General features: G+C 67.6%; 118 protein-coding genes (2 of these 118 only partly in view). 53 read left to right on the forward strand and 65 right to left on the reverse strand.

The features are described 5' to 3' along the window. Positions 1-282, reverse strand: partial view of a phage holin family protein gene (locus AB0I35_RS14355; RefSeq protein WP_357396325.1) — the 5' portion only. It extends 135 nt beyond the left edge of the window; the window shows 282 of its 417 coding nt (coding positions 1-282); it begins with the start codon at positions 280-282; the stop codon falls past the left edge of the window. A gap of 99 nt (positions 283-381) precedes the next feature. On the opposite strand from AB0I35_RS14355, the gene AB0I35_RS14360 reads away from it, so the two are divergent. After that, positions 382-2,028, forward strand: coding sequence for a bifunctional 3'-5' exonuclease/DNA polymerase (locus AB0I35_RS14360; RefSeq protein ID WP_357396326.1), 1,647 nt, complete (start codon positions 382-384; stop codon positions 2,026-2,028). A 5-nt stretch (positions 2,029-2,033) separates the two neighbouring features. On the opposite strand, the gene AB0I35_RS14365 is transcribed toward AB0I35_RS14360, so the two are convergent. Both AB0I35_RS14365 and AB0I35_RS14370 read right to left on the reverse strand, forming a co-directional pair. Beyond that, positions 2,034-2,228 carry a hypothetical protein gene (locus AB0I35_RS14365; protein WP_357396531.1) on the reverse strand — a complete coding sequence of 65 codons (195 nt, stop codon included), beginning with the start codon at positions 2,226-2,228 and terminating at the stop codon, positions 2,034-2,036. 137 nt (positions 2,229-2,365) lie between these two features. Next, a complete protein-coding gene (locus AB0I35_RS14370) occupies positions 2,366-3,286 on the reverse strand; it encodes an alpha/beta fold hydrolase (RefSeq protein ID WP_357396327.1) in 921 nt (306 codons plus the stop codon). 63 nt (positions 3,287-3,349) lie between these two features. Here AB0I35_RS14370 and AB0I35_RS14375 point away from each other — a divergent pair, with 63 nt between their 5' ends. Then, on the forward strand, positions 3,350-4,051 hold the full coding sequence (locus AB0I35_RS14375) for a TetR family transcriptional regulator (RefSeq protein ID WP_357396329.1): 702 nt from the start codon (positions 3,350-3,352) through the stop codon (positions 4,049-4,051). A gap of 401 nt (positions 4,052-4,452) precedes the next feature. After that, positions 4,453-4,920: a hypothetical protein gene (locus tag AB0I35_RS14380; protein ID WP_357396330.1), complete on the forward strand. Its 468-nt coding sequence runs from the start codon at positions 4,453-4,455 to the stop codon at positions 4,918-4,920. Positions 4,921-4,989: 69 nt separating this feature from the next. On the opposite strand, the gene AB0I35_RS14385 is transcribed toward AB0I35_RS14380, so the two are convergent. Together AB0I35_RS14385 and AB0I35_RS14390 are read right to left on the reverse strand one after the other, a co-directional pair. Next, the gene (locus tag AB0I35_RS14385) at positions 4,990-5,565 is read right to left on the reverse strand and encodes a TerD family protein (protein WP_067489596.1); all 576 of its coding nucleotides are present in this window, start codon (positions 5,563-5,565) and stop codon (positions 4,990-4,992) included. A gap of 132 nt (positions 5,566-5,697) precedes the next feature. Beyond that, positions 5,698-6,381, reverse strand: coding sequence for a PAS and ANTAR domain-containing protein (locus AB0I35_RS14390; protein WP_357396331.1), 684 nt, complete (start codon positions 6,379-6,381; stop codon positions 5,698-5,700). 116 nt (positions 6,382-6,497) lie between these two features. On the opposite strand from AB0I35_RS14390, the gene AB0I35_RS14395 reads away from it, so the two are divergent. Together AB0I35_RS14395 and AB0I35_RS14400 are read left to right on the forward strand one after the other, a co-directional pair. Beyond that, the gene (locus tag AB0I35_RS14395) at positions 6,498-7,862 is read left to right on the forward strand and encodes an MFS transporter (protein ID WP_357396333.1); all 1,365 of its coding nucleotides are present in this window, start codon (positions 6,498-6,500) and stop codon (positions 7,860-7,862) included. A gap of 122 nt (positions 7,863-7,984) precedes the next feature. After that, positions 7,985-8,869 (forward strand): bile acid:sodium symporter family protein, encoded by an 885-nt coding sequence (locus AB0I35_RS14400; RefSeq protein ID WP_357396334.1) that lies wholly within the window; start codon positions 7,985-7,987, stop codon positions 8,867-8,869. On the opposite strand, the gene AB0I35_RS14405 is transcribed toward AB0I35_RS14400, so the two are convergent. From AB0I35_RS14405 to AB0I35_RS14420, 4 genes are all read right to left on the reverse strand, one after another. Further along, positions 8,870-10,348 carry a HAMP domain-containing sensor histidine kinase gene (locus tag AB0I35_RS14405; RefSeq protein WP_357396335.1) on the reverse strand — a complete coding sequence of 493 codons (1,479 nt, stop codon included), beginning with the start codon at positions 10,346-10,348 and terminating at the stop codon, positions 8,870-8,872. Next, positions 10,345-11,046 (reverse strand): response regulator transcription factor, encoded by a 702-nt coding sequence (locus AB0I35_RS14410; RefSeq protein WP_357396336.1) that lies wholly within the window; start codon positions 11,044-11,046, stop codon positions 10,345-10,347. The genes AB0I35_RS14405 and AB0I35_RS14410 overlap by 4 nt, the downstream gene beginning before the upstream one ends. 68 nt (positions 11,047-11,114) lie before the next feature. After that, a complete protein-coding gene (locus AB0I35_RS14415) occupies positions 11,115-13,133 on the reverse strand; it encodes a glycosyltransferase family 39 protein (protein ID WP_357396338.1) in 2,019 nt (672 codons plus the stop codon). Beyond that, positions 13,130-14,356, reverse strand: coding sequence for a glycosyltransferase (locus AB0I35_RS14420; RefSeq protein WP_357396340.1), 1,227 nt, complete (start codon positions 14,354-14,356; stop codon positions 13,130-13,132). Before AB0I35_RS14420 ends, AB0I35_RS14415 begins: the two co-directional genes overlap by 4 nt. Positions 14,357-14,564: 208 nt before the next feature. On the opposite strand from AB0I35_RS14420, the gene AB0I35_RS14425 reads away from it, so the two are divergent. Beyond that, positions 14,565-14,825, forward strand: a complete 261-nt coding sequence (locus AB0I35_RS14425; protein ID WP_357396341.1) for a hypothetical protein — start codon at positions 14,565-14,567, stop codon at positions 14,823-14,825. Positions 14,826-14,829: 4 nt separating this feature from the next. On the opposite strand, the gene AB0I35_RS14430 is transcribed toward AB0I35_RS14425, so the two are convergent. Both AB0I35_RS14430 and AB0I35_RS14435 read right to left on the reverse strand, forming a co-directional pair. Beyond that, complete coding sequence (locus AB0I35_RS14430; RefSeq protein ID WP_357396343.1) at positions 14,830-15,450, reverse strand: hypothetical protein; 621 nt, start codon at positions 15,448-15,450, stop codon at positions 14,830-14,832. Positions 15,451-15,590: 140 nt separating this feature from the next. Next, complete coding sequence (locus tag AB0I35_RS14435) at positions 15,591-15,929, reverse strand: hypothetical protein (RefSeq protein WP_067489573.1); 339 nt, start codon at positions 15,927-15,929, stop codon at positions 15,591-15,593. Positions 15,930-16,456: 527 nt separating this feature from the next. Between AB0I35_RS14435 and AB0I35_RS14440 the strand changes: the two genes are divergently transcribed. Next, positions 16,457-17,641, forward strand: a complete 1,185-nt coding sequence (locus tag AB0I35_RS14440; protein WP_357396344.1) for a glycoside hydrolase family 76 protein — start codon at positions 16,457-16,459, stop codon at positions 17,639-17,641. Between the two features lie 77 nt (positions 17,642-17,718). After that, positions 17,719-18,990: a hypothetical protein gene (locus tag AB0I35_RS14445; RefSeq protein WP_357396345.1), complete on the forward strand. Its 1,272-nt coding sequence runs from the start codon at positions 17,719-17,721 to the stop codon at positions 18,988-18,990. 4 nt (positions 18,991-18,994) lie between these two features. Here AB0I35_RS14445 and AB0I35_RS14450 read toward each other — a convergent pair whose 3' ends face one another. Further along, positions 18,995-19,597, reverse strand: coding sequence for a hypothetical protein (locus AB0I35_RS14450; RefSeq protein ID WP_357396346.1), 603 nt, complete (start codon positions 19,595-19,597; stop codon positions 18,995-18,997). A gap of 92 nt (positions 19,598-19,689) precedes the next feature. On the opposite strand from AB0I35_RS14450, the gene AB0I35_RS14455 reads away from it, so the two are divergent. Continuing rightward, entirely contained in the window at positions 19,690-20,058 is a 369-nt protein-coding gene (locus tag AB0I35_RS14455) for a cupin domain-containing protein (RefSeq protein ID WP_357396347.1), read from the forward strand. A 7-nt stretch (positions 20,059-20,065) separates the two neighbouring features. On the opposite strand, the gene AB0I35_RS14460 is transcribed toward AB0I35_RS14455, so the two are convergent. From AB0I35_RS14460 to AB0I35_RS14475, 4 genes are all read right to left on the reverse strand, one after another. Next, entirely contained in the window at positions 20,066-21,607 is a 1,542-nt protein-coding gene (locus AB0I35_RS14460) for an MFS transporter (RefSeq protein WP_357396348.1), read from the reverse strand. 50 nt (positions 21,608-21,657) lie between these two features. Continuing rightward, positions 21,658-22,554: a D-alanyl-D-alanine carboxypeptidase gene (locus AB0I35_RS14465; RefSeq protein ID WP_357396349.1), complete on the reverse strand. Its 897-nt coding sequence runs from the start codon at positions 22,552-22,554 to the stop codon at positions 21,658-21,660. A 75-nt stretch (positions 22,555-22,629) separates the two neighbouring features. Then, positions 22,630-22,857: a DUF6480 family protein gene (locus AB0I35_RS14470; protein WP_357396350.1), complete on the reverse strand. Its 228-nt coding sequence runs from the start codon at positions 22,855-22,857 to the stop codon at positions 22,630-22,632. A 58-nt stretch (positions 22,858-22,915) separates the two neighbouring features. Then, positions 22,916-24,001 (reverse strand): saccharopine dehydrogenase NADP-binding domain-containing protein, encoded by a 1,086-nt coding sequence (locus tag AB0I35_RS14475; protein WP_357396351.1) that lies wholly within the window; start codon positions 23,999-24,001, stop codon positions 22,916-22,918. Between the two features lie 111 nt (positions 24,002-24,112). Here AB0I35_RS14475 and AB0I35_RS14480 point away from each other — a divergent pair, with 111 nt between their 5' ends. The 5 genes from AB0I35_RS14480 (at position 24,113) to AB0I35_RS14500 (ending at position 29,005) form a co-directional block, all read left to right on the forward strand. Further along, positions 24,113-25,291: an FAD-dependent oxidoreductase gene (locus AB0I35_RS14480; protein ID WP_357396352.1), complete on the forward strand. Its 1,179-nt coding sequence runs from the start codon at positions 24,113-24,115 to the stop codon at positions 25,289-25,291. A gap of 10 nt (positions 25,292-25,301) precedes the next feature. After that, positions 25,302-26,240 carry a sigma-70 family RNA polymerase sigma factor gene (locus tag AB0I35_RS14485; RefSeq protein WP_357396353.1) on the forward strand — a complete coding sequence of 313 codons (939 nt, stop codon included), beginning with the start codon at positions 25,302-25,304 and terminating at the stop codon, positions 26,238-26,240. A gap of 87 nt (positions 26,241-26,327) precedes the next feature. Next, a complete protein-coding gene (locus AB0I35_RS14490) occupies positions 26,328-27,509 on the forward strand; it encodes an FAD-dependent oxidoreductase (RefSeq protein ID WP_357396354.1) in 1,182 nt (393 codons plus the stop codon). Between the two features lie 22 nt (positions 27,510-27,531). Continuing rightward, positions 27,532-28,422 (forward strand): RNA polymerase sigma-70 factor, encoded by an 891-nt coding sequence (locus AB0I35_RS14495; protein ID WP_357396355.1) that lies wholly within the window; start codon positions 27,532-27,534, stop codon positions 28,420-28,422. Positions 28,423-28,612: 190 nt separating this feature from the next. Next, on the forward strand, positions 28,613-29,005 hold the full coding sequence (locus tag AB0I35_RS14500) for a hypothetical protein (RefSeq protein ID WP_357396356.1): 393 nt from the start codon (positions 28,613-28,615) through the stop codon (positions 29,003-29,005). Here AB0I35_RS14500 and AB0I35_RS14505 read toward each other — a convergent pair. Then, positions 28,981-29,769, reverse strand: a complete 789-nt coding sequence (locus AB0I35_RS14505) for an SDR family oxidoreductase (protein ID WP_357396357.1) — start codon at positions 29,767-29,769, stop codon at positions 28,981-28,983. The genes AB0I35_RS14500 and AB0I35_RS14505 overlap by 25 nt on opposite strands. A gap of 217 nt (positions 29,770-29,986) precedes the next feature. On the opposite strand from AB0I35_RS14505, the gene AB0I35_RS14510 reads away from it, so the two are divergent. After that, positions 29,987-30,724, forward strand: coding sequence for an HD domain-containing protein (locus AB0I35_RS14510; protein ID WP_357396358.1), 738 nt, complete (start codon positions 29,987-29,989; stop codon positions 30,722-30,724). A gap of 9 nt (positions 30,725-30,733) precedes the next feature. Here AB0I35_RS14510 and AB0I35_RS14515 read toward each other — a convergent pair whose 3' ends face one another. From AB0I35_RS14515 to AB0I35_RS14530, 4 genes are all read right to left on the reverse strand, one after another. Continuing rightward, complete coding sequence (locus tag AB0I35_RS14515; RefSeq protein ID WP_357396359.1) at positions 30,734-32,047, reverse strand: Dyp-type peroxidase; 1,314 nt, start codon at positions 32,045-32,047, stop codon at positions 30,734-30,736. Between the two features lie 74 nt (positions 32,048-32,121). Beyond that, the gene (locus tag AB0I35_RS14520) at positions 32,122-32,502 is read right to left on the reverse strand and encodes a DUF4440 domain-containing protein (protein ID WP_357396532.1); all 381 of its coding nucleotides are present in this window, start codon (positions 32,500-32,502) and stop codon (positions 32,122-32,124) included. A gap of 67 nt (positions 32,503-32,569) precedes the next feature. Then, positions 32,570-32,902, reverse strand: a complete 333-nt coding sequence (locus AB0I35_RS14525; protein WP_357396360.1) for a hypothetical protein — start codon at positions 32,900-32,902, stop codon at positions 32,570-32,572. A gap of 50 nt (positions 32,903-32,952) precedes the next feature. After that, positions 32,953-33,108, reverse strand: coding sequence for a hypothetical protein (locus AB0I35_RS14530; RefSeq protein ID WP_357396361.1), 156 nt, complete (start codon positions 33,106-33,108; stop codon positions 32,953-32,955). Positions 33,109-33,287: 179 nt separating this feature from the next. On the opposite strand from AB0I35_RS14530, the gene AB0I35_RS14535 reads away from it, so the two are divergent. Then, positions 33,288-33,881 (forward strand): TetR/AcrR family transcriptional regulator, encoded by a 594-nt coding sequence (locus AB0I35_RS14535; protein ID WP_357396362.1) that lies wholly within the window; start codon positions 33,288-33,290, stop codon positions 33,879-33,881. Positions 33,882-34,061: 180 nt separating this feature from the next. On the opposite strand, the gene ilvD is transcribed toward AB0I35_RS14535, so the two are convergent. Together ilvD and AB0I35_RS14545 are read right to left on the reverse strand one after the other, a co-directional pair. Further along, entirely contained in the window at positions 34,062-35,753 is a 1,692-nt protein-coding gene (gene ilvD / locus AB0I35_RS14540) for a dihydroxy-acid dehydratase (RefSeq protein WP_357396363.1), read from the reverse strand. A gap of 78 nt (positions 35,754-35,831) precedes the next feature. Beyond that, complete coding sequence (locus AB0I35_RS14545) at positions 35,832-37,142, reverse strand: TerD family protein (RefSeq protein ID WP_357396364.1); 1,311 nt, start codon at positions 37,140-37,142, stop codon at positions 35,832-35,834. A gap of 176 nt (positions 37,143-37,318) precedes the next feature. Here AB0I35_RS14545 and AB0I35_RS14550 point away from each other — a divergent pair, with 176 nt between their 5' ends. Beyond that, complete coding sequence (locus AB0I35_RS14550) at positions 37,319-38,200, forward strand: glucosyl-3-phosphoglycerate synthase (protein ID WP_357396365.1); 882 nt, start codon at positions 37,319-37,321, stop codon at positions 38,198-38,200. A gap of 50 nt (positions 38,201-38,250) precedes the next feature. Here AB0I35_RS14550 and AB0I35_RS14555 read toward each other — a convergent pair whose 3' ends face one another. From AB0I35_RS14555 to AB0I35_RS14580, 6 genes are all read right to left on the reverse strand, one after another. Continuing rightward, positions 38,251-40,095, reverse strand: coding sequence for an ATP-binding cassette domain-containing protein (locus AB0I35_RS14555; protein WP_357396366.1), 1,845 nt, complete (start codon positions 40,093-40,095; stop codon positions 38,251-38,253). A 9-nt stretch (positions 40,096-40,104) separates the two neighbouring features. After that, positions 40,105-41,253: a 3-oxoacyl-[acyl-carrier-protein] synthase III C-terminal domain-containing protein gene (locus tag AB0I35_RS14560; protein ID WP_357396534.1), complete on the reverse strand. Its 1,149-nt coding sequence runs from the start codon at positions 41,251-41,253 to the stop codon at positions 40,105-40,107. Positions 41,254-41,342: 89 nt separating this feature from the next. Then, positions 41,343-42,809 (reverse strand): fatty acid desaturase, encoded by a 1,467-nt coding sequence (locus AB0I35_RS14565; protein ID WP_357396367.1) that lies wholly within the window; start codon positions 42,807-42,809, stop codon positions 41,343-41,345. Positions 42,810-43,023: 214 nt separating this feature from the next. Next, complete coding sequence (locus AB0I35_RS14570) at positions 43,024-43,815, reverse strand: LppX_LprAFG lipoprotein (protein ID WP_357396535.1); 792 nt, start codon at positions 43,813-43,815, stop codon at positions 43,024-43,026. 226 nt (positions 43,816-44,041) lie between these two features. After that, positions 44,042-44,443: a hypothetical protein gene (locus AB0I35_RS14575; protein ID WP_357396368.1), complete on the reverse strand. Its 402-nt coding sequence runs from the start codon at positions 44,441-44,443 to the stop codon at positions 44,042-44,044. Positions 44,444-44,948: 505 nt separating this feature from the next. Next, positions 44,949-45,314, reverse strand: coding sequence for a hypothetical protein (locus tag AB0I35_RS14580; RefSeq protein ID WP_357396369.1), 366 nt, complete (start codon positions 45,312-45,314; stop codon positions 44,949-44,951). Between the two features lie 204 nt (positions 45,315-45,518). Between AB0I35_RS14580 and AB0I35_RS14585 the strand changes: the two genes are divergently transcribed. Further along, positions 45,519-46,109: an SAM-dependent methyltransferase gene (locus AB0I35_RS14585; protein WP_357396370.1), complete on the forward strand. Its 591-nt coding sequence runs from the start codon at positions 45,519-45,521 to the stop codon at positions 46,107-46,109. Positions 46,110-46,135: 26 nt separating this feature from the next. Here AB0I35_RS14585 and AB0I35_RS14590 read toward each other — a convergent pair whose 3' ends face one another. From AB0I35_RS14590 to AB0I35_RS14610, 5 genes are all read right to left on the reverse strand, one after another. Then, positions 46,136-47,974 carry a hypothetical protein gene (locus tag AB0I35_RS14590; RefSeq protein ID WP_357396371.1) on the reverse strand — a complete coding sequence of 613 codons (1,839 nt, stop codon included), beginning with the start codon at positions 47,972-47,974 and terminating at the stop codon, positions 46,136-46,138. A gap of 21 nt (positions 47,975-47,995) precedes the next feature. Beyond that, positions 47,996-48,490 carry a hypothetical protein gene (locus AB0I35_RS14595; RefSeq protein ID WP_357396372.1) on the reverse strand — a complete coding sequence of 165 codons (495 nt, stop codon included), beginning with the start codon at positions 48,488-48,490 and terminating at the stop codon, positions 47,996-47,998. Positions 48,491-48,667: 177 nt separating this feature from the next. Further along, positions 48,668-48,805, reverse strand: coding sequence for a hypothetical protein (locus AB0I35_RS14600; RefSeq protein ID WP_357396373.1), 138 nt, complete (start codon positions 48,803-48,805; stop codon positions 48,668-48,670). Continuing rightward, positions 48,802-49,176, reverse strand: a complete 375-nt coding sequence (locus AB0I35_RS14605) for a hypothetical protein (RefSeq protein WP_357396374.1) — start codon at positions 49,174-49,176, stop codon at positions 48,802-48,804. Before AB0I35_RS14605 ends, AB0I35_RS14600 begins: the two co-directional genes overlap by 4 nt. Then, positions 49,173-49,403, reverse strand: coding sequence for a hypothetical protein (locus tag AB0I35_RS14610; RefSeq protein ID WP_357396375.1), 231 nt, complete (start codon positions 49,401-49,403; stop codon positions 49,173-49,175). The genes AB0I35_RS14605 and AB0I35_RS14610 overlap by 4 nt, the downstream gene beginning before the upstream one ends. Before the next feature lie 423 nt (positions 49,404-49,826). On the opposite strand from AB0I35_RS14610, the gene AB0I35_RS14615 reads away from it, so the two are divergent. Together AB0I35_RS14615 and AB0I35_RS14620 are read left to right on the forward strand one after the other, a co-directional pair. Further along, entirely contained in the window at positions 49,827-51,239 is a 1,413-nt protein-coding gene (locus AB0I35_RS14615) for a hypothetical protein (protein WP_357396376.1), read from the forward strand. A gap of 7 nt (positions 51,240-51,246) precedes the next feature. After that, on the forward strand, positions 51,247-51,714 hold the full coding sequence (locus AB0I35_RS14620) for a hypothetical protein (protein WP_357396377.1): 468 nt from the start codon (positions 51,247-51,249) through the stop codon (positions 51,712-51,714). Here AB0I35_RS14620 and AB0I35_RS14625 read toward each other — a convergent pair. Next, positions 51,711-51,980 (reverse strand): hypothetical protein, encoded by a 270-nt coding sequence (locus AB0I35_RS14625; protein WP_357396378.1) that lies wholly within the window; start codon positions 51,978-51,980, stop codon positions 51,711-51,713. The two genes, AB0I35_RS14620 and AB0I35_RS14625, sit on opposite strands and share 4 nt — an antisense overlap. A 443-nt stretch (positions 51,981-52,423) precedes the next feature. Beyond that, positions 52,424-52,762 carry a hypothetical protein gene (locus tag AB0I35_RS14630; protein ID WP_357396379.1) on the reverse strand — a complete coding sequence of 113 codons (339 nt, stop codon included), beginning with the start codon at positions 52,760-52,762 and terminating at the stop codon, positions 52,424-52,426. A gap of 118 nt (positions 52,763-52,880) precedes the next feature. Here AB0I35_RS14630 and AB0I35_RS14635 point away from each other — a divergent pair, with 118 nt between their 5' ends. The 3 genes from AB0I35_RS14635 (at position 52,881) to AB0I35_RS14645 (ending at position 54,094) form a co-directional block, all read left to right on the forward strand. Beyond that, on the forward strand, positions 52,881-53,081 hold the full coding sequence (locus tag AB0I35_RS14635; protein WP_357396380.1) for a hypothetical protein: 201 nt from the start codon (positions 52,881-52,883) through the stop codon (positions 53,079-53,081). A gap of 63 nt (positions 53,082-53,144) precedes the next feature. Further along, a complete protein-coding gene (locus AB0I35_RS14640; RefSeq protein WP_357396536.1) occupies positions 53,145-53,342 on the forward strand; it encodes a hypothetical protein in 198 nt (65 codons plus the stop codon). 251 nt (positions 53,343-53,593) lie between these two features. After that, entirely contained in the window at positions 53,594-54,094 is a 501-nt protein-coding gene (locus AB0I35_RS14645; RefSeq protein ID WP_357396381.1) for a hypothetical protein, read from the forward strand. 83 nt (positions 54,095-54,177) lie between these two features. On the opposite strand, the gene AB0I35_RS14650 is transcribed toward AB0I35_RS14645, so the two are convergent. From AB0I35_RS14650 to AB0I35_RS14660, 3 genes are all read right to left on the reverse strand, one after another. Next, a complete protein-coding gene (locus AB0I35_RS14650) occupies positions 54,178-54,486 on the reverse strand; it encodes a hypothetical protein (protein WP_356982974.1) in 309 nt (102 codons plus the stop codon). Between the two features lie 381 nt (positions 54,487-54,867). Then, positions 54,868-55,182, reverse strand: a complete 315-nt coding sequence (locus AB0I35_RS14655) for a class I SAM-dependent methyltransferase (RefSeq protein WP_357396537.1) — start codon at positions 55,180-55,182, stop codon at positions 54,868-54,870. Between the two features lie 636 nt (positions 55,183-55,818). Beyond that, positions 55,819-56,754 carry an MBL fold metallo-hydrolase gene (locus tag AB0I35_RS14660; RefSeq protein WP_357396383.1) on the reverse strand — a complete coding sequence of 312 codons (936 nt, stop codon included), beginning with the start codon at positions 56,752-56,754 and terminating at the stop codon, positions 55,819-55,821. A gap of 56 nt (positions 56,755-56,810) precedes the next feature. On the opposite strand from AB0I35_RS14660, the gene AB0I35_RS14665 reads away from it, so the two are divergent. Continuing rightward, positions 56,811-57,434: a TetR/AcrR family transcriptional regulator gene (locus AB0I35_RS14665; RefSeq protein WP_357396384.1), complete on the forward strand. Its 624-nt coding sequence runs from the start codon at positions 56,811-56,813 to the stop codon at positions 57,432-57,434. A gap of 931 nt (positions 57,435-58,365) precedes the next feature. On the opposite strand, the gene AB0I35_RS14670 is transcribed toward AB0I35_RS14665, so the two are convergent. The 4 genes from AB0I35_RS14670 to AB0I35_RS14685 all read right to left on the reverse strand — a co-directional run bounded on the left by AB0I35_RS14670 (position 58,366) and on the right by AB0I35_RS14685 (position 61,466). Next, on the reverse strand, positions 58,366-59,307 hold the full coding sequence (locus AB0I35_RS14670; RefSeq protein ID WP_357396385.1) for a hypothetical protein: 942 nt from the start codon (positions 59,305-59,307) through the stop codon (positions 58,366-58,368). Between the two features lie 131 nt (positions 59,308-59,438). Further along, complete coding sequence (locus AB0I35_RS14675; protein ID WP_357396386.1) at positions 59,439-59,819, reverse strand: hypothetical protein; 381 nt, start codon at positions 59,817-59,819, stop codon at positions 59,439-59,441. A 262-nt stretch (positions 59,820-60,081) separates the two neighbouring features. After that, a complete protein-coding gene (locus tag AB0I35_RS14680) occupies positions 60,082-60,297 on the reverse strand; it encodes a hypothetical protein (protein WP_357396387.1) in 216 nt (71 codons plus the stop codon). A gap of 338 nt (positions 60,298-60,635) precedes the next feature. Then, positions 60,636-61,466, reverse strand: coding sequence for an SAM-dependent methyltransferase (locus AB0I35_RS14685; RefSeq protein ID WP_357396389.1), 831 nt, complete (start codon positions 61,464-61,466; stop codon positions 60,636-60,638). A gap of 147 nt (positions 61,467-61,613) precedes the next feature. Here AB0I35_RS14685 and AB0I35_RS14690 point away from each other — a divergent pair, with 147 nt between their 5' ends. Beyond that, complete coding sequence (locus tag AB0I35_RS14690) at positions 61,614-63,203, forward strand: serine/threonine-protein kinase (protein ID WP_357396390.1); 1,590 nt, start codon at positions 61,614-61,616, stop codon at positions 63,201-63,203. Next, positions 63,200-64,399 (forward strand): hypothetical protein, encoded by a 1,200-nt coding sequence (locus AB0I35_RS14695; protein ID WP_357396392.1) that lies wholly within the window; start codon positions 63,200-63,202, stop codon positions 64,397-64,399. Before AB0I35_RS14690 ends, AB0I35_RS14695 begins: the two co-directional genes overlap by 4 nt. Position 64,400: 1 nt before the next feature. Here AB0I35_RS14695 and AB0I35_RS14700 read toward each other — a convergent pair whose 3' ends face one another. Further along, positions 64,401-64,892: a glutathione peroxidase gene (locus AB0I35_RS14700; protein ID WP_357396393.1), complete on the reverse strand. Its 492-nt coding sequence runs from the start codon at positions 64,890-64,892 to the stop codon at positions 64,401-64,403. Between the two features lie 162 nt (positions 64,893-65,054). Here AB0I35_RS14700 and AB0I35_RS14705 point away from each other — a divergent pair, with 162 nt between their 5' ends. Further along, positions 65,055-66,542 (forward strand): FAD-dependent oxidoreductase, encoded by a 1,488-nt coding sequence (locus tag AB0I35_RS14705; RefSeq protein WP_357396395.1) that lies wholly within the window; start codon positions 65,055-65,057, stop codon positions 66,540-66,542. 144 nt (positions 66,543-66,686) lie between these two features. Next, positions 66,687-68,276 carry a GMC family oxidoreductase N-terminal domain-containing protein gene (locus AB0I35_RS14710; protein WP_357396396.1) on the forward strand — a complete coding sequence of 530 codons (1,590 nt, stop codon included), beginning with the start codon at positions 66,687-66,689 and terminating at the stop codon, positions 68,274-68,276. A gap of 43 nt (positions 68,277-68,319) precedes the next feature. Here the strand turns inward: AB0I35_RS14710 and AB0I35_RS14715 are convergent, their stop codons facing one another. Next, positions 68,320-68,664 carry a DoxX family protein gene (locus tag AB0I35_RS14715; protein ID WP_357396397.1) on the reverse strand — a complete coding sequence of 115 codons (345 nt, stop codon included), beginning with the start codon at positions 68,662-68,664 and terminating at the stop codon, positions 68,320-68,322. A 112-nt stretch (positions 68,665-68,776) separates the two neighbouring features. On the opposite strand from AB0I35_RS14715, the gene AB0I35_RS14720 reads away from it, so the two are divergent. Then, positions 68,777-69,631 (forward strand): sigma-70 family RNA polymerase sigma factor, encoded by an 855-nt coding sequence (locus AB0I35_RS14720; protein ID WP_357396399.1) that lies wholly within the window; start codon positions 68,777-68,779, stop codon positions 69,629-69,631. Positions 69,632-69,686: 55 nt separating this feature from the next. Here AB0I35_RS14720 and AB0I35_RS14725 read toward each other — a convergent pair whose 3' ends face one another. Further along, positions 69,687-70,163, reverse strand: a complete 477-nt coding sequence (locus tag AB0I35_RS14725; RefSeq protein ID WP_357396400.1) for an HAD-IIIC family phosphatase — start codon at positions 70,161-70,163, stop codon at positions 69,687-69,689. Positions 70,164-70,375: 212 nt separating this feature from the next. Between AB0I35_RS14725 and AB0I35_RS14730 the strand changes: the two genes are divergently transcribed. Continuing rightward, on the forward strand, positions 70,376-71,599 hold the full coding sequence (locus AB0I35_RS14730; protein WP_357396401.1) for a helix-turn-helix domain-containing protein: 1,224 nt from the start codon (positions 70,376-70,378) through the stop codon (positions 71,597-71,599). 58 nt (positions 71,600-71,657) lie between these two features. Here the strand turns inward: AB0I35_RS14730 and AB0I35_RS14735 are convergent, their stop codons facing one another. From AB0I35_RS14735 to AB0I35_RS14745, 3 genes are all read right to left on the reverse strand, one after another. Then, positions 71,658-72,836, reverse strand: coding sequence for an alpha/beta fold hydrolase (locus AB0I35_RS14735; RefSeq protein ID WP_357396403.1), 1,179 nt, complete (start codon positions 72,834-72,836; stop codon positions 71,658-71,660). A 308-nt stretch (positions 72,837-73,144) separates the two neighbouring features. Further along, positions 73,145-74,488 (reverse strand): lipase family protein, encoded by a 1,344-nt coding sequence (locus AB0I35_RS14740; protein ID WP_357396404.1) that lies wholly within the window; start codon positions 74,486-74,488, stop codon positions 73,145-73,147. Between the two features lie 228 nt (positions 74,489-74,716). Further along, positions 74,717-75,943, reverse strand: coding sequence for a lipase family protein (locus AB0I35_RS14745; protein WP_357396406.1), 1,227 nt, complete (start codon positions 75,941-75,943; stop codon positions 74,717-74,719). 274 nt (positions 75,944-76,217) lie between these two features. On the opposite strand from AB0I35_RS14745, the gene AB0I35_RS14750 reads away from it, so the two are divergent. The 4 genes from AB0I35_RS14750 to AB0I35_RS14765 all read left to right on the forward strand — a co-directional run bounded on the left by AB0I35_RS14750 (position 76,218) and on the right by AB0I35_RS14765 (position 78,297). Continuing rightward, complete coding sequence (locus tag AB0I35_RS14750; RefSeq protein ID WP_067638753.1) at positions 76,218-76,469, forward strand: hypothetical protein; 252 nt, start codon at positions 76,218-76,220, stop codon at positions 76,467-76,469. A 67-nt stretch (positions 76,470-76,536) separates the two neighbouring features. After that, positions 76,537-77,019 carry a DUF2599 domain-containing protein gene (locus AB0I35_RS14755; RefSeq protein WP_357396408.1) on the forward strand — a complete coding sequence of 161 codons (483 nt, stop codon included), beginning with the start codon at positions 76,537-76,539 and terminating at the stop codon, positions 77,017-77,019. Between the two features lie 33 nt (positions 77,020-77,052). Further along, positions 77,053-77,709 carry an SDR family oxidoreductase gene (locus AB0I35_RS14760; RefSeq protein WP_357396410.1) on the forward strand — a complete coding sequence of 219 codons (657 nt, stop codon included), beginning with the start codon at positions 77,053-77,055 and terminating at the stop codon, positions 77,707-77,709. 348 nt (positions 77,710-78,057) lie between these two features. Then, on the forward strand, positions 78,058-78,297 hold the full coding sequence (locus AB0I35_RS14765; protein WP_067638759.1) for a hypothetical protein: 240 nt from the start codon (positions 78,058-78,060) through the stop codon (positions 78,295-78,297). A gap of 57 nt (positions 78,298-78,354) precedes the next feature. On the opposite strand, the gene AB0I35_RS14770 is transcribed toward AB0I35_RS14765, so the two are convergent. Continuing rightward, positions 78,355-79,239, reverse strand: a complete 885-nt coding sequence (locus AB0I35_RS14770) for a helix-turn-helix transcriptional regulator (RefSeq protein ID WP_067489424.1) — start codon at positions 79,237-79,239, stop codon at positions 78,355-78,357. 18 nt (positions 79,240-79,257) lie between these two features. After that, complete coding sequence (locus AB0I35_RS14775) at positions 79,258-79,482, reverse strand: DUF397 domain-containing protein (RefSeq protein WP_067490288.1); 225 nt, start codon at positions 79,480-79,482, stop codon at positions 79,258-79,260. A gap of 360 nt (positions 79,483-79,842) precedes the next feature. Here AB0I35_RS14775 and AB0I35_RS14780 point away from each other — a divergent pair, with 360 nt between their 5' ends. The 5 genes from AB0I35_RS14780 (at position 79,843) to AB0I35_RS14800 (ending at position 84,571) form a co-directional block, all read left to right on the forward strand. Next, positions 79,843-80,076: a hypothetical protein gene (locus tag AB0I35_RS14780; protein ID WP_357396412.1), complete on the forward strand. Its 234-nt coding sequence runs from the start codon at positions 79,843-79,845 to the stop codon at positions 80,074-80,076. An 89-nt stretch (positions 80,077-80,165) separates the two neighbouring features. Next, a complete protein-coding gene (locus tag AB0I35_RS14785; protein WP_357396414.1) occupies positions 80,166-80,600 on the forward strand; it encodes a CBS domain-containing protein in 435 nt (144 codons plus the stop codon). 49 nt (positions 80,601-80,649) lie between these two features. Then, positions 80,650-81,879 (forward strand): heavy-metal-associated domain-containing protein, encoded by a 1,230-nt coding sequence (locus tag AB0I35_RS14790; protein WP_357396415.1) that lies wholly within the window; start codon positions 80,650-80,652, stop codon positions 81,877-81,879. Continuing rightward, positions 81,876-83,267: a decarboxylase gene (locus AB0I35_RS14795; protein ID WP_357396416.1), complete on the forward strand. Its 1,392-nt coding sequence runs from the start codon at positions 81,876-81,878 to the stop codon at positions 83,265-83,267. The genes AB0I35_RS14790 and AB0I35_RS14795 overlap by 4 nt, the downstream gene beginning before the upstream one ends. Then, entirely contained in the window at positions 83,264-84,571 is a 1,308-nt protein-coding gene (locus tag AB0I35_RS14800; protein WP_357396417.1) for a pyridoxal-phosphate dependent enzyme, read from the forward strand. Before AB0I35_RS14795 ends, AB0I35_RS14800 begins: the two co-directional genes overlap by 4 nt. On the opposite strand, the gene AB0I35_RS14805 is transcribed toward AB0I35_RS14800, so the two are convergent. After that, positions 84,572-86,062: a condensation domain-containing protein gene (locus tag AB0I35_RS14805; protein ID WP_357396419.1), complete on the reverse strand. Its 1,491-nt coding sequence runs from the start codon at positions 86,060-86,062 to the stop codon at positions 84,572-84,574. It lies immediately after the preceding gene. A gap of 207 nt (positions 86,063-86,269) precedes the next feature. On the opposite strand from AB0I35_RS14805, the gene AB0I35_RS14810 reads away from it, so the two are divergent. The 3 genes from AB0I35_RS14810 to ligD all read left to right on the forward strand — a co-directional run bounded on the left by AB0I35_RS14810 (position 86,270) and on the right by ligD (position 88,852). Next, positions 86,270-86,653: a cold shock domain-containing protein gene (locus AB0I35_RS14810; protein ID WP_357396420.1), complete on the forward strand. Its 384-nt coding sequence runs from the start codon at positions 86,270-86,272 to the stop codon at positions 86,651-86,653. Between the two features lie 124 nt (positions 86,654-86,777). Then, positions 86,778-87,857 carry an ATP-dependent DNA ligase gene (locus AB0I35_RS14815; RefSeq protein WP_357396421.1) on the forward strand — a complete coding sequence of 360 codons (1,080 nt, stop codon included), beginning with the start codon at positions 86,778-86,780 and terminating at the stop codon, positions 87,855-87,857. Continuing rightward, positions 87,854-88,852 (forward strand): non-homologous end-joining DNA ligase, encoded by a 999-nt coding sequence (gene ligD / locus AB0I35_RS14820; RefSeq protein ID WP_357396422.1) that lies wholly within the window; start codon positions 87,854-87,856, stop codon positions 88,850-88,852. Before AB0I35_RS14815 ends, ligD begins: the two co-directional genes overlap by 4 nt. Position 88,853: 1 nt before the next feature. Here the strand turns inward: ligD and AB0I35_RS14825 are convergent, their stop codons facing one another. Next, positions 88,854-89,552, reverse strand: coding sequence for a hypothetical protein (locus AB0I35_RS14825; protein WP_357396424.1), 699 nt, complete (start codon positions 89,550-89,552; stop codon positions 88,854-88,856). 126 nt (positions 89,553-89,678) lie between these two features. Beyond that, a complete protein-coding gene (locus AB0I35_RS14830) occupies positions 89,679-90,242 on the reverse strand; it encodes a helix-turn-helix domain-containing protein (RefSeq protein ID WP_357396425.1) in 564 nt (187 codons plus the stop codon). Positions 90,243-90,458: 216 nt separating this feature from the next. Here AB0I35_RS14830 and AB0I35_RS14835 point away from each other — a divergent pair, with 216 nt between their 5' ends. Both AB0I35_RS14835 and AB0I35_RS14840 read left to right on the forward strand, forming a co-directional pair. Continuing rightward, the gene (locus tag AB0I35_RS14835; RefSeq protein WP_357396426.1) at positions 90,459-91,889 is read left to right on the forward strand and encodes an SDR family NAD(P)-dependent oxidoreductase; all 1,431 of its coding nucleotides are present in this window, start codon (positions 90,459-90,461) and stop codon (positions 91,887-91,889) included. 71 nt (positions 91,890-91,960) lie between these two features. Further along, positions 91,961-92,335 carry a DUF2784 domain-containing protein gene (locus tag AB0I35_RS14840; RefSeq protein WP_181697047.1) on the forward strand — a complete coding sequence of 125 codons (375 nt, stop codon included), beginning with the start codon at positions 91,961-91,963 and terminating at the stop codon, positions 92,333-92,335. Here the strand turns inward: AB0I35_RS14840 and AB0I35_RS14845 are convergent. After that, the gene (locus AB0I35_RS14845) at positions 92,316-93,068 is read right to left on the reverse strand and encodes an alpha/beta fold hydrolase (RefSeq protein ID WP_357396427.1); all 753 of its coding nucleotides are present in this window, start codon (positions 93,066-93,068) and stop codon (positions 92,316-92,318) included. The genes AB0I35_RS14840 and AB0I35_RS14845 overlap by 20 nt on opposite strands. Positions 93,069-93,084: 16 nt before the next feature. Then, the gene (locus AB0I35_RS14850) at positions 93,085-93,654 is read right to left on the reverse strand and encodes a TetR family transcriptional regulator (protein ID WP_357396428.1); all 570 of its coding nucleotides are present in this window, start codon (positions 93,652-93,654) and stop codon (positions 93,085-93,087) included. 109 nt (positions 93,655-93,763) lie between these two features. Here AB0I35_RS14850 and AB0I35_RS14855 point away from each other — a divergent pair, with 109 nt between their 5' ends. From AB0I35_RS14855 to AB0I35_RS14865, 3 genes are read left to right on the forward strand one after another with little or no spacing between them, the layout of a single operon-like run. Further along, on the forward strand, positions 93,764-94,975 hold the full coding sequence (locus tag AB0I35_RS14855) for an FAD-dependent monooxygenase (protein WP_357396429.1): 1,212 nt from the start codon (positions 93,764-93,766) through the stop codon (positions 94,973-94,975). 27 nt (positions 94,976-95,002) lie between these two features. Next, positions 95,003-96,043 carry a nucleoside hydrolase gene (locus AB0I35_RS14860; RefSeq protein WP_357396430.1) on the forward strand — a complete coding sequence of 347 codons (1,041 nt, stop codon included), beginning with the start codon at positions 95,003-95,005 and terminating at the stop codon, positions 96,041-96,043. Beyond that, positions 96,040-96,927 (forward strand): amidohydrolase family protein, encoded by an 888-nt coding sequence (locus AB0I35_RS14865; protein WP_357396432.1) that lies wholly within the window; start codon positions 96,040-96,042, stop codon positions 96,925-96,927. Before AB0I35_RS14860 ends, AB0I35_RS14865 begins: the two co-directional genes overlap by 4 nt. A gap of 36 nt (positions 96,928-96,963) precedes the next feature. On the opposite strand, the gene AB0I35_RS14870 is transcribed toward AB0I35_RS14865, so the two are convergent. From AB0I35_RS14870 to AB0I35_RS14880, 3 genes are all read right to left on the reverse strand, one after another. Beyond that, positions 96,964-97,596, reverse strand: a complete 633-nt coding sequence (locus AB0I35_RS14870; RefSeq protein WP_357396433.1) for an NAD(P)H-binding protein — start codon at positions 97,594-97,596, stop codon at positions 96,964-96,966. A 95-nt stretch (positions 97,597-97,691) separates the two neighbouring features. After that, the gene (locus tag AB0I35_RS14875; RefSeq protein WP_357396435.1) at positions 97,692-98,321 is read right to left on the reverse strand and encodes a response regulator transcription factor; all 630 of its coding nucleotides are present in this window, start codon (positions 98,319-98,321) and stop codon (positions 97,692-97,694) included. Beyond that, positions 98,318-99,460 carry a histidine kinase gene (locus AB0I35_RS14880; protein WP_357396436.1) on the reverse strand — a complete coding sequence of 381 codons (1,143 nt, stop codon included), beginning with the start codon at positions 99,458-99,460 and terminating at the stop codon, positions 98,318-98,320. The genes AB0I35_RS14875 and AB0I35_RS14880 overlap by 4 nt, the downstream gene beginning before the upstream one ends. A 253-nt stretch (positions 99,461-99,713) precedes the next feature. On the opposite strand from AB0I35_RS14880, the gene AB0I35_RS14885 reads away from it, so the two are divergent. Next, complete coding sequence (locus AB0I35_RS14885; protein WP_357396437.1) at positions 99,714-101,210, forward strand: multicopper oxidase domain-containing protein; 1,497 nt, start codon at positions 99,714-99,716, stop codon at positions 101,208-101,210. A 4-nt stretch (positions 101,211-101,214) separates the two neighbouring features. Here the strand turns inward: AB0I35_RS14885 and AB0I35_RS14890 are convergent, their stop codons facing one another. The 6 genes from AB0I35_RS14890 to AB0I35_RS14915 form a co-directional block, all read right to left on the reverse strand. Continuing rightward, complete coding sequence (locus tag AB0I35_RS14890; RefSeq protein ID WP_357396439.1) at positions 101,215-101,682, reverse strand: SRPBCC domain-containing protein; 468 nt, start codon at positions 101,680-101,682, stop codon at positions 101,215-101,217. Continuing rightward, positions 101,679-102,044, reverse strand: a complete 366-nt coding sequence (locus tag AB0I35_RS14895; RefSeq protein WP_357396440.1) for a metalloregulator ArsR/SmtB family transcription factor — start codon at positions 102,042-102,044, stop codon at positions 101,679-101,681. The genes AB0I35_RS14890 and AB0I35_RS14895 overlap by 4 nt, the downstream gene beginning before the upstream one ends. Positions 102,045-102,144: 100 nt before the next feature. Further along, on the reverse strand, positions 102,145-102,459 hold the full coding sequence (locus tag AB0I35_RS14900) for a hypothetical protein (protein ID WP_357143724.1): 315 nt from the start codon (positions 102,457-102,459) through the stop codon (positions 102,145-102,147). A 188-nt stretch (positions 102,460-102,647) separates the two neighbouring features. Beyond that, entirely contained in the window at positions 102,648-103,730 is a 1,083-nt protein-coding gene (gene meaB, locus AB0I35_RS14905) for a methylmalonyl Co-A mutase-associated GTPase MeaB (RefSeq protein WP_357396442.1), read from the reverse strand. 142 nt (positions 103,731-103,872) lie between these two features. Further along, complete coding sequence (gene scpA, locus AB0I35_RS14910) at positions 103,873-106,137, reverse strand: methylmalonyl-CoA mutase (protein ID WP_357396443.1); 2,265 nt, start codon at positions 106,135-106,137, stop codon at positions 103,873-103,875. Continuing rightward, entirely contained in the window at positions 106,137-108,008 is a 1,872-nt protein-coding gene (locus AB0I35_RS14915) for a methylmalonyl-CoA mutase family protein (protein ID WP_357396444.1), read from the reverse strand. Before AB0I35_RS14915 ends, scpA begins: the two co-directional genes overlap by 1 nt. Positions 108,009-108,127: 119 nt before the next feature. Between AB0I35_RS14915 and AB0I35_RS14920 the strand changes: the two genes are divergently transcribed. The 5 genes from AB0I35_RS14920 to AB0I35_RS14940 all read left to right on the forward strand — a co-directional run. After that, positions 108,128-108,817 carry a TVP38/TMEM64 family protein gene (locus AB0I35_RS14920; RefSeq protein ID WP_357396445.1) on the forward strand — a complete coding sequence of 230 codons (690 nt, stop codon included), beginning with the start codon at positions 108,128-108,130 and terminating at the stop codon, positions 108,815-108,817. Between the two features lie 215 nt (positions 108,818-109,032). Continuing rightward, positions 109,033-110,457: a condensation domain-containing protein gene (locus AB0I35_RS14925; protein WP_357396446.1), complete on the forward strand. Its 1,425-nt coding sequence runs from the start codon at positions 109,033-109,035 to the stop codon at positions 110,455-110,457. A gap of 2 nt (positions 110,458-110,459) precedes the next feature. Further along, positions 110,460-111,716, forward strand: coding sequence for a nucleotide disphospho-sugar-binding domain-containing protein (locus AB0I35_RS14930; protein WP_357396447.1), 1,257 nt, complete (start codon positions 110,460-110,462; stop codon positions 111,714-111,716). Then, the gene (locus tag AB0I35_RS14935; RefSeq protein WP_357396448.1) at positions 111,713-112,666 is read left to right on the forward strand and encodes an ATP-binding cassette domain-containing protein; all 954 of its coding nucleotides are present in this window, start codon (positions 111,713-111,715) and stop codon (positions 112,664-112,666) included. Before AB0I35_RS14930 ends, AB0I35_RS14935 begins: the two co-directional genes overlap by 4 nt. Positions 112,667-112,689: 23 nt before the next feature. Continuing rightward, positions 112,690-112,897, forward strand: the start of a protein-coding gene (locus AB0I35_RS14940; RefSeq protein WP_357396449.1) for an ABC transporter permease. The gene runs 611 nt beyond the window's last position; the window shows 208 of its 819 coding nt (coding positions 1-208); its start codon is at positions 112,690-112,692; its stop codon lies beyond the right edge, outside the window.

Below are 112,897 nucleotides of genomic sequence, written 5' to 3' on the forward strand. Positions count from 1 at the left end.
GGCGGCGCCGACGATCAATGCGGCCGCCCATTCGGGCAGTACCAGCGCCAGCGCGAAGATCGCCGCGACGGTCAGCGCGATGCCGCCGTAGAACGCGACGAGTCCGCCCGCTCCGGCGATGCCCGCTCCGCGGGCGATTCCCTTTGTGCGGTCCTGCATTTCGACGCGTGCCAGCTGCAGTTCGTCGCGCACCAGGCGGGTGATCTGTTCGGTGGCGTCGTCGACGAGTTCGGTGACCGACCGGGTGTGCTGCGTGGGCGGGCCGGTCTGCGTGTGCGCCATCGCGTTACCTCCTGTCCGGGTTCTCCCGATCGTGGGCCGCTTACCCGGCACCCGGGCCGGTAAACAGTGGTTGTCGGACCCTGCTGACAGACTCTGCGCATGCGGTGGGCGGTGGCGGAGACGGGTGACGGTGGCGCTCGCCTGTGTCCGCTCGGCCCGGACGGGCGTCCGGCCGGTCCAGTTGTCACGGAGCCGTCGCTGGTCGAGGCGATCCGCGCGCGTCCGCACGTGGGGCGGTGGGTGTGGCGGTCGACCGCCGAGATCTACCGGCCGCTGCTCGCGGCGGGCGTGCGCGTGGAACGCTGCTACGACGTGCAGGCGGCCGAGGCATTGCTGATCGGGTACGAGCAGGGGCAATCCGGTCAGCCTCGGTCCTTGGCGGCGGCTTGGGCGCGGCTACGGAACCTGCCCGTCCCACCCGACGCGCCCGCGCGCAGCGCCGAGACGCAACCCTCGCTGTTCGATTCGGGTCCGGTGCCGTTGCCGCCCGGCACCGACGAGCTCACCGCGCTGGTCGAGGTGTACGCGGGGCAGCTCGCAAGGACCGAGCGGACCGAGCATCCTGATCGGATGCGGTTGCTGATCGCGGCCGAATCGGCGGGCATGCTGGTGGCCACCGAGATGTCGCGCGCGGGCATTCCCTGGCGGACCGACGTGCACCGCGAACTGCTCGACACCATGCTCGGTGAACGTTTCGCCGGCGGGGCGGAACCCCGGCGGATGGCAGAACTCGCCGACGAGGTGTCACGCGCCTTCGGGACCCGTGTGCGGCCCGATCTTCCCCAGGACATCATCCGGGCGTTCGCGCGGGCGGGCGTCGCGCTGTCCTCCACGCGGAAGTGGGAATTGCAGCGCGTCGACCATCCGGCCGTCGCGCCGCTGTTGGCGTACAAGACGCTATACCGCCTGCACACCGCACACGGCTGGGCCTGGCTCGAGCAATGGGTGCACGGTGGCCGATTCCGGCCCGAATATCTGCCGGGTGGAACGGTGTCGGGCCGATGGACGACCAATGGTGGTGGCGCCCTGCAGATTCCGAAGGTGATCCGGCAGGCGATCCGCGCCGATCCCGGTTGGTGTCTGGTCGTGGCCGATGCCGACCAGATGGAGCCGCGGGTGCTGGCCGCCATCTCCCGTGATCGCGGTCTGATGGAGGTGGCCGGTCGCGGCGAGGATTTGTATGCGGATCTGGCGGCTCGTGGTTTCGGTGGCGACCGGGCCCAGGCCAAGCTCGCGCTGCTCGGCGCCATCTACGGCCAGACCTCCGGCGACGCGCTCACCCATCTCGCCGGTCTGCGGCGCCGGTATCCGGCCGCGGTGGCTTATGTGGACGACGCGGCCTACGCCGGGGAGGAGGGCCGGCTGGTACGTACGTGGTTGGGCCGGACCTGCCCGCCGGTGTCGGCTACTCCCGACGAGATCGATGCGCCCCCTGCCGAGCGCAGCGGTTCGGCGGCGCGCGCCAGGGGCCGCTTCACCCGGAATTTCGTGGTGCAGGGCAGCGCGGCCGACTGGGCCCTGCTTGTGCTTGCCGCGTTACGGCAGGCGATCGCGCCGATGCGCGCCGAGCTGGTGTTCTTCCAGCACGACGAGGTGATCGTGCACTGCCCGGCCGAGGAGGCGCCGGTGGTTGCCGAAGCGATCGCGGCGGCGGCCGACCTGGCGGGCAGGCTCACGTTCGGGGAGACTCCGGTGCGGTTCCCCTTCACCACGGCAGTGGTGCAGTGCTACGGCGATGCCAAATAGTCAGGTCATTGGCTCGGTTCGGGCAGTTGGCATTCGCCGACCTTGGGGTTCATGCCGAGATAGTTCAGCGGACCCGCCGCCACGGTGAGCGCGATGGTCCCCCAGTCGCCGCAGTTGGTCGGGGTGTCGGTGAAGTAGTCCCGCTGGAACGCCGCGACCAGCCCGGCCAGCAGCCAGGCGAGTAGCAGCAGCGAGAACAGTGACTTGACGGTCTGATGAGGTGGTCGGGCCTGGATTTCTCGTACTTCGCGTACTTCTCGATCACGTCGGTTACGTCGTCCGCGCATCGTCATCGCATCCTTCCCACTCAGGGGTACCACGCGGATACCCGGTGTGATCAGCGCCAACCCTGCACGTCACACCGATCGCAGGCGTGGCGGAAGAACTCGATCTGATCGGCGACGACGCGGGTGCGCAGCGCCGGTTCGGTGTAGAAGGTGAAGTGAGTACCAGGGTAGACGCGCAATCGGCCGTCGGGTGCTCGTTCTGCCAGCTCGCGGCTGGTGTCGAGGGGTGTCTCCCGGTCGTCGGCGGCGGCGCAGACGAGCAGCGGGCAGGTGAGGCGTGCGGCGGACTCAGCCGGGCGGTATCGCATCATCGACAGCAGGGCGCGTGGGGCGATGCTGTTGCGCCAGAGTGTTTCGCCGCCGCCGGTGAGGGCGGCGATGTGCCGCTCGGCGTCGGCGGAGGCGGTGACGGCGAGTTCGCCCGGTGCGCCGACCATGCGGATGTAGTAGGGCCGCATACGGAGTTTGCCGCGCACGGTGTCCCAGATGATGGCGGCGAGCAGTGCCAGGTTGTCGGCGGCCGAGCGGCCCTCGACCTTCTCGGGAAATCCGTTGAACGGGATCTGGGCGACAACCGCGGCGATGCGCGGGTCGGTGGCGGCGACGGTGATCGCGTGGGCGCCGCCGAGCGAGTTGCCCCACAGCAGGATGCGCTCGGGGTCGATGCGGTCGTGCGCGCGGGCGAAGGCGACCGCGGCGCGCAGATCGTCGAGTTGTCCGCCGATGTCGGGGACCTGCCGCGGCTCGCCCTCGCTCTCACCGAAGCTTCGGTAGTCGAAAACCAGTGTGGCCCAGCCTGCTTCGGCGAATTGCCGTGCGTGGTCGAACAGGCGGTCCATCGTCCCACTGAATCCGTGGCACAGGACGACACAGGGCAGCGATCTCCCGCCCTCGGGAAACTCCAGGTAGCCGACGCACCGGCTGTCGCCGGATGGGAAAGACACTCGGGTTCGCACAGGACTTGCTCCCACCTCACTAGACTGACTCCTGGTAAGCAATCGTAGCGTCCGAACTGACCCGAGGTAAGTTGTGCGATGACATCCGAGCGAATTCTTGCGGCCGCGCGTTCCCTGTTCGCCGCGCGCGGCTACCGGGCGACCTCGATGCAGGCCATCGCCGACGAGGTGGGCATCACCAAGGCCGCCCTCTACTACCACTTCGACTCCAAAGAGGCGATCCTGCACCAGCTCACCGTCCCCCTGCTGGACGAGCTGGAAGCGACCCTGGCCGAGTCGGAGGCCGGCACGGGTACCGAGGACGTGCGGTGGCGGACCATCGAGGGGTATGTCGATGTGCATCTGCGGCACCGGCAGACACTCACCATGCTCGTCAAAGACATGAGCCTGCTCGTCCAGGCGCCGATCGCCGACCGTTTCCGGGCGGCGATCGCGCTGGCCAACGACCTGGTCGCGGGGCCGGGAGCCGGACTGGAACAGCGCGTACGGGCGTGTCAGGTGGTGGCCGGGCTCGCCGATCCGGTGGTGCTGTTCCGCGACGCACCGATCGAACGGCTGCGCGCCCTGATCCTGGACGGGGCGCGGGCTCTGCTCGGCGAATCCGCCGTTCGACGGGCACGTGGACCGGCTCGGGGGCGCAACGGAGGACGCCCAGCGGCGCTCACGGCGGAGCAGGTCGAGCTGGCACGGGAACTCCGCCGCTCCGGAGTCGGCGCCGAGGAACTCGCCCACCGGTTCGCGGTATCCCGAGCAACCGTCTATCGGATTCTCAAAACCTGATATTCTGAGAATTGATTATGAGACACGCTATACCCCATCGCGTAGAAGGCGGAGTTCAGTGCGCAGGACCGCGCCCACGCGGCAGCCGAGGCCGGCGGCAGACCGGACTCGATCAAGGCGGCGGTGACATTGTCCACGGCCTCTGCGATCAGATCGCCGGCTGGGACAGCGGTGCTCGCGCGCGGAATGCGCGTCGTCCCATGCCGATTCAACGGCGACGACAGCGTTGGCCCGCGCACGGTCGTCGGCGCCGGAATCCATCGCCCCGAAAGGTCTCCGCGCACCCGGCGACGGATGCGGCGCGAACCGACGCCGCAGCCACGAAGGCGAGCTTCCCCACTCGCTAGGCTTGGGGCCGACCCGCGCCGTACCCGTGCGCGATCCGATTTGCGAGGAGCACCATGTGGCCGTCCGATTGGCCGTCGTCGGCTCGCACGATCGCGGCTACTGTCGCGGCATCCGTCGAGGCCGCGCGAACCCGGGAAGAATGCGCCTTCCGCGAACACATCGGTAATCTCGCAGACCTCCCGACCGACCAGGTGACCGTCGTCTTGTCTGCCGTGATTCGCGAACTTCTCGAGGCAGCCCATCCCGACGGTCTCGCCGCCGATGACATCCGCTCCGTCTTGACCGACGTGATCCGCCAGTCGATCCCCTGGCTTCCCGGCCTCGACCCCACCACCGTCGCCACCGCCCTCACCGGTGCCCTCGGGATCGACGAACATCCCGACCACCCACCGGCCGACCCTCACCCCGCCGCCGTCCTCCTGATCTCCCACCTCGCCGAAGCAACGCGCGTCCCCACGCGCGACAGCATCATCCGTGCCATCGGCGAGATCGCCCGGGCGGAAACCGTCGAAATGCCCTGAGACTCGGAAGCTCGGAGGAGCAGCAGGAAACGCACCGGGACCGCGTGGCTGGCCCCGGTGCGTTGCGAATCAGAGGTTGACGCCGAAATCGCGGGCGATGCCCTCGAGGCCGGAGGCGTAGCCCTGGCCGATGGCACGGAATTTCCATTCGGCGCCGTTGCGGTACAGCTCACCGAAGACCATGGCGGTTTCGGTCGAGGCGTCCTCGGACAGGTCGTAGCGGGCCAGTTCCTCGCCGTTGGCCTGGTCGACCACGCGGATGTAGGCGTTGCGGACCTGGCCGAAGGACTGGTTGCGGGTGAGGCCGTCGTAGATCGAGACCGGGAAGACGATGCTCTCGATGGTCGGCGGGGTGTTGGCCAGGTCGACGTTGACGACCTCGTCATCGCCCTCGCCCTCACCGGTGCGGTTGTCACCGATGTGCTCGATCGCGCCCTCGGGGGACTTCAGGTTGTTGAAGAACACGAAGTGCTTGTCGGACACGACCTTCTTGTCGGCGCCGAGCGCGATGGCGCTGGCGTCGAGGTCGAAGTCCGTGCCGGTGGTGGTCCGCAGATCCCAGCCGAGACCGACCGCCACGGCGGTGAGGTTCGGCGCCGCCTTGGTCAGCGAGACGTTGCCACCCTTGGACAAACTGACACCCATACCGATTACTCCCATCGATCAACGCGGCACAGAGGGCGCCGACGATTCGCACACTAGCACTGCGAGGCGACGCGGCGACGGCTCGCCGGGAACCCGAAAAAGTCTGGTATACAGCCGGATTCCGCTACCGGATCAGGCCTGATCGACCCGTTCGTGCGCGGTCAGCAGCAGGTGGTCGAAGCGGGTCCGGCAACCCGGCACCTGGGGCTCGAGGCCGCGGACGTCCTCGACCAGCTGGGCGGCGAGGTCGCGGAGTTTGGTATTCGTCTCCTGGGAGCGCCAGCGCAGCACTTTGAACGCCTGGTCGGGGCCGACGCCGTACATGAGGACGAGCACCCCCTTGGCCTGTTCGATGGCGGCGCGCGCCTCGATCAGTTCGGGCAGGGTCTCGTCGAGGGTCTCCTTGCGTTCCTCTTCCAGACGGTGGGTGACGTCGATGTAGTAGCCGGTGGTGCCGATCACCGTGCCGTCGTCGTCGGTGAGATGGTCGCCGACGATGATCACCTCGTGCTCCGCGCCTCGGGTGTCGATGATGCGGTGCCTGCCGCAGACCGGTTCACCCGCGTCGATGGCGCAGGTGATCGCGGTGCCGAGATCCTGCTGGTCGTCGGGATGCTTGTGGGACAGCAGCAGCTCGGTGGTCGGCTCGACCTCACCGGGGCCGTAGCCGTAGATCTCGGCGAGCTCGTCGGACCATACCCAGCGCCCGTCGGCGAACCAGAACTGGAACGAACCGATGCCCGAGCAGGCCTCGGCGCCGATCACCTGGCTGATCGCGGTGACCGCGTCCGGTACTGATTCTTCACTCAACGTCACCTGCGAAGTATCCCCTATCGCACCCGGTCAGGGAGCTATCGGGCTCGAATCCGCAAGTTGGATACCTATACCCCCTAGGGGTTTACTTTCCGGTCGCGGAGTCGTACCTTCAGAGCATGATCACCTCGCTGTTCGCCAACCGCGACTATCTCCGGCTCTTCACCGCCCAGATGACGGCGCTGTTCGGCACCGGGTTGACCACGGTCGCACTCGGTCTGCTCGCCTACGAACTGGCGGGCGCCGAGGCAGGCGCCGTGCTCGGCACCGCGCTCACCATCAAAATGCTCGTGTACGTGACCGTCGCCCCGATCGTCGCCGCTTATGCCGATCGGTTCCCACGCAGGCTCTTCCTCGTCTCGCTCAATGCGGTGCGCGGTGCCGTGGTGCTCGCGTTGCCGTTCATCGACCAGATCTGGCACATCTACGTACTCATCGCCGTGCTGCAGACCGCCTCGGCGGCCTTCACTCCCACATATCAGGCGGTGATCCCCGACATCCTGCCCGACGAACGCGACTACACCCGGGCGCTGTCGGCGGCCCAGCTGGCCGCGACCATGGAGACGCTGCTCAGCCCCATGCTCGCGGCGGCGGCACTCACCCTGATCAGCTTCCACTGGCTGTTCGTCGGCACCGCCGTCGGCTTCGTGGTCTCGGCCGTCCTCGTGGTCGCCACCAGGATCCCCGACGCGGGGGCGAGCACCGGTGGCAGTTTCGCGCAGCGGATCGCGGTGGGAATGCGGATATTCGCCGCGACGCCCCGGCTACGTGGGCTGCTCGGGTTGAACCTGGTGGTCGCGGCGGCCGGGTCGGTCATCATGGTCAACACCGTCAACTATGTGCGCGACACGCTCGGCGGTTCGCAGACCGGTGTCGCGATCCTGCTGGCCGCCAACGGTTTCGGCACCATGGTGGTGGCGTTGTCGTTGCCGCGGGTGCTCGATCGGGTCGGTCCGCGGCCGGTGATGCTGAGCGGTGCGGCCACCCTGATGACCGGCCTCGGTGCGGCCGTCGCGCTGTCGAACGCCGCGGCGGGACAGTGGCGCTGGATCGCGGCAGGCGCCGTGTGGGCCGTGATCGGGGCGGGCACTGCCGCCGTCCTGACCCCGACCGGGCAGATTCTGCGGCGGTCCTCGCAACCCGCCGACCGGGCCGCGTTGTTCGCCGCGCAGTTCTCGCTGTCGCACCTGGCGTGGTTGCTCACCTATCCGATCGCCGGATGGCTCACCACCGCAGCCGGTTTCACGACCACCTGGCTGGTGCTGCTCGGCCTGGCCGCCCTCGGTACCACGGTCGCGCTGCGGTCCTGGCCCCGCCGCGACCCGGCCGAGATCACCCACCTGCACGAGATCGGCACCATCGACCCCACACGCCTGGCCGACGCGGTACGCATCACCGACCGGCTCTACCAGCACACCCATCCCTACGTCATCGACGCAGCACATCGACGGTGGCCGCGCGACGCCGACGCCCTCGCCGCCTGAGACCCGCACACGGACCATCGCCACATCGCTGTCCGACGCTGCCCGGCTCGGGTTCGCTCGAACAGCGGTGTGGCGAAAGCTGTTGCCGCATAAGGTAGGGGTTCCGCGACGATCGGTGGTGCATGAATTCCTCGTTTCTTTCCACGGCTCTGCCGCCGGCGCTGGCCGTCATCATGTTCGGGCTCGGTCTGTCGCTGACCGGGGCCGACTTCACGCGGGTCGCCCGGGCGCCCAAGGCCGTCGCGGTGGCCCTGGTGTGTCAGGTGGTCGTGTTGCCCGCGGTGGCATTCGGGCTGGTGATGCTGTTCGACCTCGAGCCGTTGCTCGCGGTGGGGATGATGCTGCTCGCCGCCTCGCCGGGTGGGGCGACCGCGAATCTGTTCAGTCACCTGTTCCGTGGTGACGTGGCACTGAATGTGACGCTCACCGCGGTCAATTCCATGCTGTGTGTGGTGACCGTGCCGGTGGTCACCAATCTGGCCGTCCACCAATTCGCCGACAACGAGACCGGTCAGCTGGGGTTGCAGTTCGGCAAGACCGTGCAGGTGATCGCGATCGTGCTGATCCCGGTGCTGATCGGCATGCAGGTGCGGCGACGGGCGCCGGGGTTCGCGGCCCGGATGGACCTACCGGTACGCATCGCGTCGGTGCTGATCCTCGCGGTGATCGTGGCGGTCACGATGATCGCGGACCGGGCGGCGATCGGCGGCTACTTCCTCGATGTCGGCGCGATCACCATGGTGTTCTGTGTCATCAGCCTCGTTACCGGTTACCTGGTGCCCTTGGCGTTCGGGGTGAGCGCGCCGCAAGCGATCGCGTCGTCGATGGAGGTCGGTGTGCACAACAGCGCGATCGCCATCACGCTGGCGATCACCGTCCTCGACAGTGCGCGCATCGCGGTGCCCGCCGCCGTGTACGCCGTGCTGATGACGCCCCTGGCCACACTGTTCGGCGCGCTCATCAGCCGCCGGGCGGTGCACCGGGAACCCGCGCCGGTCACGGCGTAGTCAGCGCAGGTCGCGGGGCAGCACCACGGTGAACGTGGCGCCCCGACCGGGCGTGCTCTCGACGCCGACGTGCCCGCCGTGGGCCGCCACCAGTGCCGCGACGATCGACAATCCGAGACCTGAGCCCCCGCTGGAGCGTGTGCGCGAGTCGTCGGTGCGATAGAACCGTTCGAACACGCGCGACGCGGCCTCGGGCGGCAGACCGGGCCCCTCGTCGACGACATCGATGGCGACTTCGTCCTCACCGGGGCGCAGACGCACGGTGACCGGCGTTCCGGGCGGAGTATGCGTGAGTGCGTTGCCCAGCAGGTTCGCCATGACCTGCCGCAGTCTTGCCTCGTCCCCGATCACGACCATGGCTCCGTCACCGGCGACTTCCAGCTCGATCGCGCGGGTGACGGGCTGTCCGGCGTCGCGGGCGTGGGCGTCGCCCACCGCGTCGCGCGCCAGGGCGAGCAGGTCGACGGGGGTCCGCTCGAGGGGCCGGTTGGCGTCGAGATCGGCGAGCATCAGCAGGTCACCGACCAGGCCGCCCATCCGGATGGACTCGGCCTCGATCCGGCCGAAGAGGATTTCGGGGTCGGTGCGGTGCCCGTGCCGGTACAGCTCGGCGAATCCCCGGATGGTGGTGAGCGGGGTGCGCAATTCGTGGCTGGCGTCGGCGACGAACTCACGCATCCTCGCCTCGGAGCGACGCGCCGCCGCCTCCGAGGCCTCGGTCGCGGCGACACCGTCCTGGATCCGGGTGAGCATCACGTTCAGTGAGCGGGCGAGATGATCGACCTCGGTGTCGACACCGCGCACCGGAACACGGCGGTGCAGATCACCGTCGGCGATGGCGGCCGCTGTCTCCTCCACCGCACGCAACGGGCGAAGGCTCCACTGCACCACCAGATAGCCGACGACGCCGAGCAGCAGCAACGCGGCGACGCCCGCGACGACCTGCACCAGAAGCAGGCCCGTGATCGTCTGCCGGGTTTCCGACAGCGACAGCCCGACGGTGACCGAGCCGTGGCCGTTCGTGGTGGTCAGCACCCGCCAGCTGGTGTCGGGACCGCTGCGGGGTCCGACCGTGCGCGGGCCGCGCTCGTCACCAGTGACGTCGGGCAGTCCGGACGAGCCGTCGGTGGCGCCGGGCGACTCGAGATAGACCTCGCCGTCGGGCCCGGTGCGGATCTCGGCGAACCGGCGCGGCTGCTCCCCTTCCATCGGTACGACATCCGGTGCGTCGGCGGGTACCCAGCGGGTGTTGCCCGCCGAGTCGATGATCTGCTTCATCGCTCTCGGCTGCGCCCAGGTGCGCGCGGCATCGATGAGCTGTTCGTCGACCCGGTCGGTGAGCGAGTTCGACATCACCGAGGTGACCACCACCCCCACCGCGGTGAGCACCACCGTCGCGAGCGCGAGCAGCACGAGCACCAGCCCGACACGCAGCGGCACAGCGGCGAAACGCCGTGCGACCCGAGCCGAGACGCTCACCTGGGTTCCCGCAGCACGTATCCGACGCTGCGCAGCGTGTGGATGAGTTTGGGTTCGGTGGTGTCGATCTTGCGTCGCAGATACGACACATACGACTCGACGATGTTCGCGTCACCGCCGAAGTCGTAGTGCCACACGTGATCCAGGATCATCGGCTTGCTCAGCACCTTGCCCGCGTTGACCATGAAGTAGCGCAGGAGCGTGAATTCGGTCGGCGACAAGCTCACCGGCTCCCCCGCCTTCCACACTTCGTGACTCTCGTCGTCGAGCTCGATGTCGGCGACGCGCAACCGGGGAGTCCGTTGCGGAGCGACCGTGCCCGCACGGCGCAGGATCACCCGGATGCGGGCGATCACCTCCTCGAGACTGAACGGTTTGGTCACGTAGTCGTCGGCGCCGAGACCGAGACCGGTCAGTTTGGCCTCGGTCTGGTCGCGGGCGGTCAGGAACAGCACGGGTGCCTGGACGCCGTCGGCACGCAACCTGCGCAGCAGGGTGAAACCGTCCATGCCCGGCATCATCACGTCCACCACCAGGGCATCGGGACGGAAGCGGCGCGCGGTGTCGAGCGCGGCCGCACCGTCGGCGGCGGTCACCACCTCGAAGCCCTGGAATCGCAGGCTGGTGCTGAGCAGCTCGACGATCATCGGCTCGTCGTCGACGACGAGGATGCGGGCTTCGGGTGGTTCGGCGGTCATGGATTCAGCATGGCTGGCCCACCGCACACGGACCTGGAAGGAAACTGGGCGTTTCCTGTGAACGCCGGTCAGCTGGTCAGGTCGTAGACGGTGACGCCGTCGACCTGCTCGGCGGCGAAGTTCGCCGCCACCCAGGCGGCGATCGCATCGTCGCCCCGCGCCCCTGGACCGCCGCCCGCGATGAAGTAGTGGATCCGGCCGTCGGCCACGTACTGCTGGAACAGAGCGAGCGTCGGGAACGGGTCGCTGCCGTTGAACCCGCCCAGCGACATCACCGGCAGTTCGGTGGCCAGCTGGTAGGTGGCGGCGGAGTTCGAGCCGGTGGCCGCCGCGACCCAGGTGTAGTTGTCCGCGTCGTCGGTGAGCAGCGCGATCACCTTGTCACTCACCTGGCTCGCACCACCGAGGAAGCCGCCGCCGTTCGGCACAGTGCTACCGGAAGCACCTCCATCGAGCGCAGTTGTCTCGACCGTCGAGCTCGGAACATTCCGACCGGAATCCTTGCCGGGAGCTCCGTCCGCAGGCACGGTACCGGCCATCGGCGCATCGGCGCGGCCCCCCATTCCTCCTCTACCGTCCGGCATTTCGCCACCGGGCCCGGGCATGCCCCGTCCGCCACGGACTTGCGGGCCCGCACTGGGAATGGATCCGGCGTTGACCGAGGCGATGGTCTCAGCGGTGTAGGCGGCGGGTCCGCTCAGCGCGACGGTCCCGGCGAGCAGCGCCGCGAACGCCGACCGTTTCGGTGCGGGCGGCAACAGCAGCGCGAACACCGCGCCGAGGCCGCCGACCAGGATCACCCATCGCAGCCAGGGCACGAAATCGCTGGTGCGCGAGAGCAGTACCCAGGCGGTGGCCGTGGTCACGCCCATCGTCGCGGCGGCGCATATGCGAGCCGTCATCCGGTCGCGATGCTGCCAGAGCAGGACAGCGCCGATCGCGGTCAGCGCTGCGACCGCGGGTGCGAGGGCGACCGTGTAGTACTGGTGGAAGATCCCCTTCATGAAGCTGAAGACCAGCCCGGTCACGAGCAGCCAACCGCCCCAGAGCATTACCGATGCCCGTGGCATATCTGTGCGCGGTACACGGCCGTAGCAGATCAGGGCCACGACGGTGAGGATCAGCGCGGCAGGCAGCAGCCACGCGATCTGCCCGCCCTGAGCGGAATCGAACAAGCGGGTGATGCCGGTCTGCCCCCACATGCCGTTGCCACCGGCGGGGAGTTCACCACCGGGGCCGACGCTGCCCGTCTCGTCACCACTGAGCCGACCGAGACCGTTGTAGCCGAGGGTCAGCTCGATGATCGAATTGTTCTGGGAGCCACCGAAGTACGGTCTCGAGTCCACCGGCCACAGCTGGGCGATCAGCACCCACCAGCCCGCACCCACCACCATCGCCACACCGGCGGCGAACAGTTGCAGCAGCCGGGTACCCAGCTTCGGCGGCCCCGCGAACAGGTACACCAGAGCCAGCGCCGGGAGAACGAGCAACACCTGTAGCTGCTTGGCCAGGAAGCCGAATCCCATGAACAGCCCACACAGCACCAGCCAGCGCCAACGCCCGGATTCGGTGGCGCGCAACATGGCCCAGGCCGCGGCGATCATCAGGAACACCAGCAGTGCATCGGGGTTGTTGAAGCGGAACATCAACGCGGCCACCGGAGTCAGGGCAAGGACCAGACCGGCGAGCAGACCGGCCGTCGCACCGTGGTAGCGGCGAACCGTCGCCCACAACAGCGCCACCGACGCGACACCGAGCAGCACCTGCGGTGCCAGCATGCTCCAGCTGCTGAATCCGAATACCCGCGCCGACAATTCCATCGGCCACAGCGCGGCCGGTGTCTTGTCGACCGTGATCGCGTTCGCCGCGTCCGACGATCCGAAGAAGAACGCCTTCCACGACACCGAGCCGGCCTGCACGGCGGCGGCGTAGAACGAGTTGGCCCAGCCGCCGGCGGTCAGGTTGCACAGGTAGGCCACCGCGGTGCCGATCAGCAGCGCGGCGAGAGGGGGGAACTCCCATCGTGGTCGGGTCGAGAGGTTGTCGACTACCGGTTCGGCCGCCGGCTTCGTCATCAGCGCGGTCATCGGCGATCACCCGCACCACGGAACACCCAGCGCAGCCCGACGAAACGAGCAAGCGTGGCCACGCAATTCGCGACGACCAGCACAGCCAGCTCGACCTGCACCGACGCGCCCACCGCCCACCGATGCAGCGCGAACAACGACCCACTGGTGATCAGGAGACCGAACAGGAAGATCAGCAGCCCCTGAACATGGTGCGCCGCACGCCTTCGCGGGTCACGGATGCCGAAGGTGAAGGCGCGGTTGGTCGCGGTGTTCGCCACCGCGGTCACCAGCAGGGCGAGCAGATTCGCCGCCTGCGCACCGACGGCCGGTTGCATCAGCAGATACAGCACCACATAGGCCAGAGTCGACAGCACACCGACGAAGGCGAAACGCACCAGCTGCCCCACCATGCCCACCGGCACACCGGGGACCAGTGGTTCTCGCCCGATCGCGGCCCGCAGCTCCGCGACCGGCAGGCGCCCGCTCACCATCTCCCGGCCGACCCGCCACATCCCCAGCAGATCCTTGCGCGCGGTGTCGACGATGTCGACGCGGCTGTCGGGATCATCGATCCAGTCGACGGGCACCTCGTGGATGCGCAGCCCCGCCCGCTCGGCGAGCACGAGCACCTCGGTGTCGAAGAACCATTCACGATCGCGCACCAATGGCAGCAGCTCGCGGGCCACCTCGGCACGCATCGCCTTGAAGCCGCATTGAGCGTCGGAGAACCGCACCTGCAGGCAGGTGCGCAGCAGCAGGTTGTAGCTGCGCGAGATCAGCTCTCGTTTCGGTCCGCGCACCACCCGGGCCGACGTGGCGAGCCGGGAACCGATCGCGATGTCGGAATGCCCCGACATCAGCGGCGCGACGAGCGGCAGCAGGGCGTTGAGATCGGTCGACAGGTCGACATCCATATAGGCGACCACCTGGGCATCGGAGCCGCTCCACACCGAGTGCAGCGCCCGTCCCCGGCCCTTGCGGTCCAGGTGCACCACCCGCACGCCGTCGAGTTCGGCGGCCAGGTGTTCGGCGATCAACAGCGTGTTGTCGGTGGAGGCGTTGTCGGCGATGGTGATGCGTGCGCTGAACGGGAAGCCGTCACGCAGGAAGGCGTGCAGCCTGCGCACGCAGTCGGCCAGGTCGTTTTCCTCGTTGTGGACCGGGACGACCACGTCCACCCCGGGGGCGGTGATCACCTCGGCCACGGTTGCCGCCCAGGTGGCGGTCTCTGTGTCGGTCATGACACCGACAGTGATCGGCGAAACTGGCGCAGACCTGCGTCTGACCTGGGAAGTTCCTGGAAGCTCGCGTGTGGCCCCCGGCGAATGGCCAGGAGTGCCCGGAATCGGAGGGTTCAACCATCACGATCAGGGGTACAGAGAGCTGGATACCGCTCGCCGACCGGCGCGCGGGGCGTCAGACGGCGTTTTCACATACTGGGAGAACACAGTGCTGAAGTTGATCGAGCTCATCAAGGGAACCGGCGCGGCCGAGGACGCCGAGGGAGCACCCCGGTCCGCCGGTCACCTGCGCGCCGGTGACATCGTGCTCACCGCCAAGCGCAGCTACCGGGTGGTGAGCACCAGCTTCGCCGACGACGCGCGCCGGGCCGGTCGTGTGGTCGCCGACACCGTCGACCTGGTCACCGGGCGGCTGCGCGTCCTCGACTACCCCAGCGCCGACACGGTGGTCACGGTCAAGACGGCCTGACCGCTCACACCGGGCGGTGCCGGATACCGCGCGTTCCGAACCCTCGGGTGTGCGCTCCCTCGGTGGGTACGGCTTCGTCCTCCACCACGCGAGCCCGATCGTCGCCGACGACGCGGGTGCGTTCGGCGAAGGCGATGTCCCGGGTGCTGCGCACCGACAGCCTGCCCAACGAGCTCGCGGCGAAGAACAGGATCAGCGCGCCGAGCCCGTAGAAGAACGTCAGCTGCAGCAGTGCGCGCTTGACGTCCGAGCCGGCCACGGGTTCACCCATGTCCCCGAGCCGGAACCAGGCGGCCAGGAACGGTCCGATCACGAACCACGCGCCCGCCGCGACACCGAGCCAGGCGCCGAAGCCGGCGACCACCCGATTGCGGCTCATCAGCATGAGCAGGCCGCCCACGATGGCGACCACGCCGGGCAGCACCTGCAGCCAGCCACGCGCCGTCGTCCAGACCCACGGTTCGTCCGGGGTGTAGGCGAAATCGAAATACGGACCGATGAACGGTATGAGCGCGCCCCAGATACCGAGCAGCAGCACTGCCAGACCGCCCAGCGCGCCGCGACTGCGCGGGATGTGCACCCTACCGCCGCGCCCGGCCGCGCCCTTCTCGTCGACATTCACCATGACGCCTCCCATCATCGACAACAGAGGTGGGTGGCGTGTACCCCGCGCCGGACCGAATACGCACGCACCCGGCAATCACTACCCCGGATACGACGATGGGCACCGACCCGCCGGATCGGTGCCCACCTGTGACGATCACGCTAGGCGTTGATCGTCACCGCGTCGTCGGCGATCGAGTAGCTGATCGATCCGTTCTCGAAGTGGCTGATCTTGCCACCTTCGATGTCCTGCTCGTCGGAGGTCGGGTAGCCGAGACGGCCGCCCGCGCCACCCTCGGCTTCCCACGCCTGACGGATCGCGCCGTAGACGGTCTTGGCTCCGGTGGGCAGCTTGAAGTAGATGACGCCGCCGGTGAACTCCTGGTACTTGCCGCCGCCCGGGGCGTCCAGTTCAGCCGAGATCGGCTCACCGAGGGGGCTCGACGCGCCACCGGCCTCGTTGTAGTGGTCGCCGATCGCTCCCGTGGCCTCGAATCCCATGAATCCAATTCCTTTCACACAGACAATCATTGGCAAAGCAGCCGCTAAGTTACCGCATCACGACCGTTTTTGGGGAAGACTCGTGTGAAGACACGACTTCGACACGAAACGTGCTGCCGTCGGCAACTTGTCAGCATCGTGCTCGTCACATCCTGGCTACCCCAACGACATCAACGCGCCACCGCCGCCGAACCGAACGAATACGCCGGTGTATCCGCATGGTCGAGCTCGGTACCGCTTGATGTTTCTTCTACGCCGTGGCCTTCGAGCACCCGCACGATCAGCGGGCCGGTGGGACATCTCGTCCCTGCCACCGCACCACCGTAACCGCCGTGGCGCGAAAATGGTGAGACATCTTGCGGCCGAACATTTCTCGTGTCGCGGATCGGTGCCTCCCGAGGGGGCTTTCACCGTGTTCAACCGATCGATTCGTGCGCTACCTGCGCGGTTCAGCTGCGCGCCATGCCGACGCCGGGCAGCGGCGATACGGTGCCGGGCCCGGAGATGATGTCCAGCAAGGGAGTCGAGTGGAACGGCGTGGCGACGGGATCAGCCGACGCAGGGTGCTGTGGGGTGCGGGCGCGGCGGTGGCGCTCACCGCCCTGGCCCAGCCGACCAGGACCGCGGCGATCACGCGCGGCGCCGCGGCGGTGCCCGGGGAGTGCGGACGGCGGGCCGAGCTGGCCGAGCGCGCGATCGTCACGCGGCATGTGCGATCACTGTGGGGATTGCCGCAGCGGCAGCTCGGCACGCTGGTCTGGCCCGCGTCGCTCACCGATCAGTCGTTCGGCCGCTGGTGCTATTGGTGGCAGGCCCACCTCGTCGATTGTGCGATCGACGCCGCCCAGCGCGCCCGCACACCCGAGCGGGTCGACCGGGTGGTCGCGCTGGCCCGCGGCATCCGGACCCGCAATGTCACCGGGTGGACGAACCGGTACTACGACGACATGGCGTGGTTGCTGATCGCGCTCGAACGTGCGCACCGGTTGCTCGATGTGCGGTTCGACGACGCGCTCGCCGACCTGCGCTCCGCGGTGGTCGGCGGCTGGAATCCGGTGCTCGGCGCGGTGCCGTGGCGCTCCGGCGACGACTTCTACAACACGCCCGCGATCGGGCCGACAGGTATCGCCCTGGCCCGGCTCGGCGATCTTCCCCGCGCCGTGCGGCTCGCGGACTTCCTGCACACCCGGCTGCGTGATGCCGCCAGTGGGCTGGTTCTCGACGGTGTGCACGAGCCGGGCGGCTCGATGGACCGCACGGTGCACACCTACTGCCAGGGTGTCGCGATCGGACTCGATACCGAATTGTTCTTGCGGACAGGTGAATCCGGGTACCGCGAGCGTGCGCGGGAGCTGGTGCGTGCGGTCGGTGAACTCCTCACCGACAACGGAGTGATCAACGGTGCCACCGGTGACGACTCCGGATTGTTCATGGGTATCCTCGCGCGCTATCTCACCGAAACAGCACTGGCGCTCGGTGATACGACCGCGGCGGGGATCGTGCATGCGTCCGCACGGGCGGCGTGGGAACATCGCGCCGAGGTCGACGGGCTGCCGCTGTTCGGATCGGACTGGTCTCGTCCGGTCGCGCTGTCTGCCGGGCTGAGCCGGCTCGGCGACCCGGCAGCCGAACCACCCCAGGACCTCTCGATCCAGCTGAGCGGATGGATGCTGCTGGAAGCGGATTGCCGATTGACAGCTGCCGGGTTCTGAGAACTCCTCGCGCGCAACACCTGTCAGGAGTGGAATCGCAGTTGCCGCCTACCCGCTTCTCACCCAGGATGGTGGCGATGACGATCGAATTGAACGAAGCTCGTGCGTTGCTCGCCCAGGGGGATCTCGGCGGGTCCGTGCGTTCTCTGCGGCCGGTCGCCGAGCAGCTTCCGCTCCCCGAACTCGTGACCTTCCTGATCGAGCTGGCCGACGCCGCCGTGCTGGAGCCGCTGGCGGTCAGCGCGCGGGCGGCCCTGCCCGACGCCACCGATGCACGCGCGCTCACGATGCTCGGCTACGACTGTGTGGAGTACGGCCTGTCGTTCGCCGCGATTCCGGTTCTGCACGAAGCGTTGCGGGTGGATTCCACTGTGCGCCAGGCGCTGGCGGAGCTGGTCGCCGCACTGGAGGACGAACACCGCCATGCCGAAGCCGTCGAGGTGCTGGGGCGGTATGGCTCGAGCCCACGCGAATGGGCGGAACACTATCTGCTGGTATACAACTCGATCCTGGCGGGTGATCCGGCGACTGCCCGCGCCGAGTTCGCCGACCTGCCCGAACCCGACGACGACTGGGTGTTCGCCCGTGACCGGGTGAGCCGCATGCTGATTCGCGCCGATCGTGCGTCCGCCGTGCGCACCCTGGACAATCGGGATCTGCGCGGCTGGCAGTTCACCCTCACCGGCGGCTACCTGGCGACGATGTCGCCGTACGGATTCGACGCCGGGATGACCGGGCGCTGGGCCTATCTGGGCGACAACGCCGCCCTGTGCCGATACAGCATCCACCGCGTTGGGCTCGCGCTGTCGGCGGCCGGCCGTGCGCCACGTACGGTCTCGTTGCTCCCCGATCGGGCGGACCGCATCATCGGTCTCGCCACGGCGCGTGTCCTCGACCTCCCCACCCAGGCGTACGAGCCCGGCACCCCCGACACCCTCGTCGTCGCCTACGACCTGCGCACCGTCGACCCCGACCTCATCGTCACCCTGCACGAGCGCATCCCTGGTCAGATCCTGTTCGAACACGCCACGTGCTGGACCCAGCCTCCGCCGGTCACGGCCGACATCATCGGCCTGCTCCACCAGACGGTGATCGCGCCCTGGGCACCCACCCAGCGGGTCGGCGAGAACGGTCTCGAACCGGTCCCCGCCGACGACCGCCCCGAATCGGAGATCGCCGCCGAGATCGCCGCCGCCGACCCAACCCCCGACTCCGGAGACGGCGAAACCCCACCCGACCTCGACCCCACCTTCACTGCTTTCGTCACCACCACGGCCGACGCCTGGCTCCTCGGCCCCCGCACCCCCGTCCGCTCCCCCGGCCCCGTCCGCAGCTCCTTCTTCGGCTGAACCGTTACCCGCAGTACTCCAGCCACCACCACCCGTCGCCCAATTCGATGACCGGACACAGCTGATCCCCGAACACCTCGAACGGCTCGGCAGGTGGTTCACCGTCCAGCTGCGCGTAACCGACCGCACCGTCGGGGATCCCGACATAATCGGGCACAAAACGCGCCGTGTGGTTGTCGACGGTCCGCACCACGGCCACCTTGCAATTGGCCGACACCCAGCACAGATGCGTGGGCAGGTCGGTCCCGTAGTAGTCCCGCACACTCAGATCCCTGGCCACCGCCGCGTCGAATGCGGGACGCTCGAGCTGAAACCGCGTCCACACCCGCGCTTCGGGCCAGAGGTAGAACATCACCGGCACACCGATACTCACAACGGCCGCGAGACCGGCGACGACCTGTGGCCATCGCCGTTCCATTTTCGTCGTGCGCCACGCAGCGATCACCGCGACGACCACCACCGCCAACCAGAACGCCGCGAGCAACGGCAGCGCCAGAATCCACAACGCCGTCACGACCCACCCCGAATGCAGGCCAACCACCACCGCCGCGATCATGACGCCGACCCCCACCACCGGCCACACCCACACCCGCTTCGACTCACTCACACCGGAAACCTATCCGGGCGATCCGCCGAAAACATGAGGAGAATGTAGAGATCCGGTGCGTATCCAGGTCCGTCGAGTGCCAGGATCGGTGTATGGCGAACAAAGTAGTCGATCTCGCGTCCACACTGTCGGCGTTTTCGGAGCGATGGTCGCCGAAAGTGGTGGCACGAGTCAACGATTACGAGATCAAGCTGGTGAAGCTCGAGGGTGAGTTCGTGTGGCACAAACACGACGAGACCGATGAGCTGTTCTTCGTCGTCGCGGGCGAACTGACCATTCGGATGCGAGACGGTGACGTCGTGTTGCGGGCGGGGCAGTTGTTCGTGGTGCCGCGAGGGGTCGAGCACTGTCCGGTCGCGGACGGTGAGGTGCACGCGATGTTGATCGAGCCGGCCGGTGTGCGCAATACCGGTGATACGGCGGGTCCACTCACCGCTCGGATGGACGACTCCCTCCTTTGAGAGGTCGTCAGACCTCGGCGGGCTGTCGTTTGCGGGGTCGTTCGTCGACGGCGGTGAACGCCGCGGCGGCGAGGATGAGGATCGCCGAGGCGAGCAGGGCCGCGTCGAGGCCCTGGTGGAAGGCCACCTTGCCCGCGTCCATGACGTCCCTGATGTAGGGCAGGTACTTGAACGGGTTGGCGCCCTCGGGCAGGCGACCGCGTTCCACGGCCTGCACGGCATCGGGCTGCAGGGTGGTCGGCACGCCCAGCTCGGTCATCTTGGCCTTGAGGTCCGCGGACAGGAACGAGCTCACGACCGCGCCGAGGATCGCCACCCCGAACGCGGATCCGACCTGGCGCATCGTATTCGTCACGGCCGCAGCCATTCCCGAGTGCTGCGGTGGTACACCCGTCATCACCGCCGACGTCAACGGCACGACGGCGATCCCGAACCCGATGCCCGCCACCGCCATCGCCGCCGCGATCGTCGGATCGTGCAGTGTTCCGCTCATCGCCTGACGGGTGAGCAGAATGCCACCGGCACCGACCGCACAGCCGAGGATCATCGGCACGCGGGCACCCCGACGCGACACCCAGTACCCGGCGGCCAGCGACCCGATCACGATGGTCGCGGCCATCGGCGCGAAGATCGCGGCCGTGCGCGCGGCCGAATACGACTGCGTCACCTGCAGATACATCGCGGTGAAGAAGAAGATCGAGAAGATCCCGAAGTACACGGCGAACGCGACGACGAGCGCGCTGCGCACCACGGGCATCCGCAGGTACTTCAGGTCGAGCATCGGTGCGCGAGCGCGGGTTTCGACGAAGACGAACGCCACCAGCGCCACGGCACCGAGCGCGAAGAAGCCCAGCACCGACGGGGAGGTGTACCCACGGTCCTGACCGACGGTCGCGGCGTAGATCACCGCGCCGAAGGCGGTGGCACCGAGTACGGCACCCGCCCAGTCGATGGGTTCCGGGCTGGGATCGGAACTCTCCGGAACCGACCACAGCGCCGCGACGAGCGCCACCGCGCCGATCACCAGGTTGAACCAGAAGATCGACCGCCACCCGTACGCGTGCACGAGCACACCGCCGAGAACCGGCCCGGCCGCCAACGCAAGACCCGATACCGCGGCCCACACACCGATCGCCTTCGCGCGGGCCCGGTCGTCAGGGAAGACGTGGCGCAGCACCGACAGGGTCCCCGGCTCCGAGGCCGCCGCACCGAGCCCCATGATCGCCCGCCCGGCGATGAGCATCCCGACGGTGCTCGCCATCGCCGAAACCACCGATCCCGCACAGAAGATCACCAAACCGGCGATCATCACCTTCTTGCGCCCGAACCGGTCACCGAGCGACCCGCCGGCGAGCATCAGCCCGGCGAAAACGACCGTGTAGGAGTTGACCACCCACTGCAGCAGTGTCACATCGGTGCCGAGATCGGTCCGGATCGCGCCGAGCGCGACACTCACCACCGTCGTATCGAGGAAGGTTACGAACACCACCGCCACGACCGCGGCCAATGCCGTCTTCGGCCGAGCCGCGCCTTTGCCCAACGTGATCACGGGCAAAGGTTACTGGCGATCGCGCGACCGCGCCGACCCTCGCTCGGCCCTCAGCGCACGCCGATGGGCTCCAACACACTCAGGACCGGGTCGTAGGCCCAGTTCAGGATTCGGGTGGCGTCTTCACGCGCGACCGCGCTGCTCGTATCGGAACTGTGCAGCACGACCCCGATCAACGGAATGCCCGCGCGCACCGTCTCGAACAGCAGGCAGTGCCCGGCCGCGTTGGTGTTGCCGGTTTTCAGGCCGATGGCACCGGGGTATTCGTGCAGCAGCTTGTTCGTTGTCTCCCAATGATGTTCACGATTGTCGTGGTCGGCGGGGACATGGTGGTCACGCGCGGCGACGATCTCTCGGAACGCGGGCAGTGCCATCGCGCGCACGCCGAGCGCGACGAGCGCGGCCGGGGTGGAGTGCGTGGAATTGTCCGTGGGGTTGGGCAAGCCGCTGGGGTCGGTGAACTGAGTGGCGCCCAAGCCCATCACCCGGGCGGCGTCGTTCATGCGGCCGATGAAACCGGCCTGGCCGGGACCGAAGGACTCGGCGATGGCATAGGCGGCATCGCAACCCGAGGGCAGCAGCAGCGCGTAGAGGAGCTGGCGGGCGGTGAGCACCTCACCCGCGGTGAGTCCGGCGGTGCTGCCGTTGTGCTGGGCACAGTAGGCGCCTGCCTCGGCCGGAACGGTGACCGGTCGTTCGAGGTCGCCGGTGCTGATCGCGACCATGGCGGTCATCACCTTCGCGATACTGGCGATCGGGACCGGTGTGTTCGCCTCGCGCCCCCACAGCACTGTGCCGGTGAATCCGTCGGCGAGCGCCGCTCCCGCGGCCTGCACGCCCTCGGGTCCGCCCGCCCACGGCGCCTCGGCACTCCCGGACGGTGCGGCGCCCGCGACGCCGTGACCAGCCGCGACGACCAGCGCCCCGGCCACAACTGTGTGCAACACCCTGGCAAATGTCGGCATGCGCACAGTCTGGCGCACAAATCCAGCGACCTGCGGGATTTCCGCGCGTCGCGGTGTCTACATCGCGGCGATCACTCCGACGATCACGGCCGCGAACACGGCGACGAGCACCAGCGTGAAGACCACGGCAGCGATCCCGGTGAGCGGGAAGTGGTGGCGGGTGCTCGGTTCCGGCGCCGACAAACCGGAGGTCTGCGGCGAATCCGGCGGAGTGGAGCCGGGCGGTACGCCCCCACCGGGCTCGAGGTCGGGGGTATTGCGCGGGTCGGGATCCATCGAGGTCATGGGGTCACCTGCCTTCCTGACAGCGCACATACCCTGGGTCGGCGTCCTCAATCGCCGCTCAGGCGGGCCTTGGCTCAGGGAAGGGCCAGCTGATGTCCCCACCGGGGATCGACAGCAGGAAGTCGACGCCGAGCGCGTTCGCGGGGGTGTGCGCGCCGAGTGGAGCGGGCCGGGAGTGCAGGGTGATCGCCGCATGCACCATCGAACGCGCGGTGAAGGCGTAGGTGTTGGACACATCGACGGCGAGCGAGAGGCCGCTGCCGTCGGCGCGGTAGACGCGGGCCCAACCGGTGCTGCGAGTGGCGTCGCGGGTCGCCTGATCGGGAACCGGAATCCGGTCGATCACCAGGTCGGTGACGGCACGACCGGCCCCGCTGGCCGTGACGAACCGCAGCGGCGTGCTCAGCGCCCGCACCACCGGCGACAACGGCACGGCGGTGAACGTGGCCACCTCGGTGAGCCCGTAGCCGTGGCCCGCGCTGCACACATCACCCAGGGGCGTACTGGCGACACCGACCGGACGAGCCCGGCCCACATCGATCGTCAGGGCGCGGTGCGCGTGCGGCACGGCGACCAGTTCACCGCCGGAACGCACGAGGTTGCCGCGGGCGATGCCGTCGACCGCCGTGCGCAACGTGCCCCGGCTGAAACCACCACGGCTGATCATCGCCACGTCGGCACCGACCGCATCGGGTACCTCGCCGACCAGGCGGGCGACGAGATGATCGGTCGGGACGATGTCGAATCCGACGCCGGGGATCACGGTGATCCCGGCACGCACCGCGTCGTCGTGGCGGGCGTAGATCGCGGCGAACACCTGCGTCTCCCCGGTCACGTCCAGGTAGTCGGTTCCGCTGCCCAGGCAGGCCGCGAGCATCGGCTCGTAGGTGTGGACGAACGGTCCGGCGCAATGCAGCACGATGTCGACATCGGCGAGTTGCGCGGCGGCGTCGCCGGTGTCGGCGAGGTCGAACGGGCGCGCCGTCAGACCGTGCCGGGCGGCGACCTCACCGACCCGCTCGGCCGAGCGACCCGAGATCAGCGGCCGCAACCCGCGCGAGAGTGCTTCGGCGACAACGAGTTCACCGGTGTATCCGTAGGCGCCGTAGATGAGAACAGTCGGCTCGCCGTCCAGGTGTGACATAGGGGAACACTAAGCGCTCGATCAGCATGTGGTCCAGTTCACTCGATCGCGCTGTCAGGAATTCGGGAGCTGTCTCGTTCAGGGTGTACGCGAACCAGACAGGAGCGAATCATGAAGCACCGCATCGTTGTTCTCGGGGCCGGATACGCCGGGGCCTTCTGCGCCGGTTTCCTCGCCCGCCAGCTGCACGGCGACGACTTCGAGATCACCGTCGTCAATGCCGAACCGGACTTCGTGGAGCGGCTGCGGCTGCATCAGCTCGCCGCCGGCCACGACCTGCCGCATCGTCCGCTGGCCGAGGTCTTCGCCGGCACCGGCATCCGGTTGCGGGTGGCCAGGGTGACCGCCCTCGACGTCGACCGGCGCCGGGTGACCCTCGACGAAGGCGAGCACCTGGGCTACGACACCCTGCTCTACACGCTCGGCAGCACCATCGCCGACCACGGTGTCCCCGGCGTCGCCGAACACGCCTACAACGTGGCCGGACGACCCTCGGCGCTGCGGCTACGCGCCCGCCTCGACGACTTGGACCGGCACGGCGACGTGCTGGTCGTCGGCGGAAACCTCACCGCCATCGAGGCCGCGACGGAGATCGCCGAGGCCCGTCCCGGCCTGCGGGTCACGCTCGCCACCAGCGGCGAGGTGGGCGGTTGGCTCGGGCCGAAAGCGCGCAGGCATCTGCTGCGAGCCTTCGACCGGCTCGGCATCGCCGTGCACGAACACACCCCGGTCGAGCGAGTCGAACAGGGCGCGGTGTTCGCGGCCGACGGCACCGCCTTCGTCTCCGACGCCACGGTCTGGGCGGCCGGATTCGCGGTCCACCCGATCGCCGCCGCCAGTGGACTCGCGGTGGAAACCAACGGGCAGATCACCGCGGATCGCGAGCTGCGGTCGGTATCGCACCCGAATGTGTTCGTCGCGGGCGACAGCGGGTTCGTCATCGGCGGGAACGGTCATCCGCTGCCGATGTCGTGCGCGTCGGCCGGGTTCACCGGGCAGCAGGCCACGGCGACGATCATCGGCGAACTCACCGGACGCGCGATCAAGCGCACCTCGCTGAGCTACGTCGGCAACCACGTGAGCCTCGGACGCAAGGACGCGATCTTCCAGTTCGTCGACGGTGATGCCCGCGCCAAGCCGGGCGCACTGTGTGGCAGGCCGGCCGTCTGGGTGAAGTCGGCCATCGTGGGGACCAGCGGCTGGGCGATCAGCCACCCGACGTTCGGCAAGCTCGACCACCACTTCCGTGCGGCCGCGGGCGCACCGTCGCGCGGGGTGCTCGCCGCCTAGAGTCGTGCTCATGGACACCGCGACCGTCGCGCGTTTCGAGGCCAACCGCAACCGGTTGGCCTCACTCGCGTACCGCCTGCTCGGGTCGGCCGCCGATGCCGAGGACACGGTGCAGGACGCTTTTCTGCGGTGGCAGGCCGCGGATCGCGACCACGTCGAGGTGCCCGAGGCCTGGCTCACCAAGATCGTCACCAATCTGGCTCTGGACCGTCTGCGTTCGGCGAAGGTGCGTCGTGAACGGGCGGTGGGTGCTTGGATGCCCGAGCCGCTGCTCGACGGCGACCCCATGCTCGGGCCAGCCGACACCGCCGAACAACGAGAGTCGGTGACGCTGGCGGTGCTCATGCTGCTCGAACAGCTCACCCCGGTGGAACGCGCGGTGTATGTTCTGCGCGAAGCGTTCTCCTACAGCCATGCCGAGATCGCCGACATTCTCGGCATCAGCGAATCGGCCAGTCAGCAGCACGCGCATCGCGCCAAGCGCCGGATCACCGCCGCCCACAATGGAACCGGCACCGATCACGCGGCGGCGCGACGCATCGTGGAGGCGTTCGTCGCGGCCGCGTCGTCGGGGCGGACCGAACAGCTCGTCGCGCTGCTCACCGCCGATGCCACGGGCACTTCCGACGGCTTGGGCGGCACCGCCCGCAAGCTCGTTCGTTTCACCGGCCCGTCCCGGCTGGCGATCGCCATGCGGGCGGGCTTCCGGCCCGACACGATCAGACGACACCTCGACGGTCGCGTGCCCGATGTCCACGCAGCCCTGGTCAACGGGTGCCCGGCCCTCGTGTTCACGCTCGACGACCGGGTCCTCAGCGTGGCGATCATGGAGATACGCGAAGACCGGATCGCGGGCCTGCGTGCCATCGCCAACCCGGCCCGGTTGGCCCGTTTCGCCCAGCGGTGGCGGCGCACCGACCACGACAGCCCGCTCATCGAGGTCTGGTAGACCCGATAGTGATCTGAGTCACAGAATGTCAGGATCTTCGCCCGTGCGGTGTCTTGTGCTCGAACCCCTCGGAGCGAAGGAGACACCATGGACACCAACCACGTGGTCGTGATCGGCGGCGGATACGCCGGGGTGATGGCGGCCAACCGGCTCAGCTCACGCCAGGATGTGCGGATCACCGTGATCAACCCGCGCCCCGTGTTCGTGCCCCGGCTGCGCCTGCATCAGCTGGTCGGCGGAACCCACGACGCGATCGTCGACTACCGCGACGTCCTGGCCGAGGGTGTCTCGCTGGTCGTCGACAGTGTCACCGGGATCGACGCGGGAGCCCGCCGCGTCGCCCTCGCCGACGGCGCGGACCTCGACTTCGACTACCTCGTCTACGCCGTCGGTAGCGGCACCCCGGAACCGCAGGTACCTGGTGCCGCCGAATTCGCCTATCCCGTCGCCACTTTGGAGGCCGCGCAGCGGTTGCGGTCGGTCCTGTTCGACCGGGCGATGTCGGCGCCGGTGACCGTGGTCGGCGGCGGCCCCACCGGGATCGAGACCGCGACCGAACTCGCCGAACAGGGACGTTCGGTCACCCTGGTCTGCGGCGGCACGCTCGGCCCGTACCTGCACCCCCGAGCCCGGCGAACCGCCCGCAGGTACCTGACGAAACTGGGCGTCGGGCTGCTCGAAGGCCCCGAATCGGTCGTCACCGAGGTGACGAAGACGTCGGTGCGCCTGGCGACCGGAACCGCCCTGCCCAGCGAGATCACCGTCTGGGCAGCGGGGTTCGGCATACCGCGACTGGCGGCACACAGTGGCCTGCGCACCGATACCGTCGGGCGTCTGCTCACCGACGAGACCCTCACCAGCGTCGACGACGACCGGATCGTCGCGGCCGGCGACTCGTCGGCACCCTCGGACCTGCCGTTCCGGATGAGCGCCTATGTGGCCGGTTGCCTCGGCGCACACGCCGCCGACACCATCGCGCACCGCATCGACGGGACCGAACCCACCTCGATCGACCTCGCTTTCCAGGCCATGTGCATCAGCTTCGGCCGCCGAGCGGGCATCTTCCAGCTCGGCCACAAGGACGACACCGCGATGGGCCTCTACTTCACCGGCCCGGCCGGTCGCGCGCTCAAGGAGTTCTCGTGCGCGGCCAGCGTGAAGCATCTGGTCACCGAGGCGAACAAGCCGGGTTCGCACTCCTGGCCGAAGGACGGCAAACACCGCCCGCAGGTGTTGCGCGACCGCCGCGCCGCGATCACCACAGCCTGAGCAACGGACAGGAGAACCGACGATGACCACTCCCGTCGACGCGACGGAAACCTTTGTGCAGCATCGCAAGCTGCTGTTCACGGTGGCCTACGAGATGCTCGGCTCGGCGGCCGACGCCGAGGACGTGCTGCAGGAGACCTGGCTGCGGTGGGTGAAGGCCGACCTGGATGAGGTGGCGGACCGGCGCGCGTATCTGGTGCGCGTCACCACCCGCCAGGCGCTGAACCGGTTGCGCTCGCTCAAGCGGCGACGGGAGTCCTATGTCGGTTCGTGGTTGCCGGAACCGCTGCTCACCGCACCGGACGTCGCCGCCGATGTCGAACTCGCCGACAGCGTGTCGATGGGGTTGATGCTGGTGCTCGAGACGTTGACCCCGACCGAACGCGCGGTGTTCGTGCTGCACGAGGCGTTCGGCATCAGCTACGCCGAGATCGCGGCGGCGGTCGGCAAGTCGCCCGCCGCCGTGCACCAGATCGCCAGTCGCGCCCGTCGGCACGTGGAGGAACGCAGGCCACGGCGCACGGTGAGCGCACAGCAGGCCGAGGCAACGATCGAAGCGTTCCAACGGGCGCTCGAGACCCGTGACCTGCAGGGATTGCTCGACGTTCTCGCACCGGACGTCGTTGCCGTCAGCGACGGGGGCGGGATCAAGCAGGCAAACCCGCGCCCGGTCGTCGGCGCCGACAAGGTGTCGCGCTTCATCGTCGGCGGCCTCACCAAACACGCCGTCGACCTCGTCGTCGAGCCGACGCTGGTCAACGGCGGGCCCGCGCTGGCGGTGTCCATCGACGGCGAGCGCGACGGTGTGCTCGCCGTCCGCGTCGAGGACGACCGGATCACCGGCATCTACTACGTGCGCAACCCACAGAAGCTGACGCACATCGACGCGGCGACCCCGCTCACTCTGCGATGAGTGGCCCGTACGCGTCGCACCCATCCACGACTCCCTTACACACGAATAGTGTGCAGGCGGGCCGGCACCGCACTACCCGCACCACCACTCCCTGGCGCCGGTCCGCCTGCTTTGTGTCGTCACCAGGTGTTTTCATGCACTCGGCCGGGGTAAGCGACTCACGTCAAGCCCTTCTCGGCGAGGAAATGCGATGTCCACCGACGACCGTCCGACCCGGCCGAATCAGGCCGCGAACCTGGCCCGCGCGCACGGCGCCTTCAACGTCGTGGGCGGCGTATGGCCGCTCGTCAGCAGACGCAGCTTCGAGGCGATCTTCGGTTCGAAGTACGACCGCTGGTTGCAGTTCACCGTCGCCGGACTGCTGGCGGGCAACGGTCTCGTACAGCTGACGGCAGCGCGCACACCCGAGGGCCTGGCGAGCGCACGCAGGCTCGGCCTCACCACCGCGGGCTGGTTGCTGGCGATCGACCTGATCTACGTCCCGAAAGGCACGATCCGCAAGACCTACCTTCTCGACGCGGCCATGGAGATCGGCTGGCTAGCCGCCTGGCAGGGGCGTTACGGCAGGATCGAATCGACGTAGCCACCGTCGACGCGCAGGGCTCCGCCGGTGGTCGCCGACGCCAGCGGCGAACTCAGGTAGACGACCATGTTCGCGATTTCCGACGGTTCGATCAGCCGCTGGATCAGCGACTGCGGGCGATGCACGCGCATGAACTCCCGCTGCGCCTGCTCCCACGGCAACGACCGGTCGACCAGCTGGTACACGAATTCCTCCACGCCGCCGGTGTGTGTGGGTCCGGCGATCACCGAATTCACCGTGACCCCGGTCCCCGCGGCGTCTTTGGCGAAGCCACGGGTCACGGCGAGCAGCGCCGTCTTGGACACACCGTAGTGGATCATCTCGGCGGGAGTGACCACGGCGGAATCGCTGGCGATCTGCAGGGCACGACCCCACCCACGCTCGATCATGCCGGGGAGGTACGCCCGGATCAGCCGCACGGCCGACAGCACGTTCACCTCGAAGAACGACCGCCACTGCGCGTCGGTGATCTCGCGCGCGGGCACGGCCTCGAAGATGCCGAGATTGTTCACGAGAACATCCACGCCGGGCAATTCACGTAGCAATCGTGCGACGCCCTCGTCGGTGGTCACATCGGCCGCCACACCGACCGCGTCCCCACCGGTGCCGCGAATGGCGTCGACAGCCGCGTCCACCCGATCGGCCGAGCGTCCGTTCACCACCACCCGCGCGCCCGCGTCGGCGAGCCCCTGCGCGATGGCCACCCCGATGCCCTGGGTGGAGCCGGTGACCAACGCCGTCTTCCCGATCAGATCGATCCGCACGCGCATCACTCCTCACAACGGTCCTACCGGACTCCGACAAGAACGAACGCTGTGTGCACCCTATCGCCGGATCAGCGCGCACGCCGGTCCGGCGGTGGCGGCGCACCCATGTCCTTCAGGCTCGTCTTGGCGGAACCAGACCCCCGCTCCTTCAACCTAATTGAAGAAATCCTGATAACCTTCAAATGCATTGAAGGTTATCAGGATCGGAGTACTCATGGACATCACTCGCCGTAGCGCCTTCGGCGCCGCCGCGTTGACCGGGGCAGCCCTCGCCGCGTCGCACGCGATCGCGTCGGCCCGGCCCGACGCGCTGGTCTTCCCGACCACACCCATCGCCCAGGCAGCGCGTGAACTGATCGACACCGCCGTGGCGACGCCGGTGCGCAATCACAGCTTGCGCGGGTATCTGTTCGCCCGTGCCGTCGCCGCGACGAACGGCCTGCGGGCCGGTGTCGACTACGACGACGAGACCATGTACCTGATCTGCGCGCTGCACGACATCGGGCTGAGCGAGATCGCCAACGGAAATCAGCGGTTCGAGGTGGACGGCGCGGATTTCGCGGCCGAGTTTCTCGAGCGCCACGGCATCACCGACAGCCGGGTCGAGACAGTGTGGGACGCGATCGCCGCGCACACCTCCGGCTTCAGCGACTCACCGGCCTTCCGCAGGCGCAGGCCGGCCGAGATCTGGATCGCGGTAACGGGCATCGGCATCGATATCGGTGGCGGACCGGGTGATCTGCCGCCCGGCTACGCCGATGTCGTCCATGCCGCCTACCCGCGGCTCGGCGGAACTCCCGCGATCACCGCCATCATGGAGGAGCAGATCCTCGCCGACCCCAGGAAGGCGTTTCCGGCCAGCCTGGGGGCCGAGCTCGTGCGCCTGCATCATCCGCAGGTTCCGTTGCCGAACTGGGACGACCTCATGAACTCGAGCGGTTGGCAGGACTGACCCGAGCGTTCAAGCGAGCAGGGCCGCGGCGACGGATTCCCCCGGCGCCGCACCCGGCGGCATGGCGAAGAATCCGCTGCCGGTGTGCTGGATGAGCGGGTTGAGCCGGTCGTTCGCCATGGCGCGCTGTGCCTTCACGAATTGCTCGGGCGGGTTGTTCTGATAGGCGGCGAACAGCAGTCCGACATCGAGTTGGCCGTGGCCGCCGTGACTGTGTTCCGGTGTACCCGGTGCGTGCGAATGTGGTTGGGCGGGTGTCGGATCGGGCGAGCCACCAGCGTTGGCGACCAGCAATCCGTAGTCGTAGTTGTAGCCGCGGCGCAGCATCGGGATGTCGTGCACCAACCGCACATGCGCGTTGTGCGCGATCGCGAGTTCACCGCGCTCGTCCCGGGCGGCCAGATCGACGGTGTCGAATTCCGATGCGCCACCGAGCGGGGCACCGTCACCACGTCGCCGGCCGATGATCTGGTTCTGCTGGGCGACCGGAAGTTGGTCCCACTCGGCGGTTTTCATCCGGATCTTGCGGAAGACCAGGTACGTTCCGCCATGGAACCAGCCGGGTTCGGTGGGCGAGTCGACCCACACCGTGGTATCGAAATCGGTGGTGCCGGTTCGGGGATTAGCGGTGCCGTCTTTGAAGCCGAAGGCATTGCGCGTGGTACCGCCGTCGCCGGGGAGACCGAGGAAGCCGTGCTGAGTCCAGCGCATCCGGGCCAGGCCGGGCATGCGCGCACGCAAGGCTCGAAAAGCGTGGCTGACCAGCTGTGAGTCGTCGGCGCAGATCTGCACCAGCAGATCACCACCACACCAGGCGGGGTTCAGGACCTCGCCGTCGAAGGCCGGTAGCGCGCCGAGGTGGCGGGGACGGCGGTCGGCGAGACCGAACCGCTCGTCGAACACGGCGGCGCCGAGACCGAAGGTCATCGTCAGGCGGGCCGGTTGGAGCCCGGTCGCGAAATCGGTTTCGGCGGTCGTATCCGGTTGGGCGCGTAACGGTTCGGGCATCGGTCGGCCCGTCGTGAGCGCGGCCGACACCGCGGTCCATTCGGTGAGCAGTTCACGCAGCGCACCCCGGTCCGGACGCGCCACATCGCAGGCAAGGAACAGCGCGTGCGATTGCGGACTCGTCGCGATCCCCGCCTGGTGTTCGCCGTGGAACGGCTCGATCACCGCACCGGCGGAATCCGGCTCGGCACCCCGCCCGATCATCGCGCCAGCCGTCGCCGCACCGGCCACCGTGACGGCCCCACCGATCAGGGCTCGCCGCGAGAAACCCGTGGTCGCACCGTGATTACTACGCTCTGTAGTAGCTTTTCGCATGCCCGTAGAGTAGCTCAGCAGGTCGACAGCTTCAACCTACATGAAGGTGCGCTTACGTAAGCCCCAGGGCTGGGTCAGCCGGGTACGTCGGTTTCCTGAAGGGTCCACCAACGCACCGAGTCACGCTCCGGGCGCAGAACCGCGAGCACGCGGCGCCGGGAGACCACACCGGCGTGGTCGTGCGATTCGAGGAAACGCACGACCGTCACGGCATCGTCCGCTGACAGCACTTCGATCTCACTGATGGTGATGCGCAACCCCGGCTGGGCGTTACGCGCCGCTCGCAGTCCAGCCAGCAATTCGTCACGGCGCAGGATCTGTCCCGTGGTGGTCACCATGGAGAACGAAACATCCTGCGCTGCCGCGAAACGGTCGAAAACCGAGTCCGGCGCCTCGCTCCCGAGCCAGGCAGCCAGGTCATCGTGGAGCGCCCGTATCGCACCCTCGAGATCCACACTCAACTCTTCGCCTCTCGCCGCGATGTTTCACTCACGAACCGACCTGTACGACAGATGTTTTCGATCATCCTATGGCCGGATGGTGCGCGCCCACGGCGACAGGCAACTCGGGCAGGCCGAGTACCGGGGCGATATGCGTGTTCGCGTCGTGCTCCCACGTCGTCGCCCACCACAGGTCGAAATGCTCGGCGAGGTCCACCAGCATCCGGCCCTGCACCGGGTTCAGCCACACCCGCAACGGCTTCACCCGCCGCACGGGGACGTCGCGGTGCCGCGCGATCCACGACTGCGGCAGCATCCGGTGCGTCTCGTACCCTTTCAAACGACGCTCCGGCTTCGCGAGATACGGGTTGAGGGGCCCGTCCACATCGAGGTAGAGCAGGGGGCGGCCGACCACAATCCCCCGTTCCCTCGCGATCCTGAGCGCGAATACTCCTGTCCGGCAACTTATCCACCGCGTTCGGACGGTGACTCGTCGTCCTCCCCTTCCGCCTGACTGGGCTGCGGGGTGAGGCGGTCGGGTGGCTGGATCATGTCCGGGTCGGCATCCGGGTCCTGGGTGGGGTCGTAGTGGTCACCGGACGGTTCCTTCGGCTCATGCATGGGGTCCTCCTTTCCTCTGCACACCGCCTACCCGGTGCGAAGGTGGGAAAACGGTCGGGCACCGGAGCCCAGGCCGCTGCGACTCGGGCGCCGCCCTTGACGACAGGCCCGATGGTGTCGGCCACGTCACACGGCCCGGAACCGGCCGCGATGCTCCGAGACGAGATAATGGCGCGGAAATGACCGAGACCATCGAGCCCCGAGGCGATGCCACCCGTGCACGCCTCCTAGAGGCAGCCATCGACGCGTTCGCCGAAAAAGGCTTCAACGGTACGACCACGCGCGATATCGCGTCCGCCGCCGGCATGAGCCCGGCAGCGGTGTATGTGCATCACAAGTCGAAAGAGGAACTGCTGTACGTGATCTCGCGGGCGGGGCACGAGCAGTCACTCGAGCTAATCCGCGCCGCCATCCGGTCGACCGACGACCCGACACTGGCCCTGCGCACCGTGGTCCATGACTTCGCGGCACACCATGTGCGCGGCCACACCAGGGCCCGGATCGTGAACTACGAACTGTCCGCGCTCACCCCCGAGCACTACGCGGAGATCCGGGGCCTGCGCCGCCGGATCGACCAGGAGATCCGCGACCTCGTCGAACGCGGAGTCGCCACCGGCGCGTTCGACGTGCCCGACGCGCGCATGGCCGCGGTCGCCCTGCTCTCCCTCGGCATCGACATCGCCCGCTGGTACCGCGACGGCGGCGACTGGAGCCCCGAGAACATCGCCGAGGGCTACGCGAACATGGCGTTGCGCATCGTCGGCGCGCGCTGAACCTCTCGGTCGACTGCCCGGTCGCCCCTCACGAACGCCTTCCTCGGGAGCATCACACGCAGGTGTTCGTCGTCGGGCAGCGTCACGAAAATGGTTTGCCTGCGAAACGAGGCCGACCGTGGTGGTCTCGCTCGGTCGGGCTCTCGAATCCCAGCGCCGGCAGGCGAACCTCGTCCGGCGTCATCCCGTGACGGCTCCCTGTGCCGCCGAACTGACCAGCTTGCGGTACTTGGCGAGGACACCGGAGGTGTATTTGGGGGCTGCGGGTTCCCAGCCGACCTTGCGGGCGGCGAGGTCGGCCGGGTCGATTTCCACGTCGAGGCGCCGGTTGGCGACATCGAGGACGATCGGGTCGCCGTCGCGGACGAACGCGATCGGACCGCCGTCGACGGCCTCCGGCGCGACGTGCCCGACGCACAAACCCGTTGTGCCGCCGGAGAATCGGCCGTCGGTGAGCAGCAGGACGTCCTTGCCGAGGCCCGCACCCTTGATCGCCCCGGTGATGGCGAGCATTTCGCGCATACCCGGCCCACCCTTGGGTCCTTCGTTGCGGATGACCACCACATCACCGGCCACGATGCTGCCGTTCTCCAGCGCGTCCATCGCGGCGCGTTCCCCGTCGAACACCCTTGCCGTCCCGGCGAACACATCGGAGTCGAAGCCCGCGCTCTTCACCACGGCCCCTTCGGGCGCCAGCGTGCCGTGCAGGATGGTGAGCCCGCCGGATCGGTGGATGGGACGGTCGAGCGGACGGATGACGTCGCCGTCGAGACCGAGCTCGATGTCGGCGAGGTTCTCGGCCATGGTCTTGCCGGTGACGGTCATGACGTCGCCGTGCAGCAGCCCCGCGTCGAGCAGCGCCTTCATCACGACGGGGATACCGCCCACCCGGTCCACATCGGTCATCACGTAGCGGCCGAACGGTTTCAGGTCGGCCAGATGTGGCACCTTGTCACCGACCCGGTTGAAGTCGGCGAGGGTGAGGTCCACCCCGGCCTCACGCGCGATCGCCAGCAGGTGCAGCACCGCGTTGGTCGACCCGCCGAGCGCCATGACCACGGTGATGGCGTTCTCGAAGGCAGGCATGGTCATGATGTCGCGCGCGGTGATCCCCTTGCGCAGCAGCTCGACGACGGCCTCCCCGGACCGGTGCGCGTAGACGTCGCGCCGGCGGTCGGGAGCGGGCGGCGCCGCCGACCCCGGCAGGCTCATGCCGAGCGCTTCGGCCGCCGAGGCCATCGTGTTGGCGGTGTACATGCCGCCGCACGCGCCTTCGCCCGGGCAGATCGCGCGCTCGATACGGTCGACCTCTTCGCGGCTGATGAGGCCCTTGATGCAGGCGCCGACGGCTTCGAAGGCGTCGATGATGGTGACGTCCTTACCGTCGAGGTTGCCCGGCAGCGTCGATCCCGCGTAGAGGAACACGCTGGCCAGGTCGAGCCGGGCCGCCGCCATCAGCATGCCGGGCAGGCTCTTGTCGCACCCGGCGAGCAGCACCGACCCGTCGAGGCGTTCGGCCATCATGACCGTCTCGACGGAATCCGCGATGATCTCGCGGCTGACCAGCGAGAAGTGCATGCCCTCATGACCCATCGAGATACCGTCGGACACCGAGATGGTCCCGAATTCGAGCGGGTACCCACCGCCCGCGTGCACGCCTTCCTTCACCGCGTCGGCCAGCCGGTCGAGCGACAGATTGCACGGGGTGATCTCGTTCCAGCTCGACGCCACCCCGATCTGGGGCTTCACCCAGTCCTCGTCCCCCATGCCGACCGCGCGGAGCATGCCGCGGGCGGCGGTCTTCTCGAGCCCGTCGGTGACATCGCGCGAGCGGGGCTTGATATCGAACGATGATTCGGTGTCGGATGCCATGGCCCAAGCCTACGACTCACCAGCGAAAACGCCGACGGCCCACCCGCGTGGAGGTCTCCGGCGGGACTACCGGACAGGTCAGCGCGGTGCGGGGCACTGACCTTCGTAGCGGCTGAGGCCGAGGCCGTTGCCGGATTTGCTGCGGCCGACGGGGCCGTTCTTGGCGGCGCGGACCCAGGTTCCCTCGGTATCGAGGACGGGCATACGTTCGCTGAAAGCCCGGCTGTACCTGGTGGTTCCGTCGACGGTGAGGATGCCGTCGCGGACGTCGATGTGGGCGACGGTCGCCCAGAAGGAGTTCTTGCCGTTGCCGATGACGACGGTGATCTGATCCGCGTCGGGACCGGGCAGTCCGTCGGGTCCGGGGCGTCCGTAGCGCACCCGGACTCGCGGGCGGCCGAAGGTATCGATGGCACCCGCACCGTTGTCGACGGACTGGTACACGTTGAGCAGCAGGTCACCGTTCTCGGTGGGACGCACGACCACCTGTTCGGTGGCGGGCATGCCACCGGCTCCGGGGCCCCGGCTGTCGCCCTGGTGGTGGATGTGCGGCCAGACGTTCAGATCGCCCTGGTGCCCCTTCTCACCGCTGACCACGACATAGTCGCCGGTGAGTTCGTTGCGGCAGAAGAAGTACACGTCCAGGTCGCCGGTGCCGAATTCGGTCGGCTTGCCGTTGGTGTCGTATTTCGCGCCGCGACCGTCCCATTCGAGGCCGACGGTGAGAACATGGCCCGCACCGCCCTTGCGAAGATCGATCGTGGCCCGCTTGTCCGGCGAATCCTTGGTGAGCACCACATCGACCTTGCGTAGATCGATGGTCGGGTTCTGCTGCGCCACAACAGGTTGCGGTGAGGTGAGCGCGGGCGCGGACTCCTCCACCGCCTCCTCGTCGACCGTGATCCCGTGCTCGGTCGCGAAGGCCGCCAGACCCGCGCTGTAGCCCTGGCCGATCGCGTCCAGCCGCCACCCACTCCCCCGCCGGTACAGTGCGACCGCCTGCAGGACGGTCTCGGAATCGAGTCCGGCGGGCGTGAAGCTCAGCGCCTGCCCACTACCGTTCACCGACACCCGCAGCCCCGCCACCTCACCGAACCGGATGCCCTGTGCCTCGGTACTTCCCGCGACGACTACCCGGTGGATATCGGCCGGAATCGCCGAAAGGTCGACGGAGACAACAGCATCCGATTCGAGCTGGACACCGGAAGCGGACGGGTTGTTGAAGAAGACGAAGTCGGCGTCGGAGCGCACTGTCCCGTCGGCGGTCACCAGGACCGCGGACACGTCGACCGCGCCCGCGGGACCGTCGAGATCCAGGCGGACGGTGTAGCGTCCGTCGATGAGATCGGTCTTCGATCCCTTCGCCACTTCGACCACCGTCGCACTCATGACGTCCGCTCCTCCACTCGCCGGTCGTCGCCGTCGACGGCGAACAGTCCAACCGTACCGGTCCGCGGCGCCGCGCTGTCCTTTTCACCAGCTACTCCGACCTCACCGTTGGCTCCGGTCACAAGATGTCGCCGCATCGCTGGCAGGCGCGCGGTCGCTGACGTTCACTGATCGATATGGACGTCCGTGAGCTCATCGACCGCAAGTCGGGTCGCCGGGTCTCGGTGGTTGTCCCCGCCCTGGACGACGAGGACACCGTGGCCGGGGTCGTGGCGTCGGTGCGACCACTGCTCGGTGGTCTGATCGACGAACTGATCGTGCTCGACGCCGGCTCGACCGATCGCACCGTCGCCCGGGCGCGGGCGGCGGGCGCGGCCGCCTACACCCTCGAAGAGGCGATGCCGGGAGTGCCGCCCAGGCCCGGCAAAGGCGAGGTGGTGTGGCGGTCGCTCGCAGTGGCCACCGGCGACCTGCTGGTCTACCTCGACGCCGACCTCGTGGCACCTGATCCGCTGTTCGTGCCTGCCCTGCTGACCCCACTGCTCACCGAACCCGGCATCACGCTGGTGAAGGGCTTCTACCGGCGGCCGATCACCACCGGCACGCAACTGGACGCCGACGGCGGCGGCCGCGTCACCCAGCTGGTCGCGCGACCCCTGCTCACCGCGCTGGCACCCGCCCTGGCCGAGATCGTGCAACCCCTGGGCGGCGAATACGCCGTCACCCGGGCCTTCCTCGGCGATGTCCCCCTGGCGGGCGGATACGGCGCCGAGATCGGGATCCTGCTCGACTGCTGGCAACGCCACGGCCTGTCCGCCATCGCCCAGGTCGACCTCGGCGTCCGTGTGCACCGCAACCGCCCGACCCACGAACTGGCGGTGATGAGCCGTCAGGTGGTCGCCACCCTGCTCGACCGCCTCGGCATCCGCGACTCCGGCATCGGTCTGGTCCAGTTCCTGCCCTGCGAAACGGGCTGGCGCCGCACACCTTCGGAGGTCAGTCTGGTCGACCGCCCGCCCATGCGACGGGTCGTCACCGCGCACCGCGAGATCGCCTGAACCCGGACACAACTGTGCCCCGATCGACGAATCGACCGGGGCACAGGCGATTACGCCGCGACCAACCCGAAGTCGAGCTTCACCAGCTGATCGGCGCAGTCGAAGTACCGGTCGTCGTGGGTGATCACGATGACGGTCTTGCCGCGCTGTTTCAGATCGGTGAGGATCTCCCGGTAGAACACCTCACGGAACCTGGGCTCCTGATCGGCGGCCCACTCGTCGAACACATAGATCTGCCGGTCCTCGAGCAGAGCGGTGAGCAGTGCCAGACGTTTGCGCTGCCCCTGGGACAGGTCGACGGTCGACAGGCGCCCGCCCTCCACACTCACCTTGTGCGCGATCTGCAGCTCCTCCAGGTATCGCCGCACCTCGGCATCGATTCCCGGCCGGTCGAAGCCCAGATAGTCCTCGAACAGATGGAAATCGGTGAACACCGCCGACGAGTTCTGCCGGAACCATTCGATGTTGTCGTGGTCGATCCTCTCCCCGTTGAGCGACAACGACCCCGTGCGCGGCACATACAGACCGGTGATGATCTTGGCGAGCGTCGACTTCCCGCTGCCGTTTCCGCCTACGATGAAGGTGATCTGGCCCGGCTCGAAGACCAGGTCGATCGGCCCGAGCCGGAAGCCGCCCTCACCGGGCTCGTCGAGGCCGGGCGGCGGACCCAAGGGCACCGGCCGCACATCGGTGGCGCCGTGGTCGACCCAGTTCTTGCCGTTCACATCGGGACCGGCCGAGGGCCGCGCGCCGGGATGCGCCGGATGCGGACCACCGGGATGCCCGTTGCCCCCGCGCGGCGGAACACCGGGGCGCGGCGGATGCGTCGGCATCCCGCCCGGGTGTGTGCCGGGCGGCGGTGGCACCGGCGACGGCGCCTCGGAGCGGTACACGTAGGTCACGTCCGACAATTCGAGCTTGGCCTGTCCCACCGGCGGACGCTCGACGTAGGGCAGTTCGTCCTCGTTGTGCATCGTCGTCATCGACAGGTTCATCGCCCGGATCTTGGCCAGCGCCACGTCACCGCGCAGCAGATCGGGAATGCGGTGCATGAAGTTCTGCATCGGCATCGCGAGGAACGTGGTGACCAGCACGTACCCGAACATCGTCTCGCGCGGCAGATCCAGCGCCGCGGCGAGGACGAACAGGATCAGCGCCATGGTGGCCAGCTGCAACGCCTGACCGAAACCCTGTGCGAAGGAGAACTTCGACCCGGCATCGGTGTTCTGGTCGCGCAAGGTGCCCGCCGAACCGAGCAGATGCCGGTCCATGAAATCGCGGCGGCGACCACGGTGGAGTTTGAGTTCCTTGATACCGAGCGTGACGGCCTGGAAGGAGCGCAGCAGTGCGTCCTCGTTCTCCCGAGCCTCACGGTAGATCCCGCGCACCCGCTTGAGAACCATTTCGACACAGGCGATCCCGACCAGCGTACCGGCCACGGTGACGGCGAAGATCGGCCCCGACACCACTGCCAGGAACACGAAGCAACCCACGATGGTCGCCACGTCGACGCAGATCGCCGGAATGGCGGTGACCGCCTGCGACAGCGAACGCACGTCCTCGGTGAGCGTCGCCATCAGACGATGCATACCGAGCCGTTCCAGGTGTTCCAACGGAGCGGCGACGATCCCGGAGCTCAGATCGCTGCGCAACCGGTAGATGGCGTCCTGCGACAGCCGGATCAGCAGCACCTGCGAGAGCACGCCACTGACCAGGATCACCAGGCCGGTCAGCACGAACCGGGCGATCAGGTCGTCCGGGGGCGGTTTCGGCGACACCGCCGCGTTGATCAACGTCACCAGATAGGTGTTGGCGGCGCCACAGATCAGGCCCGCGACCACCACGGCCGCGATCCTGGCCGGCGACAGCGCGGCGAGAAAACGGAGCAATTGCATGATGGACTCTCAGCTGCGGATGACATCGAACACGATGCCCTCGAGGGTGACACCGGGCGCGAACGAGAACGCCACGCCGGTGGAAATCGGTGCCGCCGAATCGGATTCGCGGATCATGCGCTCGAGCACGAAGATCAGCGACACACTCAGCATGTTGCCGTGCTCGGCGAGCACGGCCCAGCTGGGCGCGGCCGATTCCGGCGCGATACCGAGCGAACGCGCCGACTCCTCGATGATGCGCGGACCACCCGGGTGGATCGCCCAGAGGTCGACATCGGCCTTGCCGAGCCCGTTGCGGGCCAGCACCTGCGACACCACCGGATCGACGCCACGGTAGATGTAGTCGGGCAAGCTCGCCGCGAGCTCGCAGGTGATGCCCGCGTCCTTCACACCGAGCACGATGCCGTCCTCGGCGTCGTCGAACAGGTGGCTGAAGCTGTCGCGGATCACGACGCTGCCGGGCGCCAGCGGCTGATGCACCTGATTGGCGCCGATCACCACCGCACCGCACCCGTCGCCGAAGAGGCTGTGGGTGATCACGTCGTTGACGTCGTCGTCGAAAACCGCGTTGACCGAACTCAATTCGATGCACAGCACCATCGACTTCTTGTCCGGATGTGCCCGCACGAAGTCGACGGCGGTCCGGATGCCGTTCATCGCGGCGGCGCAGCCCATGAAGTTCACGATCATCCGGTTGACCGTCGGCGAGAGGCCGAGTTCCTTGACGACCGCGACATCGACGCCCGGGGCGATGAATCCGGTGCTGGTCACGAAGATCAGCTGACCGATCTCCTCGGCCGGGTTCGCCAAACCGGCCACCGCCCGGCGGGCCACGTCCACCGCGAGCGGTGCGGCGTGCTCGAAGAACAGATTCATTCGCTCCCGGATGGTGCCGGGGCGCCTGCTGAACTCGAGGAAATCGGGAGCGAGTGGATCGATCGCCAGATGTCGGGTGTCGATCCGCGTCTTCTCGTAGATCCGTGGAATGCGCTGGCGCTGCACGGGATCGGAGAACAGCTCCGCGACCCGTCCGGCGTTGACGGCCTGCTCGACCACCCGCTGCGGCGAACCGGTGGCCACGGCCTCGATCACCCCGACGGTGGTCGGTGGCGTGGGCGGTAGCAGGTCGTGCCCGCGATCGACGTCGGCCGTCTTCAGCGGACCGCGTGGTCGACGCACACCTTCATCAATGGAAACAGACACGGGCACAATTCCTTTCGAGACAGTGGTAACGGGCAGCGGCCGGGTCAGACGGTTCCGATGCCGGTGAAGCCCTGCACCGTGTAGGTGACGCAGGTCTTCAGCGCTGTGGGTGCGCAGTGTTCGCGCACCAGTCCCCACCGGTTCTGCTTGGCCTCGTCCGAGGGCGCGAGCAGGTAGGTCCGGCACAGCTTGGGGAGACGATCACCGAAGAAGCTCTTGGCGGGCAGCCATTCCACCCCGAACTTCGCGGCTTCCTCACGCACCACGTCCTCGGTGGCGATATTGGCGAAACCGCTGCGCTGGAACGGCAGAACGTGATGGACGCGATGCGAGCTCAAGCCCGCCGACAGGAAGCAGTCGACGTACTTGTTGCCCACTACGGTCAGGTCGTAGGCCTGCTCGAGCTGGTTGACACCCCAGTCCTCGGTCTCGGTGTGCAGTTCCTCGGTCGGCACCTCGAAGTCGTGGCTGGCGACGACCATGAAGGTGCTGATCCACAGGGTGATCACGAATTGCAGTGTCCAGGCGAGCAAGTCGCCCGCGACGGCGAAGGCGACGAACTCGGCGACCAGCAGGAACCGCATGCCGAACGATCCGATGAAGTGCGGCAGCGCACCACGCCAGGTGCCGTACATGTCCTTGATGCCGACCTTGCGAGTAAGTCGGCAGACATCGAGCAGGCGAATGATCATGCCTGTCAACAGATGCCCGAATTTGTGCACGGTGTGGATCGGCACCCGGTACAGGCGGGGGACCTGCATCATCATGGTGAAGACGTTCTTCTTGATGTCGACTTCACTCTGGGTGTGCGGGTGGTGCAGCAGGGCGTGGCCGTCGGCGGTGACGAAAGACAGTGCGACATAGTTCATGTCGAAGGCGTTCACCGCGTACTTGTTCCAGCCCTTCTGCGCACGATGGATCGCGTAGTGGCCGAAGCCGGCCAGCGAACTGCGCAGCAGCACCATCGCGATCACGAAGACCGGCAGCGGCATCCAGCTGGTGTCGTAGAGCCGAAGGCCCTGCACCGCGAAGTAGGCGAAGATCAGGAACGCGACCACGATGTCGAACGCGCGATCCATGCGCTTCAACCGCGCGGCCAGCTCCGGTTCCTTGATCCGGGCCTTCACCGCGTGCAGCAGGTCGTTCTTGTCGTCGAACTTGTACTTCGGGGTGTCGTCCCAGCTGTTGAAACCCTCTTTGAAGAGGAAGTCCGGGGCATTGTTCTTCGGGTGGATGTCCTCGGGCGTGGCATTACGATTGAGGCTGTAACGCTCGATCATTCGCGCGATTTTTTCCGGATCACGATGGTAGGAACCGATGATCGAGGTGATGTCGCGGTTTTTCGTTCGGCCGATGAAGAATTCACCGCCCGGATGCTTGGAGATCCACTCGCTCAGGTCGTAGGCTTTGCCGTTATACACCCACACGTTGTTGACGGGCGGTCGCCCTCCGGGGCCGGGTGGTGGCGGGAGCTCGCGCTCCTGTTCATCAGGTCGATCATCGATCGTCATCAGTGCTTCCTTCGTGTCCGAACGGCGGTCGATGCGTGTGCCTGCCGACCAGCGTCCCGACACGTATAGTCCTTGCGGCGCCTTGCATCTCGCTGAAAGTTCTCTTATGGGCCGACCCAACGACACACCGGTCCGGGTCGGCGGAGCGGCACGGTGTGCCGGATTCCGCGATCCCGGACCGGTGTGGGCTGTCGGGTGCGTGTGCGGGTGAGGATCAGCCCGCGGGCTTGACGATGTTCACCGGCTTGGCCCAGTTCGACAGGCCGACGGTGACCTCGCCCTGGTCCTTCTTCACCACGGCTTGAACCAGATTCGGGCCCTCACCGGTGGAGGCGGCCTCCGAGGGCTTGGTCGAATCCGAGGCGGGCGGGGCGACGTCCTGGATCCACACGGTGATCGGCATGGTGCCGGCGTTCTGGCCGATGCGGGGCACAATGGGGTCGATCACCGCGGCGTCGATGGTGCCGCTGACCTTGACGGTGTTGATGCCGTCGATGACCTCGCGGGCCTCGGCCTTGGGGTTCTGGATGTTGGCGATCACGTTCGCGATGCCCTTGTCCTTGTCCAGGATGACGCCCGGGTCGTAGACCTTCTCGGCCGGACCGGCGGGCACGTAGCGACCGCTGACCTCGGTGTAGAGAACCTTGTCCACCACAAGGAATTTCGCCTCGGTGAACGGGTCCTCGGGCTTGATCTTGACCTTCGCCTCACCCATCGCGGCGCCCGTGCCCTGGGTCTCGTTGGTGACGTCGGCCGAGACGGTTTCCACCGGCAGGTCGGGCAGGTTCTTCACGTCGATGTCCAGGTGGACGGTGCGCAGGGTCTGGGTGGTCTTGGCCGACTCCTTCACGATCTGCGCGCCGTCGGGCAGTGCGCCGGTCGGCGGAGCCGCGGTGGTGGTCGAGTCGTCGGTCGAGCAGCCGGTGACGAGGGCGGCGCACAGTGCGGCGGCCGCGACGACCGCGGTCACGGCGGACCGGCGACGCGGGGTGCGGTGCGGTGTGATGTCGATCAAGGTTCATCCCCTGGAGATGGTCGTAATTCGCTTGGTGAGGCAGCCGAAGCTGCCGTCGCCTGCGACATACTAAGCAGACCATCGGACATCTCGCGCTCCCCCGCGGTGATCGTACCCGAGGATTGCATTTTCGTGACTTATCTAGCTGTGCTAACGATTTCGGGCCGGCGCGGCATCACTGGAGCACCAGGCGGAACCCGAATACTCCTGCGATCTGTTACCGATCAGTTCTCGGCAGCGGTGAGGTGTCGGCGACGGTTTGCTTTCGCTCGCCGGACCCGACGCGACGTGGCATCATCTTCGGCCGGATGCCGCGAGGCGAATCACCGCCCCGCTTCCGCCGCGACGCCGCGAGGTCGATGACATCGGCCTCGTGTGCGGGGCTACCGTCGCTCGGATGCTGCGGCTCTACGTCGGCCGACCACGTTCCGGTCTCGGCTTGTAACTCCGCGCGGGTGACCGGGCGGGTGGGCGCCGGGTCGTAGACGGGCGGTGAGTACCAGGGCCGGCGGCGCGGATCGTTGACATCCTGCGGACTGTGTCGCGGCCGTCTGGGCAGCCGGACGACTTTCGCCGCCTCGCGTTCGCTCGAACCGGAGTTGCCCTCGGTGCCCTTCACATCTTCCTACTTCCGACGCAGCCGCTCACCCGCGGCACATCGCCCGCATCCCTCACCGGCGACGCCCCGAGCCTACCTCGTCACGGATGGCAAGCTCGCGCTCGCGTCTCGAACAAGGCACGTGTTTCCGCACGTCGGCGCATTACCCCGCACAGCTCTCCCGGTGGGTGTCGAGCCGTCGCCCGCGTTCCCCCTCCGGCGTTGCCAGCAGCACGGACTGTTTCGCCTCCGATTCCGTGTCCGCCGGTGTGACGACCTGAGTCCAGGGTCCGTCGATGTCCGGCAGCAACATATTCGCCCCACCTGGCCCATCATCGCCACCAACGTCGACGCGCCGCCCGCGCCGGCCTCGACATCGAACACCAACTCACCCACGCCGCTGACACCCGACCACTCCCGACGACGCCAGGACGCGACACCGAGCTCGGCATCGATTGGTGACACACACGACGGAAGCGACCACGCCGGGACATGCCCAGCACGGATGTCTGCTGCATACGGCCGGTCAGCTGGGTGCGAAGCCGCCCAGTTCGAAACTCATGGTCATTGCCATGAGCGACCCGCCAATCACTGCTGCGGTGATCGCGTAACCGATCCCAGCACGGCGAGTGGTCGACCACAATGCCAGCATCGGTCCGGGAACGAGCATGGTGGTGAAGACGAACATCCAGGTCAGCCAGTAGGCGGGATGCACGTCCGGTGGGCGTTCTCGTAGGTGGCTCGGGACAGCCGAAAGTTCGGGGACGTCGAGGTATCGCCGGAGGCAAATGACAGCCGGGACGAGCACGAACACCGCGAGCACAAATCCTGCACCGACACCCCACCACGCGCTCAACGGTCGCCGTGGGACGGTTTTGTCGGTGGCGGACATGGTCGGGGTCCTCTGGTCTGGCCGGGTGATGGGCCCATCGTGCCGTACGCCCCGCCATCTGGATCGAGGTGGCGGGGGCCAACGGCTCAGGGGATCAGCGGATACCGGACCACGAAAGGACCGACGACGAGCCCAGCACCAGGAACGGTTTGGCGATTCCCAGCTACTCAATTGCGGGTTCCGTTCCCTTTCTCCACACGCGTCATGTTGGACCAGTCCATCCCCAACAGCGCTCGCATTCACTCCGCCCTGCTCGGCGGCAAGGACTACTACCCCGTCGATGACGTGATCGCCGGAAGACTTGCGGGCAACAAGATCACGCCCGCGATCACCGAATCCCGCCGATTCGCCCGCCGCGCCGTCTCCCATCTCCTGAACCACCACCAGATCGCCCAGTTCGCCGAACTCGGGTGCGGGTTCCCACACACCCCGAATATCCACGACATCGCAGAAGAGCACACCAGCAGCGCGCGCACGCTCTACATCGACAACGACCAGCTCGCGGCCAGCCACGCCCTTGCCCTGATGGCGGGGCACCGCGCCCGCACGGCCGAAGTCGACCTCACCGACACCGTCGCCGTAGTCGAGGCCGTTGCCGCGACCTTCGACATGTCGGCGCCGATAGCGTGGATACTTTCCGGCACTGCCGAACTCAACGATCACGCGCCGTTGACCCACGCGCTACCGCCCCCGACATGGCTGGTGCTCACCCACATCACCGCCGATGTTTTCGGCCATGACATCACCTCGGCCGCGCAGGCCCTACGCGCAGTCGGGATCGCTTACCACTCGTGAACCGTACAACGGCCCATCGCGCTCGATCACAGTCCGGGGCCTTCGATGCCCAGCTCGAGTCCCTTCGATGGACTCTCCCGGGACCGTGACTTCGGTTCTAGCTCCAGCTCACGAGCCAACTCCTTCTGTTTCTCGGTCTGCTCTCGCAACGCTTCCTTCGATCGCTGCACGCCGAGATCAGGTTGCCCCTTGAAGGTCAATTGGATGGCTTGGAGTGCGGTCAGTTCCTTGCCGTCGAACACCCCGCGGAGCTGTTTTGCGACGGCAGCCTCTTGGCTGTGCTGGTCCACCCACCGCTGCTCTCCGTCGATCTCGACGACGAGCGCATGAGCCTTTTCGTCGGCACGGACCATCCCGCGGGCGATGGCGTCAACCACTTTCGAATCCACACCGGTCTCGAGAAGGCGCTGCGCATCCAACCGCATCGACTCCGCAGCCGACTTCACGTTGTCTCTGTAGTTCGAATCCTGTAACCGGTCGCCGGTGACCCGTTGCCCCTGCTCAAGCGCGACCTGCTCCAACCGTTGGTTGTGGGCTTCGACCATGCGGACCATCAGCTCGCGGTTTTCACGCTCTCGAACCTGCCGCGCCTCAACTGCTTTCGCTTGCTCAATCTCCTTCACCTCGCGTTCCTGCAGCTTCTCCTCTGCCGCCGCAACAGCCTCCGCTACCGACCTCCCCGGTTGCTCGGCCTGCTGAGCCAGCACCAACCCCGCCAGCTCACGATGCCGGGGTGTTGGCATCGGCAGATACTCCAGCATCTCAATCTGTTTCGCCTCCAAACCCTGGCTCGCGATCACACCATGCATCTGCTGCATCATGGCCGCCAGCTCCGGATCCATCCCCGGCTCCACAGCGAGACCCAACCCCTTCGCAGGCGGCGCCAAGGTACGGGCTTCCTTCACCGCGGCGATCACGACTTCCCGGTCGACCTTCTCGAGGAGCTTCAACAACTGCTGCTCACGCTCCGCGCGTTGCTGAGCTTGAACTCGTTCAACGATTTGCGCCTCTTTCAGGCGCAATTGGGCGGCTTCGCGGGCGATCTTGTCCTGCTCACGGGTGACCTGCTTGTCGACCTCGATCAGCGACGCCAGCTCGATCTGTGCGCCCGCGAAGACTTCCAGGTCAATCGGCCGGCCCTGCTCCTTCGCCTTCTCTATCTCCCGAACGAAACCCTCGAGCGCGCGCGGCGCTGTCTTCAATTCCGGTGCGTTGCGGAGCTTCTCGACCAAATGGCCGAGCTTGAGCGTCAACTGCTTCTCGACAACCGGCCGCCCAGCTTCCACCGCCCGCTCGAACTGCGGCTCCGACAACTCCACAACCACAAACCGGCCGGGAAAATCCTTCTCGAGCCGCCGCGCCTCCTTCATCACCTCCGGGTGCGGAGGCCGCTCGGCGCGGATGACGTACTCGCTGCGGTCCTTCGTCCGCCTGCTCGCCAACAGATAGCGTTCTTTGGCGAGCTGTTTCAGGCCGTCCTTCTGGTTGACCGAACCGGCCTTGAACTCAGTCGTCGTGCGAACGAGTTGCTGGCCAACACGCTCACTGACCATCGCAGCGTCGTGTCGACGTAACCCCAGCGGAGTCGGGCGCTCAACCTCGTGCCGCCAACCAGCTTGCGTGGTGCGGCCCTGCAGCTTCTGGTACCCGTAGGCGAGCATGTCGTGCAACAGCTTCTGGTCACCGAATTGCTCGACTTGACGCTGCCAATGCTGCGGCGAACGAATCTGGCTGGTCTGCGTCGCGGCCTCGGCAAGCTTGGCCTCGACGTAGGCGCGGTGCCCCGCGTCACCAGCCTCGGTCAGACCTCGGTCCGTGCGGGGGACGATGTCACGCCCGTCATCCGCAGCGTTGGGGCCGGTCACGACCGACCCCAACGAGCAGGTTTAACCGGTGAGCACGGTGTGGGTGCGGGTCCAGTCCGCGAGAATCCTCGATTGCTCAGCCAACCAGCCGGGTCGCCGGTCAAAGATGATGTCGCGGATAGACTCTCCGGGATCGAACCAGAACTCGTGGCCTGGCAGTTCCAGAGCAGGCCCGATCGGGTTGCCCTCGAGGATTTTGACCCACACCCACTTACCTGGGCCGAAACTGTGTAGGTAGGTGTGCCCGATGCCGCGGGCGCACAGTGCGAGGTACGCCATCTCCTCGTCGGTGGCGGTGGGGCCAGGGTTCGGAAAGCGGGCCATCGCGGCGTCTTCGATCGCGGCGAGACCGGGCACCGTCCACGGGTCGTCCAGTTCGGCCAGGGCCGGGACCAAGATGACGAGCTGGGCGAGATCTTCCGGCTCTCGGTCCAGCCACGCCCGGAACTCCGGCGAACGCTGTTGTTTCGCCAGGCGGCGTAGTTCGATTTCTGAGTAGGGTCGGTCTTCGCCCACGGGGTGAACCTTTCGCGAGTGGTGGCGAGGTCGGTTCGTGCTTGGATCATCGTATCCACCGGGATTGTGTTCGGGGATAGAGGCAGCAACCCCCGAGCCAGGGGTGGGATAGGTCTCGGGGGCCACTATCACCCCGGCATTCGTGTGACGGAAGCACCGGGGGAGCTGCGGGACGGGCTACTGCACGTCGCCCGAGCCGTTCACGGCGTGCAGCCCGCTATCGCGGGGGCTCTTGCCGTACAAACCCTCGAAACCCTGGAACTGGGCACCGCCGCTGGCATTGGAGTTGCCGCAGTGTGCGAGGGACCTAGTCACTTCGTCTCCATGTGTAGTGTGGTGCCGCTTTGGGCGCCGAACGGCGACGGGATTTGTCGCGCGAACGTTTGTTTGTCTGCAACCGTGATGACGTCGCAAACCGCGATCAGGTCAGCCGGGACGGTGCAACCGTCGAAATGACGGGCGGACAGGGTGAACACTGCGTCCGCCTTGGAGACGCGAGCGATGGCTTTCAGGTATTCGATGGGTTCAGGGGTGTGCTCGTCAGCCGGAACGATCTCCTTCAGGGCGTACCCCCACTGGCGGGCCAGGCGCTCGATCGCCGCCTTATGCAGGTCGAACGAGTCGCCCGATACATCGGCACGGAGGTAGCCGATCGCGATCCCGTCGGGCACGGCCTCACTGGTCACAGCACAGTGCCGATCGCCTGCCCAGCCTTCGACGGCCGCCACCTCGTACCCGCGGCGCCCGGTTGCGCACAGGCGAGACCCATGTCGGCGAGCTGCCCGAGGTACTCCTCGGTGCGTGCCGTGTTGTGCCCCAACCGTCCAGCGAGGTCAGCGGCGGTCACCGGTTTCGTGCCCGCTGCCGTGCACAGACTCTGCAATATCCAGTTCTGACACCGGGTCAACGTCATCACGTCACGACCTGGTGGGCGCGAGCATCCAACACCATGCGCTTCAGTTCGACCAGGGTGGTGCGGGCACGGCGACGGCACCGACACGTCGCTACATCGCATTCCAAATGCACCTGCATCGCACGATGAGCCTGTGCGGCAGTCAACTCGCCAGGATCGACCGTGCAAATAAGCAGTGACGGATCTGAACTTGAACGAAAAGTTATGCGGTCGGCCAGCATTGGACCACCTAGAGTGAGAGGTAGCAGATTGGAACGCGGGCGACGTCAGTGATGACGGTCGAACTGACGTCGCCTGCACTTCCAACCCTGGCGTGACACGAGTCCACCCGGAAGTCCACGTAAGTACGCGCGGAACCTGTTCCGGTACACGCTCGGTACACGCTGGTACATGAACCCTTTTCCTCAGGTGCAGGAGTCGACTATGAAGAAGTGGACCGGAGCCGACGCGGCCGATCTACGCACCGCATTGGACCTGTCACACGAACGGTTCGCTGTCCGCGCGCGCATCCACATCAATACCGCCAAAAAATGGTGCAAACGCGGCGAAACGATAACGCTCAGCCCTGAACACGCTGACCAGATGAACGTTGTGCTTGCCTCCGCGACCCCAGCAGAGCGGGCACTGTTCAACGAACTACAAACCCGGCGGGCGGTCGCGCCAGGCGCACTCGAGGTCGACCCTGATCCGGCGATCTGGAAGTCGTCGTGCGAGGACATCGCCGACGACCTCGCACGGAAGGACCTCCTCGTGGATCGCCGCGAAGCCACGACAACCCTGTTCGGGGTCGTCGTCGGCACCTACCTGCTCGAACCACTCGAACGCTGGTTGCGGCGACAACGCGGCACCAACACTCCCGCGCCGATCATCACCGGCAGCGGCACTCAAGAACTCGACGAACTCGAAAACGCCGCCCGCCTGTTCCGGGAATGGGACGACAAGTTCGGTGGCGGGCTGCGTCGCAAAGCTGTCGTCGGCCAGCTCTCAGAAGTGAACGACATGATCGCCGCGTCCACCAACCAGGCAGTTCGTCAACGCCTCGGCCACATTCGGGCACTGCTCGCCGAAACCGCAGCCACTATGTCCTGGGACTCCGGTGACCAGCACACCGCGCAGGGCTATTACATGCTGTCGATCCGATCCGCACGAGAAGCTGGCGATGCAGCCCTGTTCGCCAACGGGTTGGCTGGGCTCGCCCGTCAAATGCTCACGCTCGAACCCGAAGGCCACGGCGTCGACCGAATCACCTACACGCATGCCCGCGCGAATGACGCCCTGGAGCTGGTCCGTCTTGCGCAGGATCTTGTGGGCGGCTCGATCACACCAACTACCCGTGCGCTCCTGCACACCCGGGAAGCATGGGCTTTCGCCAAACTCGGCCGCCCAACCGCGTTCCATCGAGCCGCCGACAACGCCCGCGCCGCGTTCACCGATGCCCGCCCCGTCGACGACCCTTACTGGTTGCAGTACTTCGACGCCGCCGAACTGTCTGGAACCCTCGGCAGGCGCCTTCTCGAACTTGCCCGAACCGAATCCGCTATCGCCGACGAAGCTGCCGAAGCGATTACCGCCGCGATCTCCCAACGCCGCCCCGAGCGCTGGCGCTCAAGCGCGCTCGACCGACTCGGCATCGCTGAAGCCCGCCTTATCCAAGGCGAATACGCAGAAGCGAAACGCCTTGGTGAGGCCGCCGTCAACGACGTCGGCAAAACCAGCTCGCATCGCGTGCAAGCAAAGGTCGCTGAGGTTTACCGACGGGCCGAGGAATCTAGCGCCAGCCGCCCTGCCAGAGAACTGCTCGACGTGCTGCACCCACTCTTGCCGTCCCCGGCATGATGAGGACATGAGGATCAGCGTCACTGGACACATGAACATCACCCCAGCTACGGCCGAGCTCGTGCGCACTGCTATCGCAGAGTTGATCACGGACACACCGGATCTGGTTGGCATGTCCTGCATCGCGCGCGGCGCCGACAGTGTGTTCGCAACTGCGGTCCTCGACGCCGGCGGGCAGCTGGAAGTGATACTGCCGTCGCGGGACTATCGCCAGACGAAGGTGAAGCCCGATCACGCCGAACAGTTCGACGCGTTGATTGCGCGTGCAACGAACGTGCGGGTGATGGATTTCGACACTGCGGGCCACGAAGCGTACGAGGCGGCGAATGCCGCTCTACTGGAGGCTGATCGAATGATCGCAGTATGGGACGGGCAAGACGCACAGCGTGCAGGGACCGGCACAGTGGTCGCCCTTGCACGACAGCTCGGTGTGCCGGTGGACATCGTGTGGCCGAGTGGTGCCGAACGAGGCTAGTGCCACGCCGTCCGGGCGTGGTCGCATGCTGCGCTGATCGGCGGCCAGTAGATGACGGCGTCGCATTGTTGGCACGCCCAGGTGCGGTGCAGCCGGTCGGGAACGGCTATGCAGGCCACGGTGCCGACGAGGACTTGGTCCGGCCCGAGGGGGTGCCCGCTGGGGCAGGCGGCAGGAGCCGGGCGTGCCCAACCTCCGCGCACCGCGTACAGCCGGTCCGGATTGAGCCCGACGGTACGCCCCAATCGCCACAACATCGAACGCATGTTCGAATGCTACGACTCAATACGGCATATCGTGTAGATGCTCGGGCAGTGGACGCTCGGATTCGGCGGGATCAGGTCGTCCAACTCTGACACGAACGGAGTGTGTCGAGATCAGCCCGAATTGCCGGGAACTGTTCTGTGGGGCGCCGCGTCTATCCGTGCATCATCGGACAGCGGTGTCGGGCATGAGCCGATCTCGATGACCAGGCCGGTCTGTTGGCGAGCATGGTCGTGGCGGTCGCGGTCCTGTCCGAAACAACGCCACCGGCCGCGCGTCGAGGCAGCGCACGCATCGGCAGTTGAGCGCGTTTGTCGGGTGGTGCCGCTACCCTCGGGAACGCGCGGTGGCGGCGACAGCGGATGTTCGACGTGCTACATGCCGCCGTGCAGCGCCTGCCAAACCTACGACGATTACGGTCTTGGCCCGGCGCCTCCGTGCGCCATCACCGATGGTCTGGGGACTGCGCTGCGCGTATCGCGGCTGCGACGGATGAGGCATGGAGATCGACCACCACGTCTTTGCCGTCGCAGCGGCCACGTTCGGAGACTGCCAACCCGATCAGGGCAAGCTCCGCAGCGCGGTCTCGTAAGGCGTATTGGTCGGGGGTTTCCTCGCCGATCTCGCCGGTTTCGTCTCGATTCCAGGCGGCCACGGCTGCCTCGGCCAACTCGAGGGGCAAACGAACGGAGACCAGCTGAACCCGAGGGGCGATCCATTCGCCAATAGCGGCAAGCACTTTCGAATCGTCGAGGTACCTGGTGTCCGACTCTTGCTCGGTCATGAATGGGAGCGTATGCAGCTGATCCGCAGCGTGTCCAACTATCCATTATCCGCCGCAGCCACGGCTCCGGCTCGGGCCACGTCGTCATCGTCGACCGCGTCCGTCTCTGTGCGAGGCGATGTCCAGGGATCGCCGCACCATGGTCGGCGCAGAGGAAGCACCCCAAACGCTCACCAAATCCGCTGCGGCAGCGGCGCTCTCGGTGAGTGCCGCTGCCGTTCTCGCGGCACCGCCCGCCGCCGACCCGGTTACCTGGGGCGCCATTTCCTTCAGCGTGTGGGGCAACGTCTACGCGTTTTCGATCAACCACCCGACGTAAGCCGACGCCATTCGAGCCGCCGACCGAGCGTGCAAGGGTCAAGGCATCATCGACTGCCGAATGATGGTTACGTTCGCGAACGGCTGCGGTGCCGTCGTGACGAGTCCACTCGCGAACGTCGCAGGGTTCCCGATCGTGGGCTTCGGTAAGGGGGCGACCCCGGGAGAGGCATACGCAGACGCCACCCGCAAACCTTCCCACCGGCACCGGAAGCGTCGGCTCGTTCAATCACGAACATGCCTGCACTCAGCCATGATCTAGTTCCAGCACGGTCCTCGGCAAGAGCGATACTCGGGCGCTGAGGTCCTGTAGCAGTGTGATCCGGCGTGGGCGTGCACTATTCGCTTCTAACGACGGGAACCGCCCAAATCAGCCGAAAGTGCGCATCCACACCGGGTCCACTCCCGGCCGGTTCGAACAGCGCGCCCAGCGGCAGTACAGGACATTTCGTTCGGCGGTCTCAGCAGACAAAACTGGTCGCTTGGCTCCGATCGCTGATCGATACTCTGTTCATGACAAAGAAGACTGGCCAGAGCTGCGACCACACCGCTCCGGCCGACCGATCCCTGCTGTCAGCGGCGGCCGGCGCTGCGCTTCTGCTCGAGAAAACGATGTCGGTCCCCGATCACGCCGTCAGCATCGAGCTCAACCCTGTCATTGCGTTGGATGGTGAGCTCTTCATTCGCCGTACGCCGCTGCGGGATCGCATGCTCCGCGTCATAGAAGATCCGGTTCTCAACACTGTGGTGATAAGGTCGGTTTCGCGCTGGCCAGAGCACTTGCGGAGCGCTGTCCGTCGGATGTCCCCACCGCAAGGACCGTCCGCCCAGGGCGGCGCGCTGGACGCACTGATTGACGATTACGTCCGCGCCGTCGAGAGCTTGCTCGGCACCATCCGATTCGCGGCCCAAGTGGAGATCCGACCGGACGGCTACTACGCCAATATCTGGGATGATTTCGTCTTGGTCTCCCGTACGCACGTGGCGCGTCTGTCCTTGAGCGCCGCCGATTGACGACTGTCGACCGGGTCCGGGTCGGTTGCCCAGGCAACCGACACCATGCACGGAAACCCGTGCATTCAGCACAGGACGCGTGGTCAGTAGAGTTCGACTTCCCAGGCCTGAAGGTCTACTTCTCCCGGCGGGAGTTCGCCTTTGCAGTACTTGTAGAGCCACAGTGCAGCGCGGCGTTCGGCGTACTTCTCGTTGAGGGGCTCACCTTGGTCATCGAACTCGAGAACGTTGGCGAAGATGGCGAAGCAGATCTCCATTTGCGAAGGTGAGTTCTTCAACTCGTCCCAATAATTTATCCCGTCAAGCATCGGGTGACCGACCGACCCACGGGCCACCCATCCCGCAAAACGGCGAAGCGCTCCCGATGCGCCGTTGCTCAGCCGATCCGACATGCACGGAGGGTATCAACGTCATTGGTCGCGGGCGTCCAATATTCGGCAGGTGCGTACGTTCGGACTCAGGCGTCCTGTAATCCGAAGTGCCAGAGGATCATCGACGGGACGCCTACGTTCGCGGCTCGACCTGCTTCCGGTGCGAGACAGTCGAGCGGCCAAGGCCAGGCCTTTCAGGGGCCCGGGTCAGCGGTTCGGTCGACGAGCGGTGAGGCAACGACAGGCTCGTCGCAGCGCCGGACGGCAAATCCCTGACCACCGCGGCTCACAGGTAATCGCCGGTGCGATGGTGGTACGACCGCATCCGCCCGGCTCCCCCGTCCGATAGGCGAATGGCGGGAATCCGGCTACGTGCGAGCTGTTCGGGATGGACATCCGCGATCACCAGGTGGCCACCTGGCCGCAGCATCCGAGCGAACTCGTTGAAGCTGGTGCCGGGTCCGGCACGTGCGTGAGGGCGAGCGAGCAGACCACTACCTCGACTTCGCCAGTCGCGACAGGCAGGGCCTGCAGCTCCCCGTATCGGAAGGTAGCTTGTGTCAGACGGTTCCGCGCCTGCGCCAGCCTTTCCGACGAACTGTCGACGCCGATCACCTGATGCCCACAGTCGAGCAGCGTCGCCGCGCCCCTTCCTGTACCGCACCCGGCGTCGAGCGTGATGCCCGGTCGCAGTGTACTCGCGACCGCGCGGACGATCTCTTCATCGAAATCGAATGCCGAATTGTCAGGCTTGTCGTAGGTCGCGGGCCAATGCCATTGCCCTCAAGAGGATGCGCCGGTCTTGGTGCATCGCCTGCACTGCTGTCGCGCCGCCGAGGGGAATGACCGCACATGGCGACCTTGGATAGGTCGAGTACGTCGGCGAGGTGTGCGGTATCGGATGGTCTCCGGCGTCGGGATTGTCACCAGCGGCGATGTCTGCCAAGGTGTGTCGAGAACGAACCGTGTATCCGCAACACGGATCGGCAGCGCGGTCGTTACCTGGGCTTGGATTTCGTCGGGGTCGGCGGCCGTCGGCAAGATGCTGCGGGCGATCCGGCCGTCGGGAAACTTCGTCGCGAATGTCTCGTAGGTGTGGTTCAGTGCGGACGACGTAACCGGGGCTGGCGAGATCTTCAGCTTGGGCGGTACTCAATTCGCGGGACAGACCGATACCGGGTGAGTAGAGCACAATCGGACGAGACCCGTCAGACATGTCCGCGGGTGAGTCGAGGGGCCGCGGATGGGGGCGAGAGTCCAAGTGTCGTACGAGGGTACGCCCGCGGCCGCAAGACCCTCCGCGTAGATCCGGGCGACGTCGGTATCCAGCCAAGGACGATCCCGGAGGTTGGGCTAACCGGCGCGTAGTTTCGTCGCGAATTCCGGCAGCATGGCCAGCAGTTCGGGTTCGGTTGACCCGTCGCCGTGCTCGCGGTAGATGGCGCCGATGTCGAGGAGTATCCGTTCGGGGCCGAGAAGATCCGGGCTACGGGCGAAGTCGAAGCCGGCAGCAGCTTCCAACACGGACCGGCCCATGCGATGGCAGTTGTTTGCGTAGTCGCGAAGGCGTTGCAGGTATTCACGGAACGTGCGCACATAGTCGGGCCCGACAATCGGGCCATGACCGGGCACGACGGTATGAACATCCAGCTCCAGTATCGTTGTGCACGCCGCGATCCATCCCTCGACCGGACCGGAGTGGATCACCGGGTGAATGCCGGCGAACAGCAAGTCACCGGCGAACAGGACTCCCGCGTCCGGGACGTGAACCATTACGTCGCCGTGGGTGTGTGCCGGACCTGCCTCGAGCAGGTGCACGCTGCGTCGGCCTACCGCGATTTCGAGCTCACTGCTGAACACCCGGGTGGGCAGGGTCGGCATGATGCCGGTGAAGTCGAATCCGGCCATGATCGGCGCCATCCACTCGCGCAATCCGGGCGGCAGGCTGTCATCGCCAAGCAAGGACAGGAAACGGTTTTCGCTCATGTGATGTGCTGCGGCATGGGAGGCGACGATCTCTGCGCCGGTCACGAGCTGATTGCCCCACCAATGATCAGGATCGTCGTGCGTGTTCACCAGTGTGCCGATCCGCACGCCGGGCAGGGCGTCGGCGACGGAGTCCAGCAGGTGTTCGGTCTGCGCCAGCGTGAACAAGGTGTCGATCAGCAAGGCCTCCTGGCCGTCGGCCACGACCCCGGCGTTGCTCAGTCCCCACGAGCCGTCGGGCTCGAGGTAGGCGAATACGTCCGCATTCAGTCGATGGAGCCCGCGAACGAATGGAATTGCCACGATATCCCCCAAGATGGTCTGTAGCCTAAGTTTAGGTGACAGTACACTCTTGGCCCATGGCAGCGAAAGAGGTCGGGCGCCGCGAACGCCAGAAGCAGGAAACACGAAAGATGTTGTTGGACACAGCCCTAGCGCTGTTCGCAACGCAGGGCTTCGGTGCGACGACCATCGACCGGATCGCTGAACAGGCCGACGTGGCGAGGCAGACGGTGCTGAACTACTTTCCCCGGAAGGAGGACTTCGTTCGTGCGTGGGTCGATCGGCGCCAACAACGCCTCTCGATCCTGCTGCAGGACGAATCGTTCCGCAACGTTGCGGCCGTCGAGCAGCTCGCCGGTCTGGTGAAGCTCATGGCGGGCTACGACGAACAGGAGGGCCGAATTGCCCGATCGATATCCGACGCTTGGCTTCGCCACGACAGCAGGTTCTTCGCCGACGCCGTTGTGCCACAGGCTCTGATCGCGGCGGTGACTCGAGGAAAACAATGCGGGGACTTCGACTCCACCATCGATGCCGACGTCGCTGCCGAAGTGATCTACGACTGCTACCTGCAGACCCTCAATCGCTGGCTGCATTCGGAGACGCCATTCTCGCTCGAACGCGCATTGGAAGCCAAGCTGGACATCCTGGTGCACGGTCTTCGTCGAAGCGGGCGAGAACTCAGCACACGAATCACATAGAACAGACCGCAGGCCGCCAGCACATCTCGCTCCTCCGGCTCGTTTCCGCATAACAGTCCAACCCACGTCCCGGGGGGCAGTGGTGATGCGCCGCTCTTCTGAAACGTTCATCAATCGGCTGCGAAGCCACCGAACATGCGCATCGACAGGCACGCTCATCGGCAGATGCGGACGTTCGGGGGCGCGTCCAGCGACGATCCAGTACATATGATGGCGTGGCAGCTAGTGAGCCCTTGTATGCCGCATTGCCGAACTCGCCTATGAGAACCCGAGAGCGTTGGCGCGAAACCCGTTGAAGGACAACAACGATATGCCTGGTAGTGGCGAACCCACAGTGCGCTACTACGCGTTGATCGATGACGAGAGAAGCTACCCCGATGGCATGCGCGCACGTCGGATTACCGGCCTCGTGCGCCGGATCGCGACCCGACCGGTACCGACCGACGAAGCGCTCGGCGGGGACTTCACATGGGGCCCTACCGACTATCTCCGACGGTACAACCCCGCAACGGACGAGCCTCACGAGGAGATCTCGGCTGAGTCAGCCGAGCGATTCATCGCAAGTTGGCGCGCCTCGCGGGCGCGTCGCGAGACGAACAGGTCAGCCGCGGGAGCCGTTTCCGACTCAGCTGCACCGAGTCTCGTCGATCGATCGGCCGAGGACCACCTCGCTACCGAGCTCTGACGGCCTTAACCCGATGGACTTGGCTCCGAGGCAACTCGGTGGAGTCAGGAGTCGAGTAAATCGGCAAGCGCACGTAGCCCGTGTGCGATTTCGTTGCTGCGGGGTGCTGTTTCGGGGTCGACGAGGTCGCCTGCGCCGGTCTGACTACGTTGTCGTTGTACCGAGCCCGAGACCTTTTGCGGAACGCGGCGGACTGCGGAGCAGGCGACTTTGGTGCAGTGATGGGTATTGGCGATGCCGATGCCGTTAGACCTGCTCCGGCGGAAGTGACAACGACGGGACGAGCGTTGCCAAGTCGACCAGCTCGATGCGTCGACCGTGAACACGAACAAAATCCGCGACGGTGAAATCGCTCGCAGGTCCGAACCGTCGCTCAAACCGGGCCCTGGTGTGTGGAGACGACCGGCCGAGCGCCCACGCGATCGTCGACTTGGACGCCGTGAGGAATCTGACAGGCAATGCACCGACGACGAAAAGCTGAGCGCGCCGACCGCTTTCGTCGAGTGCCAAGTGGACCAGGTCGGAGACGACACCTCGTTTACGCATGGTGTCGGCCCCTTTCCACTGCGCAACTTTGAACTCGGCGATCCGACGGTCTGTTTCTAGATCGAACGGCCGCGACGGATCGTTTCCCGCTCCCAGAGAGGGCGGTCGGATGACAACCTCTCCTTCTTCCAAGATGGCGGGTAGCACGCGTGCGATGACGGTCGCATGAATGACGTCGTTGAGGCGCCCGACGTGTGCGCGCACAGCCAGCGCGGCATCAAGAAGGTCGTCGCTGAATCCGTACCTGGTGGTCACATCACGAATCGCCCCAGACCCAGCATGATGGTAATCAGCCTCTGCGGCAGCGAGGTGCGCTGTCAGGTCGTGGTCGGCGAGAAACCGCGACAGCGTCGCGAATGACTCGGCCAATTCATCGGCCTCACCGGATCTGTCGGATGATTCCGCCCGATCAGCCTCGACCTGCGGCAGCGGCATGTAGACGCTGGTGGACAGCCCCAGCCGACGCAACTCCGCGAGGGCGCGATGCGACGTATATGCCGAGCGTGGCAAGCCGGTGATCAGCTGGTACACCTGTTTGGGCGGATAGCGTCTGTTCGCGACAATCACCCAATGCTCGCGGATCGGCTCAGGTTCAACCTTGCTGATCGCTTCGAACACCGAAGGCTCGATCGGTTCTTCCATTCTCGAGAGGTTGCACTACCACCGACACGTACGGCAACCGCTGACAGTGAATCGGCGACTTGGCTAGCCTCTCCGTTCCGCTGCGTAGTTCGGACTTCACACCCTGGAATCGGAATGAGCGGACATGCAGATCAGCGACGGCCATACAACACATCCGGCAGCGCGCGGGCGAACTTGCGTTGCACCCGGCGAAGTGTACGAACAGTCTCCTCGTCCCCAAGCCCCGTGGTGATCGACCACTCCACGCCAGAGCCGAAAACATCGCTCGCGAAGACGAACTCGGTCGCCAACAATGCGCGCCGCCAATCTCGCGCACTCAGCACTTCTCTCGCCTCCAACGCCAAACGCAATCGCCGCTCCTGTTCGAGCAGGTCGGCCACGCTTTCGAAGTCCATCGCGATCGCTAGATTCTCACTGCAATTTGCCGGGCCGGACCACTCTCCTAGACCCCACCACAGCAGTCGGCGCTCGTCGGTCGATAGTTCGATCTCTACAAGGTCATCTGGTTCCACCGGCTAAGGGTGAACTACCTGCACCGGAACTGCCAAATGCACGGTAATCGGCGTCACCGCGCACTGGAAACGCTGTCGGGCAACCGGTTTGACTGCCGGCCAACGCCCGCGTTACGGCATTTCAGTGCGTTGTCGGAGTACGGTCCGGCGTCACGGAGCGAACTCTGATTCTTTGCAGAACGAGCAAACGCAGCGTGGTCCTCCGGTACAGGACGAGCAGAATACACCTTCAGAATTGTCGTATTCCTTGACTGCGGCGGCATCATGTTCGAGGGCACGCCTCACACCAGATACAGATATATATAGCGTCGGTAGTGACCCCGAGCAGTCGCGCCACCTCCTCGCGGGCCACCGCGTGCGCCTCCAGAACAGTGTGGCCCCGAGTCACGCTGCGCATCCCCTCGGGCAGGCCGTACACCTCCAGAACCCACATGCTCTCGGGACGTTCGGCGGTCGCCGGGTAAACATTGACAGTCATGCTGGCGTTCCTCCCTGCGCGCTCAGCCGGGCCGGAACGCCTATAACAGACTAGCGGCGGATAGCCACACAGTGCCCCTCATCGGCATCACAGGATGCTTAGACGGGCTCGATGGCGCAGACCCGGCGTCCGCCTCCGTGAACCAACCGCAAGTCCGACATCGTCCGGCGTAACCCTGGCACAGCACGATTCCAGGAATGCGCCGAGCTGGATTCTGTGTTCGGCGCGCATCGAACGCGGCTCGACGAGTTCACTCAGTTCTCGATCGTCGGCGAACTGGGTCCCGGGATCCAGGTAGTACTCGCACTCGGATAGACGAGTCCGACTCGCGATACTCGCTAACGCTTCTGGCCGACGCCGCCGAGGATGCAGTGGCGGACGTCGGAGAGGGGGGTGAGGTGGGGGCCGTCGGGCCACCAGTCGTCGCAGCGGACCAGGCCCGGTTCGATCAGGGTTGTGGTGCCGAACATGGCCTGGATTTCGGTGCGGGTGCGGAAGCGGCCGCTGCCCATGGGGCTGTGGATGAACTTCTCTTCCATCTTCTTGGCCAGTTCGCTGTAGTCGGGGGTTTCGGGGTCGTGGAAGTGGGCGATGGCGATGAAGGAGCCGGCCGGGAGGGCGTCGATGTAGGTCTGCATCAGGGTGGGGGCGTCTTCGCCGAGGTAGTGGTGCAGGGTGCCGATCTGGAACAGGGCGATCGGACGGGTGAAGTCGAACTCGGTGCGCACGATCTCGTTGCCGAGGACATCGAGGGGCGCGAAGATGTCTGCCTCGGCGATGTGGGTGCGGCTGTTGCTCGCCAGCAGCGCTTTCCCGTGCGCCAGCACCGACGGGTCGTTGTCGACATAGACCACGTGCGATTCGGGGTTCACCCGCTGCACCACCTGATGGGTATTTTCCGCCGTGGGTAATCCCGAGCCGAGATCGAGGTATTGGTCGATTCCCATTCTGGCCAGGAAGCGGCACACCCGGATGAGGAAATCGCGGTTGGCCCAGGCCAGATCGTTGACCTGCGGCGCGACGGTGCGGACCTGGGCCAGCACGGCGCGGTCGACCTCGTAGTTGTCCTTGCCGTTGAGGGCGGCGTCGTACACGCGAGCGATACTCGCCCGAGTCGTATCGACTCCGACGGGCACGGAGCTGGGGTAAGCGGCAGAAGCGTGCGACATCGGATTCCTCCGTGATTTCGGACGGGTGCCTTTCCGGAATCAGCCTAGAGGATCTATTCGCTTGGTAGGGAACGTATCTCGACGGCGCGGTAACGCGGGCTGGGCGGCGGGCTCCAGGGCGGCGGTCCCTGAGCTAGGTTTGCAGGCATGCACGAGCTCAGGGCCGGGGACATGTTCGCCGGTTATCGGATCGAGCGGGTGCTCGGGTCGGGTGGGATGGGCAGTGTGTACGCGGCCGGGCATCCCCGGTTGCCGCGCCTGGTCGCGCTGAAGCTGCTGCATTCCTCGTTCGCGGCGGATCCGGTGTTCCGGGGGCGGTTCGAGCGGGAGGCGGAGCTGGCGGGGCGGCTCGACCATCCGAATATCGTCGCCGTGCACGACCGGGGCAGCGACGGCGGGCGGTTGTGGATCGCGATGCAGTACGTGGCGGGGTCCGACGCCGAGACCGTGTTGCGGGCGGGGCCGCTGGCGCCGGAGCACGCGCTGCACATCGCGCGGTCGACGGCGGCGGCACTCGACTACGCGCACGCGGCGGGATTGCTGCACCGCGATGTGAAACCGGCGAATATCCTGCTGCGCGAAGGCATTCCGGGAACGCGACAGGTGTTGCTCACGGACTTCGGGATCGCCAAGGCGGTCGACGAGGCCACCGCGCTCACCCAGACCGGCGCGGTGGTGGCGACCCTGCGCTACGCCGCACCCGAGCACCTCGACGGGCGGCAAGCCGGTCCACGCGCGGACCAATATTCCCTCGCCTGCACGCTGTTCCACCTGCTCACCGGACAACCGCCCTACACCGCGACCACGGCGGGCGCACTCATCGGCGCGCACCTGATGCAGCCGGTGCCGAGGGTTACCGAACGGGCGCCGGGCCTGCCACCTGCGATGGATTCCGTGTTCGCCAAGGCGCTGGCCAAGGATCCTGGACAGCGGTTCGCCACCTGTACCGAGATGGTCGACGCCGCACAAGCAGCACTCAGTCGTGGTGTCGCCCCGTCAACCGATCCCAGTGCACAAAAGCATCCCCTTTTCAGCGGTACACCACTAGGCGGAAACTCCGCACCGAATCTCCCCGTGCTCACCACCCTCTTCGGTGATACCGGCGCGACCTCGTTTGTCGACGCACAGCACTCCCCCCTGCCGACCGGGTCGAGCGCGTCTCCCGGCCCATCCAGGCGTGCGCTCGTCGGATGGTCCGCCGCGGCATGTGCGGTGGTCGCCGCCGTCGTCGCCGGAATCCTCTGGTCATCCCGCGACACCACCGGCACCACCACATCTCCCAGCACCACCACCGCCGCGCCGACGACGACCACGACGGACTCCTGGGCGGCAGGTCGCCCCATCATCGCCCTGTTCCCGGATCTGCTCCCGGCCGGTCCGGACAGTACCGGATATCGGGACCTGCGATGCAGTTTCGCGACGAAGAATCCGGATGCTCTGTGGGACAACGGGTTCAACTGCACCGACCGGGAGACACTGGAGGTGCAGGTACTCGCCTACCCCGACGCCGCGACGGCGGACCGGTATGTCGCCTCGCTGCCGAGCGGCGCGAACGAACAGGTGCGGTCGCGGTACGGCAGGCCGGTGACCGTGCGGAAGTTCAACGGGTCCGACGGGCCGTGGCTGCTGGTGCAGTTCGACGCCGCACTGCATTCGAGCGTGTTGTTGCAGGTGTACTGGCCAGGGCGCACCCATCAGGAGATGATCGAGCAATGGCTCGCCACCGCACCACTGTGACAACACGTGTCGCCCTCGGCGCGCTCGCCACCCTGCTCGCCGGCTGCGCGACCGTCTCCGGCACCGCGACACCCGGCGAACTCGACGTGCGCGGCCTCGACGTGGGCAGCTACACGACCGCGCCCGCCGACGTGGAGATCGGTCGCACCGCGGCGGACGGCCCGATCCTCGAAGGGTTGCGGATGGGCGGCGTGGTGGTGTTTCCCCAGGATCTCGATCCGGCGCTCACCTACAACTGGGGCACCGACGTGCTCGACACCCCGCGCCGCGTGGTCGACACCTCGGCCGCCTCGAACGTCAATCTGCCCACACTGGAACGGCATCGGATGATCGTCGCATTCGACATCGCCCAGGGCAGCCGGGCCTTCGACAAGAACGTCCCCGCCATCGACACCGACGCGAAGGTGACCCGGGTGGTCCTGATGCGGTTCCCCGGGGAGAGCACGGCCGCCGATGCCGCACGCGATCTGGCCGCGACCGATTTCGCGGTGAGCCCGGACAACCGGCCGGTGTCGATTCCGGGATACCCCGGCGCACACGCACATTGGCGGCCGGGCATCAAGACGATCGGCGCGCTCTTCGCGCACGGTGAGATCGTGGTCAGCTTGTTCCTGCAGCACCCGACCCCCGATGCGGATGCGCTGACCCGCCGGGTCGCCCAGGTCCTCGACGCGCAGGTGCCGTTGCTCGATCAGTTCGCCCCGACCGCCCCCGAGCAGCTCGCCGATCTGCCCCGCGACCCCGACGACCTGTTGCGCCGCACCCTGATTCCCGGTCCGCCGAACCAGCGCATTGCCATCTCCTCACGCGAATACGCTGCGTGGACCGGCCGCGCGAGCAGGCACTACCGGGCGAGCGAACCGGCCGAACTGGCCGCCGCATGGGATCGGGGCGGTGTCGACAGCGTCGCCCACTCCTACGCCACCACCCTGTTCCGCTTCCGCGATCAGGCGGGCTCGGAGGCCTTCGGCACGACCTGGCGCGACACGCTCAGCGACGCGGCGCGCGAAATCCCGGGGCCGGACGCGGTGCCCGGTGCGTATTGCGCCGAACGCCGGGCGTCCGGCAACACACCCGCGGTGGCCCGCTGCTACGTGAGTTACCGGAACTACGGCGGGTTCGTGAGCGGGCCGGAAGCGGGGGCCGTGCGCAAGCAGGCGGCAGCGCAGTACGCGCTGCTCGCCAACGCGCAGTAGTTCAGAGCTGGGCTTCGACGGCCCGCACGACCTCGGGGTCGTCCGGGGTGGTGCGGGGACGGAACCGGGCGGCCACCGCGCCGTCGCGGGCGATGAGGAACTTCTCGAAGTTCCACTGCACGTCTCCGGCCGCGCCCTCGGCGTCGGGGGTCTCGGTGAGCACCTGGTACAGCGGGTGCCGGTCGTCGCCGTTCACCGAGGTCTTCGCCAGCAGCGGGAAGTCGACACCGTAGGTGACCGAGCAGAACTCCTGGATCTCCTCGGCGGTGCCGGGTTCCTGGCCCATGAATTGGTTGCACGGCACACCGATCACGGTGAAGCCGCGCTCGCCGTAGTTCTTCTGCAGGTCGACCAGGCCGCTGTACTGCGGGGTCAGCCCGCATTTCGAGGCGACGTTGACCAGCAGCACGGCCTTGTCGCCCGCCAGTTCGCCCAGCGTGGTCGGCTCGCCGGCCAAGGTCTCTACCGCGATGTCCCGAATGTTCGCGCTCACGTGTGCACCACCAGATTCTTCTCGACGTGGGTTCGATCGCCACCGTACCGGAGGTGAGAGCCGAAATCCGTGTCCCGCTGGCCGGGAATTCTGTAACACGTTCTTGTTTTGTGGGCGTCCACGCGGCACCATTTCGGTACACACCCACCATCGGAGGCAGCCGTGACCGACAACAGCCCGCGTACCGACACCGTCCGGCCCCTGCGCGAGAACACCGTCGATCAGTGGGATTTCGAGGTCGACGTGGTCGTCGCCGGCTACGGCATCGCGGGAGTGTGTGCCGCCATCGAAGCCGCGCGCGCGGGCGCGAAGGTCCTGATCCTGGAACGCACCGGCGGCTGGGGTGGGGCCGCCGCGCTGGCGGGCGGCTTCGTCTACCTCGGCGGCGGCACGGCGCTGCAGCGTGCGCTCGGCTTCGACGACACCCCCGAGAACATGGCCACCTTCCTGACGGCCGCGCTCGGCCCCGGTGTCGATGCCGCCAAGATCGCCGACTACTGCGCGGGCAGTGTCGAACACTACGACTGGCTCGTGGACTGCGGTGTGCCGTTCAAGGAGGAGTTCTGGGGCGAGCCGGGCTGGGAGCCGCCGCACGACGAGGGCCTGATGTATTCCGGCGGCGAGAATGCGGCGCCGTTCCTAGATATCGCCGAACCCGCACCGCGCGGGCATGTTCCGCAGCTCGCGGACAAGAAGATCGGCGAACGCAGCGGCGGCTACATGCTGATGAAGCCACTGGCCGACACCGTCGCCGAGCTCGGTGTCGCCGTCGAATACGACACCCGCATCCGGCGGCTGGTCGTCGACGCCGACGACCGGGTGGTCGGCATCCTCGCGACCCGGTTCGGTAAGCCGGTCACGGTCCGGGCTGCCCGCGGCGTGGTCCTGGCGACCGGCAGTTTCGCCTACGACACCGAAATGATCGACCGCTACACGCCGCAGCTGAGCGGCCGTCCCGGCGCGGCCATCGAAGAGCACGACGGCATCGGCATCCGGTTGGCGCAGGCGCTGGGCGCCGAACTGGCCCACATGGACGCCAGCGAGGTGGCGATCTTCGGTGACCCGCAGATGATGGCGCGCGGCATCCTCGTCAACGGACGCGGACAGCGCTACATCGCCGAGGACACCTACCCCGGGCGGATCGGCCAGGCCACTCTGCTGCGGCAGGAGAATCAGGCCTTCCTGATCCTCGACGAACGATCCCTCGAGGAGGCCCTCGCCACCGAGAGCTCGACCCCGTTCTTCCGGTTCCCGCCCAAATGGGTCGCCGAGACCGTCGCCGAACTCGAAGCCGAGATGGGTCTGCCCGAGCAGGCGCTGCAGACGACGGTCGCCACCTACAACCGGCACGCCGCGAACGGCAGCGACCCCCTGCTCGGCAAGAAGCCCGAGTGGGTGCGCCCGATCGAGGGCTCGCTGGCCGGGTTCGATCTGCGTGGTTTCACCGCCGGATTCACCCTCGGCGGGCTGCGCACCGATCTGGATTCGCGGGTGCTGCACGTGAGTGGGGAACCGATTCCCGGGCTGTTCGCCGCCGGTCGGTGCACCTCAGGGCTGTGCGCGGGCGGTTATGTCAGCGGGGCCTCGCTCGGTGACGGCAGCTTCTACGGTCGCCGCGCGGGTCGCGCCGCGGCGGCCGGGACGTACTGAGTCCCACCGGGCGCCGACTGTCAGTACGCTGCTTGCAGCACCCGGCCCGACGCCGAGTCAGGCTGTGCTCGCGGTGTTTTCACGCGGGCCTCGGGTGTATCCGTGTTGGCTACGACAGATGCAGTGCAGGATCGGAGTTGGACAGTGCAAGCAGGTGGGACGTCCGCGGATTACGTGATCGTCGGCTCCGGGTCAGCGGGGGCGGTGCTCGCGAACAGGCTCAGCGCCGACGCGGGCACCACGGTCGTGCTGTTGGAGGCGGGGCCCGCCGACGACGACAAGTTCGCCCATATTCCGGCGGCGTTCTCGAAACTGTTCCGCAGCGAACTGGATTGGGACTACTCCACCGAACCGCAGCCCGCGCTCGGTGACCGCCGGATCTACTGGCCGCGCGGCAAGACCTTCGGCGGCTCGTCGTCGATGAACGCGATGATGTGGGTGCGCGGTTTCCGCGCCGACTACGAGGAATGGGGTCTGCTGGCGGGCGAGAAGTGGAACTTCGCCTCGGCCGTCGAACAGTTCCGCAAGATCGAGAACGTGCAGGACGCGCAGTTCCCCGACGAGGGCGCGAAGGGACCGCTGCACGTGCAGCGTCAGCGCAGCCCGCGCGCCTCCACCCATGCCTTCCTCGAGGCGGCGCGGCAGGCGGGGCACAAACTCGAGGCGGCGAATCGTCCGGCGCCCGAAGGTTTCACCCAGACCATGGTGACCCAGCGCGACGGCAGGCGCTGGAGCACCGCCGACGCCTACCTGCGGCCCGCGATGAAGCGCGCCAACCTCACCGTGCGGGCCGAGGCTCTGGCCACCCGGGTGCTGTTCGAGGGAACCAAGGCGACCGGCGTCGAGTTCCTGCACGAGGGGCAGACCCACGTGGTGACCGCCGCCAAGGAGGTCATCCTGTGTGGCGGCGCGGTGAACAGCCCACAGCTGCTGCAGCTTTCGGGCATCGGTGACCGCGAACAGCTCACCGAACACGGCATCGATGTGGTCGCCCACTCCCCCGAGGTCGGCGCCAATCTGCAGGACCACCTGATCGCCGCGCTCGGCTACAGCGTGGAGTCCGATTCGCTGTACACGGCGGAGAAGCCGCTGGAACTGCTGAACTATCTGGTGCGGCACCGGGGCATGCTCACCTCCAATGTCGGTGAGGCGTATGGCTTCGTGCGCAGCGAACCCGAGCTCGAGCACCCCGACCTGGAGCTGATCTACGCGCCCGCGCCGTTCTATCACGAGGGCCTGGTCGAGGCGACCGAGCACGGTGTGGTCCTCGGGTCCATCCTGTTGCGTCCGCGCAGCCGTGGCCGGATCGGTCTGGCCTCGGCCGACCCGACCGCCAAGCCGGTGATCGATCCGCGCTACCTGTCCGACCCCGACGGCGCCGACCTGGCCGCGCTGACCGCCGGTCTGCGGGTATGTGCCGGGCTCGCCGGTCAGCCTGCGCTCAAGAGCACGCTCGGGCCGCTGATCTACCCGCCGCAGGCACCCGATGATCTCGAGGCGACGATCGCGCTGACCATCGAGAAGTTCTCGCACACCCTGTACCACCCGGTCGGCACCTGCCGGATGGGCACCGACGCGGCCAGCGTCGTCGGCCCGGATCTGAAGGTGCGCGGTGTCGAGGGTCTGCGCGTGGCCGACGCCTCGGTGATGCCGCTGATCATCCGTGGGCACACCAACGCGCCGGCGATCTTCATCGGCGAGCAGGCCGCCGACTTCATCCTGGCGAGCGCCTGAGACGACGGTGGTGGCGCGCCGACGCGGCACGCCACCACCGGTCTCACGCCACGGCCAGTGTCAGCGAGGCGGCCGCGAGCAGCAGATACGGCAGTGGATAGGCCACGTGCGAGTAGCAGCGGGTGAGCAGCACGGTGATCTCGGCGCCGATGAAGTACAGCACCAGCCCGGCTGCGGCGGCCACGGCCAGCGGCCGGTACGCCAGTCCCGCGAGCAGACCGATCCCACCCGCGGCCTTGATGAGGGCCAGCGGTGGCAGCGCCCAGGTGGGCAGCCCGTAGTCGCGCATGTTCTCGCGCACCCAGTCGGCGCGGAACACGTCGATTCCAGCGGCGATCAGGGCAGCCAGGGCGGCGAGCACGGTGACGACGACGTATGCGGTGTTCATGGATTCCTCCGTTTTCGGCGGACGAGCGCCTCTGCCACAGTGGAGACAGCAAGGCGGCGACGGCGGAGTGCCGTCTTTCCCGGTGACGACCGGCGACCCCGAAAGGTGACCGATGCGCGCGGATTCGCTCGCGCTGATGTTCGAGCAGCGCCGTGACCGGCTGCGTCGACTCGCGCACCGGATGCTCGGTGCCACCGCCGAGGCCGAGGACGTGGTGCAGGAGGCGTGGTTGCGCCTGGCGAGAACCGATGCGGTGATCGCCGACCTGGACGGCTGGCTCACCACCGTCGTGTCCCGGCTGTGCCTCGATCTGTTGCGGGCCCGCGCGCGCCGCCCCGAAACCCCTGCCGACGAGGTGGACCTCCCGACCGCCGATGCCGGTCCGGAAGCCGAAGCGCTGCAAGCGGATTCGGTGGAGCGTGCGGTGTTGGTAGTGCTCGACGCGCTGGGTCCGGAGGAACGGGTGGCGTTCGTGTTGCACGACCTGTTCGCCGTACCGTTCGCCGAGATCGCACCGATACTCGGGCGCTCCCCCGCGACGACCAAGAAGCTCGCCAGTCGGGCCCGGCACCGGGTCAACGCACCGGCCACGATGAGCACAGCCGACCTCGTCGAGCAGCGCGCGGCGGTTGCCGCGTTCCTGCGGGCCGCCCGCGGCGGTGACCTCGTCGCGCTGCTCGAGATTCTCGCGCCCGATGTGGTCCGCACCGCCGACCCGGCGGCGCTCACTCCGGGGATGGCCGCGGTGGTCCGTGGCGCGCGGGCGGTGGCCGAGGGCGCGGTCGCGCTGCGGCAGCGCTCGCGCGAGGCGGTCATGGTTCTCGTCGACGGCAGGCCCGGTCTGGTGCTCGCCCGGGCGGGCAAGCCGATCTTCGTGCTGACCTTCCAGGTGCGCGAGGGCCGGATCGCCGCCTACGACGTGTCCGCGACTCCGGAGCGGTTCACGCTGTCGCTGCCGACCTCATGATTTCAGCAGTCGATGCAACATTGCCATCGATGCGTCGTTCTTGGAATTCCGCTGGTCAGATGGCCGGAACTCGGGCGAATCCGAGCGGCGGTGTCGGCATCGGACCCGATCGCAGGTCGTGGCGGAAGTCGGGAAGCAGCGGCAGCATGTCGACATTGCGTGCCGCGTAGCAGCGCACCATCGGCAACGCACGCGAGACTTCGGCGCGCTCCACGGGTTCGGCGTCGATGAACGCCATGCCCTCGAGCCCGAGCCCGAGGGTGCCCGCGATCCGCACGATCGCGGCCGACTTGCGTCCCCAGCCGATCTCCACGGCCGAGAACATGTCGTGGAGCCCGTGGCGATAGAGCGTGCGCATGGTGCGCGCGCGGTCGCCTCGGGCCGCGACGGCATGCAGCACGCCTCGGTCGCTCAACATCGTCAACGTGCGCAACGCCGGTGGGCGCGGCGCGGCGCTGGTCCCGTCGTGGACCACACCGTCCCACAGGGTTTCGTCCAGTTCCCAGACCAGACAACGGACGGCAGGTCGCATGGTGGTGCCCCTATCGGTTCGTTCCGGCGCGCTGAACTCTACAACCTGTGATGCCACCGGGACCAGCCTTGTGACGGCCCACCAACATCGGGCGGTGGACACGCGAACGTCACCCAGAACCCGGCGTTTCATTCCAGATCTTGCCTGCCTTGGCTAGGGTGAACAGGCTGGACAGCGGGGGGACAGCCGAAATCAGGCGAAGGGAACTTCAGATGTCCGTACACAATCCACCACGACAATCGCTCACGATCTCGGGGCGGCCGATGTCGTCTCCCCTCAAAGACGTCCGGGCGTTGTCACGGCAGATGGTAGGACATTTCGTCGAGAACGTCGCGCCGTGCGGCACACTGCCGGGCGACGCCATCACGGGGGACGTCACCACCATCACCCGCATCTGCCTGGAATTCGCGGTCAGCATGCTCGACGGCCGCGACATCCCCAGCACCTTGCAGCGACTGCAGGACGCCGCCAGCGCCTGGGCCCGCGAGGGCGTGCCGATCGACACCATCCACCACTCCATCGCCGAGGGCTTCAAGATGGGCCTGGACCTGGTGGTCTCGAGCGCGTCGGTGAAGGACTACGACAACCTCGTCGACGGCGTGAAGATGGTGATGGAAATGCTCGACACCATCACCTGCCAGGTCTCGCTGGCCTATGTGCGTGAATTGCGCGGCGTGGTCAGCGAACATCACACGGCGGTGCACACCCTCACCTCCGCGCTGCTCGGCGGGCACAGCACCTCGACCATGGCCCGCGAATGCGGCATCGCCATCGCCGAGCAGTACGCCGTGCTCGCGTTGTCGATTCCGCCGCACCGCGAGGAGGCGAACCCGGCGCTCGATCAGAAGGTGGTGGCCAGGCGCAAGCTGCGCCGCGTGCAGGCCGAACTGGCCAAGCGCTGCGGCGATACCGCACTGTCGCTGCTCAGCGTCGACGGCGGCACCGTGCTCATCCCCGCCGACAGCTTCGACCGCGACGGCCTCACCGCCCTGGTCGCCCAGCTCTCCCAGGCCGCACAGGTCGGTATCACGGCCGCGCTGGTCGAGACGAACACCACCGGCATTCCCGACGCCGCCGATCAGGCCCACGAACTGCTCGACATGGTCCAGCGCCTCGAGGTCACCTCCGGTCTGTACCGCTTCGACGAACTCGCGCTCGAGTACCAGCTCACGCGGCCGGGACCGGGACGCGAATTCCTCGGCTCGCTGCTCGATCCGCTCGACCAGTTCCCCGAACTGCTGGAAACCCTGCAGCGCCACATCGCCAACAACCTCAACCGGCAGCGCACCGCGCGGGTGCTGCACGTGCACACCAACACCGTCGACTACCGGCTCAAGCGCATCGGTCAGCTCACCGGTTTCGACCCCACCCAGCCGTCGGGACTGTGGTACCTGCGTTCGGCGCTGGTCGCCCGCAGCTACCGCACCACCGTCTGATCCACGAAAAGGCGCTGCCCGGGGATGATTCCCCGGGCAGCGCCCGTTTCACCGGGGGTCAGAGGCTGCCGCCACCGCCGACCAGCCAGGGGTTGAAGGTGCACACGATCTGATGACGTCCTGGATCGATGGCGTTGAGCGCGATCGACAGGGCGCGCGGCGAGTACATCATCGTCAGATGGTCGGAGACGTCCTGCTCACAGCCTTCCTGCAGGGTGATGTTGCGGACGGTGGAGCCCGGGCCCTGCTTCAGGAAGGTCAGATCGTAGGGGTTGGTGACCTCGTCGTACCGGGTGCCGACGATGGTGTAGTCGATGCCGGGGACGGTGTCGCCGTTGGCGTTGAGCTGGTTGACGAAGTCCGAACCGATGGTCTGCTGGATACCGGCGTGCCCGACGAAGATCTCGATGAAGCCGAGGATGTCGATACCCAGGTTGTTGATCATGCGGCCCAGAGCGCCGATGCCGTCGAGGCTGGTGCCGTGGTGGGTGGCACCGTAGGTGATCAGGTTCTTCACCTTGTCGGCACCGCCGTCGAACTTGGTGTACCAGTTCGACATCGAACCGCCCTGCGAGTGGGCGACGATGTCGACTTCGTCGGCGCCCGTGGCCGCGAGGACCCGGTCGACGAACAAAGCCAGCTGATCGGCCGAGTCCTGGATGTAGCCGGTGCCCATCACGCCGGGCAGCACCGACCCGAGACCGCCACCTTCGATCAGGTTGGAGCGACCGTAGTTGAAGGTGAAGGTGCACAGCCCGGCATTCTTGAACTCCGGGCCCATGAACGCGTAGCCGTTGTAGGCGTTCATCCAGGTGCCGTGCACCATGACCAGCGGACGCTCGCCGTCGGCGGGCTTGCAGTTCCAGTCGTTGGCGCCGGGGGGCGCCGCGTCACCGTTGGCCAGACCGTAGGCGAAGGCCGCGAGGAACGACGTCTGGGCCGGGCCGACGCCGACGGTGTCGCTGGAGTAGCCGCCCGAGGAACCCGAGCTGGAGCCCGAGCCGCCATAGCAGTCGCCGGAGCCGTTGCCCGAGCCGGTGCCGCTACCGGAGTTGCAGGCCGAGCCGCTGGGGCCGGCCACCGACCGGCCCGCGGCGATGATTTCGGCGAGAGCCTGCTCGGTCGGCGCGTCGTTGGGGGCCGCGCCTGCCCCTGGGCCGGTGAGCGCCACGGCGAGCGCGCTGACGCCGGTGAGCATCGCTGTCTGCAGCGTGCGTCGGCGACTGGGAGATTTCATCGTTGGCGTATCTTCCTGTGCGATTCGATAATTCGTCTCCCCTTTTTCGATCGGGAATACGAATGGCTTGTCGAAACCGCACCGAACATAAGCCCGGGAATTCACGGCATTTCGTTTCTCCGTGGTGTTCTGGGTAGTTCACCACCCGTCGACGACGGGCCCCATGACGGCACACAGGAACTTTTCCCCACGACAATCCCGCAGGTCGGGACGCTGATCTGGAGAAATAGTGATACTTCCCAGAACATTCGGCCGTTCACACTGACCGAGCACTGAAACACCAACATTTCGGCCGGAAAAAGGGGGCCTCAGCATTCGCTGTGCGCGGGAATCCCTCGTAGCCGCTCGTCGAGCCACAGCATCGCCTCCGGATATCCCGTCACCGCACCGACGATGTGCTCGCCGAGCACCCCCCGATACACCGCGGTCGCGCCGAGTTCGCACTGTTCCTGATAGAGATTGCGTGCGCCCTCGGCCGGGATCCAGAACTCCTGCTCCCCGTTGTAGACGTAGAGCGGTGTGGCCGAACGCATTCCCTCCATCCGGGTGACCTCGTAGATCCGGGCGGCCAGGTCCGAGCGCAGGGGGTCGGCGATATTGGCGCCGACATCGATGGGCAGGTGCAGGATGCCGGGCAGCGCGAAGATGCTCACGCACTGGTCCTTCATCGCCGAGGTCGCCACCCAGCGGCCGAGATTGTTCATGGCGGCCAGGATTTCGGGCCGCTCGCGCCCGACCGCGAGGGTCGCTGCCATGAAGATGCCCGACGCCAGATTGGCGTTCATGCTGCGAGCGAGGATCTCGAAGTCGGCGGGCACACCACCGAGGGCGGCACCCACGATCACCTCGGCCAATTCCGGTGCGTAGGAGGCGATCAGCTTCGCCGCCCCGTGTGTGGCGATGGCGCCGCCGGAGTATCCTGTCATCGCGAACGGGCTGGCGCCGTAGGTCTGCGGCTCGACATTCCTGGTGGCCCGAATCGCGTCGAGGACGGCGTGTCCGGCCACATACGGTTCGGCGTAAGCCATTCGGGGGCCCTGATGGTCGGGGATCAGGACCGCGTATCCGCGTAGTACCGCCAGCTGGGTGGTCGGCGGCAGGAACTCGGTGGCGCTCGATTTCGGCGAAAGCCCGTGGCTGAATGTGTAACCGGGCGTGCAGGACAGGCCGAGCGCGTCGATGGGCAGGTTGTTCACCAGCACCGGCCGGTCGCCGGGACCGGTCCACTCGGTGGCGGGCACGATCAGCGTCGCGGTCGCGAACGACGGGGCGCCGTGGGCGTCGGAGGTGCGGAACTTGAGCAGGTGCGCGGACCGTACGGGAACCAGGGTCAGCGGGCCCGCGACGGCGGTGACGTCACGCACCTCGACGAGGTCGCCCGGCGTCAGCTCGGCCAGGCCGTCGGGCCAGTGATCGAAGGTGGGATCGCCTACGGGAGAGGGCATTACGGCCGCTCGCAGCGCGGCGAGCTCGGCGTCGGGGTCGGTGTCCGCGCCGGACGGGATCGGCGAGGGCAGTACCTGGTCGATCCAGCGTTGCAGATCGGGCAGGATTCCCGGGGCGGCCGGGGGCAGGGGTTCGGCGGATGCGGTGCCGGCGGCGAGCGGACACAACAGCAGTAGCGAACAGAGCAGGACACGCACAGATCTCATGGCACTCACACGCCTTCGGGTGGCACATCAGGACTCGTGACCGACACCCGGCGATGCGGTGCTCCGAGCTGCCGCGGAACGTCCCCCTTTTGCGCCGTCGTCAGTGCAATCACGGTACGTCGCAACGACACTGCGCGGCGTCGTCGTGCCCTACCCGTGCGCTCCCCGCGTCCTGATCGCAACAACGATGGCCCCGCACCCGCGGTCGGGGCCATCGTCGACCCGGGCTCAGCAGGTACTCGGCGCAGTCTCCCCGCGCAACCGCGCGTCGAGCCAGTCGAGCGCGGCGGGCAGCCCGAGCACGGCCGCGGTCAGGTGGTCGGGGGTCGGTGTCGACTCGGTGACCACCGGGGTGCCCGCCGCGCACCAGCGATGCACAGTGTTGGTGATCGCGTCGACCGGGATGAGTCCGTCGATCGGTGAATGCCATTCGAAGACCGGCATCACCGGTGCGCCGTCGTAGAGTTCGAGGCTGTTCTCCTCGACCACGGCGCGCGCCTGTGGGTCCTGCACCATCGAGGTGGTCGCCGCGAAGTCGAGAATGCCGCGACCCGCACCCGAGGCGAGGATGTCGTTGGTACAGGCGTCGGCGATCGACGCGCGCGCGGCCAGACCCTTGGCGTTCATCTGGTCGCTGATCGGAAATCGTTGTGGGTACTCGCGTTCGAGCCCGATTCCGGCGGCGAGGGCGAGCCCGAACACCGGGTGCGTACCGAACCCCAGACCTTCCAGCATCGACACCAGGTTCATCGGCACCCCGCCCATGGCCGCCCCGGCGATCTCGACCTCGGGTGCGTACTCGGGTTGCAGCGCCGCCGCCCACGCCGTCGCCATGCCGCCGCCGGAGTAGCCCGCCATCGCCACCCTGCTGTTCGCGACCCGCAACTGCTCGACTTGGCGGATCGCCCGGATACTGTCGAGAGTGACCTGTCCGCCCAATTTGGCTGCGCCGTAGGCGAAGTTGGGCCCGAGGTGATCCGGCAGCACCATCGTCCAGCCACGCCGCAGTGCCACATTCCAGAAGACCGCTTCACGCACCATCAGATCGGGATCGCTGGTGTAGAGCACCTTCGATACCGAACAGCGCACGCCGAGACCGTTGATGATGTGCTGATACGACAGCACCGGCGCGTCGGGCTGCTGGTTGTTCGGTTGCAGCACTGTGGTTGTCGCCGCGATCGGCTCTCCCGCCGAGTTGTTCGAGCGGAACTTGACGGCGGTGACGGTCGTGTCGGGAAACATCGCCAACGCGGGCATCGGCCGCACCTCGAGCACGTCACCCGGCTGTGTGCCGCTCAGATCCGCGGGCTGGGCGTAGAACGGATCGGGATCGGGGCTGGGATACAGGGGTGCGCTGTGCGCCGTGGGGGCCGCGACGACGAGTAGCACCGATGCCACCCAGGCCAGCAGTGTGCGTCGCGGCCCGTGCTGTTGTGCCGCGGCTGACCGATTCATTCGGTTGTCCTCCCGTGTTCTTGCCGTAAGCCCCGATAATGGCCGGTGCGGCGCCGCGGCGACAGCCGCTCGGGCACAGATCGGCGCAGGTCACAGGGGGCCGAGAGGCAAGGTTGTGACCGGAGTCAAGGAGTTGTTCGGGAAAAACACTGCGGGCGGACCAGCCACATTGTGAATGTTCCAAGGTAAAACGGAACATGTTCTCCTTCATGGTCGAGCGCCCTACCGTCGAGTAGCAAGGCGCCTGCCAGCGCCGGGGCAGAAGGAGCACGCCATGATTCCCATCGACGCGAACATTGCCGCCGCCGGTCACCCCCTCGACCACACCGACATACCGACCCGGCGGATCACCGTCTACTTCGACGGGCCGACACCACAGGACGCGATGGTCCTCGAATACGCCGCAACCCAGTCCGAGGCATGGGAATTCACCACCGCCGCCGTGCACGCGGGTCTGCTGGTGACCGTCGACGGACGAGTGGAGCCCGGCCTGCGCCGGCTGCCGTGCCGTTCGCTGTGGCACTGAGCCCCGCGCCGCCGCACTAGGCTGGTGCTGCGGTCGTGTCCCGATCGCAGCGACACAGGAGGCGCGCGTGACACGGTGGCAGTACCCGGTCGCCGTGGCCGTGCTCGCGGCACTCGCCGTGGCCGGTTGCGGCTCGCAGGAGGCCGAGCAGGCGGCACCGACCACCGTCGCGCCGACCACCACCGCCCAGCGCACCGCTGTCACCCTCGCACCGCCGACCACCACCGTCGACCCGTACGCCGGCCTGCCGCTCATCGACGAGGTCCGCTGGACGAGCAATGTCGACGGCACCCGCCTGCTGGTGTTCCCCACCGTGGCGGGTCGCAAGACCGCCACGCCCGGCACCGACGAGGCGGCCTGGCAGGAAGTTCTCGCCCTCGACCCCACCGCCGACTCGCCGGGCATGCGTGACCAGTTCCTGTGCCACTGGGTGTGGGCGAGGATGGTTGCGCCGGACAAGACGAGCTGGAACCTCGAACCGTGGCGACCGGCCGTCGGCTATTCGGCCACGGTCTCGGCGAACTGCAATCCCGGCGGCCCGGAACGCTGAGGTCCGCGCCGCGCGGCGAAAGGAGCACAGGTTATGCGCGTTGTCATCGCGGGCGGACACGGCAAGATCGCCCTGCTACTTGCCGGGCTGCTCACCAGGGACAGCCATCAGGTGCACGCCCTCATCCGCGATCCCGCCCAGGCCGCCGACATCACCGCGACCGGCGGCGTCCCCGTGATCCACGACATGGAACGTGACGACCCGGACGAGCTCGTCCGCGCCGTCGCCGGGTCGGACGCGGTGGTCTTCGCCGCGGGAGCGGGCCCGGGCAGCGGCGTGGACCGCAAGTACACCGTCGACCTGGGCGGCTCGGTCCAGCTGGCCGACGCGGCCGACCGGGCCGGGGTGCGCCGGTTCGTGCAGATCTCGACGATGGGCGCCGGTCAGCCGCCCGCACCGGGGACCGACGAGGTGTGGGCGGCATATATCGATGCCAAGACCAAGGCCGAGGACGATCTGCGGGCCCGCGCGCTGGACTGGACCGTCGTGCGACCGGGCAGGCTCACCGATGCCGAGGGCAACGGTCTGATCACGCTGGGACCACCGCCGGTCGGGCGCGCCGATGTGCCGCGCGCCGATGTCGCCGCGACGCTCGCATCGATCTTGGTCGCCGACAATACTTTTCGGCGCACCCTCGAGGTGGTGTCGGGGCAGGACCCGATCGAGGCGGCCGTCGCCGCGATTCGATAGCCGAAAGTTAACCGGTCCAAGACTTTTGAGGCCGTTAGACGTGCCGACAGGGTGCCGGGCACCGGCCGGCACCCACCGGTACGCCGCCGAAGCGCCGGTCACGCCGCTGTTCGGCGCCGACGGTGTGCGAATCCGGTGGCGCCGAGCCGGATTCGCCGCCCAGAAGCCGGGGTGAGCACCGAATCGAGACCTAATCGATCGTGCAGATGTGCTTGCATCTGAAAGTGCCTCCGTCCTAAACTCAGGGCCGCAACACAATTCAGGGGATAGTCAGGGGAGGCCGCGAGCGGCACACCTGGGGCTATAGTTGCCTCGGGTTTGCCACTGCCTAGACACAGGGGCGTTCACATGAACCACACCACCGGCCGTTTCGGTCTCGCTGATCGTGCAGCGATCACCCACCCCTCGAGGGAAACCGCGGTCGCTTTCGTCATCGACGCCGTCGAATCCACCGGCGCCGCGACCCGCAACGATTTCGATATCGAGCGCATCGTCACCACGGCCCACGAACTGGCCGACGACTGGGATCTGCAGGTGCTGACCCCGGACACGTTCTGGCGGATCGCATCCGGCTGCATCCGCTACTGATCCGGTCGGCCGCCGCTTCCGGCGCACGGAAGCGGCACTGCGGCCCGCCCGGCTCGGTCAGGCCCGCTCGGCGTAGTCCCGCAGGATCTCGCGCGAGCGGTCGGGGTGCGCGGCCTGCACGCTGAGCTGATCCATCACCGACAGGTACAGCGCGAGATCCTGCCTGCGCTCCAGGTAGAGGGCGCTGGTGAGTTGCTCCAGGTACACGATGTCGGGCAGCTCCGGCTCGGCGAAGCGAAGAATGCTGAACGAACTGCCCGCCGCCGCGTGCCCGCCCGCCGAGTACGGCAGCACCTGCACGGTGACGTTCGGCAGCAAAGACAGTTCGATCAGGTGACGCAACTGATTCCGGTGCACCTCGCGCCCACCCACCGGCCGGTGTAGCACGGCCTCGTCGATGACCGCCCACACCACCGGCGGGTCGACGCGGCGCAGCACGTCCTGGCGCAGCTGACGAACCTGCACGCGCCGCTCGGTCTCGGCATCGTCGAGACCGACGGTGACGATCGCCCGGGTGTACTCCGGGGTCTGTAGCAGGCCGGGTACCAGTTGGGTCTCATAGGTACGGATTTGGCTCGCGGCCTGTTCGAGACCCAGGTAGGTACTGAACCACGACGGCAGCAGATCGCTGTAGCGGTGCCACCAGCCCGGTTCGTTGGCCTGTCTGGCCAGATCGAAGAACGCCTCACGATCTACGGGGTCGGTGACTCCGTAGAGCGTGAGCAGATCACGAATATCGCGTTCCTTGAACCCGGTGCGGCCCAGCTCGAGTCGGCTGATCTTGGCGTGGGAGCCGCGGATCGCCTCCCCCGCGGCCTCGCGGGTGATGCCCTTGCTCTCCCGCAACCTACGCAGTTGCCCACCCAGCGCGATGCGCAGCACAGTGGGACCACGGTCGACGATCGGTTGTACACGACCGATCTCGTGGGGTTCAGCCGTCATGACTCGCGATCTTACCGATCAGCAGGTCAAGTCGTCGAACTCTCCGGCCTTGGCGCCGCGGATGAATGCATCGATCTCCGGGCGTGTGTAGTAGATGACCGCGCCGCGCGGGTCGCGCGAGTTGCGCACAGCTACCGACCCGTCGGACACGGCGGCAACCTCTACGCAATTGCCGCTGGCGTTGCTGTAAGTGCTCTTCCGCCAAGCGTGGTCGGCGGGTCGTTCGCGCTGATCATGGTGCATTGCGGACATGCGTTACTCCCTGTTCTCGTGTGATGTCCATCGGAGTGAAAGTTGCAGATGCACGCACAAACGTTCTTGCATCCGCTTTGCGCGATGCGGACATTAACACGCAGCCCGCGGTTGCGCACCGGTCGGTACTTACTCGCGCTCAGGGGACGGTCGGCGTTCGCAAAGTGACGTCCAGTCCCCTGAATTCGCAAGGGCCACAGAGCCATCGGCCGCCGCAACGCCCCGAATGAGATCTCCGATGTGCTTGCATCTGCAATCACCGCGCCCATAGACTCGGGGCAAGATCAACCCCGGGGCCCGCTCGTCAAGAGCTGGGGCAGGCCCGGGCCCACCGGACACGAGGGGCCTGCGATGAGCATTCCGTATCGACCACCCCGCCGGGTCTCGGCCGGCACCGCCGGACTCGAGCTCCCGCGCAGCCTCGCGCCAGAGGTAGCGCCGGTTTCCGCGTGTAGCGACGAGCCCTACGGGCTCACCTATCGGCAGGCTCGCGAGATGCTGCGTCAACACGACATCCACGGCCCGCAGTGCCGCCAATGGCTGGCCGCTGCGGCGTATCTGTCTGCGGGCCTGGACGACGAATAGCGCGGTCGTGACGTCTTCGTGCTGGTCACGGTGGTAAAAGCGGGGCATGCTTGGAGACGGACGGTCGGCGCGAGCACAGGTGGCGGCGTATGCGGATTGCGGAGATTCTGCGAAGCAAGGGCACGGCGGTAGCGACGGTGCCACCGGACACCACCGTGCGCACGCTGCTGACGGTGCTGGCCGAACGCAATATCGGTGCCGTGGTCGTCTCCCCCGACGGCGCGACGATCGAGGGCATCGTGTCCGAACGCGACGTGGTTCGCCGCCTCGCCGTGCGCGGCGCCGACCTGCTCGACCGGCCGGTCGCCGAGATCATGACCGTCCGGGTGCGCACCTGCGGTCCCGACGACCACGTGTCCTCGCTGCGTGATGTGATGACCGAGCACCGTATCCGGCACATGCCGGTGGTGAGCGAGGGCCGGTTGATCGGCATCGTGAGCATCGGTGACGTGGTCAAGAGCGAGATCACGGAACTGGCCACCGAACGCGAGCAGCTCGTCGACTACCTGCAGGGCAGGTACTGATCGTCGCGCTCGCGGCCGAAAAGCGTTGTCCGCGCGTATCGTTGACGAGGTGCACCCCGCGCAGCAGTACGACCGCCGTGTCGCTTCGCAGGTCCTCGCCCGGCTCGCCGCGCCCGGTGTCTTCGCCGACGTCGAGACCGTGCCGGTCCGGATCACCTTTCGCGCGCGGGCTTTACAGCCCGAGCCGGGCGGGCGGCTCACCCAGTCGCAGCGGATGTATCTCGAGCGCTTCATGCGACCGTGCCGCCCGGAGCAGGTGACCAGCGCGACGCATCGCATCACCTGGACCGACAGCGCGGGCATTCCCAATACTGCGTACTACCGCCGGGACGGCGCCGGTCCAGAGCTGGCTGTGGTCGCCAGAGAAACCGTACTGGCACTGTGGGATTCATTGGCGCGGTCGGATCTGCCGCAGCGGGCCGCCGACCTGAGCGAGCACGAACGGGCGGTACTCGCGGCGACCACCACCGACCACGAACCGCACGAGATCTTCCGGGTCGGCATCGAAGCCGCCGGGCGGGCCCTGGTCCAACACGGTCTCCTCGCCGCCGATACCCCGTATCGCGCCGTGGCCGAATTCGCCTGCGGGATGCGCGATTCGGGAATCTTCGCGGCGGTGGCGACACGGTGGTTCTGGGAGTTGCAGGCCTCCACCTATCGACGCGGCATGATCCCGGTCCGCTTCACCACCTCCGCCGATGGCACCGTCCGGTACACAGCAGAGTCGGTGGCGGTACTGCGGGCGATGAAGGAGGCCACCATCGCCGACGCGCACGCGGTGATGCGCAAGGCGACCACCGAGGAGGGCCTCGAGGTCGAGCAGGCGGTGGCCAAGTACCACGACGACCTCGATCTGATCTCGCGGCAGTACGCGCTGCTGCCGCCCGGAACCGGGCCGACGTGTCTCGCGGCGCCACCGGGTGCGGACGGGTCGTCGGTGCTGAGCGCGGTCGCGAATCAGTTCGTCGAGACGTTCGTGGCGCTCTCGGAACTCGTGGAGGTCGTCGAGGACGTCACCGAGGTACCGGCCGGTGGCGAACCGCTCGCCGACGACAGCGTCTTCTCGGTGCCGGACATGAGTTGCCGTCACTGTGTGCGGACCATCGGCGCCCTGCTCGAGTCGATGGATGTTCCCGTGATCGAGATCGATCTGGCCACCAAACGGGTGATCGCCCGGATTCGCAGCCCGCGCCATCGGTTACGGGTGTTCGAGGCATTGCGCGACGGCGGGTACAACCCGGTCGACGAGGTGCCCTCGCCCGGCACACCGGTGGAATGACCCCGCCCGCTGTTCCCGCTGCCCTGCACCCGGTCGTGGCGGCGTTCCTGGCGGACCGGGCGGCGGTGCACGCGGCGCTGGAGCGGTTCGGATCACCGCTGCACCTGGTGTTCCCCCAGGTGTTCGACGACAATCTCGCGGCGTTCACCGGGGCGCTGGACAGGGCACGGTGTAGGTCGCGGATCTACTACGCGCACAAGGTGAACCGGTCCGCGGCCTTCGTCCGCTCGGCCGCACGGGCGGGGATCGGTATCGATGTCGCGTCCGGGGCGGAGTTGCGGTCGGCACTGGACGCGGGCTTCGCACCCGACCGTATCGAGATCACCGGACCCAAGGGATCGTCGCTGTTGCGGGCGGCCGTCGCGGCGAGGGTGACGATCAATGTCGACAACCTGTGGGAGCTGGCCCGCATCGCCGAACTCGCCGACGCGCCAGTGCCGGTGCTGCTCCGTCTGTCGGGTTTTCCGGGAAGTGCGCCGAGCCGGTTCGGCATCGATCTCGGCGAAGTGGGGGCGTCGTTCGATCTGCTCGCCCGGCACTCTGATCGGCTGACACTGCTCGGGGTGGCCTTCCACCTCGATACCGCGTCCACACAGGAACGGGTACGGGCCGTCGGCGAGTGCCTGACGGTGATCGAGCGGGCCTACGCGCGCGGGTTCACGCCGTCGGTGCTCGATATCGGCGGCGGGCTACGTCAGGTCTTCGTGGCCGACCCGGCCGCCTACGACGCCTACGATCAGGCGCTGCGGGCCGGATTGCTCGGCCACGGGCCCGCTCTGCAGTGGGGCACGGGCAGTTTCGGCTATCACCTCGCCGACGGAGTCGCACACGGCACGCCGGTGTTCCACAAGTACGCCAATACGGAATCGGCCACCGACATCCTGACCGAATTCCTCGACGCGCCCCTGCCCGGGCACGGCGGCCGGGCGCTGAGCGCGGTGCTTGCGGACAATCTGCTGGACTTGTGGCTGGAACCCGGCAAGGCGCTGGCCGATCGCGCGGGAATCACCGTGGCGCGGGTCGAATTCGTGAAGCGGGCGGGGGCCGGGGCGACACTGGTACACCTGGATCTGAGCCGCGACACCGTCACCGCGGCCGACCAGGAGGTGCTCATCGATCCCCTCGTGCTGTCCGAGCCCGGCGTATCCGCTCCCGCCGGAGTGTTCTTCGCCGGTCATCTGTGCTTGGAACGTGACCTGGTGACCCAGCGGCAGGTGCGGGTGACTCGGATTCCCGACCCCGGCGACCCGGTGGTGTTCCCCAATACCGGGGCCTACCACATGGATCTGTCGGCAGCCAACGCCGCCATGCACCCGACCGTACCGAAAGTGGCTGTGCTGCATCGTGACAGCCGATTCGAGCTGTGCGACGACGAGGGGTGGCGATGATCTACTCCCACATCACCGAGCTGATCGGCAACACTCCCCTGCTCCGCCTCGACCCGCGGGTGCACGGGCTGGCGGGGGTCGAGCTGTACGCGAAACTGGAGTCGCACAATCCGTTCGGGTCGGTGAAGGACCGTATCGCCTGGTCGATGATCCGCGACGACATCGAGGCGGTGGCGGCAGGCGGGCAGTCGTTCATCGAGGCATCCAGCGGCAATACCGCCAAGGCGCTGCGGGTGCTCGGCGCGCTGCACGGGGTTCCGTTGCGCGCGGTCACCAACCGCATCCGGGTCACCGAGGTACGCCAGTTGCTGCAGTTGCTCGGCACCGACATCGTGGAGCTACCCGGCCTGTCCGAGTGCCCGGATCCGCATGCGGCCGACGATGTTTCCGCGGTTATCGAGCACACCACCGGGCAGGCGCCCGAGGGCTGGTACCACCCGTCCCAGTACACCAACGAGCGCAATGTCGAGGCCCACCGCGACGGTACGGGTGCCGAGATCGCCGCCGACCTGGCCGCGGCGGGCATCGAACACCTCGACTACCTCGTGGGTGGGCTGGGCACCACCGGATCCACCCGTGGCACCGCCACCGCCCTGCTGGCCACCCATCCGGCGCTGCGCACGATCGGCGTGGTGTCGGACCGGTTCGATTTCATCCCCGGCATCCGCTCCGAACGCGAGATGTGGGACGTCGGCCTGTTCCGCCCGGATTTCTACCACGACATCGTCACCGTCGACTCCGCCACCGCCATCGACGCCACCCTCGATCTGGTGCGCGGATACGGTGTGCTCGCGGGTCCGACCAGCGGTGCGGGCTATGCCGCCGCCCTGCGCACGCTCGCCGACGCTCCACGCCCCGGGGACCGTCCGTTGGTCGCCGTGCTCATCGTCTGTGACCGGCTCGAGCCGTACCTGTCGTATTTCGCCAAGCGCCGACCCGACCTGTTCGGTGCGCCCGAGGCCCCACCACCACCGGACGCCGGGTCCGCACCGACGCTGACGCCTGCGGAGCTGGCCGAACTCGACCGCACCGGCCGCCCGACGGTCGTCGACACTCGCGGCGCGATGGCCTACCGAGTCGGACACGTACCGGGCGCGATCAACCTGCGCGACGACCAGCTCGACGACATGCTCGGCCAGGGGATGCCGTTCCCGCGCTCCCGACCGGTCGTGTTCGTGTGCCCGGTCGGAGAAGCGTCGCTGCGTTTCGCGGCCCTGACCAGGCAGGCCGGATACGAGGCCTTCAGCCTGGCGGGCGGGGTCGTCGCCTGGCGCGACGCGGGACTGCCGCTCGAACGTGGCTGATCACATCAGCGCCCGCATCGCCCGTCGCGGCGACGGTGCCCGGCCCGTGGTCGCCAGCACCGGCGGCAACGGGCCACGGTAGCCGTCGGCGAGCAGCGCGACCACCGCGCGGAATCGGTCGACGAAACGCGCGGCGACGACGGGGTCGAAGCGAGCGAGGGGATACAGGAAGGACCCGTCGATCCCGGCCGGAGCGCCGTGGGATTCATAGTGCGCGGTGAGGCCGAACTCGAGATCGTGCTTGGCGCGCACCACCCCGGTCGGCATGTCCGTGACCGAGAAGGACTGGGCGGCAGATGGTTCCGTTCGCGTCGACTTCTGCAGAATGAGCGTCGCCTGGAACAGCGGCAGCGCGGCGTCCTGCGGCAGGCACCGCTTCAGTCGGGGATTCGGGGTGTCGGGGTGGGCGTAGGCGGCCAGCGCGACCCGGCGGACCTGGTCGATGAGTTCGTCGACGTCGGCCGCCCGGTCCAGGCGCACCCGCATCAGCACGTCATCGGAGAAGTTGCCGACGAGGTCGTCGAGCAATCGGTGGTCGCGGCCCGAAACCGCCGTCGCGACAGTCACATCGGCACAGCGCGCGAACGCGCCGACCGCCAGCGCGAACGCCGCCTGCAGCACCATGAACAGGCTCGCCCGCCGATCCTGGGCCAGCCGCAGCAGGCTCGCGTGGGTGGTGGCGTCGAAGGCGAGGGGAATCAGCGCGCCGGCGGCGGGGTCGTCAGGCGGCGCCGACTGTGGCAGTGCCGGGAATTCGAGCGCTGCGGGCCGGCCCGCCAAAGCGTTGGCCCAGTACCGCAATTGGTGGGTGGCCCGGCTCCACTCGTCGGTGAACTCGCCGAGCTGGGCGTGTTTCCACAGCGTGTAGTCGCAGTAGGTGACCGGCAGCGGCTCCCAGCGCGGGGCCGTGCCCGTGCGACAGGCCAGGTAGGCGGTCACGAGGTCGCGAGTCAGCGGGGCCATCGACCGACCGTCGACCGAAATGTGGTGCACGACAAGGGCGAGGATCACGTCGTCGGGAGCCAGGACGAACAGCCGGGCACGCAGGGGCAGATCGCGGGCCAGGTCGAAGGGCCGTGCCGCCAGGGCGGCGATCTCGGCGCCGACCGCATCCTCGCCGACGTGTCGCACCGCGACGTCGAGCACGACCTCGGCCGGGTCGAGCACCTGCTGGGCGGGCCCGTGCTCGGTCAGCGGGTAGCGGGTCCGCAACGGTTCGTGCCGCGCGACCAGCAGTTCGAGGGCGCCGCGCAGAGCGTCCACATCGATGTCGGCGCCACGAATACGCAAGGCGCGCGCCACATTCCAGTCGGCCGAACGTCCCTGTCTCGCCGCCTGCCACATGCGCTCCTGCGCGGGCGCCAGCGGCACGTGCGCGGGCCGGCGGCGTGGCTCGAGTGTCACCACGGGCGGCGCCGGGAAACACACCGCCTCGGCCCGCGTCGTCACCACCGCGACACCACGACCGAAATCCCCCGACCTGATCCCCACACCGGGATCCACCACAGACCGCCAACCTCCACCCGTCTCGAAACAGATGTGGGACGCTAACGAGCCGATGTGAACAAACAGTTACCGCATCGTGACCAGGCCTGGGCCACCCCGCACCGGGCCGTCGCCGACTATCCACTTTCCGGAGAAAACACCCAAAAGCCGCGTTAGAGTGGGCGACGGGAAAGCGGAGCGAGGAGCTGGTCGGTGTCTGTCGGGAAATTGGTGTCCTTCGATGGTTCGCGGGGTTTCGGCTTCATCCGCCCCGAAGACGGTGGGCCCGATGTGTTCGTCCACGTCAACGACATCGGTCTCGACGAGGACGAACTGCGCCAGGGCAGGCTTTTCGAATTCGAGGTCACCGAGGGCGATCGCGGCCCCAAAGCCGTCAACCTGACCGCCGCCGGGCACAGTGCCCCGAGCGGCCGCGGCCGCAAGGGCGGTGGTGAACGGCTCGGTTCCGAGGAGATGCGCAGGCAGATCACCGAACTCCTGCTCGAGGCGTCGCCCGCCCTCACCGCCGCCGAGATCATCACCATCCGCGACCGGTTCACCACCTTCGCCGACGAACACGGCTGGCTCGACAGCTGATCCGAACGCGCTGATCACGCTCCGCGTGTGTGTCGGTCCCCCGGCCTACGATCGCAAGGCAGGCGATTAATCGAGTGTGCTCGCGACGTCGATACGGGTGACACGAACCCGCGAGGAGGATCGGATGGATCTACCGGTGATGCCGCCAGTACGCCCGATGCTGGCCAAGTCCACACCGTCACTGCCCCGCGAACCCGGGCTGAGCTACGAACCCAAATGGGACGGCTTCCGCTGCATCGTCTTCCGCGACGGCGACGAACTCGAACTGGGTTCGCGCAACGATCGTCCGCTCACCCGGTATTTCCCCGAATTGGTCGACCTGCTCAAAGCGGCACTGCCGCAACGGTGTGTGATCGACGGCGAGATCGTGGTCGTCACCGAGAACGGGTTGGATTTCGACACACTGCAGCAGCGCCTGCATCCGGCCGCGTCGCGGGTGAACAAGCTCGCCGTCGAGACTCCGGCCAGTTTCGTCGCCTTCGACCTGCTCGCCAACGGCGATCGCGATCTCACCGGTGAACCGTTCTCCGAACGGCGCCGGGAACTGGAGACGCTGTTGCAGGCCGCCCCAGGCCGCATCCATCTCACCCCCATCACCCAGGACCCGGACACGGCTCAGGACTGGTTCACCCGGTTCGAGGGCGCGGGTTTCGACGGAGTGATGGCCAAGGCCGACGACCTGGCGTACATGCAGGACAAACGGGTGATGCTCAAGATCAAACACGAACGCACCGCCGATTGCGTGGTCGCCGGATATCGGGTGCACAAGGACGGCGAAGGGGTCGGATCGTTGCTTCTCGGTCTCTTCGACGACAAGGGCAACCTCCACCACGTGGGTGTCGCGTCGAGTTTCACCGCCGCCCGGCGCCGCGAATTGCTCGGTGAGCTGGCGCCGTTGCGCGAGAACGCGCTGGTCGACCATCCGTGGCGCGACTGGGCCGACGCGGTGGCCCAGGCCAATGCCGACGGCAAGATGCCCGGCGGGGTGAGCCGGTGGACCGGCGGCAAGGACCTGTCGTGGGAACCGCTGCGGCCCGAACTGGTCGCCGAGGTGCGCTACGAACACGTGCAGTCCGGGCGGTTCCGGCACGGCGGGCGGCTCGTCCGGTTCCGGCCCGACCGCACGCCCGAATCGTGCACATACGCCCAGCTCGACGAGGTGGCCCCGGCCGAACTGGACGCGATCTTCGGGGTGCGGTCATGAGCGCGGGAGTCGAGATCGAGGTCGACGGACGCACGCTGACCATCAGTCATCCCGACAAGGTGTACTTCAGCAAACGGGGTGAGACGAAGCTCGACCTGGTGCGCTACTACCAGGCCGTGGCCGAACCCCTGCTCGGCGTCATCGGTGACCGTCCGCTGCTGCTCGAACGTTATCCCGACGGTGCGTCGGGCAAATCGTGGTTCCAGAAGCGGGTCCCCAAGACCGCGCCGGACTGGTTGCAGACCGTCGAGGTCACCACGCCGAACGGCACGACGAGCGACGCGCTGGTCGCCCACGACCTGGCGCACGTGCTGTGGGCGGTGAACCAGGGTTGTCTCGGTTTCCACGTGTGGCCCAACCACGTTCCCGACCTGCGGATCGCCGACGAACTGCGCATCGACCTCGATCCCTCGCCCGGCATCACCTTCGACGATCTGCGCGGCGCCGCCGTGCGCACCCGCGAACTGCTCGCCGAACTCGGCATCGACGCCCTCGTCAAGACGTCCGGCTCACGCGGCCTGCACATCTACGCGATGCTCGAACCCCGGTGGGACGGCTACCAGGTGCGGGCCGCGGCCGTGGCCCTGGCCCGCGAGCTCGAGCGCCGCTTCCCCGAGGAGATCACCGCCCAGTGGTGGAAGGAGGAACGCGGCAGCCGCGTCTTCGTCGACTACAACCAGAACGCACCCCACAAAACCGTCTTCGGCGCCTGGTCTGTGCGCCCCAAGGTGGGCGGCCAGGTGTCCACCCCGATCGCCTGGGACGAACTCGACACCATCGTCCCCGACGAACTCACCCTCGCCACCGTCCCCACCCGACTGGCCGAACGCGGCGATCCCTGGGCCGACCGCACCCCACAGTCGATCGAACCGCTGCTCACCATGTCCGACAAGGACATGGCCGCAGGCCTGATGGACGCCCCCTGGCCACCCCAATACCCGAAAATGCCCAACGAACCACCCCGCGTCCAACCGAGCCGAGCGAAGAAGGACTGACCTACTCGGTCCAGGGGACCCAGCTGCCGGTGCTCGCTTTGCCTTCGCAGACCAGGGCGTGATTGTCGGTGGTGCGGCCGGTTTTGTCGACCGACGGGTCGCAGAGCTCGCCCGCGGTGTAGTAGGAGCCTGCTACGCGGTGCGGGCCGGACCAGGTGTGGCCGTCGTCGGAGCGCAGGCACAGCAGGGTGGCGCCGTCGGCGGCGACGCCGAGCAGGCCGACCTGTTCGGGCCGGCAGGGTGTGCCTTTTTGCACCACACTCGCGGCGGGCTGGCTCAGGACCGGGGTGGACTCGACCGAAGTCGGGGCACCGACGGACGGCACCGCCTCGGTGGTGGTCACCGCGACCGGCGTCGTCGCCGCCTTGCTCGCCAACGCAGGCATCTCGAGTTCCAGTCCACCGAAGAGCACCATTCCGGCCACCGCCACCGCGGCGACCTCGGCGATGCCGAGCAGCAGCGCGAGCATCGCGATCCCCCGCCCGCGCGGATGCCCGTACGACAGCAGCGCGAAGACGATCGCGATCGGGAACAGCAGGACGAGGGCCGCGGCCAGCGCCACCATCGCGTAGGGATTCACCCGTGGCTGGTCGTCGCGCGCGGAGTCCTCCGGGGTGGCGTGCGGCCACCGCTGACCGTTCCAGCGCCGGTCCTCGAACTCCTCATCGGGGTCGTCGTTCCACTGCTCGTATCGTGCCATCAACCCCGGGTCCCTCTCGATCTCCCCGGCCGCGGAAACGAAACAGCGTGCGGCGCGGGGTTACGCGAAGAGGATAGGGACTCGCGGGCCGCCGGGCAGCGCAACCGGGAAAGAGTGGGCTAACTCCTAATCGGCCGGGGACGACTTCACATGGGGGATCGTGCGATCGATGAGGGTGAGCAGGGTATCGGTGAGCAGTCGGTGCACCTGGGGGCGGGTGAGTGTGCCACGGGTGAGCCATTCTCGCCCGGCCACTTTCACCATGCCCGCGTAGGAAACGACCAGTGCGCGCAATTGTGCGTCGTCTGCCATATCCGAGCGGCCGATCATCAGCAGCATGCGCTCGGCGGCGGCATCGTCGGCCTGGTCGAGGATCTGCTGCACCTCGGGATCGTCGCCGACTCCTTCGTGGCTGGTCACCTTCACCCAGGTGCTGCCGTGCTCGGCGATGGTGTCGAGCAACCACGACACGATGGCATCGACCCGTTCGACCGGGGTGCCCTGCGGGATGGACACCTTCTCGAGGCGGGGCAGCGTCACCATCCGTCGGACAACGGCCAGGTAGAGGTCGCGCTTGTTGCCGAAGTAATGGTTGATCAGCCCGCGCGCGACCCCGGCACGCTGGGCGAGTTCCGCGGTCGACACCGCCGCGTACGGGCGTTCACCGAACATCTCGATGGCGCATGCCAAAATCTGCGCCCGACGCTCGTCGGGTTCGAGCCGGCGCCTGCGCGGCGGGTCTGCTGTGTCGGTGTCGAACGGGGAAATCGGGGCGCTCCGTCGGGTTCTGCGGCCGCCGCAGGGTTGCGGAGGCGGTGCACAACGATACCCAGCGGGTCCGTCGCACGGCTAATGAGACAATATTTCCGACCACCGCTCCCGCACGAAGGAATGCCGCACTCCCCGATGACCGAGAAGACGATCGATCCGGACGAGTTGGCAACCTGCCTGCGGGTGCTCGAACAGGCCGGGCAGCTGGAAAAGGAACACCCCGATTCGATCGCGGTGCAGCGCGCGGTGGGCCATATGTTCAAAAAGCTCAAGCAGCGCCGCCGGATCGAGGCACGACAGCAGGTCGCCGAGGCCGATCGGGCCGTGATCGCCGCGACCGCGACCGGTTCGCCGCAGCGCATCGACGACGAGACCGCGGGCATCCCGATCAAGTCCGCCGCCGACGGCGAAACCGCGGGAACGCTCGTGCGGGCACGCCCCTGCTACATCTGCAAGCAGCGCTACACCCAGGTCGACGCCTTCTATCACCAGCTGTGCCCCGAGTGCGCGGCGTCGAGCCACGCCAAACGCGACGCGCGCACCGACCTGGCCGGCAAGCGTGCGCTGCTCACCGGTGGCCGCGCCAAGATCGGCATGTACATCGCGCTGCGGCTGCTGCGCGACGGCGCCCACACCACCATCACCACCCGGTTCCCCAACGACGCCATCCGCCGCTTCGCCGCGATGGAGGACAGCGCCGACTGGCTGCAACGGCTGCGCATCGTCGGGATCGACCTGCGCGACCCGGCCCAGGTGGTCGCCCTCGCCGACGATGTCGCGGCCCAGGGCCCCCTCGACATCCTGATCAACAACGCCGCCCAGACCGTTCGCCGTTCGGCGGGTGCCTACAGCGCGCTCGTCGAGGCGGAGTCCGCGCCGCTGCCCGTCGGCATGCTGCCGGAGATGGTCAGCTTCGGCAAGACGATGCAGGCGCATCCGACCGCGCTCACCGCTTCGCTCACGCCGTCGTTGTCTGCCGTGGACGTGGCCGAATTGGCCCTGGTCGCGGGTTCGGCGACGCCGGAGCGGATCGCGGCGGGCGTGGCCATCGACGCCGGTGGGCTCGTGCCCGATCTGGCGCACACCAACAGCTGGGTGCAGACCGTCGGCGAGGTGGACGCCACCGAGCTGCTCGAGGTGCAGCTGTGCAATTCGGTGGCGCCGTTCATCCTGGTGTCGCGGTTGCGTCCGGCCATGGCGGCGGCGCCCGGCAGGCGTAAGTACGTGGTGAACGTGTCGGCGATGGAGGGCCAGTTCAGTCGCGGCTACAAAGGCCCCGGTCACCCGCACACGAACATGGCCAAGGCCGCGTTGAACATGCTCACCCGCACCAGCGCGCTCGAGATGTTCGAATCCGATTCGATCCTGATGACCGCGGTCGACACCGGGTGGATCACCGACGAACGTCCGCACTACACCAAGGTCCGCCTCGCCGAGGAAGGCTTCCACGCTCCCCTCGATCTGGTCGACGGCGCCGCCCGCGTCTACGACCCGATCGTGCAGGGCGAGAACGGCGTCGACCTCTACGGGTGCTTCCTGAAGGACTACCGGCCGTCACCCTGGTGATCACCCGGTCGATGCCGAACCGGAATGTTGATCATGATTCCGATCGGCCGACGCCCGCTTAATCTGGATATGTGCCGTTCCGGGTGTTGGCCGATCTGATCGCCGTCACCCACGTCGCGTTCATCGCGTACGTGGTCGCCGGCGGTTTCGTGGCGTGGCGGTGGCCGCGCACCATCGGCGCTCACCTGCTCGCCGCGTCCTGGGGTTTCGGCACCATCCTCATCGGTTTCGACTGTCCACTGACCTACGCCGAGAACTGGGCCCGCGCCCGGGCGGGCGTCGCCGGGCTCCCCGAAGCCGGTTTCATCGACCATTACCTCACCGGCGTGATCTATCCCGACAGCGCCCTCGGACTGGTCCGGGCGGTGGCCGCGACCGCCGTCCTGGTCTCCTGGCTCGGCTACCTGCGCCTGCACCACCGCTCGTTCACCTCAGACACCGCGTGATCTCCTCGGCGACGGCACCGGGCGCGTCGTCGAAGTAGAAGTGCCCGCCGGGGAAGGTGTGCAGGCTGAACGCTGCATCGGTGACCGTCTGCCACTGCTCGGCCTGAGCTCGGCTCGTGGTGGGATCCTCGGTGCTGACGAAGGCGGCCACCGGGCAATCCAGCACCGGGCCCGGCCGGTGACGATAGGTCTCGACGGCCTGGTAGTCGGCGCGGACGCCGGGCAGAACCAAATCGGCCAGGCTCGGCTCGGCGCGTAGCAGCCGCACCGGCGCCGGATCGGCGGCCAGACGCTCCAGGTTGTCGATGAGGTCGGTGTCGGTGGCTTTGTGCAGGCGTCCCGTCTCGACGAAATCCGGTGCGGGACGGCCGGAGACGATCAGTTCCCGCACCGGTTGCCCGCCGGCCGCGAGCCGCCGCGCCACCTCGTAGGCCACGGTGGCGCCCATGCTGTGACCGAACAGGGCGCGCGGAGCGGGTGGCTGCCGTAGCAGATCGGCGGCGATACGGTCGGCCAGCTCGTGCAGGTCGGTGATGAGCGGGTCGCCGAGGCGGTCCTGGCGTCCCGGGTACTGCGCGGCGAGGACCTCGATGCCGGGACCGAGGTGGCGGGCGAGGTCGCGGTAGAAGGCGGCGGACGCACCACCGGGCGGTAGGCAGACCAATTGTCTGCGTCGGGCCGCATCGCGGCGCAGAACCCGAATCCATTGCGTTGCAGCAGTGTTTACTCTCACTGTTCCATTTTCCGGGTCAGCTGCCCGCGAGGGCACGCACGGCGGTCGACAGCTGGTCGCCGTCGAGAAGAGTTTCGCCGGGCTTCAACAGCCACAGCACACCGAGGCCCTGCGCGAGGACGAAGTACAGGCGGCCGATGGCTTCGGCCTGAGCTTCGTCCAGGTCGGGATGGGCGGCCCGCAGATCGGCCGCGAGATCACTGTAGGCCGCGTCGAGCTGGTCGCCGAGCTGGGAGCGCGCCTCTTCGGAGCGCACGATGCGGACGATGTTCTCGAGACTGGCCAGCATCGCCTCGTGGTTGTCGGCGAAGACCGCAGGCATGCCGTTCCACAGGTGGGCGAGACCGGACAGCGGTGAGCCGCCCGCACCCTCCTCGATGAGTCCGCGCATCCCCTCCCCCAGCGCGTCGCCGAGCGCCTCACTGAGCGCCTCGGTGACCAGGCGATCCTTGGAGCCGAAGTGGTAGCCGATGGCGGCCAGGCTCACCCCGGCGGCGGCGGCGATATCGCGTGCGGTCGCCTTGGCCACCCCGCGCTCCATGATCACTTTGCGCGCCCCGGCCAGCAGATCTTCTCGGTTGCCCATGACGGCGAGACTACCCGACCGTCTTAGACATTTGTACTAGACATCCGTGCAAACCTCTGTTAGACATTGGTCTAAGACATTCGTTCAAATTTTCGAGGCGGGACACACTATGACCTCCACTGCACTGCACGTTCTGGTCGCCGGCGGCGGCATCGCGGGCAATACGGTCGCACTCCAGTTGCTGCGCAAGGGCATTCGCACCACGGTGGTGGAGCGGGCGGCGGTCCCCCGGCCCGGCGGGCAGGCGGTGGATCTGCGCGGACCGAGCAAGGAAGCCGTCGAACGCATGGGGCTGATGGAGGGCATCCGCAAGTACCAGCTCGACGAACGCGGTATGGCCTATGTCGACGGCGGCGGTCGCGTCTATGCCCGCATGGCGATGGAGGACTTCGACGGTAAGGGTGCCGTCGCCGACATCGAGATCACCCGTGGCGATCTCAATCAGGTATTGCTCGACGCGGTCACCGCAGCCGACAACGGTCACCTCGACTACCGCTACGGCGACTGGATCGAGCGCGTCGAGCAGGACGACACCGGCGTCGACGTCACTTTCGCCTCGGGCGAGACCGGTCGCTTCGATCTGGTGGTCGGCGCCGACGGCGTGCATTCGGCCACCCGCCGCCTGGTCTTCGGGCCGGAAGACCGGTTCGTCACCAACCTCGGCGCCTACGGCGCGTTCTTCACGATGCCGACACCCGCCGACGCCGAACCGGGCTGGTTCGCCATGCGCCTGCTGCCCGGCGCGATGGTCGGCATCCGGCCCGACGGCGACCCGGCCACCGCGAAGGCCATCATCATGGTGCGCACCGGCATAGATCCCACCCTGCGCCGCGACCCCGAAGCCCAGCGCGCGCTCCTCCGCGACGCCCTGCGTGGCGCGGGCTGGCGGGCACCGGAGATCCTGGCCGCGATGGAGACCACGCCGGACTTCTACTTCGACGACCTCGCCCGCGTCGACGTGCCCGAACTGGCCGTCGGCCGGGTCACGCTGGTCGGCGACGCCGGGTACTGTGGCTCTCCGCTGACAGGCATGGGTACCGCGATGGCGATCGTCGGCGGGTACGTGCTGGCCGCCGAGATCGCCGCCACTCCGCACGATCTACCCGCCGCACTGCGCCGCTACCAGGACACGATCACCCCGTTCCTGGCCAAGGCCAAGGAGATTCCCGGCGGCGGCATCGACATGATGGTGCCGCGCAGTGCCGTGATGACCCGGATGATGCGGGTCAGTGTGCGGCTGCTGACGTCGCGGCCGATGCGCCCGATCACCGCGAAGTTGTTCTTCGCCGACAACGAGGACTTCGCCCTGCCGCGCTACTGAGTGCGGGCGCCTGGTTACTCTCGGAACGTGGCGCAGCCGATCATCCTCGACGTCGATACCGGGATCGACGACTCCCTGGCCATGCTCTATCTGCTCGCCTCGCCGGAGGCCGAGATCCTCGGGATCGCGGCCACGGCGGGCAATGTGCCTGCCGCGCAGGTGGCGGCCAATACGCTCGCCGTGCTGGATCTGGCCCGGGCACCCGAGATCGAGGTGGCGCTGGGGGCGGCCGAGCCGCTGGCGATACCGCTGCGCACCACCGAGGACACGCACGGTCCGCAGGGCCTCGGGTACGCGGTCCTGCCGCTGTCGCCGCGTGAGATTTCGGAGCGGTCGGCGGCGCGGATGTGGGTGGAGCTGGCGCGCGCGAATCCGGGTGCGGCGATCGGGTTGTGCACCGGCCCGCTCACCAATCTGGCGCTGGCCTTGCGGATGGAACCCGAGCTTCCCCGGCTGTTGCGCAGATTGGTCGTGATGGGTGGGGCGTTCAATCACCCGGGCAATACGACGCCGACCAACGAGTGGAACATCCACGTCGATCCGGAAGCGGCCAAGGAGGTGTTCGACGCCTTCTCCGCCGCACCACCTGATCGTCGCCCCCTGGTGTGCGCGCTCGACATCACCGAGAGAATCGAGATGCGGCCCCAGCATCTCGTCCTGCTGGCCGAGGCGGCGGGCAGTACCTCACCAGACCTGGTCGCGGCCGACCATCCGGTCGAATGGCGTTCGGCCGCGACCAATCCGATCGTGCGGTACCTCACCGACGCGGTGCGCTTCTATTTCGACTTCCACCACCAGTACGACCTGGGGTACCTCGCGCACATGCACGACCCGTTCGCCGCCGCCGTCGCCCTCGATCACACCCTGGCGACCACCCGGCCGGCGACCGTGGACGTGGAGCTGGCGGGCACCATCACCCGGGCCACGACCGTGGCCGACTGGGCGGGCATGTGGGACCGGGAACCCAACGCCGACATCGTGATCGACACCGACCCGGCCGTGTTCTTCGACCGTCTCGTCACCCGCGTCGGAGCGTTCGCGCGACGCCTGTACCCGGAGCACTCATGACCATCGATACCGTCACTTATCTCGCCGATTTCCGCCGCAGGCTGGAGCTGCCCGCGATCGTCGACGTGCACACCCACTTCATGCCCGATCAGGTGATGCGCAAGGTGTGGGCCTACTTCGACACGGCGGGCCCCCTCACCGGCCGCCCCTGGCCGATCACCTATCGCGACGACGAACAGGTGCGCCTGAAAACGTTGCGCGACTTCGGCATTCGGGCATTCACCTCGCTGGTGTACCCACACAAACCGAACATGGGTGAGTGGCTCAACGAATGGACCGCCGAGTTCGCCGCCCGCACCCCCGACTGCCTGCACACCGCCACCTTCTACCCCGAACCCGACGCGCCACGGTATGTGGCCGACGCGATCGAGCGCGGTGCGCGAATCTTCAAGGTGCACATCCAGGTCGGCGGGTTCTCCCCACTCGACCCGCTGCTCGACCCGGTGTGGGCGATCCTCGCCGACACCGGCGTCCCCGTCCTCATCCACTGTGGCTCGGGCCCCGCCCCCGGCGAGTTCACCGGCCCCGCCCCCATCGCCGAACTCCTGCGCCGCTTCCCCACCCTGCGCCTGATCATCGCCCACATGGGCACCCCCGAATACCGCGAATTCCTCGACCTGGCCGAGCGATACCCCCAGCTCTACCTCGACACCACCATGGTTTGGACCGACTTCAGCGAAGCAGGCGCCCCCTTCCCCACCGACCAACGAGACCGCCTACCCGCCTTCGGCCACCGCATCCTCTTCGGCAGCGACTTCCCCAACATTCCTTACCCCTACGCCGAGGCCGTCGCCGCTCTCGAACGCCTCGACCTCGGCCCCGACTGGCTCCGAAAGGTGTGCCACGACAACGCCGTCCACCTGTTCGACCTCGACGCGTCCTAGGCCTTCCGTGGCGAGCACTTGTCCAGGCGATCGCTGCTATCCACCCGCGGCGACTGTGAATCGGGTGCGACGGTGTGCGGGACGCTCGGCTTCGTCGAGCAGTGCCACCGCGAAGTCCTCCATCGAGATCCAGGATCGGCCGTCGGCGTCGACCAGAAGGTCGTCGGCGCCGACCCGGTAGTTGCCCGTGCGCACGCCCGGATTCAGTTCGGCCGGTGGGCTCAGATAGGTCCAGTCGGCAGTCGTGTGCGCGCGGCAAGCCACCAGTTGCTCCGCGCACGCCTGCGCGATGGCTGCCAATTCCGCTGGGAATCTCGATGTTTCGTGCAACGTGGTGCCCACGCCTGGCACCAGCAGCGTTGCCGCGCCGCCGACGACAAGCAGCCGGACACCACTGCGCGCGACGCCGTCTAGCATGGCCGCGGCGACGACCGGCAGTTCCGGTTCACGCCCCGGAGCAGGACGAGTGGCGGCGACCACGACGTCTTGTCCCGCGCTGAGCGCTTCGACCTCGTCCGCGTTCGCGGCATCGCCGATACGCACCCGCACACCGTCGGGCAGATGCACGGCCCGGCGCACGACCGCGGTGACGTCGTGTCCGCGTGCGATCGCCTCGGACACCACCCGGCCACCGACCGCTCCGCCCGCCCCGAACACCGTGATACGCATGATCAAACCTCCTGTGTGACAGCTCGTCTGCCTGACACAGGAAATATATCTCAATGTTGATCTAATCAATGATGAGGTATCTCACCATTGAGATATCAAGGCAACTTGGAGGCGTAGACCGCGAGGCGGACGCGGTTGTCGGTGCCGGTTTTGTCGAGCAGGTTGGTGATGTGGGTCTTGACGGTGCTCACGCCGAGGTGGAGGCGGTCGGCGATCTCCTGGTTGCCGTGGCCTTCGGCTACCAGGCGCAGGACGTCGCGTTCGCGGGGGGTGAGGTCGGGTGGGGGTGAGGGGGTTTCGCGTGGGGTTGTCAGTGCGCGGGTGACGAGTCTGCGGAGCAGGGTGGGTGAGAAGAGGAGGTCGCCTTCGACGGTGCGGCGGATGGCGTCGAGGAGGACGGTGGGGTCGGTGTCTTTCACGAAATAGCCTGTGGCGCCTGCGGACAGGGCGGGAAACAGGTGTTCGTCGTCGTCGAAGGTGGTCAGCACCAGGACCTTCGCCCGGGGGTCGGTGGCGAGGATCTGCCGCGTGGCACCAATGCCGTCGAGGCCTGGCATGCGCAGGTCCATGATCACCAGTTCGGGACGTAGTTCGGTGTGCAGGCGGACCGCTTCGACGCCGTCGGCGGCCTCACCGGCGACGGTGATGTCGTCGGTGTCCTCGATGAGCATTCGCAGTCCGGCTCGGATCAGTCGTTGGTCGTCGGCGAGCAGTACGCGGATCACTCTTGTCCTCCTCGGGGCCGGTCCGGAAGGTGGGCACGGACGACCCAGCGCTGGTCCTCGGCGGTGGCGGTCAGTGTGCCACCGGCGAGTTCGGTGCGTTCACGCATGCCGACGATGCCGTGGCCGGGCGTTGTCGCGGTATTGTCGGCGCCGCTGACAACGGTCAGGGTGATGCCGTTGTCGTCCCGGTCGATCGTGAATAGCACCGGCACAGCGTGATTCGCGTGCTTCATCACATTGGTGAGCGATTCCTGCACCAGCCGGAGCAGGGTGAGCCTGCGGATGGCGTCGAGCCCGTCCAGGTCACCGACGGTCGACTCGACAGTGAATCCGGCGGCTCGTACGCGTGCGACGGCGGCGTCGATCTCCGCACCGACGGCGTCGGGCTCGACCAGCGCCACCTCCCCCAGCGCGGGATCACGGAGGACCGCGAGCAATCTGCGGATGTCGCCCAGCGCGTCGGTCGCGGTGGCGCGGACGTCGTCGAGGACTGCCGTGATCCGCGGATCCGCTTGCCGGACAACGTGACCAGCGACCGAGATCCGCAGGATGATCGAGGCCATGTGGTGGGCCACGACGTCATGCAGTTCCCTGGCCATCGCCGCTCGTTCATCGAGGCGAGTGCGTGCTTCGGCGTCGGCGGCGCGCAGGCGCAGATTGTCGGCCAGTTCGCGTTGCCCGCGCAGGTACAACCCCAGCAGCAGCGGCAACCCCACGTAGGCGACGCCCTCGACGAGGGTGGAAGCGCGACCGATGGATGTGTCGTGCAGCCCGATCCACCCGAGGACAACCGCTGCCGCCCACCCGCCGGTCGCGAGTACAACGGTCGGGCGCCGATCGGTCCGGGCGACGACATCGACCAACGCCACGGCCCCGAGGTACGGCACCAGACCGGCGACACCCCACGCCTCGGTACGAAACATGGGGACCGCAAGAGCTGACAGTACGAGCGACACCGCCAACGGCCACCGCCGCCCCACAGCGAACACCACCGCAGCGCTCATCGCGAGCACCCAATAGTGCACGGGCACCCGGAACTGACCCGGGTACGTGCTGGCCGACAGCACCACCGGGACCACAGCCACCGGCAGCCACCGCAGCAGGCGGCGCGGGTCAGGGCGAGCACGCACATCGATCACGCTCCCACCGTATGCGTCGACCGCGGGAGGCCGGACCGCCCGCAACCCCGACACACCGGACCGTCCGCCGCTACACGTCGCCCTCGAGCTTGGCGGCATCGCCCTACCGGTGGCGAGGGTCTTCGGAGACCCGGATAGCAGAGCACAGGAAGGTGCGCAAGGGTCAGGCGGGCAGAATTTCCGGGCGGTAGTCGGGCCGGTGGGCTGAGCCGGGCGCGGAGGAACCCGGCGAAGCTGGGGTTTCCCCTCAGAGATGGAGTTACCTGTGGTTTCGCGACGAGGATTCCTCACCGGCTTGGCTGTTGCCCCGGTCGTGTATGCGGCCGGGTGTTCGGTCCGGCCGTCCGTTTCGGCCACGAACGGCACTCGTCCGCTGCCGATTCCGCCGCTCGCGCCCTCTTCTCTCGGTGCCGACGGTGTCCGGCGTTTCACCCTGCGCGCCCAGGCGGGCTCGACCGAGATGGTGCGCGGGGTCTCGACCCCTACCTGGGGTTACAGCGGGTCGGTGCTCGGCCCGACGGTGCGGGCGCGGCGGGGTGAGCGGGTCGAGTTCGCGATCGGCAATGCCCTACCCGAGGCGACATCGGTGCATTGGCACGGCATGCACCTGCCCGCGAAGTTCGACGGCGGACCGCATCAGATGATCGCGCCGGGCGCGGTGTGGACGCCGAACTGGACGGTGCGGCAGCAGGCCGCGACCCTCTGGTATCACCCGCATCCGCACGGTGCGGCGGAAAAGCATGTGCACCGGGGTCTGTCCGGCTTCTTCCTCATCGATGACGATGCCGCCGATGCCCTGCCCCTGCCGAAAGAATATGGGGTAGACGATATTCCGCTGGTGATCCAGGACCGCCGCTTCACCGCCGGCGGCGAAGTGGACGAGTCCGATCCCACCGATGTGGGCCTGCTGGGCGACACCATCGTCACCAACGGCATCGCGGGCGCGCACCTCCGGGTCACCACCGAACGGGTACGGTTACGCATCCTCAACGGCTCCTCGGGCCGCCTCTACAACCTCGCCCTCGCCGACGGCCGGACCTTCCACCTGATCGGCACGGACGGCGGCCTGCTACCGAAAACTGTTGCGCTGGAACAGCTCCAGCTCAGTCCCGGCGAGCGTGCCGAGATCGTGATCGCGCTGGGTCCCGGCGAGAACATCACGCTGCGGTCGCTGCCCATCACCGACCGCGCGGGCATCGACCGTGCCGCCGAGTTCGGCTTCGACGACACCTTCGACATCCTCGCCCTCCAGGCCGCCGAAACCCTCCGCCCCAGCCCGTCACTACCAACGTCGTTGATCCCGATGACCGCACTCGCCGCCACGACGACCCAGGCGACACGGTCCTTCGACCTGCAGTGGTTCATGATCAACAACCAGCGCATGGACATGAACCGCATCGACATGACCATCCCCGTGGACACCACCGAGGTCTGGTCGGTGCGCAACAAGGACAACTGGCCGCACAACTTCCACGTCCACGATGTCCAGTTCCAAGTCCTCACCGTCGACGGAAAGGCCCCTCCCCCAGCGCTGTCCGGCTGGAAGGACACCGTCTACACCAGCTCCGGATCGACCTACACCCTGGCCATGCGCTTCGCCGACCACACCGACCCCACCTACCCCTACATGTTCCACTGCCACCTGCTCCACCACGAGGATCAGGGGATGATGGGTCAGTTCCTGGTCCTCGCCCCGGGACAGCGCCCGGCGCCGATGCGCATGGACATGGGCGCCATGGGTCACGGCTGACCGATCACGCGGCGCTGAGGTAGCGCACCAGGGCGTCGACCAGTTCGCGGGTGCCCTCTTCACGCTGGGCACCGGTGTCGAATCCGTCCAGGTGGGCGCCGAATTCGACGAGGGTGAGTTTGGTGCCGGTGCTGGTCGGTTCGAATTCCCAGGTGGCGACCGAGGTGGAGATGTGGTCGCCGTTGATCCACATGTCGTAGGTGTAGACGAGGCGTTCGTCGTCGATGATGTCGGTGTAGGTGGCGACGAAGCGGGAGGTCATCTTCCCTTCGAAGGTGCCCTCGTTGACCTCCTGGCCGCCGACACGGAAGTCCAGGGAGACCTCGCCCTGCTCCCAGCCTTCCTCGCCACCGAACCAGCGGCTCTTGATCGCGGGGTCGGCGAAGGCCTGGAAGGCGACGGACGGTGCGACGGGCACCTCCCGCTCGATGGTGAACTGGGCGTGCTTGACGGAACGGGTCACGGTGTTCATAGTTGTTCTCCTTCTGAGGATTTGGCTGTTTCGGTGAGCAATGCGGTCAGCCGGTCGAGCCGGCGTTCGGCGGGTGGGCGCTGGCGGCCCAACCAGTCGATCGCGGGCCCGAAGGCGCCGGGAACCAGCTGGTAGGTGCGCACGCGCCCGACCTTCGCCGAGGTGACGATCCGCCCCGCTTCCAGGGCTTTGAGGTGCTGCACGATCGTCGGCATCGCGGCGTCGAAGGGCGCCGCGAGTTCGGAGACCGACGCGGGCCCCCGCGTCAGCCGTTCGACGATCGCCCGCCGAGTCGGATCCATGAGCGCCCGGAAGACATCGTCGAGTCTCCCGTCCGCTTCACCGCTCGAATACTTAGGCACATACCTAAGTATTCACACGGACGCCCCCTCGCGCAACCCCTCGGACAGGAAAACCCACCGCGGTCCGCCCGGTGGGTTCCAAAGATTTTGTCGAGCCGGGTCAGGCGAGTCGGGCCATGAAGAGCCCACAGAGTGCGATCGCGCTGTTCAGCCGCTTCCACAGGCGCACCATCGCGAGCTCGAGGATGATGCCGATGCGGTCGGCGCAAGTGGTGGCCTCCGCCAGCGCCATCCGGTCGTAGACCAGGTCCGGGTCGCTGAGAATCTCGTCCAGGCGCAGTCCGGATATCGCCTGATCGGTCGTGAGGCCGAATTCCGGCAACCAGGTGAGCCGCCACCGGCCGTCTCCCCCGAGAACCGCCTGTTCGGGGGTCTTGTCGCTACCCATGATCCGATTCGTGCGGTAGATCGCCATCACTACCTCCTCGGCAGTCGCTTGCGGCGTCTACCTCCAGCATCCACGGAAATCGACGCGGACAACAGCTGGCGAATGGAGTGGCAACGGAATATCATCCGCGAATCCCGAGGTGAAACCCCATGAATCCCAGCGGACACCGTCCCGGTAGGCAAGCCTTACCATTGCCAGCTATCGCGGGGCGATCGTCAACTCCGGTCGAATGCCGCGAGAATTTCCTCGGCGGCGAGAGCGGGGGTGAGCTCCCCGGCGCGCACAGCCGACTCCACCTGCGTGCGAACCTCTTTCACGCGCGGATTCTCGGTCAGACGGCGCAGGATCTGGTCGTGCACCATGGTCCAGGTCCAGTCGACCTGCTGACGGCGGCGCTTCTCGGCGAACTCCCCCGCCTCGGTGAGCACCCGCCGATGTTCGAGCACGGTGTCCCAGAACTTGTCCAGGCCGAGGCCTTCCAGCCCACTCATGGTGAGCACCGGCGGTTTCCACAGCGCGTCGTGCGGGTGGATCAGCCGCAGCGCGCCCGACAGTTCGCGAGCGGCGCTCTTGGCTTCCATCTCGTGCTTGCCGTCGGCCTTGTTGACCGCCACCACCTCGGCCAGCTCGAGCACACCCTTCTTGATGCCCTGCAACTGATCTCCGGTGCGGGCCAGGGTGAGGAAGCAGAACACGTCGACCATATTGGCGACGGTCACCTCGGACTGCCCGACGCCGACGGTTTCCACCAGGATCACGTCGTACCCGGCCGCCTCGAGCAGCACGATGGTCTCGCGGGTGGCCTTGGCCACGCCGCCGAGCGTGCCCGCCGTGGGCGAGGGCCGGATGAACGCGTCGGCTTCCAGGGACAGCCGCGCCATCCGGGTCTTGTCGCCGAGGATCGACCCACCGGTGCGGGTCGAGGACGGGTCGACGGCCAGCACCGCGACCCGATGCCCCTTGCCGAGCAGGTACATGCCGAGCGCATCGATGAACGTCGACTTGCCGACGCCCGGAACGCCGGTGATGCCGACCCGGTTCGACACCACCGCACCGGGCTCCCCGCTCACCCGTAGCAGCAGCTGCTGGGCGAGTTCGCGGTGATCGGACCTGGTCGACTCGACCAGCGTGATCGCCCGGGCCAGCGCGGCCCGCTGACCGGCGCGGATACCGTCGGCGAGCGCGTCGACGTCGATGGTGCGCGGTGTCCGCTCCACGGCTCGTTCGCCGTTGCGGGGCGCCCCGACACCCGCCGTGGTGCCCAGGCGGGGATGCCCGCCCTGTGCGGCCTCGTTCATGTCCGTGTCCCTCCGACCGGCACCGGTCCGCGCTGCCGCCGACCCGGTGCCTCCACCGTGTGCCCGTCACCCACCCACACAGGCAGGCCCGAACCTGCTGCGCCGCAGGCACATTCGTCCGTGGCGCAGCTGGCCGGCCACATCATGCCGGGGTGTCGCCCCCGAGCTCGTGGCCGAGCGAGGCACCGAGCTTGCGCAGCAGGTCGATCGCCGCGTCGGCGATGACGGTGCCGGGCGGGAAGATCGCCGCCGCGCCCGCTTCGTAGAGCTCGTCGAAGTCACCGGGCGGGATGACACCGCCGACGATGACCATGATGTCGGGCCGCCCGACCGAGGCCAGTGCCTGCCGCAGGGCGGGCACCAGCGTGAGGTGACCCGCGGCCAGCGAGGAGACACCGACGATGTGGACGTCGTTGTCGGCCGCCTGGCGCGCCACCTCTTCGGGGGTCTGGAACAGCGGGCCCACGTCGACGTCCATGCCCAGGTCGGCGAAGGCGGTCGCGATCACCTTCTGGCCGCGGTCGTGTCCGTCCTGGCCCATCTTGGCTACCAGAATGCGGGGGCGGCGACCCTCGGCCTCGGCGAACTCCTCGACCAGCGCGATGGCGGCACCGATGTTGGATGCCTTGCCTGCTTCGTCACGGTACACACCGGACAGGGTACGGATCTCGGCCTGATGGCGGCCGTACACCTTCTCCAGCGCGTCGGAGATCTCACCGACAGTGGCCTTGGCGCGGGCCGCAGCAATGGCCAGCGCCAGGAGGTTGTTCTCCATGCCACCCTCGGAAGAGGCTGCCGCACGGGTCAATTCGGCCAGCGCCTGTTCGACCGCGACCGGGTCACGTTCGGCGCGAAGACGTTCCAGCTTCTCGATCTGCTCGGCGCGTACCCGCGAGTTCTCGACCTTGAGGACCTCGACCTCGTGGTCCTCTTCGACCTGGTACTTGTTGACGCCGATCACCGGCTGCTGCCCGGTGTCGATCCGCGCCTGGGTGCGGGCGGCGGCCTCTTCGATGCGCAACTTCGGAATGCCCTCCGAAATCGCCTGCGCCATCCCACCGTGGGCCTCCACCTCGGCGATGTGGGCGCGGGCCCGCTCGGCGAGCTGGTGGGTGAGCCACTCGACGTAGTAGGAGCCGCCCCACGGGTCGATCGGGCGGGTGGTGTTGGACTCCTGCTGGATCAGCAGCTGGGTGTTGCGGGCGATGCGGGCGGAGAAGTCCGTCGGCAGCGCCAAGGCTTCGTCGAGGGCGTTGGTGTGCAGCGACTGGGTGTGGCCCTGGGTCGCGGCCATCGCCTCGATGCAGGTGCGCGCCACGTTGTTGTAGGCGTCCTGCGCGGTGAGCGACCAGCCCGAGGTCTGCGAATGGGTGCGCAGCGACAGCGATTTCGCGCTCTTGGGCTCGAACTTCGACACCAGCTCGCTCCACAGCAGGCGCCCGGCGCGCAGCTTGGCGACCTCCATGAAGAAGTTCATGCCGATGGCCCAGAAGAACGACAGGCGGGGCGCGAACTTGTCGACGTCCATGCCCGCCGCGATGCCCGCGCGGATGTACTCCACACCGTCGGCCAGGGTGTAGGCCAGTTCGAGATCGGCTGTTGCGCCTGCCTCTTGGATGTGGTAGCCGGAGATGGAGATCGAGTTGAACTTCGGCATCTTCGCACTGGTGAAGGCGAAGATGTCGGAGATGATCCGCATCGAAGGCTTGGGCGGATAGATGTAGGTGTTGCGGACCATGAACTCTTTCAGAATGTCGTTCTGAATGGTTCCGGCCAGCTGCTCGGGCGTGACACCCTGTTCCTCGGCGGCGACGACGTAGAGCGCCAGGATCGGCAGCACCGCGCCGTTCATGGTCATCGACACCGACACCTGGTCGAGGGGGATCTGGTCGAAGAGCTGGCGCATGTCCAGGATCGAGTCGATCGCCACACCGGCCATGCCGACGTCACCTTGGACGCGCGGATGGTCCGAGTCGTAGCCACGGTGGGTGGCCAGGTCGAAGGCTACCGACAGACCCTTCTGGCCCGCCTGCAGGTTGCGACGGTAGAAGGCGTTGGAATCCGCGGCCGTCGAGAAGCCCGCGTACTGGCGGATCGTCCACGGCTGGTTCACGTACATCGTCGGGTAGGGACCACGCAGGAACGGCGCGACGCCGGGCACCGTGTCGAGCGGATAGCCCTGGGCGACAACGGCATCACGGTCGGCCTTGGTGAACACCGGCGGCACGTCGATGCCCTCCGGGGTGGCCCAGGTGAGCTGGTCGGCGGTGGTGTGGTTGGCTGCGGCCGCCTCGGCCACGAACTCCCGCACCTGATCCGCGTCCACGGCGGCGGGCTCGGGCGACCGCTCGGTGAGCGGCACCTCGGCGAAACTGCCGATGCGGTGCTCGATATCGGATGTGGTCATCAGGCTCCCACCTTCTCCAGCAGCTGCGACAGGACCGCGACCGCGTCGATACGCAGACTCAGGAATCCGTCGGGACGCTGCGTCCCGCTGTCATGCTCGACGGCTTTCTCCGGCCCGGCCAGCAGCACCGTCTCGATCCCGGCGCCGCGCAGCGCCTCGACCGCGGCGCCCGCTTCCTCGCCGTAGCGCTTGTCCGCACCGCACAGCACCGCGATGCGCGCACCGGATCCGGTCGCGGCGGCGGCGATTCCGTCGATGCCGAGCGGTCCGGGGTTCACCGACTCGATGCCACCGGAGGCAAGCACGTTCGCGGTGAAGATGGTGCGCGCGTTGTGTTCGGCCACCGGGCCGAGCGCCACGATCAGCGCCTTGGGCCGCTCACCGTTCACCGCCAGGTAGGCGTCCGAGCGGTTGCGCAGGGCCTCGAACGCGGCACCGTAGCGCACCAGCGACGCCTGTTCGCGCGCCTGCTCCGACAGCGGCGCCTCGGCGAGGTTCGGGAACTCGTTGACGCCGGTGACGGCGGTCTTGCGATGCGCGATGTCGGCGGCGCGCGCGGCGGCGGTCTCGGCGACGCGCGCGGCGATCAGGCCGGTGTCGAGCGCGGCGGGGTAACCACCGGCGGCCTCGATCTCCTGCATGAATTCCCAGGCCTTGGCGGCGAGTTCGTCGGTGAGGGACTCGACGTACCACGAACCGGCACCGGGATCCTGCACGTGCCCCAGGTGGGATTCCTCGAGCAGCAGCAGCTGGATATTGCGGGCCATGCGCTCCGAGAACGACTGTGACACACCGAGTTCGCCCGCGGGCAGGGCGGAGTCGAACGGCTGCACGGTGACCGAATCGGCCCCGCCGACACCGGCACCGAACGCGGCGAGGGTGGTGCGGAGCAGGTTCACCCACGGATCGCGCTGGGTCATCATGGCCGAGGAGGTGACCGCGTGCTGCGGGGCGGCACCGAAACTGGGCGCACCGCACACCTGGGCGACGCGGGCCCAGAGACGGCGGGCGGCGCGGAACTTCACGATGGTGGCGAACTGGTCGTCGGTGGCCGCGTAGCGGAACTCGAGCTGACCGAACGCGTCGGCGATGTCGACGCCCGCACCCGTCAGTGCGCGCAGGTAGGCCAGACCGGCGGCGATCGAGGCGCCCAGTTCCTGCGCGTCGGCGGCACCGGCGTTGTGGAAGGCGGTGCCGTCGACGGTGATCGCGCGCACCGATTCGGGCCGCGCGATCGCGCGACGAGCCAGCGCGACGGCCTGCTCGACATCGAGGTCGGCGTGACCGGCGAAGGCGTCGGTGAGCGGCGCGGCGCCCAGGCCGACCCGGATCTGGGTGCGGTCCTCGAGCTGGTAGCCGTCGAGCACCTCGAACACCTGCTCGGCGGCCGCGCTCACCTCGGCACCCGCGACCAGCGACAGCGGCGCGAGCTCGAACAGCACCCCGGACAGGGCGGTCGCGATCTGAGTGACCGGCACACCGTGGTCGCCGACCCCGAGCGAGACCGCGCTGACGCCGTTCTCGAGCCCGGCGAGGATGGCGCGGTTGGTGCTCGCGGCGTCGGCCGAACCGGCGAAGGCGCCGACGAACCAGCCGCGCTGCGGGTCGCGGGTGGCGTCGCCGCCGCGCACGAACGGGAAGGTGCCGGGCAGCGGCTGCTCGGGCAGCTCGTCGCGGCGGGTATAGAGCGGGGCGATGGTGAGCCCGTCATAGGTGGTCTCGTCGAGCAGATGCTCGGGCTCGGTGGGCAGCTCGGCGATATCGACCCGTCGCGCCTTGGCCAGCACGCCTGCCACACCCTTGCGCCAGGCGGCGTACTCGGGCACCGGATCCGGCGCGAGACCTGCCCCTGCCTCTGAACCAATCGGCATAGCTGCTGTTCTCTCCTCCGTCACGGCGAACCGGGATGTGTCCGGTTCGCCTCCGATGCTATCTGTGACATCGTGTCCACCCACTGGGGCCATCCCCTACCGACCGGTACGCTGTCGCGGTGCTCCAGCTGATCCGCTCCCCCCGACTGCTGCTGACCCTGGCCGGGTTGGCGGCCCTGTTCGTGGTGGCGATGCTGGTTCCCCTACCCGGCCCACAGCAGGTCAGGGACTGGGCAGGCGGCGTGGGGCCGCTGCTTCCCCTGCTGTTCTTCCTCTTCTACTCCCTCGTCGCGGTCGCGCCGGTACCGCGCACCGTACTGACAGTCACCAGTGGGGTGCTGTTCGGTCCGCTGCTCGGGTCGGTCATCGCCCTCGGGGCCACGGGCGTGAGCGCCGGTCTGGCCCTGCTCGGAGTGCGGGCGATCGGCCGGGCGCGAGTCGCCGAGCACCTCACCCATCCGGCGGTACGGGCGGTCGACCTGCGGCTGGCGCAGCGCGGCTGGCTCGCGGTGGCCGCACTGCGGCTCATCGCGTTCGCGCCGTTCTCGGTCGTGAACTACTGCTGCGGGTTGTCGTCGGTGCGGTTCACCCCGTACCTGCTCGCGACGGTGGTCGGCTCGGCGCCGGGGACCATCGCGACGGTCGTGCTGGCCGACGCACTGACCGGCGGTACGCACCCGGCCGCGATCGCGGTGTCGCTGGTGTGTCTCGCCTTCGGGTTGCTCGGTCTGATCGTCGATGCCCGGATGCCGGTCGTTGCCCCGGAAACCGATGCCCCCTACTCCAGGGGCATGGTCTCGCGCCGGTGATCCATCACAATTGAGAAAGTGATCTTCTTCACATCTGGAAGTTGTGACTAAGCCGTCTTTCAGAATTCTCACAGAGTTATAGACTCCGGATAGCCCAGGGTTCGCCAGCTACATCCGGTGCGGGATCCAGAGCAACACCCGGTGTCGCGTCCCGTCTTCACCGCTTCCATTCACCGCCGTTCTCGGCACGTTCTTCCACCATGAGGTGACCCGGCATGGAATACACCCATCTCTCCGATTTCCGCATCCGATCCGGCGATCTGTCGATCTGGACGCCTGAGCTGATCTCGCCCGACTCCTGGCACGACGACGAACGGCCGCTGGCCAGCGTCCACGCCCAGTACCTCGGTTTCCTCGATCCCGACGACCCGCAGCCCGGCCGTGGCCGCTGGATCGGCACCATCTTCGAAATGGATGCCCCGCTCGACGAGCGAGCCTGGGCACGGACCCTCGAGCTGTGGCACGACCGGCACGAGGGTTTCCGCACCACGGTCGCACCCACCGGTGACGGCGACTATCACCGCATCACCACCGCGCCCGGCACCGTGCGCATCGCGTCAGCCCCGGTCGCCGATCTCACCGACGGTGACCAGATCAACGAATTCCTCTGCGATGTCCTGGAATTGCGGCTCTCGGCGCTGGTGTGGCCGCATCTGCTCGTCGCGACGGTCGCCCACGACACCGACGACTTCACCGTGCTGATCGGCGCCGATCACTCCGTACTCGACGCCTACTCCCAGGCCGTGCTGATCCTGGAATTGCGCACCCTCTACACCGCCGTCACCACCGGCGGCGAGATCCGCGACTCCTCGACGTTCGGCAGCCCCGCCGACTTCGCCGCCATCGAGCGCGCCGCCGCCGAGGAACTCACCCCCGACTCCCCCGCCGTGGCGGTGTGGCGGGATTTTCTCGGTGCCCCCGGTTCCCCGATGCCCCGTTTCGGCGCGGGCATGGTGGCCGAACTCGACGGTGAGCACGCCCAGCCGAGCGTGTCGCGCACCTTGCTGACGATCGCCGAGCTCGAGGAGGTGGAGGCTCGGCTCGATCAGCTCAAGCACCGGCTGTCGGTCACGGTGTTCGCCGCGCTGGCCGTGGCCTGGCGAGAGGTGTTCGGCCAGGACCGGTTCCGCACGGTGATGCCGATCGCCACCCGGCCCGACCTGACCTGGCTCGAGTCGATGGGCTGGTTCGTCAATGTCGTACCCGTCGACATCACCTTGCCCTCGGGCGCCGACATGGCCGCCGCGCTCACCGCCACCCGGGCCTCGCTCAAACGCGCCCATATCTGCAACGACGCCTCGTGGGGTCGCTCGCTGGCCATGGTCGGTGCGATGGAAGGCCCGACCTTCGGCGCGTCGTTCCTCGACATCCGGATGCTGCCCGACTACGAACTCGTCGCCGACCTGCGCGGACGGACCCTGCGCGCGGTGTCGTACTCGACCGAGGAGGTGTACTTCTGGGTGGTGCGCGGCCCCGAGGGCCTCTATGTCTCCACCCGGTACCCGGCGGGTCTGCCCGCCGAAGTGATGGACCGCTATCTCACCGAATTCGCCCGGGCGATGTACGCGGTGACGACGATCGCCGTGCCTGCCGCGGCCGCCCCGGTCGCCGACGTGCCGGCGGCATTGAGCGCGAGCTGACCATGCGTGCGCTGCTGGCCTTCACCGGAAGCAGGGGCGATGCCCAGCCCGGCATCCTCCTCGCCCGCGAGCTCATCGCTCGCGGGCACGCGGTGACGCTCGCGCTGTCGCCCAACCTCGTCGAGTTCGCCACCGGCCACGGTATCGCCGCGGTCGGGTTCGGGTGCGACAGCGCCGAACTGCTGCGCACCCAGCACGCCGACCGGCGCTTCCGTAGCGCCAGTCCGCGTCAGCGGATGCGCGCGGTGCTGGATCTGCAGCGACGCGGTGTCGCCGAAGCGGTGCGTGACCTGCTCACGCTCGCCCCTGGGCACGACGTGCTCGTCACCGGCATGGCGGGCGAGGAGGCGGCGGAGAAGGCCGCACGGCACGTCGGATTGCCGTTGGCGGCAGTGCATTTCTTCCCGATCCACCCCAGCCGGTCGGTGCCGGTGGTGCCCACCGCGTGGGGGCGGCGGCTGCCCGGTGCGCTCAACCGCAGGATCTGGTCGGGACTGCGGTGGGCGCGCGACGCCGCCCTGGCCGAACCGCTGGCCGAGTCCGGGATCGTCGAACACCCGCTGCCCGGTCGGATGTCGATCCAGGCCTACGACACCGACCTGTTTCCCGGGCTGGCGGCCGAGCTGCCCGAACGCCACCCGGTCACCGGGTTCATCGTGGACAGCGACGGATTCCTCGATGCCCCAGCCGATCCCGCGCTGGCCGCCTGGTTGGTGGCGGGGCCCGCCCCGATCTACGTCGGTTTCGGGTCCATGACCGTCGATGATCCCGCCGCTCTGGTCCACATGCTGCGCACCGTGTGCGCGCGGCGCGGGCGGCGACTGCTGCTCGCGGCGGGCTGGGCCGGGATCGAGCCGGAGCTCTCGCCCGAGGTGGCCGTCGTCGAGCAGGTCGACCACGCGACGGTGTTCCCGCGCTGCCTGGCGGCTGTGCACCACGGCGGCGCCGGGACGACCGCCGCCGCGTTGAGAGCCGGTGTGCCCCAGGTGATCTGCGCGATCCAAGCCGACCAACCCTATTGGGGCACGGCGCTGGCGCGGCTCGGCCTCGCCGCGACGACCCGCGCCGCCGCACTGGACGCCGACCGCCTCGACGCGCTCCTCGACGCGGTCGCCGACCCACAGGTGGTGGCTCGAGCCGCCGCCTACGCCGTCGGCTTCCACGACGACGGCCTGGCCCGCGCCGCCGACGAGGTGGAAGCCGTTGTGTCCCTGTCCGTTCCCACACCCCAGTTCGACCATGCCGGGAGGCCGCAGTGAGCACCGACATCGCCGTCCGCACCAGCGGCCTCGGCAAGTCCTACGGCGACTTCACCGCCGTGGGCACCATCGATCTCAGCATCGCGGCCGGATCGGTGTTCGCCCTGCTCGGCCCGAACGGGGCGGGCAAGACCACCACGGTGCGCATGCTGGCCACCCTGTTGCGTCCCGATCGTGGCAGCGCCGAAGTGTTCGGCTACGACGTGGTGCGCGATGCCACGGCCGTCCGGTCGATGATCGGGCTCACCGGCCAGTACGCCTCCGTCGACGAAACCCTCACCGCCGCCGAGAATTTGCGCCTGTTCGGACGGCTGCTCGGGTTGTCGCGGCGCGCCGCCGCCGCCCGGGCCGACGAGTTGCTCGCGGAGTTCGAGTTGTCGGCGGTGGCGCGGCGCAGCGTGAGCGCGTTCTCCGGCGGGATGCGCAGACGTCTGGATCTGGCGGCCACGCTCATCACCGTGCCGCCGCTGATCTTCCTCGACGAACCGACCACCGGCCTGGACCCGCACACCCGTGACCGCATGTGGGGCATCGTGCGCGGACTCGTCGAGCGCGGCGCGACGGTCCTGCTGACCACCCAGTACCTGGAGGAGGCCGACGCGCTGGCCGACCGGATCGCGGTGATCGATCGCGGCAGCCTCGTCGCGGAAGGCACTGCGGCCGAACTGAAGTCGTCCATCGGCGAGCAGGTCCTGCGTCTCGACATCCCCGACACCGCCGACCTGCGCCGGGCCGAGGCGCTGATCTGCGAGCTCACCGGCGAGGTGCCCGAGGGGTCCTCGACCGGCACGCTCACCGTCGCCCTGCCGGAGGTGGGAACGGGCGCCGACATCGTCGCCGCCTGCCGCGCGGCGGGCATCGAGCTGCGGGGATTCGCCGTCGACCGTCCCGACCTCAACGAGGTGTTCCTGTCGCTGACCGGCCACGCGAGCACCGCCGACGCGGCATGACCGCCCTTCGTGAAAGCACCGCAATGACTCTCATCACCGAGAAGACGACCACCCAGGTCGTGCGCGCACCACGCGTCACCAGGGTGAGCCCGTTCGCCGCGCTGCAGCATTCGCTGATGATGGCGTGGCGTGGACTGCTCACCTTCCGGCACAGCCCGCAATTGCTCTACGACGCACTGCTGTTGCCGATCGTGGGGCCGGTGCTGTTCGGCAACATCTTCGGCACCGCCA

Source organism: Nocardia sp. NPDC050378, assembly GCF_040655675.1.
In the GTDB taxonomy this organism is placed as follows: domain Bacteria; phylum Actinomycetota; class Actinomycetes; order Mycobacteriales; family Mycobacteriaceae; genus Nocardia; species Nocardia coubleae.

Coding starts and splice junctions, on each gene's coding strand:
- AB0I35_RS14360 (WP_357396326.1), top strand. CDS start 382: ATGCGGTGGGCGGTGGCGGAGACGGGTGACGGTGGCGCTCGCCTGTGT.
- AB0I35_RS14375 (WP_357396329.1), top strand. CDS start 3,350: ATGACATCCGAGCGAATTCTTGCGGCCGCGCGTTCCCTGTTCGCCGCG.
- AB0I35_RS14380 (WP_357396330.1), top strand. CDS start 4,453: ATGTGGCCGTCCGATTGGCCGTCGTCGGCTCGCACGATCGCGGCTACT.
- AB0I35_RS14385 (WP_067489596.1), bottom strand. CDS start 5,565: ATGGGTGTCAGTTTGTCCAAGGGTGGCAACGTCTCGCTGACCAAGGCG.
- AB0I35_RS14395 (WP_357396333.1), top strand. CDS start 6,498: ATGATCACCTCGCTGTTCGCCAACCGCGACTATCTCCGGCTCTTCACC.
- AB0I35_RS14400 (WP_357396334.1), top strand. CDS start 7,985: ATGAATTCCTCGTTTCTTTCCACGGCTCTGCCGCCGGCGCTGGCCGTC.
- AB0I35_RS14410 (WP_357396336.1), bottom strand. CDS start 11,046: ATGACCGCCGAACCACCCGAAGCCCGCATCCTCGTCGTCGACGACGAG.
- AB0I35_RS14415 (WP_357396338.1), bottom strand. CDS start 13,133: ATGACCGCGCTGATGACGAAGCCGGCGGCCGAACCGGTAGTCGACAAC.
- AB0I35_RS14420 (WP_357396340.1), bottom strand. CDS start 14,356: ATGACCGACACAGAGACCGCCACCTGGGCGGCAACCGTGGCCGAGGTG.
- AB0I35_RS14430 (WP_357396343.1), bottom strand. CDS start 15,450: ATGGTGAATGTCGACGAGAAGGGCGCGGCCGGGCGCGGCGGTAGGGTG.
- AB0I35_RS14435 (WP_067489573.1), bottom strand. CDS start 15,929: ATGGGATTCGAGGCCACGGGAGCGATCGGCGACCACTACAACGAGGCC.
- AB0I35_RS14445 (WP_357396345.1), top strand. CDS start 17,719: ATGACGATCGAATTGAACGAAGCTCGTGCGTTGCTCGCCCAGGGGGAT.
- AB0I35_RS14455 (WP_357396347.1), top strand. CDS start 19,690: ATGGCGAACAAAGTAGTCGATCTCGCGTCCACACTGTCGGCGTTTTCG.
- AB0I35_RS14470 (WP_357396350.1), bottom strand. CDS start 22,857: ATGACCTCGATGGATCCCGACCCGCGCAATACCCCCGACCTCGAGCCC.
- AB0I35_RS14475 (WP_357396351.1), bottom strand. CDS start 24,001: ATGTCACACCTGGACGGCGAGCCGACTGTTCTCATCTACGGCGCCTAC.
- AB0I35_RS14480 (WP_357396352.1), top strand. CDS start 24,113: ATGAAGCACCGCATCGTTGTTCTCGGGGCCGGATACGCCGGGGCCTTC.
- AB0I35_RS14485 (WP_357396353.1), top strand. CDS start 25,302: ATGGACACCGCGACCGTCGCGCGTTTCGAGGCCAACCGCAACCGGTTG.
- AB0I35_RS14490 (WP_357396354.1), top strand. CDS start 26,328: ATGGACACCAACCACGTGGTCGTGATCGGCGGCGGATACGCCGGGGTG.
- AB0I35_RS14495 (WP_357396355.1), top strand. CDS start 27,532: ATGACCACTCCCGTCGACGCGACGGAAACCTTTGTGCAGCATCGCAAG.
- AB0I35_RS14500 (WP_357396356.1), top strand. CDS start 28,613: ATGTCCACCGACGACCGTCCGACCCGGCCGAATCAGGCCGCGAACCTG.
- AB0I35_RS14510 (WP_357396358.1), top strand. CDS start 29,987: ATGGACATCACTCGCCGTAGCGCCTTCGGCGCCGCCGCGTTGACCGGG.
- AB0I35_RS14515 (WP_357396359.1), bottom strand. CDS start 32,047: ATGCGAAAAGCTACTACAGAGCGTAGTAATCACGGTGCGACCACGGGT.
- AB0I35_RS14530 (WP_357396361.1), bottom strand. CDS start 33,108: ATGCATGAGCCGAAGGAACCGTCCGGTGACCACTACGACCCCACCCAG.
- AB0I35_RS14535 (WP_357396362.1), top strand. CDS start 33,288: ATGACCGAGACCATCGAGCCCCGAGGCGATGCCACCCGTGCACGCCTC.
- ilvD (WP_357396363.1), bottom strand. CDS start 35,753: ATGGCATCCGACACCGAATCATCGTTCGATATCAAGCCCCGCTCGCGC.
- AB0I35_RS14545 (WP_357396364.1), bottom strand. CDS start 37,142: ATGAGTGCGACGGTGGTCGAAGTGGCGAAGGGATCGAAGACCGATCTC.
- AB0I35_RS14550 (WP_357396365.1), top strand. CDS start 37,319: ATGGACGTCCGTGAGCTCATCGACCGCAAGTCGGGTCGCCGGGTCTCG.
- AB0I35_RS14555 (WP_357396366.1), bottom strand. CDS start 40,095: ATGCAATTGCTCCGTTTTCTCGCCGCGCTGTCGCCGGCCAGGATCGCG.
- AB0I35_RS14565 (WP_357396367.1), bottom strand. CDS start 42,809: ATGACGATCGATGATCGACCTGATGAACAGGAGCGCGAGCTCCCGCCA.
- AB0I35_RS14580 (WP_357396369.1), bottom strand. CDS start 45,314: ATGTCCGCCACCGACAAAACCGTCCCACGGCGACCGTTGAGCGCGTGG.
- AB0I35_RS14585 (WP_357396370.1), top strand. CDS start 45,519: ATGTTGGACCAGTCCATCCCCAACAGCGCTCGCATTCACTCCGCCCTG.
- AB0I35_RS14610 (WP_357396375.1), bottom strand. CDS start 49,403: ATGACGTTGACCCGGTGTCAGAACTGGATATTGCAGAGTCTGTGCACG.
- AB0I35_RS14615 (WP_357396376.1), top strand. CDS start 49,827: ATGAAGAAGTGGACCGGAGCCGACGCGGCCGATCTACGCACCGCATTG.
- AB0I35_RS14620 (WP_357396377.1), top strand. CDS start 51,247: ATGAGGATCAGCGTCACTGGACACATGAACATCACCCCAGCTACGGCC.
- AB0I35_RS14625 (WP_357396378.1), bottom strand. CDS start 51,980: ATGCGTTCGATGTTGTGGCGATTGGGGCGTACCGTCGGGCTCAATCCG.
- AB0I35_RS14630 (WP_357396379.1), bottom strand. CDS start 52,762: ATGACCGAGCAAGAGTCGGACACCAGGTACCTCGACGATTCGAAAGTG.
- AB0I35_RS14635 (WP_357396380.1), top strand. CDS start 52,881: ATGTCCAGGGATCGCCGCACCATGGTCGGCGCAGAGGAAGCACCCCAA.
- AB0I35_RS14640 (WP_357396536.1), top strand. CDS start 53,145: ATGGTTACGTTCGCGAACGGCTGCGGTGCCGTCGTGACGAGTCCACTC.
- AB0I35_RS14645 (WP_357396381.1), top strand. CDS start 53,594: ATGACAAAGAAGACTGGCCAGAGCTGCGACCACACCGCTCCGGCCGAC.
- AB0I35_RS14650 (WP_356982974.1), bottom strand. CDS start 54,486: ATGTCGGATCGGCTGAGCAACGGCGCATCGGGAGCGCTTCGCCGTTTT.
- AB0I35_RS14665 (WP_357396384.1), top strand. CDS start 56,811: ATGGCAGCGAAAGAGGTCGGGCGCCGCGAACGCCAGAAGCAGGAAACA.
- AB0I35_RS14670 (WP_357396385.1), bottom strand. CDS start 59,307: ATGGAAGAACCGATCGAGCCTTCGGTGTTCGAAGCGATCAGCAAGGTT.
- AB0I35_RS14680 (WP_357396387.1), bottom strand. CDS start 60,297: ATGACTGTCAATGTTTACCCGGCGACCGCCGAACGTCCCGAGAGCATG.
- AB0I35_RS14685 (WP_357396389.1), bottom strand. CDS start 61,466: ATGTCGCACGCTTCTGCCGCTTACCCCAGCTCCGTGCCCGTCGGAGTC.
- AB0I35_RS14690 (WP_357396390.1), top strand. CDS start 61,614: ATGCACGAGCTCAGGGCCGGGGACATGTTCGCCGGTTATCGGATCGAG.
- AB0I35_RS14715 (WP_357396397.1), bottom strand. CDS start 68,664: ATGAACACCGCATACGTCGTCGTCACCGTGCTCGCCGCCCTGGCTGCC.
- AB0I35_RS14720 (WP_357396399.1), top strand. CDS start 68,777: ATGCGCGCGGATTCGCTCGCGCTGATGTTCGAGCAGCGCCGTGACCGG.
- AB0I35_RS14725 (WP_357396400.1), bottom strand. CDS start 70,163: ATGCGACCTGCCGTCCGTTGTCTGGTCTGGGAACTGGACGAAACCCTG.
- AB0I35_RS14730 (WP_357396401.1), top strand. CDS start 70,376: ATGTCCGTACACAATCCACCACGACAATCGCTCACGATCTCGGGGCGG.
- AB0I35_RS14735 (WP_357396403.1), bottom strand. CDS start 72,836: ATGAAATCTCCCAGTCGCCGACGCACGCTGCAGACAGCGATGCTCACC.
- AB0I35_RS14740 (WP_357396404.1), bottom strand. CDS start 74,488: ATGAGATCTGTGCGTGTCCTGCTCTGTTCGCTACTGCTGTTGTGTCCG.
- AB0I35_RS14745 (WP_357396406.1), bottom strand. CDS start 75,943: ATGAATCGGTCAGCCGCGGCACAACAGCACGGGCCGCGACGCACACTG.
- AB0I35_RS14750 (WP_067638753.1), top strand. CDS start 76,218: ATGATTCCCATCGACGCGAACATTGCCGCCGCCGGTCACCCCCTCGAC.
- AB0I35_RS14760 (WP_357396410.1), top strand. CDS start 77,053: ATGCGCGTTGTCATCGCGGGCGGACACGGCAAGATCGCCCTGCTACTT.
- AB0I35_RS14765 (WP_067638759.1), top strand. CDS start 78,058: ATGAACCACACCACCGGCCGTTTCGGTCTCGCTGATCGTGCAGCGATC.
- AB0I35_RS14770 (WP_067489424.1), bottom strand. CDS start 79,239: ATGACGGCTGAACCCCACGAGATCGGTCGTGTACAACCGATCGTCGAC.
- AB0I35_RS14775 (WP_067490288.1), bottom strand. CDS start 79,482: ATGCACCATGATCAGCGCGAACGACCCGCCGACCACGCTTGGCGGAAG.
- AB0I35_RS14780 (WP_357396412.1), top strand. CDS start 79,843: ATGAGCATTCCGTATCGACCACCCCGCCGGGTCTCGGCCGGCACCGCC.
- AB0I35_RS14785 (WP_357396414.1), top strand. CDS start 80,166: ATGCGGATTGCGGAGATTCTGCGAAGCAAGGGCACGGCGGTAGCGACG.
- AB0I35_RS14795 (WP_357396416.1), top strand. CDS start 81,876: ATGACCCCGCCCGCTGTTCCCGCTGCCCTGCACCCGGTCGTGGCGGCG.
- AB0I35_RS14800 (WP_357396417.1), top strand. CDS start 83,264: ATGATCTACTCCCACATCACCGAGCTGATCGGCAACACTCCCCTGCTC.
- AB0I35_RS14815 (WP_357396421.1), top strand. CDS start 86,778: ATGGATCTACCGGTGATGCCGCCAGTACGCCCGATGCTGGCCAAGTCC.
- ligD (WP_357396422.1), top strand. CDS start 87,854: ATGAGCGCGGGAGTCGAGATCGAGGTCGACGGACGCACGCTGACCATC.
- AB0I35_RS14825 (WP_357396424.1), bottom strand. CDS start 89,552: ATGGCACGATACGAGCAGTGGAACGACGACCCCGATGAGGAGTTCGAG.
- AB0I35_RS14835 (WP_357396426.1), top strand. CDS start 90,459: ATGACCGAGAAGACGATCGATCCGGACGAGTTGGCAACCTGCCTGCGG.
- AB0I35_RS14850 (WP_357396428.1), bottom strand. CDS start 93,654: ATGGGCAACCGAGAAGATCTGCTGGCCGGGGCGCGCAAAGTGATCATG.
- AB0I35_RS14855 (WP_357396429.1), top strand. CDS start 93,764: ATGACCTCCACTGCACTGCACGTTCTGGTCGCCGGCGGCGGCATCGCG.
- AB0I35_RS14865 (WP_357396432.1), top strand. CDS start 96,040: ATGACCATCGATACCGTCACTTATCTCGCCGATTTCCGCCGCAGGCTG.
- AB0I35_RS14870 (WP_357396433.1), bottom strand. CDS start 97,596: ATGCGTATCACGGTGTTCGGGGCGGGCGGAGCGGTCGGTGGCCGGGTG.
- AB0I35_RS14885 (WP_357396437.1), top strand. CDS start 99,714: ATGGAGTTACCTGTGGTTTCGCGACGAGGATTCCTCACCGGCTTGGCT.
- AB0I35_RS14890 (WP_357396439.1), bottom strand. CDS start 101,682: ATGAACACCGTGACCCGTTCCGTCAAGCACGCCCAGTTCACCATCGAG.
- AB0I35_RS14900 (WP_357143724.1), bottom strand. CDS start 102,459: ATGGCGATCTACCGCACGAATCGGATCATGGGTAGCGACAAGACCCCC.
- meaB (WP_357396442.1), bottom strand. CDS start 103,730: ATGAACGAGGCCGCACAGGGCGGGCATCCCCGCCTGGGCACCACGGCG.
- scpA (WP_357396443.1), bottom strand. CDS start 106,137: ATGACCACATCCGATATCGAGCACCGCATCGGCAGTTTCGCCGAGGTG.
- AB0I35_RS14915 (WP_357396444.1), bottom strand. CDS start 108,008: ATGCCGATTGGTTCAGAGGCAGGGGCAGGTCTCGCGCCGGATCCGGTG.
- AB0I35_RS14925 (WP_357396446.1), top strand. CDS start 109,033: ATGGAATACACCCATCTCTCCGATTTCCGCATCCGATCCGGCGATCTG.
- AB0I35_RS14930 (WP_357396447.1), top strand. CDS start 110,460: ATGCGTGCGCTGCTGGCCTTCACCGGAAGCAGGGGCGATGCCCAGCCC.